100 protein-coding genes and 1 tRNA gene (2 of these 101 only partly in view) are annotated in these 115,343 nt (G+C 45.7%); 25 read left to right on the top strand and 76 right to left on the bottom strand.

Translation table 11 applies throughout. The features are described 5' to 3' along the window. Both HRI96_RS07190 and HRI96_RS07195 read left to right on the top strand, forming a co-directional pair. Positions 1 to 166: the 3' end of an outer membrane lipoprotein-sorting protein gene (locus tag HRI96_RS07190; RefSeq protein WP_210116714.1), read on the top strand. Its footprint begins 617 nt before the window's first position; only the last 166 of its 783 coding nucleotides appear in the window; its start codon lies beyond the left edge, outside the window; it ends in the stop codon at positions 164 to 166. 190 nt (positions 167 to 356) lie between these two features. Continuing rightward, entirely contained in the window at positions 357 to 1,883 is a 1,527-nt protein-coding gene (locus tag HRI96_RS07195; RefSeq protein ID WP_210116715.1) for a hypothetical protein, read from the top strand. 83 nt (positions 1,884 to 1,966) lie between these two features. Here the strand turns inward: HRI96_RS07195 and HRI96_RS07200 are convergent, their stop codons facing one another. The 4 genes from HRI96_RS07200 to HRI96_RS07220 form a co-directional block, all read right to left on the bottom strand. Then, positions 1,967 to 4,738 (bottom strand): efflux RND transporter permease subunit, encoded by a 2,772-nt coding sequence (locus HRI96_RS07200; RefSeq protein WP_210116716.1) that lies wholly within the window; start codon positions 4,736 to 4,738, stop codon positions 1,967 to 1,969. 131 nt (positions 4,739 to 4,869) lie between these two features. Further along, entirely contained in the window at positions 4,870 to 5,244 is a 375-nt protein-coding gene (locus HRI96_RS07205) for an ArsR/SmtB family transcription factor (RefSeq protein ID WP_210116717.1), read from the bottom strand. 245 nt (positions 5,245 to 5,489) lie between these two features. Next, positions 5,490 to 8,273, bottom strand: a complete 2,784-nt coding sequence (gene lon / locus HRI96_RS11760) for an endopeptidase La (protein WP_256729325.1) — start codon at positions 8,271 to 8,273, stop codon at positions 5,490 to 5,492. A gap of 395 nt (positions 8,274 to 8,668) precedes the next feature. Then, positions 8,669 to 9,526: a phosphatase PAP2 family protein gene (locus HRI96_RS07220; RefSeq protein WP_210116718.1), complete on the bottom strand. Its 858-nt coding sequence runs from the start codon at positions 9,524 to 9,526 to the stop codon at positions 8,669 to 8,671. Between the two features lie 416 nt (positions 9,527 to 9,942). On the opposite strand from HRI96_RS07220, the gene HRI96_RS07225 reads away from it, so the two are divergent. The 3 genes from HRI96_RS07225 (at position 9,943) to HRI96_RS07235 (ending at position 12,315) form a co-directional block, all read left to right on the top strand. Continuing rightward, a complete protein-coding gene (locus tag HRI96_RS07225) occupies positions 9,943 to 10,527 on the top strand; it encodes an LPP20 family lipoprotein (protein ID WP_210116719.1) in 585 nt (194 codons plus the stop codon). A 72-nt stretch (positions 10,528 to 10,599) separates the two neighbouring features. Beyond that, positions 10,600 to 11,238, top strand: coding sequence for a penicillin-binding protein activator LpoB (locus tag HRI96_RS07230; protein ID WP_210116720.1), 639 nt, complete (start codon positions 10,600 to 10,602; stop codon positions 11,236 to 11,238). A gap of 15 nt (positions 11,239 to 11,253) precedes the next feature. Next, complete coding sequence (locus HRI96_RS07235) at positions 11,254 to 12,315, top strand: LPP20 family lipoprotein (RefSeq protein WP_210116721.1); 1,062 nt, start codon at positions 11,254 to 11,256, stop codon at positions 12,313 to 12,315. A 99-nt stretch (positions 12,316 to 12,414) separates the two neighbouring features. On the opposite strand, the gene HRI96_RS07240 is transcribed toward HRI96_RS07235, so the two are convergent. Beyond that, positions 12,415 to 12,987: a nitroreductase family protein gene (locus HRI96_RS07240; RefSeq protein WP_210116722.1), complete on the bottom strand. Its 573-nt coding sequence runs from the start codon at positions 12,985 to 12,987 to the stop codon at positions 12,415 to 12,417. 189 nt (positions 12,988 to 13,176) lie between these two features. Continuing rightward, complete coding sequence (locus HRI96_RS07245) at positions 13,177 to 13,599, bottom strand: S24 family peptidase (protein ID WP_210116723.1); 423 nt, start codon at positions 13,597 to 13,599, stop codon at positions 13,177 to 13,179. 303 nt (positions 13,600 to 13,902) lie between these two features. Here HRI96_RS07245 and HRI96_RS07250 point away from each other — a divergent pair, with 303 nt between their 5' ends. Together HRI96_RS07250 and HRI96_RS07255 are read left to right on the top strand one after the other, a co-directional pair. Beyond that, positions 13,903 to 14,133 (top strand): hypothetical protein, encoded by a 231-nt coding sequence (locus HRI96_RS07250; RefSeq protein ID WP_210116724.1) that lies wholly within the window; start codon positions 13,903 to 13,905, stop codon positions 14,131 to 14,133. Positions 14,134 to 14,152: 19 nt separating this feature from the next. After that, the gene (locus tag HRI96_RS07255; RefSeq protein WP_210118653.1) at positions 14,153 to 14,443 is read left to right on the top strand and encodes a YbaN family protein; all 291 of its coding nucleotides are present in this window, start codon (positions 14,153 to 14,155) and stop codon (positions 14,441 to 14,443) included. A gap of 142 nt (positions 14,444 to 14,585) precedes the next feature. Here HRI96_RS07255 and HRI96_RS07260 read toward each other — a convergent pair whose 3' ends face one another. The 6 genes from HRI96_RS07260 to HRI96_RS07285 all read right to left on the bottom strand — a co-directional run bounded on the left by HRI96_RS07260 (position 14,586) and on the right by HRI96_RS07285 (position 20,630). Continuing rightward, entirely contained in the window at positions 14,586 to 15,725 is a 1,140-nt protein-coding gene (locus HRI96_RS07260) for an aminotransferase class I/II-fold pyridoxal phosphate-dependent enzyme (protein ID WP_210116725.1), read from the bottom strand. Positions 15,726 to 15,871: 146 nt separating this feature from the next. After that, positions 15,872 to 16,597 (bottom strand): FadR/GntR family transcriptional regulator, encoded by a 726-nt coding sequence (locus HRI96_RS07265; RefSeq protein WP_210116726.1) that lies wholly within the window; start codon positions 16,595 to 16,597, stop codon positions 15,872 to 15,874. 63 nt (positions 16,598 to 16,660) lie between these two features. After that, positions 16,661 to 17,464: a PHP-associated domain-containing protein gene (locus HRI96_RS07270; protein ID WP_210116727.1), complete on the bottom strand. Its 804-nt coding sequence runs from the start codon at positions 17,462 to 17,464 to the stop codon at positions 16,661 to 16,663. A gap of 102 nt (positions 17,465 to 17,566) precedes the next feature. Beyond that, positions 17,567 to 18,166: a carbohydrate ABC transporter permease gene (locus HRI96_RS07275; protein WP_210116728.1), complete on the bottom strand. Its 600-nt coding sequence runs from the start codon at positions 18,164 to 18,166 to the stop codon at positions 17,567 to 17,569. Positions 18,167 to 18,390: 224 nt separating this feature from the next. Further along, a complete protein-coding gene (locus HRI96_RS07280) occupies positions 18,391 to 19,128 on the bottom strand; it encodes a carbohydrate ABC transporter permease (RefSeq protein WP_210116729.1) in 738 nt (245 codons plus the stop codon). Between the two features lie 185 nt (positions 19,129 to 19,313). Continuing rightward, on the bottom strand, positions 19,314 to 20,630 hold the full coding sequence (locus HRI96_RS07285; protein ID WP_210116730.1) for an ABC transporter substrate-binding protein: 1,317 nt from the start codon (positions 20,628 to 20,630) through the stop codon (positions 19,314 to 19,316). A gap of 317 nt (positions 20,631 to 20,947) precedes the next feature. On the opposite strand from HRI96_RS07285, the gene HRI96_RS07290 reads away from it, so the two are divergent. Together HRI96_RS07290 and HRI96_RS07295 are read left to right on the top strand one after the other, a co-directional pair. Further along, complete coding sequence (locus HRI96_RS07290) at positions 20,948 to 22,147, top strand: ATP-binding protein (protein ID WP_210116731.1); 1,200 nt, start codon at positions 20,948 to 20,950, stop codon at positions 22,145 to 22,147. 57 nt (positions 22,148 to 22,204) lie between these two features. Continuing rightward, entirely contained in the window at positions 22,205 to 23,140 is a 936-nt protein-coding gene (locus HRI96_RS07295) for a PfkB family carbohydrate kinase (protein WP_210116732.1), read from the top strand. A gap of 14 nt (positions 23,141 to 23,154) precedes the next feature. Here the strand turns inward: HRI96_RS07295 and HRI96_RS07300 are convergent, their stop codons facing one another. The 4 genes from HRI96_RS07300 to HRI96_RS07315 all read right to left on the bottom strand — a co-directional run bounded on the left by HRI96_RS07300 (position 23,155) and on the right by HRI96_RS07315 (position 27,906). Continuing rightward, the gene (locus HRI96_RS07300; RefSeq protein ID WP_210116733.1) at positions 23,155 to 24,666 is read right to left on the bottom strand and encodes a carbon starvation CstA family protein; all 1,512 of its coding nucleotides are present in this window, start codon (positions 24,664 to 24,666) and stop codon (positions 23,155 to 23,157) included. A 132-nt stretch (positions 24,667 to 24,798) separates the two neighbouring features. Continuing rightward, complete coding sequence (locus HRI96_RS07305; protein ID WP_210116734.1) at positions 24,799 to 25,926, bottom strand: Mbeg1-like protein; 1,128 nt, start codon at positions 25,924 to 25,926, stop codon at positions 24,799 to 24,801. A 56-nt stretch (positions 25,927 to 25,982) separates the two neighbouring features. Next, complete coding sequence (locus HRI96_RS07310; RefSeq protein WP_210116735.1) at positions 25,983 to 26,804, bottom strand: MBL fold metallo-hydrolase; 822 nt, start codon at positions 26,802 to 26,804, stop codon at positions 25,983 to 25,985. 7 nt (positions 26,805 to 26,811) lie between these two features. After that, complete coding sequence (locus HRI96_RS07315; protein WP_210116736.1) at positions 26,812 to 27,906, bottom strand: M24 family metallopeptidase; 1,095 nt, start codon at positions 27,904 to 27,906, stop codon at positions 26,812 to 26,814. A 248-nt stretch (positions 27,907 to 28,154) separates the two neighbouring features. On the opposite strand from HRI96_RS07315, the gene HRI96_RS07320 reads away from it, so the two are divergent. The 3 genes from HRI96_RS07320 (at position 28,155) to HRI96_RS07330 (ending at position 30,969) form a co-directional block, all read left to right on the top strand. Beyond that, positions 28,155 to 28,847 carry a Bax inhibitor-1/YccA family protein gene (locus HRI96_RS07320; protein WP_210116737.1) on the top strand — a complete coding sequence of 231 codons (693 nt, stop codon included), beginning with the start codon at positions 28,155 to 28,157 and terminating at the stop codon, positions 28,845 to 28,847. Positions 28,848 to 28,984: 137 nt separating this feature from the next. Then, positions 28,985 to 30,421 carry a glucuronate isomerase gene (uxaC, locus tag HRI96_RS07325; protein WP_210116738.1) on the top strand — a complete coding sequence of 479 codons (1,437 nt, stop codon included), beginning with the start codon at positions 28,985 to 28,987 and terminating at the stop codon, positions 30,419 to 30,421. 125 nt (positions 30,422 to 30,546) lie between these two features. After that, positions 30,547 to 30,969 carry a DUF3276 family protein gene (locus HRI96_RS07330; protein ID WP_210116739.1) on the top strand — a complete coding sequence of 141 codons (423 nt, stop codon included), beginning with the start codon at positions 30,547 to 30,549 and terminating at the stop codon, positions 30,967 to 30,969. Positions 30,970 to 31,216: 247 nt separating this feature from the next. On the opposite strand, the gene HRI96_RS07335 is transcribed toward HRI96_RS07330, so the two are convergent. From HRI96_RS07335 to HRI96_RS07405, 15 genes are all read right to left on the bottom strand, one after another. Beyond that, entirely contained in the window at positions 31,217 to 31,807 is a 591-nt protein-coding gene (locus tag HRI96_RS07335) for a ribonuclease HII (protein ID WP_210116740.1), read from the bottom strand. After that, a complete protein-coding gene (locus HRI96_RS07340) occupies positions 31,807 to 33,924 on the bottom strand; it encodes a chitobiase/beta-hexosaminidase C-terminal domain-containing protein (RefSeq protein WP_210116741.1) in 2,118 nt (705 codons plus the stop codon). The genes HRI96_RS07335 and HRI96_RS07340 overlap by 1 nt, the downstream gene beginning before the upstream one ends. Positions 33,925 to 33,926: 2 nt before the next feature. Beyond that, positions 33,927 to 34,529: a phosphoribosyltransferase gene (locus HRI96_RS07345; RefSeq protein ID WP_210118654.1), complete on the bottom strand. Its 603-nt coding sequence runs from the start codon at positions 34,527 to 34,529 to the stop codon at positions 33,927 to 33,929. Between the two features lie 71 nt (positions 34,530 to 34,600). After that, a complete protein-coding gene (locus tag HRI96_RS07350; RefSeq protein ID WP_210116742.1) occupies positions 34,601 to 35,902 on the bottom strand; it encodes a valine--pyruvate transaminase in 1,302 nt (433 codons plus the stop codon). A 6-nt stretch (positions 35,903 to 35,908) separates the two neighbouring features. Further along, on the bottom strand, positions 35,909 to 38,494 hold the full coding sequence (locus tag HRI96_RS07355) for an ATP-dependent Clp protease ATP-binding subunit (RefSeq protein ID WP_210116743.1): 2,586 nt from the start codon (positions 38,492 to 38,494) through the stop codon (positions 35,909 to 35,911). A 159-nt stretch (positions 38,495 to 38,653) separates the two neighbouring features. After that, positions 38,654 to 39,748 carry a hypothetical protein gene (locus HRI96_RS07360; RefSeq protein ID WP_210116744.1) on the bottom strand — a complete coding sequence of 365 codons (1,095 nt, stop codon included), beginning with the start codon at positions 39,746 to 39,748 and terminating at the stop codon, positions 38,654 to 38,656. Next, positions 39,735 to 40,283: a UvrB/UvrC motif-containing protein gene (locus HRI96_RS07365; protein ID WP_210116745.1), complete on the bottom strand. Its 549-nt coding sequence runs from the start codon at positions 40,281 to 40,283 to the stop codon at positions 39,735 to 39,737. The genes HRI96_RS07360 and HRI96_RS07365 overlap by 14 nt, the downstream gene beginning before the upstream one ends. A gap of 15 nt (positions 40,284 to 40,298) precedes the next feature. Next, positions 40,299 to 41,624, bottom strand: a complete 1,326-nt coding sequence (locus HRI96_RS07370; RefSeq protein WP_210116746.1) for an ABC transporter permease — start codon at positions 41,622 to 41,624, stop codon at positions 40,299 to 40,301. A 23-nt stretch (positions 41,625 to 41,647) separates the two neighbouring features. Further along, positions 41,648 to 42,418, bottom strand: coding sequence for an ABC transporter ATP-binding protein (locus HRI96_RS07375; RefSeq protein ID WP_210116747.1), 771 nt, complete (start codon positions 42,416 to 42,418; stop codon positions 41,648 to 41,650). Then, positions 42,411 to 43,739 (bottom strand): FtsX-like permease family protein, encoded by a 1,329-nt coding sequence (locus HRI96_RS07380; RefSeq protein ID WP_210116748.1) that lies wholly within the window; start codon positions 43,737 to 43,739, stop codon positions 42,411 to 42,413. Before HRI96_RS07380 ends, HRI96_RS07375 begins: the two co-directional genes overlap by 8 nt. Next, the gene (locus tag HRI96_RS07385; RefSeq protein ID WP_210116749.1) at positions 43,726 to 44,643 is read right to left on the bottom strand and encodes a hypothetical protein; all 918 of its coding nucleotides are present in this window, start codon (positions 44,641 to 44,643) and stop codon (positions 43,726 to 43,728) included. The genes HRI96_RS07380 and HRI96_RS07385 overlap by 14 nt, the downstream gene beginning before the upstream one ends. Before the next feature lie 3 nt (positions 44,644 to 44,646). Continuing rightward, the gene (gene ftsY / locus HRI96_RS07390; protein WP_210116750.1) at positions 44,647 to 45,522 is read right to left on the bottom strand and encodes a signal recognition particle-docking protein FtsY; all 876 of its coding nucleotides are present in this window, start codon (positions 45,520 to 45,522) and stop codon (positions 44,647 to 44,649) included. 29 nt (positions 45,523 to 45,551) lie between these two features. Next, positions 45,552 to 47,204, bottom strand: coding sequence for a hypothetical protein (locus HRI96_RS07395; RefSeq protein WP_210116751.1), 1,653 nt, complete (start codon positions 47,202 to 47,204; stop codon positions 45,552 to 45,554). A gap of 6 nt (positions 47,205 to 47,210) precedes the next feature. After that, positions 47,211 to 48,348, bottom strand: a protein-coding gene (gene prfB, locus HRI96_RS07400) for a peptide chain release factor 2 (RefSeq protein ID WP_210116752.1) whose coding sequence is annotated in 2 segments (ribosomal slippage) — positions 47,211 to 48,278 and positions 48,280 to 48,348 — 1,137 coding nt in all. Because the reading frame shifts where the segments join, the coding sequence is not laid out codon by codon here. Between the two features lie 89 nt (positions 48,349 to 48,437). Continuing rightward, on the bottom strand, positions 48,438 to 48,710 hold the full coding sequence (locus HRI96_RS07405; protein WP_210116753.1) for a CRISPR-associated protein Cas2: 273 nt from the start codon (positions 48,708 to 48,710) through the stop codon (positions 48,438 to 48,440). 177 nt (positions 48,711 to 48,887) lie between these two features. Here HRI96_RS07405 and HRI96_RS07410 point away from each other — a divergent pair, with 177 nt between their 5' ends. Next, the gene (locus HRI96_RS07410; RefSeq protein WP_210116754.1) at positions 48,888 to 49,805 is read left to right on the top strand and encodes a tetratricopeptide repeat protein; all 918 of its coding nucleotides are present in this window, start codon (positions 48,888 to 48,890) and stop codon (positions 49,803 to 49,805) included. Here HRI96_RS07410 and HRI96_RS07415 read toward each other — a convergent pair. The 9 genes from HRI96_RS07415 to HRI96_RS07455 form a co-directional block, all read right to left on the bottom strand. Then, the gene (locus tag HRI96_RS07415; RefSeq protein ID WP_210116755.1) at positions 49,767 to 52,100 is read right to left on the bottom strand and encodes a tetratricopeptide repeat protein; all 2,334 of its coding nucleotides are present in this window, start codon (positions 52,098 to 52,100) and stop codon (positions 49,767 to 49,769) included. The two genes, HRI96_RS07410 and HRI96_RS07415, sit on opposite strands and share 39 nt — an antisense overlap. Further along, positions 52,084 to 52,890 carry a hemolysin family protein gene (locus tag HRI96_RS07420; protein ID WP_210116756.1) on the bottom strand — a complete coding sequence of 269 codons (807 nt, stop codon included), beginning with the start codon at positions 52,888 to 52,890 and terminating at the stop codon, positions 52,084 to 52,086. Before HRI96_RS07420 ends, HRI96_RS07415 begins: the two co-directional genes overlap by 17 nt. A gap of 10 nt (positions 52,891 to 52,900) precedes the next feature. Beyond that, positions 52,901 to 53,386 carry an rRNA maturation RNase YbeY gene (ybeY, locus tag HRI96_RS07425; RefSeq protein ID WP_210116757.1) on the bottom strand — a complete coding sequence of 162 codons (486 nt, stop codon included), beginning with the start codon at positions 53,384 to 53,386 and terminating at the stop codon, positions 52,901 to 52,903. Beyond that, the gene (locus HRI96_RS07430; RefSeq protein WP_256729180.1) at positions 53,379 to 55,115 is read right to left on the bottom strand and encodes an HD family phosphohydrolase; all 1,737 of its coding nucleotides are present in this window, start codon (positions 55,113 to 55,115) and stop codon (positions 53,379 to 53,381) included. Before HRI96_RS07430 ends, ybeY begins: the two co-directional genes overlap by 8 nt. Continuing rightward, entirely contained in the window at positions 55,087 to 56,034 is a 948-nt protein-coding gene (locus tag HRI96_RS07435) for a PhoH family protein (protein WP_210116758.1), read from the bottom strand. The genes HRI96_RS07430 and HRI96_RS07435 overlap by 29 nt, the downstream gene beginning before the upstream one ends. Positions 56,035 to 56,286: 252 nt before the next feature. Continuing rightward, the gene (locus HRI96_RS07440; protein WP_210116759.1) at positions 56,287 to 59,736 is read right to left on the bottom strand and encodes an LPS-assembly protein LptD; all 3,450 of its coding nucleotides are present in this window, start codon (positions 59,734 to 59,736) and stop codon (positions 56,287 to 56,289) included. 9 nt (positions 59,737 to 59,745) lie between these two features. Continuing rightward, positions 59,746 to 62,685 (bottom strand): excinuclease ABC subunit UvrA, encoded by a 2,940-nt coding sequence (uvrA, locus tag HRI96_RS07445; RefSeq protein ID WP_256729181.1) that lies wholly within the window; start codon positions 62,683 to 62,685, stop codon positions 59,746 to 59,748. Between the two features lie 114 nt (positions 62,686 to 62,799). Further along, positions 62,800 to 63,828: a metal ABC transporter substrate-binding protein gene (locus HRI96_RS07450; protein WP_210116761.1), complete on the bottom strand. Its 1,029-nt coding sequence runs from the start codon at positions 63,826 to 63,828 to the stop codon at positions 62,800 to 62,802. Between the two features lie 175 nt (positions 63,829 to 64,003). Then, entirely contained in the window at positions 64,004 to 64,525 is a 522-nt protein-coding gene (locus HRI96_RS07455; RefSeq protein WP_210116762.1) for a Fur family transcriptional regulator, read from the bottom strand. Between the two features lie 128 nt (positions 64,526 to 64,653). On the opposite strand from HRI96_RS07455, the gene HRI96_RS07460 reads away from it, so the two are divergent. The 3 genes from HRI96_RS07460 to HRI96_RS07470 all read left to right on the top strand — a co-directional run bounded on the left by HRI96_RS07460 (position 64,654) and on the right by HRI96_RS07470 (position 67,336). Continuing rightward, positions 64,654 to 64,725: transfer RNA gene (locus HRI96_RS07460), tRNA-Val, on the top strand. An 83-nt stretch (positions 64,726 to 64,808) separates the two neighbouring features. Continuing rightward, complete coding sequence (locus HRI96_RS07465; protein ID WP_210116763.1) at positions 64,809 to 65,684, top strand: NAD(P)-dependent oxidoreductase; 876 nt, start codon at positions 64,809 to 64,811, stop codon at positions 65,682 to 65,684. Continuing rightward, on the top strand, positions 65,684 to 67,336 hold the full coding sequence (locus HRI96_RS07470; RefSeq protein WP_210118656.1) for a nucleoside kinase: 1,653 nt from the start codon (positions 65,684 to 65,686) through the stop codon (positions 67,334 to 67,336). Before HRI96_RS07465 ends, HRI96_RS07470 begins: the two co-directional genes overlap by 1 nt. 98 nt (positions 67,337 to 67,434) lie before the next feature. Here the strand turns inward: HRI96_RS07470 and fliJ are convergent, their stop codons facing one another. The 6 genes from fliJ to HRI96_RS07500 all read right to left on the bottom strand — a co-directional run bounded on the left by fliJ (position 67,435) and on the right by HRI96_RS07500 (position 74,027). Beyond that, positions 67,435 to 67,866 (bottom strand): flagellar export protein FliJ, encoded by a 432-nt coding sequence (gene fliJ, locus HRI96_RS07475; RefSeq protein ID WP_210116764.1) that lies wholly within the window; start codon positions 67,864 to 67,866, stop codon positions 67,435 to 67,437. After that, positions 67,863 to 69,290, bottom strand: coding sequence for a FliI/YscN family ATPase (locus HRI96_RS07480; RefSeq protein WP_210116765.1), 1,428 nt, complete (start codon positions 69,288 to 69,290; stop codon positions 67,863 to 67,865). Before HRI96_RS07480 ends, fliJ begins: the two co-directional genes overlap by 4 nt. A gap of 42 nt (positions 69,291 to 69,332) precedes the next feature. Continuing rightward, positions 69,333 to 70,265, bottom strand: a complete 933-nt coding sequence (fliH, locus tag HRI96_RS07485; RefSeq protein WP_210116766.1) for a flagellar assembly protein FliH — start codon at positions 70,263 to 70,265, stop codon at positions 69,333 to 69,335. Between the two features lie 26 nt (positions 70,266 to 70,291). Continuing rightward, complete coding sequence (gene fliG / locus HRI96_RS07490; RefSeq protein WP_210116767.1) at positions 70,292 to 71,353, bottom strand: flagellar motor switch protein FliG; 1,062 nt, start codon at positions 71,351 to 71,353, stop codon at positions 70,292 to 70,294. A 4-nt stretch (positions 71,354 to 71,357) separates the two neighbouring features. Then, a complete protein-coding gene (gene fliF, locus HRI96_RS07495) occupies positions 71,358 to 73,064 on the bottom strand; it encodes a flagellar basal-body MS-ring/collar protein FliF (protein WP_346267158.1) in 1,707 nt (568 codons plus the stop codon). Positions 73,065 to 73,148: 84 nt separating this feature from the next. Next, the gene (locus tag HRI96_RS07500; RefSeq protein WP_210116768.1) at positions 73,149 to 74,027 is read right to left on the bottom strand and encodes a LysR family transcriptional regulator; all 879 of its coding nucleotides are present in this window, start codon (positions 74,025 to 74,027) and stop codon (positions 73,149 to 73,151) included. A gap of 231 nt (positions 74,028 to 74,258) precedes the next feature. On the opposite strand from HRI96_RS07500, the gene HRI96_RS07505 reads away from it, so the two are divergent. The 5 genes from HRI96_RS07505 to HRI96_RS07525 all read left to right on the top strand — a co-directional run bounded on the left by HRI96_RS07505 (position 74,259) and on the right by HRI96_RS07525 (position 78,974). Then, positions 74,259 to 74,849, top strand: a complete 591-nt coding sequence (locus HRI96_RS07505; protein ID WP_210116769.1) for a hypothetical protein — start codon at positions 74,259 to 74,261, stop codon at positions 74,847 to 74,849. 11 nt (positions 74,850 to 74,860) lie between these two features. Beyond that, entirely contained in the window at positions 74,861 to 75,778 is a 918-nt protein-coding gene (locus tag HRI96_RS07510; protein ID WP_210116770.1) for a Ppx/GppA phosphatase family protein, read from the top strand. A 24-nt stretch (positions 75,779 to 75,802) separates the two neighbouring features. Continuing rightward, positions 75,803 to 76,798, top strand: a complete 996-nt coding sequence (locus HRI96_RS07515) for a Bug family tripartite tricarboxylate transporter substrate binding protein (RefSeq protein WP_210116771.1) — start codon at positions 75,803 to 75,805, stop codon at positions 76,796 to 76,798. A 75-nt stretch (positions 76,799 to 76,873) separates the two neighbouring features. Continuing rightward, a complete protein-coding gene (locus HRI96_RS07520; protein ID WP_210116772.1) occupies positions 76,874 to 77,452 on the top strand; it encodes a tripartite tricarboxylate transporter TctB family protein in 579 nt (192 codons plus the stop codon). Positions 77,453 to 77,462: 10 nt separating this feature from the next. Further along, a complete protein-coding gene (locus HRI96_RS07525) occupies positions 77,463 to 78,974 on the top strand; it encodes a tripartite tricarboxylate transporter permease (protein ID WP_210116773.1) in 1,512 nt (503 codons plus the stop codon). A gap of 155 nt (positions 78,975 to 79,129) precedes the next feature. Here the strand turns inward: HRI96_RS07525 and fliE are convergent, their stop codons facing one another. The 18 genes from fliE to mraZ form a co-directional block, all read right to left on the bottom strand. Next, positions 79,130 to 79,552: a flagellar hook-basal body complex protein FliE gene (fliE, locus tag HRI96_RS07530; RefSeq protein ID WP_210116774.1), complete on the bottom strand. Its 423-nt coding sequence runs from the start codon at positions 79,550 to 79,552 to the stop codon at positions 79,130 to 79,132. A 60-nt stretch (positions 79,553 to 79,612) separates the two neighbouring features. Next, entirely contained in the window at positions 79,613 to 80,074 is a 462-nt protein-coding gene (gene flgC / locus HRI96_RS07535) for a flagellar basal body rod protein FlgC (protein ID WP_210116775.1), read from the bottom strand. Between the two features lie 71 nt (positions 80,075 to 80,145). Beyond that, positions 80,146 to 80,562 (bottom strand): flagellar basal body rod protein FlgB, encoded by a 417-nt coding sequence (gene flgB / locus HRI96_RS07540; protein ID WP_210116776.1) that lies wholly within the window; start codon positions 80,560 to 80,562, stop codon positions 80,146 to 80,148. A gap of 44 nt (positions 80,563 to 80,606) precedes the next feature. Then, positions 80,607 to 81,977, bottom strand: a complete 1,371-nt coding sequence (gene hslU / locus HRI96_RS07545) for an ATP-dependent protease ATPase subunit HslU (protein ID WP_210116777.1) — start codon at positions 81,975 to 81,977, stop codon at positions 80,607 to 80,609. Beyond that, positions 81,977 to 82,522: an ATP-dependent protease subunit HslV gene (hslV, locus tag HRI96_RS07550; protein WP_210116778.1), complete on the bottom strand. Its 546-nt coding sequence runs from the start codon at positions 82,520 to 82,522 to the stop codon at positions 81,977 to 81,979. The genes hslU and hslV overlap by 1 nt, the downstream gene beginning before the upstream one ends. Next, on the bottom strand, positions 82,515 to 83,456 hold the full coding sequence (locus HRI96_RS07555; protein ID WP_210116779.1) for a tyrosine-type recombinase/integrase: 942 nt from the start codon (positions 83,454 to 83,456) through the stop codon (positions 82,515 to 82,517). The genes hslV and HRI96_RS07555 overlap by 8 nt, the downstream gene beginning before the upstream one ends. Before the next feature lie 157 nt (positions 83,457 to 83,613). Next, positions 83,614 to 85,782 carry a type I DNA topoisomerase gene (gene topA / locus HRI96_RS07560; RefSeq protein WP_210116780.1) on the bottom strand — a complete coding sequence of 723 codons (2,169 nt, stop codon included), beginning with the start codon at positions 85,780 to 85,782 and terminating at the stop codon, positions 83,614 to 83,616. Continuing rightward, a complete protein-coding gene (locus HRI96_RS07565; RefSeq protein ID WP_210116781.1) occupies positions 85,782 to 86,846 on the bottom strand; it encodes a DNA-processing protein DprA in 1,065 nt (354 codons plus the stop codon). The genes topA and HRI96_RS07565 overlap by 1 nt, the downstream gene beginning before the upstream one ends. Further along, positions 86,836 to 87,561 (bottom strand): tetratricopeptide repeat protein, encoded by a 726-nt coding sequence (locus HRI96_RS07570; protein WP_210116782.1) that lies wholly within the window; start codon positions 87,559 to 87,561, stop codon positions 86,836 to 86,838. The genes HRI96_RS07565 and HRI96_RS07570 overlap by 11 nt, the downstream gene beginning before the upstream one ends. 12 nt (positions 87,562 to 87,573) lie before the next feature. Then, complete coding sequence (locus tag HRI96_RS07575) at positions 87,574 to 88,479, bottom strand: tyrosine recombinase (protein ID WP_210116783.1); 906 nt, start codon at positions 88,477 to 88,479, stop codon at positions 87,574 to 87,576. A gap of 4 nt (positions 88,480 to 88,483) precedes the next feature. Beyond that, the gene (gene ftsZ, locus HRI96_RS07580; RefSeq protein ID WP_210116784.1) at positions 88,484 to 89,872 is read right to left on the bottom strand and encodes a cell division protein FtsZ; all 1,389 of its coding nucleotides are present in this window, start codon (positions 89,870 to 89,872) and stop codon (positions 88,484 to 88,486) included. A 63-nt stretch (positions 89,873 to 89,935) separates the two neighbouring features. After that, positions 89,936 to 91,192, bottom strand: coding sequence for a cell division protein FtsA (gene ftsA, locus HRI96_RS07585; RefSeq protein ID WP_256729182.1), 1,257 nt, complete (start codon positions 91,190 to 91,192; stop codon positions 89,936 to 89,938). Continuing rightward, positions 91,189 to 92,088 carry a cell division protein FtsQ/DivIB gene (locus HRI96_RS07590; protein WP_210116785.1) on the bottom strand — a complete coding sequence of 300 codons (900 nt, stop codon included), beginning with the start codon at positions 92,086 to 92,088 and terminating at the stop codon, positions 91,189 to 91,191. The genes ftsA and HRI96_RS07590 overlap by 4 nt, the downstream gene beginning before the upstream one ends. Then, positions 92,081 to 93,259, bottom strand: coding sequence for a peptidoglycan glycosyltransferase FtsW (locus HRI96_RS07595; protein ID WP_210116786.1), 1,179 nt, complete (start codon positions 93,257 to 93,259; stop codon positions 92,081 to 92,083). The genes HRI96_RS07590 and HRI96_RS07595 overlap by 8 nt, the downstream gene beginning before the upstream one ends. Continuing rightward, entirely contained in the window at positions 93,246 to 94,970 is a 1,725-nt protein-coding gene (locus HRI96_RS07600) for a UDP-N-acetylmuramoyl-tripeptide--D-alanyl-D-alanine ligase (RefSeq protein WP_210116787.1), read from the bottom strand. Before HRI96_RS07600 ends, HRI96_RS07595 begins: the two co-directional genes overlap by 14 nt. A gap of 26 nt (positions 94,971 to 94,996) precedes the next feature. After that, the gene (locus tag HRI96_RS07605; protein WP_210116788.1) at positions 94,997 to 95,284 is read right to left on the bottom strand and encodes a septum formation initiator family protein; all 288 of its coding nucleotides are present in this window, start codon (positions 95,282 to 95,284) and stop codon (positions 94,997 to 94,999) included. After that, entirely contained in the window at positions 95,281 to 96,273 is a 993-nt protein-coding gene (rsmH, locus tag HRI96_RS07610) for a 16S rRNA (cytosine(1402)-N(4))-methyltransferase RsmH (RefSeq protein WP_210118659.1), read from the bottom strand. Before rsmH ends, HRI96_RS07605 begins: the two co-directional genes overlap by 4 nt. Positions 96,274 to 96,287: 14 nt before the next feature. Next, complete coding sequence (gene mraZ, locus HRI96_RS07615) at positions 96,288 to 96,731, bottom strand: division/cell wall cluster transcriptional repressor MraZ (RefSeq protein ID WP_210116789.1); 444 nt, start codon at positions 96,729 to 96,731, stop codon at positions 96,288 to 96,290. A 144-nt stretch (positions 96,732 to 96,875) separates the two neighbouring features. Between mraZ and HRI96_RS07620 the strand changes: the two genes are divergently transcribed. Further along, entirely contained in the window at positions 96,876 to 97,619 is a 744-nt protein-coding gene (locus HRI96_RS07620; RefSeq protein ID WP_210116790.1) for a DUF8091 domain-containing protein, read from the top strand. Between the two features lie 112 nt (positions 97,620 to 97,731). Here HRI96_RS07620 and HRI96_RS07625 read toward each other — a convergent pair whose 3' ends face one another. Next, positions 97,732 to 98,460, bottom strand: a complete 729-nt coding sequence (locus tag HRI96_RS07625) for a flagellar filament outer layer protein FlaA (RefSeq protein ID WP_210116791.1) — start codon at positions 98,458 to 98,460, stop codon at positions 97,732 to 97,734. Then, on the bottom strand, positions 98,460 to 99,182 hold the full coding sequence (locus HRI96_RS07630) for a flagellar filament outer layer protein FlaA (protein ID WP_210116792.1): 723 nt from the start codon (positions 99,180 to 99,182) through the stop codon (positions 98,460 to 98,462). Before HRI96_RS07630 ends, HRI96_RS07625 begins: the two co-directional genes overlap by 1 nt. A 346-nt stretch (positions 99,183 to 99,528) precedes the next feature. Here HRI96_RS07630 and HRI96_RS07635 point away from each other — a divergent pair, with 346 nt between their 5' ends. Genes HRI96_RS07635 through HRI96_RS07645 form a run of 3 tightly spaced genes read left to right on the top strand, consistent with a single transcriptional unit; the run spans position 99,529 to position 103,804 of the window. Beyond that, positions 99,529 to 101,448 carry a phosphohexomutase domain-containing protein gene (locus HRI96_RS07635; RefSeq protein ID WP_210116793.1) on the top strand — a complete coding sequence of 640 codons (1,920 nt, stop codon included), beginning with the start codon at positions 99,529 to 99,531 and terminating at the stop codon, positions 101,446 to 101,448. A 15-nt stretch (positions 101,449 to 101,463) separates the two neighbouring features. After that, on the top strand, positions 101,464 to 103,236 hold the full coding sequence (locus HRI96_RS07640; protein WP_210116794.1) for a phospho-sugar mutase: 1,773 nt from the start codon (positions 101,464 to 101,466) through the stop codon (positions 103,234 to 103,236). Continuing rightward, positions 103,220 to 103,804, top strand: a complete 585-nt coding sequence (locus HRI96_RS07645) for a 3'-5' exonuclease (RefSeq protein ID WP_210116795.1) — start codon at positions 103,220 to 103,222, stop codon at positions 103,802 to 103,804. Before HRI96_RS07640 ends, HRI96_RS07645 begins: the two co-directional genes overlap by 17 nt. A 102-nt stretch (positions 103,805 to 103,906) precedes the next feature. Here the strand turns inward: HRI96_RS07645 and HRI96_RS07650 are convergent, their stop codons facing one another. The 10 genes from HRI96_RS07650 to HRI96_RS07695 all read right to left on the bottom strand — a co-directional run. Next, positions 103,907 to 104,890: a M23 family metallopeptidase gene (locus tag HRI96_RS07650; RefSeq protein WP_210116796.1), complete on the bottom strand. Its 984-nt coding sequence runs from the start codon at positions 104,888 to 104,890 to the stop codon at positions 103,907 to 103,909. Positions 104,891 to 105,032: 142 nt separating this feature from the next. Then, the gene (locus tag HRI96_RS07655) at positions 105,033 to 106,253 is read right to left on the bottom strand and encodes an HD domain-containing protein (RefSeq protein ID WP_210116797.1); all 1,221 of its coding nucleotides are present in this window, start codon (positions 106,251 to 106,253) and stop codon (positions 105,033 to 105,035) included. A gap of 58 nt (positions 106,254 to 106,311) precedes the next feature. Continuing rightward, complete coding sequence (locus HRI96_RS07660) at positions 106,312 to 107,217, bottom strand: ABC transporter permease (protein ID WP_210116798.1); 906 nt, start codon at positions 107,215 to 107,217, stop codon at positions 106,312 to 106,314. A gap of 1 nt (position 107,218) precedes the next feature. After that, positions 107,219 to 108,466 (bottom strand): ABC transporter permease, encoded by a 1,248-nt coding sequence (locus HRI96_RS07665; protein ID WP_210116799.1) that lies wholly within the window; start codon positions 108,464 to 108,466, stop codon positions 107,219 to 107,221. Then, on the bottom strand, positions 108,463 to 110,022 hold the full coding sequence (locus HRI96_RS07670; protein ID WP_210116800.1) for an ABC transporter ATP-binding protein: 1,560 nt from the start codon (positions 110,020 to 110,022) through the stop codon (positions 108,463 to 108,465). Before HRI96_RS07670 ends, HRI96_RS07665 begins: the two co-directional genes overlap by 4 nt. Before the next feature lie 75 nt (positions 110,023 to 110,097). Beyond that, positions 110,098 to 111,201, bottom strand: coding sequence for a BMP family lipoprotein (locus HRI96_RS07675; RefSeq protein WP_210116801.1), 1,104 nt, complete (start codon positions 111,199 to 111,201; stop codon positions 110,098 to 110,100). 184 nt (positions 111,202 to 111,385) lie between these two features. After that, positions 111,386 to 112,189, bottom strand: coding sequence for a hypothetical protein (locus HRI96_RS07680; RefSeq protein ID WP_210116802.1), 804 nt, complete (start codon positions 112,187 to 112,189; stop codon positions 111,386 to 111,388). Between the two features lie 21 nt (positions 112,190 to 112,210). Continuing rightward, positions 112,211 to 113,965, bottom strand: a complete 1,755-nt coding sequence (gene recN, locus HRI96_RS07685) for a DNA repair protein RecN (RefSeq protein ID WP_210116803.1) — start codon at positions 113,963 to 113,965, stop codon at positions 112,211 to 112,213. Further along, entirely contained in the window at positions 113,958 to 114,815 is an 858-nt protein-coding gene (locus HRI96_RS07690; protein WP_210116804.1) for an NAD(+)/NADH kinase, read from the bottom strand. The genes recN and HRI96_RS07690 overlap by 8 nt, the downstream gene beginning before the upstream one ends. 13 nt (positions 114,816 to 114,828) lie before the next feature. After that, on the bottom strand, positions 114,829 to 115,343 hold the final stretch of the coding sequence (locus HRI96_RS07695) for a DegT/DnrJ/EryC1/StrS family aminotransferase (protein WP_210116805.1). The gene runs 580 nt beyond the window's last position; only the last 515 of its 1,095 coding nucleotides appear in the window; its start codon lies off the right edge, out of view; its stop codon occupies positions 114,829 to 114,831.

Below are 115,343 nucleotides of genomic sequence, written 5' to 3' on the forward strand. Positions count from 1 at the left end.
AGAAGAGCGAACCGGAGACAAAACCTATAATATCCCCATGGAAATGCAGATGGACAACGTTCAAACGGGACATTCCACGACGCTTAAAATTTTGAACATCGAAGTCGATAAACCTCTTGTCGAAGGATATTTTTCACCGAATTTCTTAAATACGGGCCGCCTGTAATTTTTACCGACGTGCTTACGGCAAAAGACGATAATCGCAGGCGGAGGTTCAGACCGCCGCTCGGGGCGCTTAATCAGACCGTTGCCTGAAGTTCTTACGGCAAAAAGGCTTAACCTGCGGCCATGGTTAAGGCCGTCACAGGGGTATTTAATCAGACCGATGTCGGCGGCGTTTATAAGGGGATGACAACATGAAAACTATACACAAAGTGTTTCTTTTTTTATTTATCGTATCGGGATGCAAAATAATATTTGCGGACGACGGCTTTGATTTCAGCGGAGCTTTATCCGACAGATCTTCCGGCGCCGCGGAAACTCAGGATGCGGGCGGCTTCGACTTTTCATCAAATCCGCAGGATTATGTTGCGCAAGCCCTGCCGGCGGTAACGCTGGGCGGAAAAGTAAAGTTCGACACCCGCGCATATTTGGACGATCCGGAAAACAAGGGCAACAAAGGATCTGAAAGATTTCCGCTAAAATCCGTCCCCGACGTAACGATCAATATCGATCACAGCGGAGAAACGGCGGACGCAGAAATAAAGCTTAATTTCAGCAAAGATTCTATAAAAACCTATTATGAAGACGTGATTGAAGAAGCGGTCGCCCGGGTCTACCTTGGAAATTTTATTCTCGAAGGCGGAAAAGAAAAGCTCGTATGGGGCAAGGGCGACAAACTTCACGTATTGGATAATTTTCTCGCTTCCGACTATACGGATTTTATTTATCCGGATTATATCGACAGGCGTCTGGCGGTTCCTATGTTCCGCGCAATCTACAATGCGCCGTCGGGCATGTTCAGAGCTGAAGCCGTATATGCTCCCGTAACGGTAGCGGATCGTTTTTCAGACGACGGACTTTGGGTTCCGGCTGCAAAAAAAGAACTTTCGACGGCAGTGGCTTCTACGGCCGCAGCAACATTAGTACCTCTAGGGGGCTCCATTACACACACCTTCCTAAAGCAGACGGCCGCCGCAAATAAACTTTCGTCCGACAACCTTATGCCAGACCTTTACAACTTAAAATACAGCCAGTACGGCGTAAGAGTCACGGGGCTTTTGGGATCTTTAGATTGGGGACTTTCGTATTATTACGGACGCTACAAGCGCCCCAGCGTGGATTCTTTAAAACTCGTCTCATATGTTAGAGATTATATAACCAACGGCGGGACTTCCGATCTTGAAACAGGAATCGACTACGACAGGCTCCAGGTTTTCGGCATAGAAGGCGCAAAAGTATTCGGAAAACTCAATACGCGCTTTGAACTTGCATACAATCTTACCGACGACGTAGCCGGCGATAACAGCGCAGTGCATAACAACAGCGTCGCATGGGTAGCGGGCTTTGACATGGATCTTCCGATACATAATTTGAACGTAAACGTTCAGGAAACGGGCGCTTTTATCCTGCACGGAGAGAGCATAAAAAACAACGGTAATTACGACGTTGACAGAGACAGCGAGGACTGCTATTCGAATAATAAACTTTCCGTCAACATAAGCGATAATTTTTTGCACGAAAACCTAAAAACGGAAATTCTCGTCGTATGGGGAATCGAACGCGGCGATCTGAGCGTCCGTCCTCAGATATCTTATACCGTAAGAACAGGCATAGATCTGATCGCTTCTGGCATGTACATATACTGCAGGGATAAAGACAGCGAATTCTACGCATGGAAAGACAACAGTTTCGTGCAGGCGGGCATAAAATACACGTTCTAGTTTTTATCGGTGCAGGCTCCAAGGCCTGCACTGTTATCGCACGGTTCGATCGCAGGTACATGTGCGCGCGCTCGGCCGTTTACCTATTCGTCTTTCGCTTTCGAATGCATGAATTTAGGATCAAGCAGATTAAGGAATCCTGGAATTATCGTAAGAGCCAAAGTCGAACTTGAAAACATAACGATCGTTACCAATATTCCCACATAGCGAAGGATTATAAAATTCGACAGGATGAGAACGGCAAATCCCAAGCCTACGGCGAGCGCGTTCGTCATTATCCCCTGCCCTGAAATGCGGAACGTATTTCTCGTAACCTCTTCAAGATTGTCGGTCTTTGCGCGTTCGGCGCGATAAGTTTCCATAAAATGAATGGTGTAATCTATGCCTATTCCGATCGCTACCGAAGCGATAATGCTTGTCAAAAGATCAAGGTGAATATCCGCAAAGCCCATAACCATAAAATTCAGTAAAATGGTAAAAACAAGCGGTATGGCGCCTATAAACCCGGCCATAGGCGATTTAAATGAAACGCTCAGGATTATGAACACTAAAATGATCGAAAATATAATGCTCGTCATCTGGCTGTTTATGACCATCTTCGCCATATTGTACTGCATTTCGGCATTGCCGGTTGCCTCTATGGTATATCCCTCGGGAAAATACTTTGCCGCATAAGATTTTGCGCCTTCGATTATCTTTTTTGTTTCCTGAGTGCTCTGCTCCCTTATCTGAACCTGTATCCGTATAACTTTAGGAGAAAGCTGATCGTCCGCAAAATTGTCAAGCGAGCCGCTGTACAATAAAAGATACTGCGAAACAAGATCCGCAAGCTGTTCCCGTCGCTCTACGGGGTAACGCTTTTCATCGTACGGAATTTCATAATAGTCCGTTCCGTTATAATTAAGAGCCTGCTCTATCTTTCTTACCAAGTCCGCTACGCTCGCCTTGTCCCCGCCGGCTTCTGCACACGCTTTTTGAATGATGTCAAAAAATTCCCTTGCGGTCAGCTGAGCGTCCAATCGTTTGGCATATTCCGGATTCGGATCTACAAAACTTGAAGCTGCACCGCCTGCAGAAGAATTATCAACGCTTTTTTCAGGACTGCCTGCACCCGTGCCGGCGGAAGAGCCTGCATTCGAATTGGCGGAAGAATCCGTTCCGGCGGCATTCCCGTCGCCGAAGTCAAAGCCGAAATCTGCGCCGTCGTAAGATAAATTTTCCGCTACTGAAGCTTTTGCCGCGCCGTCTTCTACAGGGAATTCCTGAACGAACGGAACGTGCATTACCTGATTCATTCTTTTTATAAAGGTCGTAAAAGAAACGATTTTTCCGATTTCAGGCATGGTCTTTAAAAGATGATTTTGCATGTTATCTACGGCTTTAAGAATTTCAGGTTTGGTCATGTCACCTTTTTCCCGGCCGCTGACAACAAAAAACAGAGTGTTCGATCCCGTAAGGTTTTTGTCCACAAAATCTATATTCTTTCTGAATTGCACTTCTTTAGGAAAATAGTTTATCATCGCCGTATCGATTACCATCTTGTGGATTCCCACTCCGGAAGCGATGAGTATTAACAGGATCAGCAAAGTTACGCGCGGCCTGGTTCCGGCAAAAAACTTATAAAAACTGAACATTGTGCTGTCGCCAGACGCATGACTCATGCGGTTCTTATATTTTACGGATTTTTCCGCAATATTTTTCATGTGTCCGGAACGCTTGCTTACGTGCTTCAGCGGAGTAATGTAAAGCATTGCAGGAATCAGCGTTACCGAAAGCAATAAGGCAAAACCTACTCCGAGCGCCGTAAACACGGCAAAGGATTGCAGAGGAATAAGAGGGCTCGTAACCAAAGATATAAAACCCGCTATCGTAGTTATGCCGGCAAGAAAAATCGGCATGCGAACGCTCTTCAATCCCGATATGATGGCGTTTAAATGTTTTTCTTTTGTAATTTCGCCGCTCACGGCTGAAATTTCTTCGTAATAATGGCTTATGACATGAATCCCGTAGGCGGAACCGCACGCAATGAGGGCAATGGGAATAACGCTTGCTATGAGCGTAAAAGTCACGCCGAATATCGCCATAAGTCCGCACGCCCAAACGGTGCTCATTAAAACCGTAAGGAGCGGCAGCATAGTACCGGCGAAAGACCGGAAAGAAAAATACAGGGTTAAGATTACCACAAGTATGACGAGCGGGATAAGGCGCGTAAGGTCTACCATCATCAATTTGCGTATTTCATCGCTTTGGACAGGTTCTCCGTAGTATCTCACCGTAAGATCGGTTCCCTTTACCTGCTCGCTCACGATAGCTTTTATCTGTGACAGCATAGCGATCTGCTGTGAAGAATTAGCGTCGGGATCCGCTTTTATTATGATCTGAGTGATCTTTCCGTCATTGGACAAAATTACGTTCTGATACATGTCCTGCCAATCCGCTATGCTCTGCTTTATCCGGGCAATCTGTGCGTCCGTTACGGGATCGTCTTTTCCGACAAGTTTTTCGGTTACAAGGGCTCCGTCTTCGCCGTATATGAAGTCCACATTGGTCAATGAATCTATGTCCGTAACATAGTCGACCAGCGAACATTTTTCCGTAATGTTGCGTATGATTTGAATGTTTTGCGGCGTGATCACGGAAGGATCGTTTTCAGCTTCGATCGAAATTCCTATAAGCAGCATGCTCCCGAACTGTTCTTCGGTGTTGAGCATCCGTGTATAAGATTCGCCTTTTTGAGGCATAAACATGCGTATGGTGTTTTGAATCTCAATGCCCCGAAGCCGTAAGGCAAAAAAAACCGTGACGGCGACGGATAAAATTATTATCAGATACGAGTTTTTTAAAAGTTTCCGCATAATACTATCCTTAAAAATGAGAAAATACGCTTTTAAAAAAGCGCTTTAAGCGTTCATTTTTTTGAACGTATGTAAAGAATATAACAAAAATATTCATAAAGATCAATAAATTCCGCCGGGACTTAAAGGCGTTATTTATCGGAACCCAAGATTTCCTTTATTTCATCGGAAGAAGCGATCTCTTCCAAATCCGTATCTTGAATTCCCTGTGACAGTATTGAAAGGTTTTTTTTTAATTTTGAAAACTTATCCTTACAGGAAACATAATAGTATATTTTCGTTCCGGATTTTCTAAAATCGATAAGACCGCAGGTTTTTAGAATTTTTAAATGATGAGAAACGGCCGGGCGCGACAGATGTGACAAAGCCTTAACGGCATTTACATGTATACCGGTTTCACCCGCCTGCAGTATCCTCAAAAAAAGTTTAAAACGCTCGTCATCGGAAAAAGCCGTAAAAACAGGAATCTCTTCGCGGAACGCATTATAAATTTTTTCTATATCCATGACGGGGCGCATTTTAGTAATATAGATGTATAACGGAATTTTGTCAAACCGAGCCGCTTTAAACGCGCACTTTAAATGCGCGGCTCGGCGTCAGTTCCCGCGGCCGGGCACACAAAGGCCGCAGCTTTTTGTCGGGCGCGGCAGATTTCCTCAGTCACCGGGGTGCCGGACGCCGGGGCAAACACTCGGGCCATGCGCCGGGCGCCGAGACTTTTGCCGGCCGACACGGATTTGCGTCCCGCCTTTTACTTTCCGTCAGCTTTTTTTGCCCTGCTTTTCTCCGGCGGGAAAACGAGATCCATAACTTCTTCAACCCTAGTTACCGGAAGAAATTTTATTCCGGATTTTACGTGCACAGGAATTTCATCCAAATCGCGCACGTTTCCCTTGGGAATTATTATCGTCTTTATTCCGTTCCGGCGGGCGGCTACGGTTTTTTCACGCAATCCTCCGATAGGCAAAACTTGGCCGGTCAGCGACAGTTCGCCAGTCATGGCAAGATTCGACTTTATAACCCTGCCCGTCAAAAGCGACATGAATGTGGTAGCCATGGTAATGCCCGCGCTCGGACCGTCTTTGGGCGTAGCGCCTTCGGGAATATGCAGGTGAATTACGTTTTTTTCAAACCAGTCGGATTCCTTTATCTTTTGCTCGAGAATGCTTCTTTTTACCCAGTTAAGAGCTATTTCCGCAGACTCTTTCATCACGTCGCCCATCTGTCCGGTAAGTTCGACGCTTCCCTTTCCGGGGAATGCGATGGATTCTATCAAAAGAGTGTCGCCGCCCATGCTTGTCCACGCAAGACCTATTGCGGTGCCGGGAACTACGGCCTTTTTCACTTCGCTCTCGTCAAAAACGGGCTTTCCCAAATACTTGTTTAAGTCGGCGCTGTCAATCGTGTATGTCTTTTCCTTGTCGATAAAGGAAAGCGCGTCGGGAATTTCATTCACAGGAGCGTCAGAGTTGTGCCCTAAAGCATCTTTCGCAACGGGCTCGCGTGCGGCAGTACCCGTCGCGGCATTTTCGGTTTTGCCCGACGCATCTTTTTCATCTGCGGCTTCAGCGGAATCTGCGGCCATGGCGCCGGTGGAGGCGGCAGTGGAGTTTATAGCGGTGGCGTCGGAAGCGTCCGCGGTAAAATTTTCAGCGTCTGCGGCATTTGCACCGGCGGTATCTACACCTGCAGTGCCGGCGGAATCTGCGACACCGGCGGAGGCGACATTTGCGTCGATGGCACCGGCGGCGTCCGTCCGAGCTTTTTCAGACTGACTTTTTACTTTGCCATTTTTGTTCTTACCGGAAGCCTTTGCTTGCGCTTGAGCTTCTTTTCGCGCTTTTTCAGCCTTTTCTTCCGCAGCGTTAAGAAGTTCGGTAACTATTTTACGGTCAATTTTATCCAAACATTTTTCAAAATTACGAACGCCCGCCTCGCGTGCGTATTCTTCGGCTATCGTTACAAGGGCGTTTTTCGTATAAACGACCTGATTTTTTGACAAACCGTTTTTAGCGAGATTTTTCGGGATCAAATATTTTTTTGCAATTTCAATCTTTTCCTGGTCTATATAACCGGGCAGTTGAATAATTTCGGCGCGGTCAAGCAATGGAGCTGGAACCGTGTCAAGCGTATTTGCAGTCAAAATAAAAAACACATCCGAAATATCGAACGGCAGATCCAAATAATTGTCGCGGAATGAAACGTTCTGTTCAGGATCCAGAACTTCAAGCAATGCGCTTGCAGGGTCTCCCTGAAAGCTTGATCCCATCTTATCGATTTCGTCAATCATAAATACGGGAGCCTTTGTTTTCGATATCTTCATTCCCTGAAGAATTTTTCCGGGCATTGCGCCTATATAAGTTCTGCGGTGCCCTTTTATCTCCGCTTCGTCCCGCATTCCTCCTACGGAAAACCTGTAAAACGGTTTATTCATAGCATGCGCAATGGAATGGCCGATGCTTGTCTTTCCTACGCCGGGCGGTCCGACTAAGAGAAGTATCGAGCCCTTATTGTCTTTTTTAAGTTTGCGCACTGAAAGATATTCCATAATGCGTTTTTTTACGTCCTCAAGGCCGTAATGATCCTTTTCAAGAATTTTCTTTGCTTCGTTCAAACTATAAGATTCGTGATTTGTGCTCTGCCAGGGAAGCGCACAGACCAATTCAAGATAGTTGCGCGTTCCTATAAATTCCGCGGAATTCGGATCCATAAGATGGAATTTTTCAAGTTCGTCTTCCACGGCTTCTTTTATTTCACCTTCAAAGTTAAATTTTGCGATTTTATCTTTGAATTTCTGGTAATCGGTTCCGTTGCCGTCCGCATCCGTTCCCAGTTCTTCCTGAATGGAACGCAGCTCTTCTCTTAAAAAATATTCCCGCTGATTTTTTTCAACCCTTTCATTCAACTCGTTTTGAATTTTTTTCTGAATCCTGAGCAGCTCCTGTTCTTTTTTGATATACACTAATACCTGCTCCATCCTGCGGCGCACGTTCAAAAGTTCAAGAACTTTTTGCTGTTCGGTTTTATCTATGTTCAAAATAGAAGCTATAAAATCGGCGATTTTTCCGGGATGATCGATGTTGACCATGTTAAGGCGCATTTCTTCCGAAAAAAGCGGATTGTTTTCGGACACTTCTTTCATTTCACTGATAAGAGCCCGCGTCAAAGCTTTTACTTCAAAAGTGTCGTCTTCTTCATCGTTGAGATAATCTACGGCCGCAATTATGGGCGACGAAGATTTCAGCGCTTTGCGGATTTTAAAACGCTTTACCGTAGAAATAAAAACATTCAAGCCGCCGTCGGGCAAATTTATCTTTTTAATTATCCTTGCCGCAGTTCCGACTTCATACAGATCCGTGATCGAAGGGGTATTATTGTCGTTTTTGAGCATGACGATACCGATAAAACCATTGGAATTATAGGACTCTTCTATAATTTTTGCGTCTTCGGCGGAATTAATCATAAGAGGAGTGAATATTCCGGGAAAAATCGGGCGCCCCTGCAGAGGAATTAAAAAAAGCTTATTGGGAAGCATCTGCTCGACGGATACTATCGAATTTCCGTCGCTTGAAGGCGGAGATTCTTTGCCGGTAGGATCCGAAGGCGAAGCGGCTGCCGTAAATTCCTGATTCGGGGGAAGGTTATCGGTTTTAACGTCAGTCTGCAGCGAAGACGCAGTTCCCGTTTCCAATCCGGCACTTGGAGAGCCGGCGGCATTTCCAGTTTCCGCAGAAGTTTCGTCTTCAAAGTATTTTTTTATCGCATCGTTTGAATTTTCAGCGCCGTCAAGCATCGCCATCTCGTCAAGCGAAAGCAGATTATCGTCATCGATAAATTCATTTTCCGTGTATTTTTTATTCATATCAATAATATATATACAAAAAACACAAATGACAAATAAAATGCTCAAGACCGCTTTGGCTGCAAATTCTAAAAATGCACGGAAAGCATTATACCCGACGGAATAAGGGCCAATTGAACGGTTTCCCCTGTCTTTGACCTCGCCCCCAAGAAGCGATTAGTGTGTAAAAAAGGAACCAGAAAACCTATCGCGCTTCCAAAAGCGGCTCCGCTTAAAGTATCCGAAACAAAGTGGCACCCTGCAAGAACGCGGCTCGCCGCCGTAACTGCGGCAATGCCGAAAGCGCCGCCCGTCACAGCCCATTTCCACGGAGAATCCGGATAATACTGACTGAAAACATAACTTGAAAAGGAAGCGATCGCAAAACCGTTCATGGAATGTCCGCTGGGCCACGAAGCGGAAGCGTCGCTGTCCGACGGAGGATCTTCAAAATACGTATACGGGCGCATTCTTGAGGCCGATTTTTTTAATATGCGCTTTGTTCCGTCAGTTATAAGGACTGTTTCGGCCGCCATAACCAAAACGGGAAACCACTCTTGTCTTTCAGCCGTAAACGTGAGCACCAATTGACCTGCGGCAAGAGCTCCAAACAAAACGTCTCCGGAAACGTCGAGAGCCCTGTCGTACTTGTGCATAAACTTTGCGTCAAAAGAATTTACGCCGTCCTTGGAATTTCTTACGCCGTCCCACTCGGGATTATTCATCAAAAGACTTACGGCCTCGAGCGCAAGGCCTGAGCAAACGGCAACGGAGTCCCCTTTTGGCGAAAGTGAAAAAACGGCTTCTTTCGCAAAGGTAAAGACTTCTGAAACCAAAAGCAAGGCGCAGATAAATAAAAACCTGATCTTTTTAAGGGCAAGGCAAAAAGCGGAATCTGCAAAATTATTATGAACGCAAATACAAATATCAATATCGCCTAAGGTCATATCACTATTTATAAACGAATGTTTAATTTCGACCGCTGAAATATCGCGGCCTCATTAAACGACGAGTTTGCTGCGCAAACATCGCTAATTAACATATCGCCGCTCGAAACTTCGCGCTTACGCGCTCGTTGCGGGGATCGCGCATCAATGCAACAGTTTTCGAGAATTGATATTCTCTCAACTGTTGCATTTTATAGGAAGATATTTAAAAAGTCAAAGTTTTGCGACACCATAGAGCACTGACGCGACGTTTTCAAAATCGATATTTTACGCAATTATTTGTAACCTACAGAGCGTAACTGACTTTAAAAATATATTATGATATACTGCAACCGTACTGTACTAGGCAATAAAAGCAATAAAATATCCGCGCATATCAGATACCGATGCCGGGATATTGTAATTTCGGAGGAATTATGAAAAAACAAGCTGTTATCGTTGCGTTCAGCGCAATAGCCGCAATTCTGATGAGCTGCGGTTCTACAAAAGAAGCCGCTAAAGCAAAAGAAGAACCTACGGCGGCATCCCAGGTAAAAAAAGTAGTCGGCGCAGAAGGCGTAGAGCGTCCGTCCTGGGTTATGGAAGGCAAACAGTCGCTTGACGGAATTTATGCGGTAGGTTCCGCAAAAATGAGCAATATGCAAAATTCCCTAAAAGCGGCGCGCGTCAACGGACGGGCGGAACTTGCAAACACCGTTCAAGTATCACTTAAAGGCGCAACCACGACTTATGCGGAAGACACGGGAATCCCCGAAGACGCTCTCAATTACATGGAAGAAGCCATCGTCGCAAGAACAGACGCATTGCTTCAAGGTTCTACACAGGCAGACTACTGGGTAGGCCAAGACAACACCGTTTACGTTTTAATGTTTTTGCCATATGAAGCCGTGCTGCCCACAGTAAACGACATAGTAAAAGATTACGCCGCAAATCAAAAATCGGAAATCACAATAGAAAAAGTTTCGGATGCGGTAAAAAAATACAAGCTGCTCGGCAACTGATTCCGCCGCCGGCTTAATCTGATTATGCCGGCATAACAAATTAACAAGGAATCATACCAGGGAGTCATATTTATGGGAAAGAATAAACAAAAGCTATCTCTAAAAAAACTTTTTATAAAGTTTTTCCTATTACTTTCAGTGTTTTATATCTTTGCAGGATGCTCGTCGACAAAGGTTACAAGGGTTTCGTCCGACACTCAGCTAGATTTAAGCGGATATTGGAACGATACCGACGTAAGAATAGTTGCAGAGGCGATAATATCCGAATGTTTGGGATCGCAGCGAATAAAAAATTTTTCATCGTCGCATAAGGGGCGGCTTCCGGTCGTGATTCTCGGTTCGTTCAGAAACCAAAGCGATGAACATATTGACACGTCCATCCTTACCGCAAAGCTTGAAACGGCTCTCGTAAACAGCGGCCTCGTCGACTTTGTCGCAAGTTCCTCTCAACGCAAAGAACTTGATGCGGAGCTTGAATACCAGCAGACGCACGCAAGCGAGGAAAGCGCAAAAAATCTTGCGAACGCTACGGGCGCGGATTTTATGATGCAGGGTTCGGTAAAAACGATCGTCGATTCTAATGCAAAAACGCTTACGAGAACTTACTACGTTTCCACGGAACTCATAGACATTGAATCGCACCGCAAGATCTGGATAAACGAAAACGACAGCATCAAAAAAGTCATCGGAAAATCGTCCGTGCGAAAGTAAAAGTCGGGGAAAGGTATGAGATACGCAAGGGTCGCATGCGCTATATTACTTTGCTTATCGGCAGCCGCATATGCCGGAGGAGCAAAGAAAAAATCCGCCGATAGCGGTCAAAAACAACCGGAATGGCTGAATAATCCCGAGACGCTGTTTCCGTCGGACGCATATATTACAGGAATAGGCAGCGCGAAATCGAGGGGCGACGCGGAAAATGATGCGGCAGCCGCAATAGGCAGAGTGCTCAACCAGAATATCGAAGCCGAAGAAAATACGCAGATGTCGTTTTCAAATGCAAGCGAAGGAGTGTCCTCATATCTTTCACGGATAAAAACGTCGACTTCATTAAATGATCTTGCGGGTATTTCCGTTAAGAGATCGTACTCCGCTCCCGACGGCACGGAATACGCGTTGGCGGTTTTAAACAGAAACGAAAGCGGACAATATTACCGCAGCAAAATAGAAGAAAACAATGCCGCCGTAAAAGAACTGCTTTTACTTGCCGAAAAAACGGAAGGCACTTTCGAAAGCTGCGCTTACGCCGTAAACGCATACGAGCTTGCGAAAACAAACGACTATTATTTTTCACTCCTCGCGATCATTAAGCCCGTGTATAAAAAGACCGTTTCCGTAGATTACGGCTCGACAAATGCCGTCGCCCAAAGGACGGCGGAACTCTTGTCCAAAATAAACGTTAGTATTTCCGTAGACGGAGATACCGACGGCAGAGTTGCTGCAGCCTTTGCATCGGCGCTTTCGTCGTTCGGAATAAAAGCCCTTGCGAAACAAGCGGATAAAAAGGTTTCAGATACGACGAATGTCCTTTATGAACTTACCGCAAGCGTCTCTTATGAAAACATACAGATGCCGGATTCCAAATATGCCTTTGTCCGTTATAACGTAACTTCTACGACGACGGACACGTCAAGCGGAAAAAATATATTTCCGTGGACAAAGAACGCTCGCGTAGGAAAACTGACAGAACAGGACGCCCTTAACGCAGCGACAAGAGCGCTTGAAACGGCAATAATAAACGAGTATCCTCAAGAATTTGCCTCCGCCGTTTTTGCAAAGGCAAAGTAACGCCGCTGCAAATTGAACGGCGCACTTTAAGAAAAATTTTCCGCTGGACAGAAAATTTCCTTCGGATAAAAACCTTGGGGCGTTTTGCCGAATAAAAACTTATTTTACTATTATATCGTCCAAATTCCTTTTGGGAACATAGTGGATTTGTTTTTCGTCGCGAAAGTATTTAGCACTTCCGCCTTCGTCAAGCGGTACAATCTTTACAGTTTCTTTAGGTTTGCCTAAGGCAAGCACCAGTTCGATTTCGTATTTTTCTTTATCAAGGCCGAATAATTCAAAAACCTTTTCGCGGTCGATCGCGCCGAGCATACAGCCGCCCAGTCCCCGCTCCGAAGCGGCGAGCATAATCGATTGCGCAGCAATGCCGACGTCCGTTTGCCTATTCTTTGCAATCTGTAAATCGTCAAGAATAATTATATAAGCGGACGGTCTTTCACCTTCCGCCGGCCCGCCCCACTCAGGCAACGCCATAGCCCAATGCAGACATGAAAATAATTTTTTATTCTCTTCGGCATCATTTACTAAGCGGTATTTTAAAGGCTGCTGATTTGCGGCCGACGGACAAAGGCGGGCAACGTCGATCAAAGAGACGAGAGTATCTTCAGAAATTTTTTCATTTTCATAAAAGCGACGATAAGAGCGGCTTTGCAATACAAGATCTTTTATCATATCCTTCCTAGTAAGCGACGTTTGCGCAGCAAACTCGTCGTTTAAGTACCGCCGTGGATGGCGGCAAAATAGACGAGCGAGCCATAAAAATAAGCCTTTGTTCTGTTATTTGAGAACCGATCTCGTCTGAAATTCTTGTTGTTAAATGATACTTCCCGTTGATTAAAACGTCAATAAGCTGCATGTCATTCACCAATAAACAACGCTACGCCACAGGGCGTTACATCGCCGATGCAGCACGACAATCACCCGCCCGTTTACCGTCAGTATATCGCCACCGTTTTCTTTTATGACGATCGGCGCGTATTTTTCATTTTCGCTCAACACTCGGACGCAATGTTCGGCAGGGTTGAATTCAAGGCGTTTTACCAGCACGTTGTTATTTATTGATATGACAAAAATGTCGTTACCTTCCTTTTCTTCCGGCACAAATAGCACCATATCGTTATGGCAGATATGTATACCGTTCATACTGTCGCCTTTAACGATAACGGCTTTTACCTGATTGGCTTTATACGGGTAAATAAATCGCTCCAGTATGGGGATCTGGGTAACGTCATAGTATTCGGCAACTTCCCGCCCCTTCCCTGCCGCAGCTTCAACAAGGAACATTTCGATTAATGCTATGTCGTTATTCCCGTTAGAGGAAATTTTATCGAAGCCGTCAATGCGCTGCGCATTTTTGGGGTGGAAGGCGAGATTTGACTACAGTTATCCACTGCGACAAGCCTAGCCGAAACGAATCGCACCCGATAATGAAGTCTGTTAAATTATTTGAGACGTTTATTGAGAACTCGATCCCGTTTATTGCGATGTTATCCGTCGCCGTTATACCAAATGGGCAAGAGAAACCGGTAGACCGATAACAAGCGGATGTCTTGAGTAGGACAAAAACTCCGATACGTCCGAGAGAGTATGAGTAGACGAAAAAACTACAAAAAGAACAGGCGTATATCCAGCGAGGAAACAGTCCTTGACTTTGTCGAGGGAAAAGCAATCGAGCGCGTAAAAGAAGGCGACGGCTCGATGATACGGTTATCCTTGCGACAAAAGGACGCAAGCGCGGGTATGTTAGACGCAGAAACAGACACCGTTTCAATGCCGCTATGGTATTGGCGGAAATTGGTAGTAGTAATTTTATTTTAATTCTTTTTGGCAAAAAGTCATAGGCACATCGCTGTATAAAAAGCACTTGGAAAGTTTCGTCGAACGAAAAGCGATGACGCTGAAAACAAAGGTTTCGATTCTTACGACGTCGAGCGCGGTGATGCTCGCAGGCTTTATTATGATGAAGCGAATACCCGTCGGAAGAATTTGTCTTACAATCGTATGGGGCGCCCATATAATCTATTTCATCTTCGGCGTTAAAACGCTGCATAGCGAAGAGCAAAGTCAATGCGGCAATGCCGGCGACGAAGAGGATTTACAACTGCACGATAAAACCGCTTCAAATTGACATGCGTGAGGGATTGGAGAGGCGGCAAAGCCGTTCCGGAGCGAGCGATGAGCGCAAGCGGAGGAATGGAGCGCGTGAGCGCGGAACCTCGAAAAGCCCGACCCGAGCGGAGCAAGGGGCACGCCCAGCGCACACTGCCCGCCTATTTAAGCAAAAACAAGCCTTTATCCAAATCCTCTATGAGCGAGTCCGTATTTTCAAGACCGATATGCAGCCGTATTACGCGCGGATCTCCCTTTGTTGCCAGCAGAGGAAGAATAAGACTTTCGTATCCGCCCCAGCTGACGCCGATTCTGAATATGTTCAAAGCGTCAACCGCTTTTTTAATTTTTGTTTCGTCGTCGGTTTTTAATTTTACAGACAACAAACCGCAGCCGCCTTTCATTTGCGACGATGCAAGCGCATAGTCGGGACTTTTAGGGTGCATGGGATAAAACACTTCGTCCACCGCATTGTGCGCATATAAAAAATCGCACACCTTCAGGGCGGCTTTATAGTGATAGTCCAAGCGGACTTTCAGCGTCCGCATTCCGCGCTGGATGAGCCATGCTTGAAAAGGATCGGGAACGGCTCCCGTAGGCAGGAATTCGGTTTTAAAAATATGTTCGATATTTTTATTGCTCGATATAACGCAGCCGCCGATAACATCGCTGTGTCCGCCGAGATACTTTGATGCGGAATGCACTACGGCGTCTATTCCGAAAGTCAAAGGGTTTTGAAACACGGGGGTCGCCCATGTATTGTCTATTATCGAAAAGATGGAATTGTTTTTGCAAATTTCAACCAAAGCTTTTAAATCGGAAACTCTCATAACCGAGGAGCCGGGCGATTCAAGATACAGTACCTTTGTGTTTTTGCGCACGGCTTGCTTGACGGCTTCTATATCTTTTGTGTTGACAAAGGTAGCCGAAACATTAAAGCGTTTAAGATACGTCGAACAAAGATATTTTGCCCATGAATATGCGCAATCCGAACAGATTATATGGTCGCCGCTTTGCACTTGCGATGAAACGACTGCATAGATTGCGGCCACCCCCGATGCAAAAAGTTTTGCACGCTCTCCTTTTTCCGCCTCGGCTATGCGGCGTTCAACCAGCTCTACGGTAGGATTGTTTCCTCTGGAATAAAGATGAGAATAAAATTCGTCGCCGATCGCCTTTTTTAAATCGTCTACGCAATTAAAGCAAAACAATGAATTTTGAAAAAGCGGCATAGAAACCGGCATTTCAATATTCGTAAACGAAAACGTATCGTCGGTAATAATATCTTCAATCTTTTCCATAATTCTATCTCCTAGTCGGTTTGAATTCCGGTTTGTCGCCTTCAACTTCAGCACAGACAACGCGGTCTATTCTTTGCCGCTGTATTCGCCTGCAGAAACGGCATACGGCTTCCGGCAAACAAACATGCAGAAAAAGGCATCCTCCGCTATTTTTGTATCACAGCCTTATCCTTTACTTTGGAACTGAGCACTTTTAAATCACAATTATAAATATACGCATGAGCTGCGAGCGCAAGTACAAGGTTTCTTTCCTTACAAGCACACGCAATATCAAGATGATACGGAACCGTCAGTATCCACTGGGCATGCGGGTTTGCATATATGCATTGATAGTAATCCAAAGCGTCTATGAGATTTAACAATAGCTGTTTTAATGTTTTTGAACCCGCGCAATCGTATAATTTTGAATGAAAATCTCTATCCGCCTCAATTGAATATTCGCCTTTTTCAGCCAAGGCCGACATATACTTTGCTTTTTGTATCAACTCGTTAAACATTTCATCGCTGCCGTTGTCAACGGCTTTTTTTATTGCCAGTTTTTCCAAATCCGTTTTAATTTCAAGTATGTCGGTAAAATTAACTTCAAAAAGACGCACGTCAACATTCGCTTTGGTGTTTTCAAAATGTATTGTTTTTAAAAACGAACCTTTTCCGATATGGCGATCGATTATATTTTTATTTTCCAAAGATAAAAACGCATTGCGAACGGAATTTCGTCCTACTTTAAGTTTTACTGAAAGTTCACGCTCGGACGGAATTTTATCTCCGGCTTTTAAATGATTTTTTACAATATAAGTTAAAATTTCGTCTTCAACCTTATCGGGCAGTAAATTTTTCTCAATAGGGTGGATTTTAACCGATGATTGCCGCACTCGATTCCTCTTACTCTTTTACCGCGCAAGCCGTTAAGCCTTCGACAACGAATTTTTGCATTTCTAAAATTCTCCGTTACGTAAAAAACGCTTAATATCGCCCTGTATTATGCTATCGTTTTCACCGTGAATTTTTACCGGTGTGTGAATTTCGGCGTCTTCACGCCAGATCATATTTTCCGGTTGAGCGTGTACTTTAAACGGTTTACGATTTAATATGGCGCTTACATAATCGTGAATATCACGCAGGGGCGTTTCAAATACGACACCCGAAAGTTTTTCAAATCGCATGGTGTCCGCACAGTGGTTGTCGGAGCCGCCCGTAATAGGAAGCCCCAACATTTTTGCATATCTTACGGCAAGACCGTTGCATTCCGGGCTGTTATCGGAATTCACGCCTTCAACGGCATCTACACAGCGAGTAGACAGATGGATTGTCTTAATATAATCACGTTCGCGGAAAGGATGAGCTTGAACGACGCATCCTCCTGCCAGGTGAACCTGTTGATATTGTTCCAAGCGGGTCCAGTTTTCCATTTCCGGATGTTTCAGCATCCATTTCTCATCTATGCCGTAAATCAGGTACTCGTCACCGTCATAATATTCTTCCCATCCGAAGAAAACGGGAAAATTTGCTTTATAACCGGCTTCTTTTGCATCTTCATAGCCTTGGCAAAATAAGTGAACGCGCTGCTCCCATGGCAGATTTCTATTGATTCCGCAATTTCCGCGAAAAAAATGATCGGTAATTATAATTCCGGAGTATCCGGCGTCTATATATTTTTGAATATAATCTTTTCCCGGTGATTTTCCGCACGCGCTTGCCTGAGATGTATGCATATGAGTTTCATAAATAAATGACGCCATTTTATTCTACCTTCTTCAGAAGTATTTAGACCTACTTCTATGGTCTTAATATTCAGCGGGCTACACACAAATATCGTTTATTAATAAAAAGTTTTAATATTTTTATCCCTTTATAGCTCCCGATAGCGAGCCGGAAAGAATTTGCCTTTGTCCGACGATAAAAACTATTATTGAAGGAATAAGTACAATAACGATACCTGCCATAATCATATTATATGACGCGGCTTCTCTATCGTAAAGCATTCCCACGCCTATCTGTACTGTCCTCATATTGGTTTTATTTGTCACCAAAAGCGGCCATAGGTAAGCATTCCACGCTTTTATAAATGTGTAAATACAGATTGCTCCGATAGAGCCTTTAGACATAGGCAGAAGCATTGTAAATAAATATCTGAAATTACTGCACCCTTCAATTCTGGCCGCTTCATACAATGCCGTAGGTATTTGCATAAAGGCTTGCCGCATAAAGAAAATTGACATTGCCGAAGCAAGATTAGGCAGTATCATGGCCAGATATGTGTCATACAGTCTCATATCGCCGATTGTCAAATAATTGCTGATAACTAAAGATTCCGCCGGAATCATCATGGTTGCCAGGAATGCCATAAAGATGATTTGTTTGGTTTTAAATTTAAAATGAGAGAAAGAAAAAGCGGCCATACTCGCCAGAATAATCTGTCCGATCATTACCGAAGAAGCCATAACGAAACTGTTAAATAAATATCGGAATAAAGGCGCCGTTTTAAGCGCTTGCCGATAGCTTGTTAATAAAAAACTGGAGGGAATCAACGTCGGAGGTCTTTTAAAAATTTCCGGTGTGGTCATAAAACTTACATTCATTGCATAAAGAAGAGGACATAAAATAATAAGTATCATAAAAGTCTTTAGTGCAAGTACAACCAACCGTTCCAATCGAAAAACAGATTTCATTGGTAAAACACTCCTTTTTTCTCTGTACGAAATTGAATAATGGAAATTATTAATAGAATAATCAGAAAAACAATGGATTGTGCCGAAGCATATCCCCAGCGGTTGTTTAAAAATGCTTCTTTGTAGATAGAATACGACAAGACGGAGGTTTTGTTTGCAGGGCCGCCCAGTGTCATCAGTTTTACCTGTGTAAATGTTTGGAAGGCTCCGATCGTGTTAACTATTAACAAGAAAAACAACGTAGGGGACATACTGGGCAATGTGATATACCAAAGGGTCTGAAAGTAATTTGCGCCTTCGACGCATGAATATTCATATAGGCTGGCTGGAATAGCTTGAAGACCTGAATAAGCGTAAATGAAATTCATTCCCATTGTCAGCCACCAAGTCGCAACTGTTACCATAAGCAATGCTAAGTTTCCGTTAGCGAGCCAATCTATGCTTTTTCCCAAAACCCAATTGACCAGCCCTGTGGTAGGATTAAAGAGCAATAACCAAATAATCGATGCGCAGGCGGATGAAACCGCCATCGGGAAAGCGAATATGGTGCGTACCATATCGGTTTTTCTTTTGGGGTCTGTTGCCAGTAAGCCTAAAAATACTCCCGTAATTATCTGTGCAGGAACAATCATCACAGTAAATCTTATTGTTAAAAAAAGGCTGTTCCAAAACGCACCTGCGGAAAATAAATTTATGAAATTCTTTAATCCGCAGAACGACACAACCTTTCCCATAGAATTTACAACAGAAACGCTCATTCTGATTGTTCGTACCAAGGGGTAATATATAAATATGCCGAAGATTATCGATACAGGCAAAAGATATGTATAAGGCTCCAGCCTTTGCAATATTTGCCCCCGACAACGCTTTTTGTTACGCTCCATACAGCTTTCCCTTCTTTATAGAATAAACTTTTTACCTATTTGTTTGCCGCGTTATATTCGGATATAAGTATATCAATATCGTGTGCGGATTTATCGATACATTCTTTCGGGGTAATTTCACCTAATAACATTTCTTCAAAATAGTTTTTATATGTTGATCGCCCCTCCGTGAAAACACCGTAAATTGCACCCTTTCCCATGCTTTTAGATTCTCTCATTATATCTCGCACCGTCACATATTGAGGATATTTTTGCAAATTCTTTTTAACGGAATCCAAGTCATACACGGTTTTAGTTACCGAATAATAACCGGTATTTAAACATAATATTGATTGTGCGTCGGCGGAAATCAAGTATTTAATAAATTCGGCAATTGCGTCCAGTTTTTTATCCGTATATTTATTATTATCGATTACGTATAAAGAAGCGCCTCCCAGCGTCACTCCTCCGTTTGCAGCTCCTTTGTTCAATGTAGGCAAAGCGCATACGGCCAGTTCAAACTTACCGCTTGTTACATCGATATAATCCCGCAATGAACTGGAAGAATCCAGAATAATCGGAGCCATTCCGGAAAAGAATACGGTACGACAATCCGAAGATGAAAATCCGGTGTTCGAAGCGTAGTTGTTTTTATACAAATACAGCCACTTTTCCGCGATTTGATAAGATAAATTATCTTTTGCAAACACAGTACGGGTTGCGGCCCCGCTTCGCCCGTTATTTTGGTCTACTAAATTTACACCTTGCTGAAGTAACATTAATTCAAACCACCACATATTCGTTGAGAGTGCAATTCCCCATTTCGACATATTTTTTTGCTGTACCATTTGTGAAATTGTGATGATGTCATCCCAAGATTTCGGACCGTCTTCATATCCTAATTGTGATAGGATTGTTTTATTATAGTAACAGATAGGAACGGATGTATTCATGGGTATCGAATACAGCTTATTATTTATCGTATAATACGCCAAAATATTTTCTTCCAAATTTGATATATCAATTTTATATTTGCTGATGATATTCTGCATGGGCAGAACAAATCCGCTGTCTACCATAAATCGCGTGCCGGCTTCATAAATTTGTACCATATCCGGGCCGGAATTTGTGCGCATGGACGCTTTTAATTTGTTAAGAGATTCTTCATACGACCCTTGGTATTGTGCGTCCACATGGATGCGATCTTGAGATGTATTAAATTGGTCTACGATCATCTGTAACGCTTTTGCCGCGTTGCCGCTAAAACTGTGCCAAAGCGTAAGTTCCGTCTTGCCTGTCTCTTTTCCTCCGGCAGCAAAAGCCATACCAAGAACTAAAGTAAGGCAGAGCACCGATAAGAGTCTCTTTTTCATAAAATCCTCCTGAAAATCAGCTTTTACAAAATGGTTCTTTTTAAGAACCTTATACAAAGTATAAATTCGTTTTTATCACCTGTCAATGTTTTTTAAGAAAAAAAATGGTTCTAAAAAGGGAACTATCCGCTTAAAAAGCCGCTGTTTTTGCACAGGCTGTCCTATCGGTTCTTTGATGGAAGTTGCTCGGCGTCATCTGATAAATACAAGCAGTATGCGCGAAAATTTCGATTTCCGGAAACGCTGTTTCTATATGCTTTTAGTACGTTTCAACCTTATAAGTTGCATTATTTTAATTTTAAGTCTATTATATCATTATGATAATAAGGGAAAATTGGTTAAAAAAAATAAGACCTTTTTATGAAAATGAACTCGTCAAAGCGCTTATCGGTATTCGCCGATGCGGTAAATCTGTAATCCTAAGGCAGATCGTAAACGAAATTGATGCCGACGAGGCTCATAAAATTTTTATCAACTTTGAAGATTTACAATTTAATGCGTTAAAAGATGAACTGGATCTTTATAAATACGTAAAAAATCTTATTAATGATGATCAAAAATATTATTTGTTTTTTGATGAGATACAGAATGTCGCAAATTTTGAAAAAGCGATTAACTCTTTCAGGCTTCTAAATACAAGTATTTTTATCACCGGCTCTAACACAAAACTTTTATCAGGAGAACTGGCGACATTGCTTTCCGGTCGCTATGTTTCTTTTAAAATTCTTCCATTCAGTTTTGCCGAAGCGCTTGAGATTCAAGGAATTCACGAAGCAAATGACGAAGTGCTTATGGACTATATTCGTTGGGGAGGAATGCCGCAGCGTTTTTCAATAAAGAATGATGAGGATATAAGAGTTTTTCTTTCCGATTTGTATGATTCCATTGTATTAAAAGACGTAGTTTCCCGTTATAAAATCCAAAACGTAGCCTTGTTGAATAAGATCATCGATTATCTTTCCATAAATATGTCTCAGATTTTTTCGGGAACATCAATTGTGAATTTTCTTAAAGCAGAAAAAAGAGATTGCTCTAAAGAATCGCTGTATAATTATCTTTCGTTCATTACCAATTCGTGTATTGTGAATAAAGTTTCACGCTATGATATTCATGGTAAAAGGATTTTATCCACTTTTGAAAAATATTATCTTGCAGATGTCAGCTTAGCCAGAATTCATTCCACTAAAATAGATGTTGGCGCCAGCTTAGAAAACATAGTTTATAACGAACTGTTAAATCGCGGGTATGAAGTTCATGTCGGCATTCTAAAAAATACTGAAATTGATTTTATAGCACAAAAAGGGAATGAAAAAAAATATTTCCAAGTTTGTTACCTACTTGCCAACGATAAAACAATCGCACGCGAATTCGGAGCTTACGACAGTGTTAAGGATAATTATCCAAAATATGTTCTGTCGCTGGATAAGTTCGATTTTTCGCAAAACGGAATTATCCATAAAAATTTGATTAAGTGGCTTTCTGAAAACAGCGAGAACTCAAAAACCGGCGGCTTCTAATATTAATCGATACGCATAAGTTGACAGACGTCGATAGGATTCCTTATACTTTCTTGCATGAAGCAAACGCTTTTTATAGGTTCAACCTGTGTCGACATTATATTGAACATAAAGAACTTGCCGGCTCCGGGACAGGATGAAAACATAATCGAACAGAGCATGTCCGTAGGCGGCTGCGCCTTTAACGCTTCCACGGTTTTGCGCCAATTCAAGCTGCCTTACAAGCTGTGTTCGCCCGTAGGAAGCGGAATATACGGAAACTTTATCGAGCAAAAATTCAAAGAGCTTGAAATCCCGGTCTTTGTCCGTACGCCGGAAATAGAAAACGGTTGCTGCTACTGCATAATTGAAAAAAACGGCCGACGAACATTTTTAAGCAAGCATGGAGCCGAATACAGATTTGACCCGTCATGGTTTTTTAACGTCGATTTTGTAAACGTAGACGGAATATATTTTTGCGGACTTGAAATAGAAGACATAGACGGAAAAAAAATAGTTTCATTTCTTGAAAAAACGTTAAAAGATCAAAACAAAACACATTCGAACATAAGTTTGTTCTTCGCTCCGGGGCCTCGCATAAACAGTATAGATAAAAGACTGCTTTCAAATATTTTTAACTTGGAGCCCGTTCTTCATTTAAATGACGAGGAAGCCCTGTCTTTTACCAAAACAAAATCCGTTCATACAGCCGCCGAGACGCTCTTTTCTTTTACACATAACTCCGTTGTGATCACCCAAGGAAAAGAGGGAGCCTTTTGTTACGACAAAGCGCTGAAGAAGGCCGTACAAATTCCATGCCGGAATAAGGTAAACGCAGTCGACACGACAGGTGCCGGAGACTGTCATTGCGGCGCAATGATCGCAGGACTTAAACAGGGACTGTCGCTCTTTGATTCCGTAGAAAGGGCGAACGTGTTTGCGTCGGCCATAGTTACGCAATCAGGTTCAACCCTTTCGGATACGCTTTTCAATCGAATAGCTGAAACTCTATAAGCCTTATCACAATACTATTTTTCCCGGCCAAGCTTTACGGACTTTTGGTATTCAACGCATTTTTCAGGCGACAAGTATGCGCGGACGATAAATATCACAAGGAAAGCTAGAGCCACGATTATACCGACCGCATAGGAAATTACGATTCCGGTATGTCCCTGCTTGATCAGATTAAAACATTCCGGAGCGTACATAAGATATGTAACGCTTACTGCAGACATAAAGGTTGCGGGAATTGCGCAGATCCAGCACACATTCTTGTTGGGATAGTTTGTAACAAAGTACGTAGCGCCGCACCACAGAACTATCATAGCCAAAGTTTGATTCGACCATGAAAAATATCTCCAGACCACGCCGTAATTTATCTTGGAAATTATATAACCGACAAGCAGCAGGGGTATTGCAACCGACAAACGAGTCTTCAGCTTTTTTTCATCGAGTTTGAACCAGTCAAAGATTATCATTCGCGCGCTTCTGAACGCCGTGTCGCCGGAAGTGATAGGACAGGCTATAACGCCCAGCATGGCGATGACCGTTCCCACTCCCGGAAGAAGGGCTTTGCACATTTCATAAACCGAAGTTGAATTTCCGCCCTTTACTTTAAGGAGAGCTTCCAGTCCCATTCCCGATGCGGCTTTTGAAGGATCGTAATAAAAGGCGATCGCGGCGGCGGCCCATATCATGGCTATAACGCCTTCGGCTACCATAGCGCCGTAAAATATTTTGCGTCCGTCTTTTTCATTCTTTATCGTACGGGCGATTACCGGCGACTGTGTAGCGTGAAAGCCCGATATTGCGCCGCAGGCTACCGTTATAAACATGAGCGGCCAGATGGGTCGCTTGCCGGTTGCAGGATAAAGATTAACAAGTGTCAATTCCATCATCGGACGCTCGCCGGAGTGGATCATCGTGGAAACGGCGATTCCTATAGCCATGAGAATAAGACATATTCCGAATATGGGATAAAAACGTCCTATGATTTTATCGATGGGAAGCAGCGTTGCGAGAAAGTAATATACAAGGATTATAAGCGTCCACACTTGAATATTTAAAAAAGAAACATTTGCCGTGAGTTTGGCAAGCAAACCTGCCGGCCCTACCATAAATACTACGCCTACTAAAACCAAAAGAACAAGGCCGAAAACGCGCATAATCGATTGCATTATCGTACCCATGTACTTTCCGGTAACTTCGGTTATACTTGATCCGTCGTTACGGACGGACAGCATGCCCGACATATAGTCGTGAACGCCTCCGGCAAGGATTGTACCGAACACTATCCATAAGTAAACACTCGGTCCCCACAATGCGCCTGAAATCGCACCGAAAATGGGGCCGAGTCCTGCAATATTTAAAAGCTGCACAAGAAACGCCTTCGCGTTTGACATAGGAACATAATCAATACCGTCAGGATTGGCGATCGCAGGCGTAGGCTCATTCGACGGGACAAAGAATCTTTCAACTACTCTGCCATAGATGATGTAACCCACTACCAACATAGCGATGCACAGTAAAAAAGTTATCATATATTTAAACCTCCTACTTTATATAAAGGATATCACCGGTAGGTTAGGTTGTAAACAAATTTTTGACGGCGGAGAATGAGTTTTCTGCGCGCTTATTATCTGTGCGCAAACGCGGCAAGGATCGTACACCGCTTATTTTTTCAGCGGTTTTAATATATCCGGCATTTCAGAGGCCGCAGTTTTAAACAAGAGCCGTATTATCTCTACGGTTTCTTTGCGGGATTCAGCGTCCAATCCGGCAAGAGCTTTTATGATGAGTGCAGAATTTTTAAGCCAATTCTCATAAAATTCCGTATTCGTACGGGCTTCAGCCGCACGCAAAACTTTAAATATCGTTTCCACAAATTTTTCACGGCGTTCAAGAGAAAGGCCTAAAAACCACGTGTTCAAGGTTTTTTGCACATACTTGCTGAAATTTTCAAAATCGGGCGCTTTTATAAAATTATTCCGCTCCATGTGCCATGAAAAAGGATCATGCTGCATTATTCCCGCCTGGCCGCTTTCTACGATGGTATAATCTTCAGGATGGTTGAACAACATTCCTATGATCGAAAACTGAGGATAAAAAGACCGCAAAATATCTTTTATCGAAAAAAATTCACCGCTTGCCGCAAGTTTTTCATTTAAGCCCGGCGCGTCGAATATGTAAACGTTTTTTATCTTATTTTTAATCTTTTGCGGCACGAAGGACGCCGCATACATTGCCAGATTACCGCCCTTGGAATGCCCGGAAAGATAGAGTTTACCGCAAGACCTGATTCCGCCTTTTTTGAAAATTTTTTCTATGTAAACGGCGGCGTCCAGCTGCGACGGTATCACGTCCTTAAATCCCATATTAAAGTCTTCTTTCCAGCCTACAATGGTGTCGTCCGTCCCTCTAAAAACCGCTAAGGCGGTCTTCCTATTCAAGAGCACCGTAAAAGCTGAAAACTGCTCTTCGTTTTCCAAATCGATCTTATTTATAAACCCGCAGACTTCCATATTTCCGAAACGGAGCGAAGCCCCGCAGGCTTCAAGCAGGGCCGCCGTTTTAGGGTTTATAAACTGCCCGGTGTTCGAGCGTATATTATAATCGGGCGACTTTTTAAAATCTTCGGCAAGACGGGAAACAGAAATTTTCTTGGAAAATCCGGAGGAAACGATTTCCGTATAATCAAGGTAGACAAGCTGACTTAATACGAGTGCGTCAACTTCATTAAACGGAGAAACGGAAATTGTCAAATCGCCGCGCCAGCGAACGTAATCTATAAGATCTGCCATGTTTTAGTTTTTTCGCTCCTCAAATAACCTTTGCAGCCGCTTAAAAAAACATAGAATCAGTTTTTCGAACCTGATCCCATGAGCGAAAGAGCCTTTTCCTTCCTGGCCGTAAGCATTTCAGTCCAGCCTTTAGGATTGATAAACGGATTTTTATCGCCTTCGACATAGGTTCCGGCCTTATCCAGAACAGGAATTTGTATGGGATGTGACGGCAAAGGTATGTCCGCCTTTATTTTTAGCATCTTGTCCATAGAATCGATAAATTTTCGGATAAGATCCGTAGGCCAGCCGGGATATTCGGCATAGAATTCCGGCATAAGAGTGTTAAGCCCGACGCCGCCGTGCATGGCGCATAGATATTCTTTTCCGGAAGCGTCGCGGTCTGTAAAAACGAACGAAGTAGTTCCGGGCGTATGGCCGGGCGTGAGCAATGTAGTAATCGACATATCGCCGAGCGTTACGGGCTTTTTTTCATCATAAAAATGATCGGCGTCGAAATCTATCCAATTTTCAGAGCCCAGACTTACCCATTCAGGGTGTTCTTTTTTTATCTTAAAATCCTGTTCGGACATAAACACTTTTGCTTTTGTGTATTCCCGGATCAATCTTGTTCCGCCGCAGTGATCGAAATGTCCATGACTTACGAAAAGATATTTTATGTCGTAAGGCGTGTAGTTAAGTTTTCTTATGCTTTCAAAAATCAGATACACAGTTTCGGCGAATCCCTGATCGATCAATATCAAACCGTCTCCGGTGTCTATCAGGTAACTGCCGACGTATTTTGTTCCCACATAGTAAACGTGGGGCGCCATTTGAAACGGCTCCTGCTCTTTTTCCCATTCTCTTACGGCAAAGCGGTTCAATTCGTTTTTATTCATAGTTTATTTACCTTTTGCAAAGGATCTTCCATTTTTTATCGACTTTGTTTAGAACTTCACAGCCCGTATCGGTGACGAGCACTAAATCTTCAATGCGCACTCCGAATTCTCCAGGAAGATAAACGCCGGGTTCTATCGAAAATATCATGCCGGGTTTTACGGGGTTCTTATTGGAAGAACTGACGTCGCCCTGTTCGTGATCCGTCTGTCCGATGAAATGTCCCAGACGGTGCGTAAAATAATTTGCATATCCGGCTTTCGCAATATGATCGCGCGCAGCAGCGTCAATATCGCAAAGCAAAACTCCGGGACGTATGATAGCTTCGGCTTTTTCGTTGGCTTCGCGTACCAGATCGTGTATTTTAGTAAACTTATCCGGCGCAGTTTTATAAAAGAATGTACGCGTCATATCCGAGCAATAACCGTCTTTTACGCATCCCATGTCGATGAGGACGCAGTCTCCTTCCTTTACAACAGTATCGTCGGGTTCGTGGTGAGGATCCGCGGCATTTTTGCCGAAAGAAACTATCGTTGAAAATGAAGTTCCGGAAGCCCCTTCGGCCTTAAACTGGGCTTCTATATATTCGGCGACTTCCTTTTCGGTAACTCCTTCTCTCACGAAGGCTGCTCCTCTTTCGATGCATACATCGTTGATACGGGAAGCCTCTTTCATAATCCTCTGCTCTTCGGCGTCCTTGCAAGCGCGCGCGTCGTCAACGCAATCCGAGCCTAGTAAGAATTTTGCATCGGGAGTAAGTTCACAAAGAGGAATTAAAAAACGCGCGGGCCAAACCTTATCCACTCCTATAAGGCCGTTTTTTGCGATATTCGAAGCCATGATTTTCATTACATCGTCGGTGTCGCATGTCCAAACTTCCCTGATCTTTTTTTGATCTACGTTAAAAAGTTTGTTCAAGAAAAAAACGTGATTTTTATCCGCCGAAAGATATAAGACGAACAATCGTTCATACGGCTCGTTATATATTCCTGTCAAATACCGTATACTTTTGGGGTCGCTTACAATAAGACCGTCAAGCTTCATTTTTTTCATTCCTTCAAGAACCTTGTCTATTCTTGATTGATATAAATCATCTTTATTCACACTCTCATCTCCTTCCGGCGGCATAGGCCGCGCATCAAAAATTCCGCAGAGCAAGCGTTTATCGCGGCGCAGACGTCAATAAAATTAATTTATAACACACTTACCGTTTTTATGTTTATATTGTATATTAAAAGGAGGATTTGCAAAAGATTGCAGTTCTTTATTCCATATCGGAAGGCGTATCTTTTTGGCAAATTCGTGTTTTATTTTATAAAATGTCATATTTTATGATCACGGAGGTTTGATCTATGGAAGAAACGAGAGTTTCAGTTGAAAGGGTGAATGCCCAGGCTAAACAAAAATTTTTAACCGGCGTATACGGTTGGATGTTCTTGGCGCTCGTCGTAAGCGCGGCGACGGCTTTTTTTACGGCCTCAAACACGTCCATGGTAAAACTGCTTTTTTCAAACGGTTTTATTATGATTCTTGCGTTGGGTGAAATCGCGCTCGTCTGGTGGCTCAGCGCATCTATAAGAAAGATCAGCATGCAATCCGCAGTTATAGGATTTATAACATACTCGGTTTTAAATGGAATAACGCTTTCAAGCATTCTCTTATATTATACCGGCGCGTCGGTAGCGTCCGTTTTTATCACGTGCGCGGCTATGTTCGGCATAATGAGCCTTTACGGTCTTACAACAAAGTCCAATCTCATGTCCGCAGGCCGTTACCTCATGATGGGCGTTATAGGAATAATAATCGCTTCCCTTTTGAATATCTTTATCAGATCGAATACGCTTGATTGGCTTGTGTCCGTAGTAACGGTCGTAGTGTTTACCGGGCTTACCGCCTACGATTCACAGAAGATGCTCGCCGTTTCACGAAGAGCCGACGGAAGCGAAATGTTCAAAAAAGCGGCCATAATCGGAGCTCTGGAACTTTATCTTGACTTTATAAATATGTTCCTAGCATTGCTGAGGCTGTTCGGACGCAGAAAGTAGATTAAAATTACATATTGGTTTAATTTCGACCGTATTTTCAATTCCATAAACTCTCCGTTATGCGGTATAATGGGCTTGGGTCTTAAATTGAAGGCCTAAGTCCGTTAAGCAATATGATCAAATATCAGGAGCGTGTTATGAAAAAATTCATGGATAAAAATTTTCTGCTTGAAACTAAAACTGCGCAGAAATTGTACAAGGCGGCCGAAAACGCCCCCATATGGGATTTTCACTGTCATCTTCCGCCTAAAGAAATTGCAGAAAATAAAAAATTTCCCAATTTGAGTGAAATATGGCTTGGAAGCCACGGATACGGGGATCACTATAAATGGCGCCAGATGCGCACCTACGGCGTTCCCGAATCGGTCATAACCGGAGATAACGCAGATCCTTTTGAAAAATTTATCAAGTGGACTCAAACTATAGAAAACCTCGCCGGCAATCCTTTGTACCATTGGACGCACCTTGAATTGCAGCGTTATTTTAATATATATGAACCGCTCACTACAAAGACGGCGCCGACAATATGGGAAAAGGCGAACGCTCTGCTCCAAAGCGACGAGATGTCAGTAAAAGGAATTCTAAAGAAATTCAACGTGTATGCAGTAGGAACTACGGACGATCCTGCAGACACATTGGAATATCATAAAGCGATCGCGGCGGGAACGGCTCCCATAGGCAAGATAGAAACAAAGGTAAGGCCGTCCTTCAGGCCCGACAAAGCCTTGAATATAGACAAACCGACGTTCGCGGAATATATTCCCAAACTTGCAAAGGCTGCCGGAATAAACATAAAAAATACCGACGATGTGATAAAAGCTTTGGAATTGCGGCTGGACTTTTTTGTCGAAGCGGGTTGCAAAGCGAGCGACCACGGACTCGAATTTGCTCCGTTCCGCCTTGAAGACGATGCGGAAATAAACAAGGCATTTAAAGCCGCTATGGCCGGAAAACCCGTAAGCCCTGAAATGGCGGAAGCCTATCGCACAAAGGTACTGCTCGCTTTAGGCCTGGCGTATGCAAAGCGGAACGTAGTAATGCAGCTTCACATGAACGCTATCCGCGATTTGAATAAAAAAATGTTTAAACTTCTCGGCCCCGACACGGGATTTGACGCGGTTCACGATAACAGAATGGCGGAAAAATTGAGCGGGCTTCTTAACCTCATAGAAGAAAACGGCGGGCTGCCCAAAACGGTGCTTTATACGCTCAATCCTAAAGATTATTATGTGCTCGGAACTGCAATGGGATGTTTCCAAGGAACCGTAAACGGAGAATCCGTCAGAGGAAAAGTACAGCTCGGATGCGCATGGTGGTTCTGCGATCATTACGACGGTATGACCGAGCATCTTAAAGTTCTGGGAAACTTAGGTATGCTCTCTTCGTTCGTGGGAATGCTTACCGACAGCCGGAGCTTTTTAAGCTATCCGCGCCACGAATATTTCAGAAGAATTCTTTGCAACATCCTTGGCCGTTGGGTTGAAAACGGAGAATTCCCGAACGACGAAGAGATTCTTACAAGAATGGTAAAGGATATTTCGTTTAAAAACGCTCTGAATTATTTCGGAAAATAAAAGATAAAGGGCTAGTCTCCGCAAAGTTTGCAACCTTACAGCATCGCGGCTTTGCGGAGATTTTGCATATTCTTAGAATCATTTGCGATAAAAATCCCGGTAAAATTATTAGGGAAGGAAAAATCATGGGTATACGCGGAGAACTTTTTACGACGCAGGTAATATTGGAAAATCGCTCTTATTTTTTTAATGTAAAAGAAAACAGAACCGGCGACGTTTTTATGCAAATAGTGGAAAGCAAAAGCCGTGACGGTGCGGATTTTGACCGGCACCAGATAGCGGTCTTTGCGGAAGATCTGCAAAAATTTTTACAAGGTCTTGACAGATCGCTTTCGTTTATAGAAAAGGACCGAAAAGAAAGAGCGAAAGCGCGAGCTCAGAAAAAAGCCGCCAACGATAAAAAATACGATCAAGGTACAGGAACGGTAAAAAAGAAAGTATACCGCAGAAAGGGTGAAGAAATTCCGGAAATGAAAAAAGACGACGGGATCAAACGTACGGGAAGAGTGATCCACGTAGTTTCTAAAATAAAACCTGAAAACGGCTAATACTTGAACGTTGCGTTTTGAAACTAAGACATAATAAAAAATGCACTTCCGGCGAGAACCCGTCCGCTTAGCCGCGGTCGAGCTTTTAGGGTATAATTCTGTGAGCGTAACGCTCGAAGCGGCACGCTGCCGGAACCTCGCCTCCGTACAGTTTTATTAGCTTTCAAAACGCGCCATTTAATTGAACAACGAAAGCGACGGAAAGGGGCTGCCCAAAAACTTCAGTTTTGGGGCAGCCTCCTTAATATTAATACTTGAACGTGAGCCGCTGGATGGGCGACGGTCCCAGTTCGCGGCATATTTTTCGATGTTCCAAAGTGGGATATCCCTTGTGCTTCGAATACATGTACTTCGGAAACTGTTTGTCGTATTCTATCATCAGACGGTCTCTCGCCGTCTTAGCAATTATGCTCGCCGCCATGACGGCAGGATATTTTCCGTCAGCCTTGGCTTCGGCGCGGCACGGGCATGAAATCTTGGGACAAAAAGTCCCGTCGGCAAGGGCAAAAATATTTTCCGGCTCAATTTTACAGCCTGAAACTTCGCACCAGGCGGGAAGCCTGATCAAAAGCATTTCAAAAGCAAGGCTCATAGCGTAAAGACTCGCCTGTAAAATATTTATTTTATCGATCGTTTCATGATCTACAATTCCCAAGCCCCATACGCATTTTTCTTTTATGAGTTTTTCAGCCTCAAAGCGTTTTTTTTCCGACAGCTTTTTTGAATCGTCCAGCGTTTGAACGGGAAAATCAGACGGCAATATGACGGCTCCTGCGCACACGGGGCCAGCGATGGGTCCCCTGCCCGCTTCGTCAAGTCCGCACATAATCTGCGCCATCAAAAACCCTGTGTTTTATTGTTTGAGTCTTCGAAGATCTTGACGGAAGGATCGGTCCATACGGCTTGAGACGTGCGCGACAAAGAAATTTCTCCCGCAAAGGAATTATCCGTCATGCGGCAGCCGCAGCCGAACAATTCGGCTATGCGCCCCATAGAGCCTACGGTTTTACAAGACGACGAGCGAAGTTCAAAATGTCCGCCGTGCAATGAAAAGGCAACTGCGGTTTTAGCTACAGCGGAAACGCGGCAATTAAAAACGCTTATGCGGGTATCTGACGCGGAAATTAATGACGAATATGATCTTGCCTGACTTACAAGGCCAGTGTTTTTAAAAAGCACAATCGACGACGCCGACTGGACGACGGAACCGGAGTCTTCAAAAAGCGCCGCAATTTCACAGTTATCTAAAGACAAAATTGCGTTTTCAAGCGAGAACAGCGATTTAGCTTCTTTACGGTCGGTAGAAGTTTTGGTTATGGCGCAGTTTTCAATTTCAAGGCTTGAAACGCGAAGGTCAAAGGATGTTTCAGGCGCGAACACCAAACAAGCTCCGTCAGAGCCTGAAATTTTGCAGTTGGCCGGTAAAACGATACGTTTGGACGGCATTACAAGCTTTCCGCGGACATGAAGATTTATAAAACGCGGTAAAAATCGTGTAAATTCAAACTGTTCAAAAGAAGTAAAGGGACGTTCTTTGGTTCCGTCCGCGAGAGTCGGATTCGAACCTGAATCGAAATAATAATTACATACGTCTATAACTGCGCTGTACTCCGAAGGAATGCTCTTGTTTCCAGCCGCATCCTGAGCGTAAACGGAAATTTTATTATACACGGGCCGTTCGGGATTCGCGGCGATCCGCAAAATGTTTCCTTTAAATTCCGTGTATTTTTCAAGAGCGACGGAATCAAAAAAATCCTTCGAAGGAACCGGAGCTGAAAAATCGCTTTCAAGTTCTAAAGGAGAACTTACTGCGCAATAAATGCGCGATTTTTTTTCGCTCACGATGTTTATATCGAGAGGCGCGCGGATCCAAAAACCGGAAACGGACGGTATAAGCGCGGGCGGCGCAGGCGGGCGGCGGTCTATCCTATACCGCACTGACAAGTCGCCCTGATAAACGTTATCCGCATACAAGGAAAAAGTGAGTTTTTCCGAAACGGAATCTCCTTCAAAAACATCTATGCACATTTCGGAAAAAAGTCCCGGTGAAAGCGTATTTTTTACTCCGAGATTGTCTTTATTTCGGCTGGAAACTGAAATTTTATATGTGCCGCTTTGAGTTGCCGAATAAACTACGGAACCGTCCGCGCGCCGATCTTCAACAAGAACCGCTCTGGGCGGAAGTTCAAAAGAATAAATCGGATTTCCCGCCTCAAAAGCCGCCGATTGCCACCGTATGGTATGGCTTTCATAGCGGTCTATTTCAACAGGATCTCCCGCAGGGCGCCACCACCCGCCGTCAATGCTGTAGATAAGCGTTTTGTCGTTAAAAGAAATCGTCGTCCAGTTTTCAACGGAAAAAGGAACGCTGCGCTCATTGATTATACCGTATGCAGAAGACACATGTATTATGCCGCGCCAAAACGAATTTCCGTCGGTAAGCGTCAAAGGAACGTAACGCGACACGGAACAATCGGAAGAAAGGGAAAGTGTTTTTGCAGGCAGATAAATCACAGCACCTTCGCCGTCTTCTTCTCCTATTGCATAATTAAAAGACGAGGGAATCGCGATCTTAGAACCGGGAACGTATTCGTAAACGGGAGAGTTCAAAAACGTGTAAAAAAAAGACTTGGTATCTTCTTCTCGGCTGTGTTCCGTAACGGTATATGAAACGCTCTTTTGAGTGCGCCTTCCGTTTTCATCTATGGAAACGATACGGATTTCGACGTCGCCGGCAACGTCGATAACAACAGGATCGTCATAGGCAAAACCTGAAACAAGAGGATCCGATCCGTTTACGGAATAATATGCGATTTCACCTTCCGGTAAAACAAGCAAAAGCGTCTGTTTGTTCGCCCACGTACCGGGCACGGGGTTTACTATTGAAAATTCCGCAAAGGCCGCAAAGCAAAATAAAAAAAGAGAAAAAAGAACTGTAATTCTTTTTAGTTTCATACTCACCCTAGAATAGGTTCAAGAATGCCGCGGAGATCCGGATCGTCTTTATAATAATACTCTTCAAGCTCTTCTTTTGACAATCCCACAAGCTCATGACTCAGATAGTGAATCCAAAGATCTTCTTCAGGTTTTCGGATATCGAAGCGTCTGCACCAATAGTCCGGTTGGATCGGCTGCCTCTCTTTATAAGTAAAATGTTTATAATCGTGAACCACAACTTTTATATCGCAGCGCGGAATACCCTTTTGCAATAGAATTTCCACAAGGGCGTTTATCGTTCTGCCCGTGTCAAAAATATCGTCCACAAGCATGATTTTGTCGCCGTGCCTAAGATAATTGGGCTCGTACGTCCAGCCGTCAATCATAACCTTGTCGTTCTGACGAATGTCGGAATAAGAGCGCGCCACCACGGCTGAATACAATACGGGATGGAAATCCTTTCGGACGATTTTAAAATATTCGCTGATCACGTTTGCCATGTACGCTCCGCCGCGAAGCGAACTGTATATTACATCGGGAATAAATCCTTCGTGATATATACGGTGCGCAATTTTAAGAGCATTGTTACGAACAACATTATACGGCAGAAATTCCTTATTCATACTGAACCCCATTATCGCAATTTTACCCTATTACAGTGTTAGCAGGCAAGCAGGCACATTCGTTTTCCGCTTCAACAGTATTTTCTGTATACTTCGGAAATTATTCTTATTCCTTCTTCCGTTTCTTCTGCAGGGCGCGAATAGTTAAGCCTGAGACACTTGTCATAGTGCGGATGATCTTTTAACGGCGGAAAAGAACCGTCACTCGCATCGCCGAAGAAAAAATATTCGCCGGGCACGACTATAACTCCGCGCTTTTTAAGCTCACAGTATAATTCTTTTGTAGTTATTTTAAGGTCGAAGAGCAATAGCCACAAAAATATCGATCCTTCACTTTTGTGAACGGCATAATTCGTTCCTGAAAAATACTTATGGATCCACGTTTGAGCGTCTTTGGATCTTTTCTCATAAAACGGGCGGACTATGTTTTTTGCGCAGTCAAGAAGTTTTCCGCTTCTTATGAGGCTTGAGGCGATCGCCTGTCCCGCGCTTGCGGTTGTCAAAGAAACGATGGCATTGATGTTTGAAATAGCCTTTGCGACCTCTTTTTGCGCGATAATAATGCCGGTTCTCATCGACGGCAGTCCTATTTTTGACATGCTCATGGACAAGATGACATTTTCCGAAAAAAACGGGCCGGCGCTGTCCGTAAAAATAATGTCGGGCCACGGAAGCCCGTAAGCGTTGTCTATTATCAAAGGAATGTCGTAGCGCACGGCAAGTTTTGAAAGATGAAGAATTTCATCGTCGGTTAGGACGTTTCCCGTAGGGTTTGTAGGGCGGGTTACGCATAGGGCGCCGACGTTGTCGTGTTCTGCAAGATATTTTTCAAGTACGAGAAAATCAACTGAATATTTAAAAGTATGGTCGTCGAAAATTTCAAACAAGGCCGGAATCCCGACGAACATATCTTTTTCTATTCCCTGATCGGCGTAACCTATATATTCGGGAACAAGGGGAAACACTACAGTCTTTTTTTCGGCAACGCCGCTTTCGGTACTTGTGCCGCCGAACAGATTGAAAAGATAAAACATTGCGGTTTGGCTGCCGTTCGTTACGGCGATATTTTCCGAAGTGATATCCCAGCCGTATTTTCCGGAAAGGCAGCGGGCAATATCGTCCAAAAAAGAAACTCTTCCGCCGGGAGCGTCGTAGCGCCCGATCAATTGACCGAACGAATCGTCCGCAGCCATTATCTTTGCCATTTCGCTGCGATACATTTCGTCAAGTTCGGGGATGCGGGCCGGATTTCCTCCGCCCAGCTGAAAGGAAGGCCCCGGCGGTAAGGGTTGTCCAAGATCGTCCATAAGCTGCAATATGCCGGAATTTTCGGTAAGTTTTTTACCGAAATCTGAAAAATTTAACCTTTGCATCGTAAATCACCGTGCGGCTTCAATAAGGGGTTTTTCGGCCGTTGCCGGATGATTCGCCTTTCTTTTTTTGCGGAATTTTACCGTCAAGGAATCCTTGCCTTTATCCACAAAGACAGTATCACCCGTTTCGCCTTCGCCTGAAAGGATGATTATCGAAAGAGCGTCTTCTATTTCTCTTTGTATGAGACGGCGCATCGGACGGGCCCCCATAGAAGGATCATAGCCGTTGTCTACAAGATAAGAGCGAGCCTTTGTGCTGAGAGCCAACGAAAATCCTTTTTCTTCAAGGCGCTCTTCAAGTTCCAAAAGCTGTATGTTCAGTATCGATGAAACCTGTTCTCGATTTAAAGCGTTAAAAACCACAACGTCGTCTATGCGGTTTAAAAGTTCGGGACTCATGATTTTTTTCAATTCGGCGATTGCTCCCGCGCGAATTTCATTATACGGCATAAATTTTTCTTTGCTTGCGGAAAAACCTACATGGCTTTCTCCCGTAATTTCGCGCGCGCCTGCGTTGCTTGTCATTATGATAACGGTGTTCCTGAAATTCACCGTATGGCCGAGATTATCGCTTAACTCCCCTTCTTCCAGAAGTTGAAGCAAAAGATTGAAAATGTCCGGATGAGCTTTTTCGATTTCATCAAGCAAAATAACCGAGTAAGGCCGGCGGCGAACCTGTTCGGTTAAAATTCCGCCTTCGTCATATCCGATGTAACCCGGAGGCGCGCCCACAAGACGACTGGCGTTATGTTTTTCCATGTAGTCGGACATATCAATCCGTATGAGAGAATCGTCGGTTCCGAACAGAAATTTCGCAAGCGTCTTTGCTAGCTGTGTTTTTCCTACGCCCGTAGGCCCTAAAAATATAAACGAGCCTATGGGACGCTTTACGGAAGACACGCCCGCACGGTTTCTTCGGACCGCGCTCGAAATAAGATTGATGGCTTCGTCTTGACCTATCACTTCCTTGTGAATTTCTTTTTCCATAGTCAAAAGACGCCTGGCTTCGCTGTTATCCAATTGAGCGGCGGGAATACCGGTCATATTGCTTATTATTTTACACACATCCTGTTCGGTTATGTGTTTTAAAGTTTGTCCGTTTTCCCGCCAGTAACGGCTGAAAATTTCCAGTCTTTCTTTAAGAGCCTTTACCTTGTCGCGAATGAGGGCGGCCTTTTCATAATCCTGTTCCCTTACGAGGCGTCTTTTTTCTTCGCCCAACTCTTCTATATTTTTTTCAAGCTCCACAAGTTCGGAAGGCCTGTCGTCTTCCTGAATTTTTTTTGCCGCGCCGGCTTCGTCCAAAATATCAATGGCCTTGTCGGGCAAAAACCTTTCAGGTATATAACGATGGGCGAATTTTACAATGGCGGGAATCACGCCTTCGTCGTAAACTACGCCGTGAAAATCTTCATATTTTTTACGTATTCCTTCAAGAATTTTTGCCGTATCGGTGTCGGACGGCTCTTCGATTCTTACGATCTGAAATCTTCTTTCAAGAGCGGAATCTTTTTCAACATATTTGCGATATTCTTTTATAGTTGTCGCTCCGATTATCTGAAGTTCTCCGCGGCTCAAGGCAGGCTTTATCATATTGGAAGCGTCCAGCGTGCCTTCCGGCCCGCCCGCCCCGATTATAGTATGAAGTTCGTCCACAAAAAGTATGATGTTTTTAGAATCGTTTATCTCTTTCATCATGCGCTTCATGCGCTCTTCAAATTCGCCCCTGTACTTTGTTCCGGCGATCATCGCAGCAAGATCCAGCGACAATATCCGTTTTTTTAAAAGGTTTTTGGGGACGCTTCCTTCAGCAATCCGCTGAGCAAGACCTTCTACGATCGCGGTTTTACCTACGCCCGGCTCTCCGATCAAAACGGGATTATTTTTCGTACGGCGCGAAAGAATCTGTATGACGCGGAGAATTTCAATGTCGCGGCCTACGACAGGATCAGTTTTTCCTTCTACGGCGTTTGCGGTAAGATCGCGGCTGAATTCGGCCAAAAACGATTTTTGAGCGTTTTGTGCAGACTGAGATCTGCCCTGCGTCGGAGAAGAAGAAATCACTTCAGGCCGTTTTGCATTCCCTTCCCCCATAAGACTCTGAAAAACTGAAGCGGCAAGACTTTTTGCAGACTTCGGAGAACCCGAAGAGGGAATTCTGGCTTGAATATCGCGAAGAGTATTTATAACGTCATCCAGATTTACGCCCGCTTTTTGAAAAAAATGGGACGTAATGCTGAGATCCTCACGGATAGCGGCGATGACAATGTGTTCCGTGCCTATATACTCATTACGAAGAGAACCCGATTCGGCCGAAGCGACGTCGAGCATATTATTGAACCTGCGCGACAGGGGAAGATCGCCGAAAGAATTGACAGGAGTGCGCACGGTTAGACTTTGCTCAAGGGTAAGCTGATATGTTAAAATATTTATGTGAAGCGTCTGTAAAAGAATAAATCCCAAACCGTCACCGCTTTTAAGCAGCGCCAAAAGCACGTGTTCGGGATAAAGGTAATCGCTTCCGCTCTTTCGCCCTTCGTCTTGCGCAAGAGAAGCGATAAGACGGTGAGCTCTTGGAGAAAATTGTTTCATAAAATTCCATCCTGTTATGTGACAGCTTGAGTAAATTATACACTCAATACGGCAGGCAAGTCAAAACCGGGCAAAACTCAGGGGCACTCTTCCTGTTTGGGTTTACGCCGTAAAGCCGGACGCGCTTTTATGCGTGACCGCAGCCGATCAGCACCCTGTTCAGGCGTCCGCAAAGCGTATGTTTTCAAACGATTCCTGCAAGATAAGAGCCCTTAAACGGTCCGTCTTTAACTTAATATCGCTTTCGATGTCTTTTTCAAACTTAAAATTTCCGTTTTTGAGAACGAACTGAACGTGCCCGTCCCTTGTACGGTACAAAAGCGCGCACAGTTCTCTGTTTTCAATTCCCGTTAAAAGCTTTAAATTTACGGCCCACTTTATATTGGATATGATCTCTACGGCTTCGCGGTTTGTTATAAGCCGTGAAAATTTGACTGTAGCATAAGAGCGGGAAATAATATCGCGCACGGCCGTCGGTATATTTTCGGCATATTCCCTTGTAAACTTTCGTTCTGTTTCAACGAGGTTGACTATTGAAGAAGCCAGTGAAAATATCTGATCGAATTCATTGCCGGTAAAAGATGAAGACGTGGAAACCTCATAATAAGCGCCCAAAGCCGATGAAAAGGATGAAGACGAACCGAAGCAAGCGCTGAAAACACAGCCGTTTTTTTGAAGGGAAGATGAAATTTCAGGAATTTTTCCGACATAGGACAGCGACGGAAGATGAAGCCGCACGGATATTTTCATTCCGCTGCCTACGTCGCTCACCGACGAAGTTAAAAAACCGAATTCGTAGGAAGCTGCAAATTGCAGTGATTTTTGAAGCTGATCGTCAAGAGATCTGCAAATTTCATAACAAGCCTTACAGTCGAAACCGGTTACAAAAGACGCGATGCGAAGATGATCCTTGCTGTTTACAAGACAAAAAAGATCGTCTTCAGCTCCCATTACAATACCGCTGCCGGGCTGATCGTCGATAAGTCCCCGTTCCGTAAGAATTTTAATTCCGCTGTCATCTATGCTTTTTAAGGCGACGGTTTGATACGAATCTGGATCTTCAACCTTTGAAAACGAATCGAACACAAGCGTTTGCACACGAGAAGCATCGTCGCCGCGAAAATGCGAAGGAAAAGGAAAATTCGCAAGGTTCCGCGCCAAGCGCACCCTTGTCGAAAGCACCACATCGTTGTCTTTTCCGTCTTTAGAATACCAGGAACCTGCGGACGACGAGTCAATGTTATTTTTTTTCATTTCCATCTTCCTCAGGAAGAAGTTCGCCAGAGCCGTCTGAAACCGAAGATCTCTCCAACGCCTTTAGATAATCGCGATACATGGCGGCTTTTTCATAGTTTTCGCTTTTTAACGAAGCGTTAAGTTTTGCCTGAATGTCCATGCGGTCGGTAATACGGGAGCGAAAAGAAGTAAGTCTTGCAGGCATAGATCCTGTATACGGCCCCAAAATGTTTTTCGCTTTGAGCATTTCTTTTATTTCAGAAGAAAAAACCGAATAGCATTCCGGGCATCCTGTATAACCCGTGCGTTTTATGCCGGAAAGACTCTGTCCGCATACCGGGCAAAGGCGGGATTTTTCTTCATAAGAAGTTCTTGTTTTTTGGGCAAAATCCGAAAACAAAGAACCTATCGAGCTTTCGATGGATTTAGGATCGGGGGATATTCCGTATTTTACGGCGCATTCCATGCACAAATTTATCTTTTTTTTACCGGCGACGCTTAATTGCTCTATAAATAAAACGGCTTCGTTTTTACGGCAAAAGTCACACACCATAAACCGCTCCTTGCGCTAAGTTTTTCTAAAAGTCTCAATTGGCTTTTCACTTCCGGCGCGCAGGGCGGGAAGCGCCGACGCGGCCAGAGACAAAAGCAAGGTTCCTACCGCTACAACCGACAATTCAAAAAGCGGAATCACTACGGGTATTGTCTGAAGATAATAGGCGGGATCCATCAATTCCAATTTTGTAAAACCGTTCCCGTTTCCTTTCATTAAAAGATACACAAATTTCATGCCGAAGTTTAGTAATTTTTCAATAAATAATAAAATTTTATTGATATTTACGGCGCACAAAATACCTGCGGGAAGACCGGCCAAAAGTCCGCCGAGCCCGGTAACCGTTCCCGTTATCAAAAATGAAAGCGTTATGCCCCGCTTCGTCGCGCCGAAACTTTTTAAAACCGCAATTTCACGGCGGCGTTCCATAGAAAGCATGATGAGAGCTGAAAATATATTCACCGAAGCTACAAGAACGATTAAAAGCATTATAAAAAAAAGCAGCGCCTTCGTAGAAGCGAAATTCTCATATTCGGAAACGTTAAGTTCATCCCAGCGGTACACGCGGATATTTTTGCCAGCAGCTCTTTGAACTTCGTAGGACAGGCGGACCAAGTCGGAAGAAAAAGCGTCCTCCGTTTCAAGTTTTATGCTTATGTCAGAAGATTCCGGATCAAGGACGGACAGTCCTTTTTCAAGCGGAATAAAAACCCAAAGAGAATCGAGTTCCTGATATCCGCATGAAACTATACCCGCCACGGTAAAAACCGTTACGCGCGGCACAAGCCTTCCTGCAATAAATTTTGAAGTTACAAGCCTGAACGAACTTCCTTCCGAAAGTCCGAGATCCGACGCTATTTTTTTTCCTATAACCGCCGAATTTTGCGAAAGAGTAAGATCCGCCCTTCCTTCCGCAACCGAAAACAAGGACATGTACGAGCGATTTTTTTGAAAAATATCGCTAGGAACGGCGCGAACCGCAGCCCCCGTTCTTCCTGCGGAAGATAACGCAAGGGCGGCCCCTTCAATTTCAGGGTAAGAAGAAACTATGCCGTTTATTGACAAAAGTTTTTTTGCCGCACTGTCCAAATATTCCAAAGACAGGCCGTTTTTTCCGGGTGCTAAAAAATCCGCCTGCAAATGCGAAGACGAAAGCCCTATGATACGCTGAGTTATCCCTTCGATCATCCCTTCCGCGACGCTTAAGACTACGATCAAGGGAACAAGGCTTATGCTTATGCACAACAAGGCGCCGAGCAAACTTCTGTGAGCGGAAGATTTTTTTTCTATGCGCGGAAATATCAGGCGGCGCGCAAAAAGTAAAGAAGAATTCAAAGTCATATATGATCCTAATTTAAACCTTCCTATTCTGATCGAATCTCTTGCCCGCCGCTCCCTGTCAGCCTTACCAAGGTTCCGTCTTTTATAGTATAATGAATGTTACCCATCGAAGCCAAATTAAGATCGTGAGTGACAAGAACCAAGGTCTTTTTATATTGTTCCGTCATTGAAAAAAGCAGTTCACCGATCACAGCGGCGTTGGCGGGATCAAGGTTTCCCGTAGGCTCGTCGGCAAGCAAAAGCTCAGGATCGTTTACAAGCGCACGGGCGACGGCGACTCTCTGTCTTTCTCCCCCTGAAAGTTCCGACGGCAAATGTGTTTCACGGTTTGAAAGCCCTACGTCATTTAAAAGTCGCCTCGCCCTTTCTTCGGCTTCTTTTTTAGAAAGCCCCGCCATGTATGCAGGCATAAAAACATTTTCAAGAGCCGTAAAATCCTTAAGCAGATAATGAAATTGAAATATCATTCCCAAAAATGAAGAACGGTATTCCGCAAGGGAATCTTCATCCAAAGAAGTTATACAATAAGGACCTATGTTTACGATTCCCGCAGTTACGCTGTCAATACCCGATAAGATATTTAAGAAAGTACTTTTGCCGCAGCCGCTTTCTCCCGTTATTACGGCCTTTGCACCGTACGGAATATTGCAGTCAAGATTTTTTAAAACCGTAAGTTTTTCACCGGAACCGGTATACGTCTTTTCCAATCCCGAAATCCTAATAATATGGTGTAAATTTTGATTTTTTATCTCTGTCTGTTTTTCAAAATCAATGAAGTTTATAGTATCACTCATCCCGCAGAACCTCCGCAGCCTTTAATTTTAAAATCCCCATGCTTGCAAGCCATGATGCGGCGAGGGATGAAAATATACCGAAAACCGTTATGATGAGAACTTCATGCATAAATATCCGTGCGGGAAGCCCCGCATAGACAAGATACATGGGATTTTCATGCAAGTATGCGGCGTTTTCGGGAGAAAAAAGCATGGTAAAAAAATACTGTATCCCGTAGGTAAAAAAAGAAAGAATCTTAAATATCCTACCGGTTTGAACGCTGAGCAAAAGCCCGAGCGACAGCCCGCAAAAGGCGCCAGTCACGCCTGTAAGGAATCCGCGGAAGATAAATACGGCCTGTATCATCCTATTTTTACCGCCTAAGGCCGATAAGATTGAAATTTCGTTGCGCCGCTCATATACCATCCGCTTCATACTATTAAAAATGTTTATGCATACGACGACGAATATTAAAAAAACGAACAGCATGAGCATGTTTTTTTCCACGCGAAGGGCTCCGAAAAAAGAACGGTTGTAGCTTTTCCAGCTTTCAGCATTAACCTGTGGGAAACGGTTTTTTATTTCGTTTATGAACGATTCCGACTGAAATTGATCAAAAAGTTTTATACCGTAGATTTTTTTCGGCTGCGAGCCGAAGTATTTTTCACCGGCATTAAGACCTATAAAAGCGTAGCCGGAATTTATTCCCGCGTAACCTGTATGAAATATGCCGGCGACGGTAAAAATTCGTTTGGAAGAAAGCATTTCCACGTCGTTCCCGCCGGAAAGGGCAAGAAGGTTCACGGTGTTTCCGATCCGTACGCCGAGTTTGGAAGCAAGAGAAGATCCCAGCACTATTAAATCTTTATCGCCGGAAGAAGAAAGATCAAATTCGCCGCGTATCACGTTTACTTCGCGTTCAAATCCTTCGTCAAGCTCAAAAATGTTTTCAGGCAGGGCGCGTATCAAAGCGGCCGCTCCGCCGGAGGCGTTTCCTACGATAAAGCTCTGCGACTCATAAAACGGAATAAGCGTTTTAACGCGGAATCCGCTTTTATGCTTGGAAGATTTTAAAAAATTTCCGCAATAATTCTCAAATTCTTCCGTTAAATCGGAACGTACGTTTTCAATGCGCACGTGATACGAACTTACTTCCATTATTGCATCTATAAAACTCATCTGAAAACCGTTCATAACACTTAACACGGCTATTAAGGTCATGACGCCGAAACATATCCCGAGAGAAGCTAATCGAGAAGCGAGAGCGGACCTTCCGGACATATCTACATTTGCAAAACGGCGCGAAACAAAATATACCCACAAAAATTTATTCAATTTCATATTCTATCCTGTTTTGTAGGCGTCCGTTCAAAAAAAAATTTTCTTCTTTTTTTATTCCGTGCTTGTACAGAGCTTCGACGGTAAAACCGCCGTCAAAATATGAAGTCTCCGTATATGCGTCTATATCCGAAAAAATGCGTTTAAATCTCATGACGCCGTTATCGTAAAACACGTAATCGGGCTCTTCTCCCGGCGCGTCATAGGAATACACGCTTTTTTGCGAATTTTTTTTTCCGCCTGCGTACCCGTGTTTTTCATATTCGAGAATCCTGTTTTCATCGTCGTATTTCCACAAAAGCGATTCCGATAAAATCAAGTTTTGTTTTTGCGCGGCGGCGTCAGGTTTTAGATCTCGCAAAATATCGGACGAACCGCCGGCCGTCGCCGAGTTGTCGGCGGCTGAAATAGCCGAGCTGGCTGAGCTTTCGGTCTTTCCGGATATTTTCAAATACGTATGCTGTTCGGCTTTTAGACCCCGTTCGTTAAAGACGACCTCGGTAATTTTTTTTTCGGCAAAATTTTCAATAACGCATTTAAACGGAACGGCGGATCCGGCGTCATAAAAAAAAGTTTCGGTCAGTAAAACCGAAGATTTTTCTGCAGGAAAAACGATATTCCAGTGTTCCTTCGATACTAAGCGCATGTTTTCATCGTATTTACGGCGGACGGTAAGGTCTTCGTAAGAATCGGTTAAAAAGACCGAAAGATTAAAGGCGTCTACGGAAAAGGTACCGTATTCGCCCGCATAAAGGCTTCGAAGTTTGCCCGCGGCGTCAAAATGTGCTTTTGTCTCGCGTGTTTCTGCAGCGGCAGGTTCCGCCGCACGCGCTTTTACAGAACCGAATAAAAAGCACGAAAAAAGAGCGTACAAAAAAAATATACGCCGCCCGGAATTTATTTTCACCGTTCATTCTCCGATAAAACCGTAAACGTAACTTTTCACGTCAAAAAGCGAAATGTCGCCGTACTTTTCGCCCGTGCACACAAAGGCGACGGGGATTCCAAGCTCTTTACATATAGAAACGGCTATTCCTCCCTTGGCGGTAGAATCATATTTTGTAAGGATGATCGCATCCAAGCCTACCGCTTCATTGAACACTTCCGCCTGCCGCAAGGCATTTTGTCCTGTAGTCGCATCTACTACGAGGAGCTTTTTATAACAGCCCGGCGAAGCTTTTTGAAAAGAAATTTTATCGATTTTTTGAAGTTCGCGCACAAGGTTTTCTTTGTTGTGAAGACGCCCTGCGGTATCGGCGATCACAAGGCCGCCGCCGGAAGCGTTGACGGATTCTGCGGCGTCAAAAACCACGGCCGACGGATCCGAGCCGCTTTGGTGATGTATCACGCGCACGTTAAGTTTTTTTCCGTGCATGATAAGCTGTTCTATTGCGGCGGCACGGAAAGTATCGGCGGCGGCAAGAATCACACTATTACAGCCGCTTTGGGTAAAATACGAAGCCATCTTTGCAGCAGTGGTGGTCTTTCCCACTCCGTTCACGCCTAAAATCATCCAAATATTGGTTTTTCCTTCTTCGGGTTTCAGCACGGCGGATTTTACGTCGGACGACAAAAGTTCTGCAAGTTTTTGCATTACCGCGCTTTTATCCGAAAGATTTTCCGAGCGGCAGATTTGTTCAAGTTTTTCTACAATCTCAAACGAAGTTTTCGCTCCTACGTCGCCTTCTATGAGAGCGTCCGTAAGATCTTCGAAAAAAACATCGTCTTTTTTGTCATGAGATGAAAAAAGCGATTTTATTTTTGATGCAAATGATATTTTAGCCATGATATTTCCTTAAAAATTCCGTATCGGTTTTATTTTTGTTCCGCACTGTTTCTTTTATCCGGAACATTCGCAGTCTTTGCGCCCTTTTTTATCTTTGCAGTCTTGGGCAGCACCGCGTTCGCCGAATAAAGATATCGCACAAGCTGATAACCGAAAACGGCTCCGAGAGAAACCGATACGCCTACGCACGCAAGAGATCGCGATCTCCACCTTTCAACTTCGTTAGCGGCGATAACGTCCTGCCTGTTTAATTTATTTATATACGTTCCGTAATTGTAAAACGTAAACGGAAGCGACACAATAAACGCGCTGTAGGCAGTATACATTCTGCGCCGACGTTTTTCAATGTTGGCGCTGACATCGTAATCTATGACAGGAACCGTTATGTTTCCGTCCCGTTTCCGGTCTTCACGCAAAATATCTTCCGGAATATAAAAAAACGATGAAATTCCGTCTTCGCCGGTAAAATGTCCTATAACCGCGCCGCCGTCAATTTCAATCCGGGCGTGGGCGCCGGGGCTTTCAACGGCAAGCTCTCTCACTGCCTCCGTAGACAGAACGCCTGCGACGGGATTTAAAAGATCTATTTCAATAACTCTCGGATCCACTCTCGCCATATTTACGCTGATATCATAGGAGCTTTTTTCCGAAAAAGAATAAGTAGCGCTCACATTGCGGAAACCTTCCGCCTCAAAAGAAAGCACATGTATTCCCCGCTCTGCAGCAATACTTTTAGGCAGCTTCGGAAAAACTATTCCGTCAAGGCTCACGGAAACTTTGGAAGCCGCTTGAGCGGGCTCTACCGAAATATTAAGGATCACCGGAGGATTATTGGCTATGAACGGCATAAGGGCTCGCGCAAGATTTCTTGCGATCTGCAGAGGGGATGAAAGCAGCCCTACTTCGGTAACCGTTCCGCCGGACACTCCGCCGGGATACAAATGAAGTTCCGCCGTTACTGCGGCGTAGCCCCCGTACGACGAAATCGTGCCGCTTACGAGCCCTCTTATGTTCGCCGAATTAACGGCGCTTTCAAATTTGTAATCCGTAAAGTCGTTTGGAACGGCTTCTTCGGGCGCGCTGAAGAGTTTGGAAGCGTCGTTTCCATAAAGCGTTATCTTTTCAGGCGGCGCGGTAAAAAATTCTTTTCGGCCGGCAGGCAATGCCCAGAAAAAATCTTCGCTAAGCATGTCGGAATAATATTTTTCACTTATTCTGTCCGATTCTACAAGGTTTTCGGTAATTTTTGCGCGAAGCTCGTCTATCTCTTTTTCCTTTTTAGCGATCTCTTTTTTAAACTTGTAGTCGCTTAAGTTCCTCAATATGATGGCGTCGCGGTCCTTTTCCGCCTTTGACAGTTGAAGAAACAAAGAAAGCCGTGCCGTGCGGAGGGAATCCGAGTCGCGGCTTAACATTTCACGGGCTGAAGGGGTTCTTGAAGCTCCTGAGTATACTTGCTCAAGGATAAGTTTCGGAATATTTTCGGCAACGGCGGCGGAAGCTTCGTCCGTCATAATTTCGTTTGTAAATTTAAAAGGAACTGCGGCCAGCGTCCAAGTTTTTTCTTCTTTTTTCCTTGAGTCCGAAAGACCGTCGGCACTTTCGGCATAAAATGTATTTTCGACATAAAAACACAGAAAACACAGAAAACAATGGATCAACAGTTTTTTTGACCGGCACATACTTTTTTATTTCAGATCATCGTCGTCTTCACCCGTACCCATAGGCAAACCCTTCCACTGGGCGTTCAGAAACGAATCTATGAATTGGGTTATATCGCCGTCCATTACAGCTTGAATGTTTCCAGTTTCATATTTCGTACGGTGATCTTTTACAAGCGTATACGGTTGAAACACATAAGAACGGATTTGGTTACCCCATGAAATGTCTTTTTTTTCGGCGCCGTACTTTGAATTCTCTTTTTCCTTTTGCTCTTTGTAGTATGCGTAGAGTTTCGACTTTAAAATGCTCATGGCGGTCTGGCGGTTCATTATCTGGCTGCGCTCGCTCTGGCAGGCAACCACAATTCCCGTAGGCAGGTGAGTAAAGCGGACGGCGGAGTCCGTTTTGTTCACATGCTGTCCGCCCTTTCCTCCGGCGCGGTAAGTATCGATCCTGAGATCTTCGGGTTTTATTTCAACATTTATGGAATCGTCCAAAACAGGAAATACGAATACCGATGAAAACGACGTATGGCGGCGGGCGTTTGCGTCAAAGGGACTTATGCGGACAAGCCTGTGTATTCCAGCTTCTCCCTTAAGATAGCCGTAAACGTAATCTCCGTTTATCTGAATGGTGATCGATTTTATTCCGCCTTCAGCTTCAAGCATATCCACGGTTTCCATCTTAAAACCCTGCCTCTCGGCCCAGCGTATGTACATTCTGCTGAGCATATAGGCCCAGTCTTCGGCTTCCGTTCCGCCGGCGCCGGAATGTATCGTAAGAAAAGCGCTGCTCTTATCCACTTCTCCCGAAAGCAAATTCAATATGCTCTGATGTTCGAATTCCTCCTTTGCTGTATTTAACATAAGCTTAAGCTCTTCTTCAACGGATTCGTCTTTGCTTTCTTCTCCAAGTTCATAGAGAGCTTCAATATCGTTTATGTCGGACACGAGTTTTTTCCACGGTTCCACGCGCCCTTTTAGAAGCTTTATCTCATTCATAACCTGTTGAGCTTTTTGCTGATCTTCCCAAAAATTTTCAGCCGTCGTCTGAGCTTCTTTTTCCGCTATTTTTTTTTCGATGGAAGCGGGGTCAAAGACGCCCCCAAACATTCATAATATCTTCTTTTAATTCCGTAATCGGCGTTTTCAATTCTTCAAGCATGTATTATTCCTCACGGTTTTGCAGTATTTTTTTCGGCGGTTTTGCACGCGGATACCCGATTTGCATTTTACAAGGGGAACCCGCATATTTTACGCTTTGATAAGGCATCTGCGCCATTTCTTTTTATTCAATTCCGTAACGGCGAACATTCCGTTTAAAGGGAATTGGTAAAAACGCAAAGTATCGTAATAATCCGTCACCCTGTCGATATCCTGTTTCAGACGCATAAACTGAGTCTCGTCCAACACGGTGCTTTCCCAGCATGCTCTCTGAATTTTTTTAAAGCCGTATTGCTTAACGACCGAAGCCAATGCTTTTGCGGAATCTGCGCTGCCCGGATCAAGAACGACGGAAACAAACATACTATAAGAATAAAATAAATGGGTATTAATGTCAAATTATCGGCATTTATAACCTAGATAACCGCACCGAACCTGTACAAAAATGAAATAAGTGCCGGCATAAAAGACGGAACGCGGGGCGGCGGCCCGTCTTTCGCGCATCTTGCAATTAGGCCGTTTCAAATATATTATTACAATATGAAAAAAAGGCTCGGGCTTTTATCGTTTTTTAATCCGTTTTTTCCGATATTTGTTTTTTTAACGTTAAAAATTTACCCTCAGCCGGCGCGTTCGGCAGTATACAACGTTACAGCCGCCCCGGAATCCGTAAATTCCATAAAAATAAGCTGGGAATTTACGGGAAATTCGTCCGATGCATCGTTTGAAATATACAGAGCCTTAAGACCGTTTTCCGCAGCCTACGAACTGTCCGAAAATCTGAAAATAGCCGAAATTCCCCAGAGGGAGAGATCTTATTCCGATAAGGTAGCAGATTACAAGGAATATTATTACGCCGTAATTGTAAAAGCGCCGGACGGAAGCGGAGGAATAATCCTGCCGTCAATAAACGCGACGGTAAACGGCGCAAGGCGGAAGGCGGCTTTTTCAAAAGACGCACAAATATCTCAAAATCCCGCGCCGGAAAAAACATATCCTGAAGGCGTTCTGAGGGAAATTCCTCTTCCGGTCATAGCCGTGCCGGAATACGGAAGCGGCGCCGCATATCCTTTGAAAAATAAAACCGTAGAAGCCGGCGAAAATCTTTCAGAAAAAGAAAATCAAAAACCTTTGCTCGCTCCCTACGCTTTTGAACAGGATCTCGTTTCGCCCGAAGGCGGAGACGATTATCTTTTATTCGACACGCTGCACAAAACTTTCGCAAAAAGGAAGTACGAAGAAGGAATAATAAAGTTAAACGAATTTTTATCCGTAAAGCACAAAAAAAATACGGAAGACCGCGCATACTTTTATCTGGGACAGTGCCAGTATTTTTCCGGAAATTTTAAAGATGCGGTTATGTCTTTTCTTAAAATTCAAGACGAATATCCGATTCTGACGCGAAAATGGATCGATTCTTCACTTGACCTGATCAGTATTTCCGATATTGCGGATTAGCTCGATAAGAACAGGCCTTCTTGCAAGATTCATGGATTCGTATGTAAGCTCGTTTTCTCCGTCGGAAGAATCGCCAGCATCTGAGTTTGAAGCGGCTCTGCCGTCCGCGGCGGCGGCAGGGGCGGTTTCGGAAGCGGCAGCAGCGCCGTTGCTGTTGGCCGATCCCCTTGCAGCGCCGCCGCCCGATACTGATAGAACGCCGCCTTGCCCGGAAGCGGGCGCAGCGATCGAAGTTACGCCGCTTTCGGCGGCAGAATCCGCTTGAGGCATCCTTATGAGCGCCACTTCGTCGCCGATATTCAAATTGTCAAAAAAACCTTTCTGCTTAAAAGCGGCCTCGGAAACTTCTTCACCCGCTGCGGAAACGGCTGCGGTGCCTACGACGGAAGAAGGCTTATAACTTAGGCCTGCGCTTGAATTTGCAGTGCGTATTTCACCTTTTTTTACTACGTCGAATTCGGCGCCGGGTACGATTCCTTCAGTTTTGCCCAAGTCTATGAGAAGGGTATCTCCTTCACGTGCAAGAACACGGCCCTTTACAGGAAGCGTTTCAAGAATTTTACGGCGCAAAAATCTGAGGCTGATCGAATATCTGTCGTTACCCGTGCGGAAAACGGAAAAAGATCTGATTTCATTTCCGCTTAAAGCCGAATACATAACCGCGTCCGCTGAAAGTTCCCGCTCGGTCTCGTTAAGTTTTAGAATTAAAAAATAATCCAAGCCCGACCGCCGCGCTTTGCCGAAAGCGTCCGCATAGCCGGACACGGGAATAGGTTTTACATCGACCGACGCGGCGGAAATTCCTGAAAACATATCGCACAACAATTCCGAAACGATTCTTATCGATTCCGGATGCTGCAGTTCCGAAGGAGAAGACTCGTAGCAAATTCCCAAATGCCAGCGGATTTTATCAAGGTAGAGCGGATCTATGTTCCACTTTGAAGCGAGCGTACTCTGCAAAAGCGATTCATACGCTTCGATAGTATCCGTAAGTTCGGAGGAAGGAATTTCACCGGCTTTTTCTTTGCCGGTTTTTATAAATTTAAGCTGCTCCAGATACAATTCATACAATCCGTCGCGGACAAGCTGCTCGGCATAGGACGTGCGCGCATCCGTGTCATACGGATAGAGTTTTAAAGCTCTCTGATACTCAAAGCGCATCGCGCTTCCCTGAAATTTCTTTTCATAAGCCTTTGCTTTTCCGACGTGATATTCTGCCCAAACGGCGCGGCGTTTGTCTTCAAGAGGAACCGTTTCGTTGGCAAGAAGCTCAAACGCGGCTCTGAGAATTTCATTCTGAGGATCCGCATAAAGAGCGTTTTCCCAAACGGAAAGAGCCTGCGCGGTTTTTCCTTGCCTATAAAGCGACAGACCTTTGATATACCAGAATTTACCGTTAGAGCGGTCGCGGTCTATGCAAAAATCGCAGACGTCTATGGCTTCGGTATACTTGCCCCGCATAAACAAGATGTTTGCCAGCAGTTCGTACGCGGCGTAATAGCTGCCGTCGATCTGAAGGCTTGAGCGGACTCTGTATTCCGCGCTTTCAAAATTTCCGGCTTTAGCGTCAAGATACGCCGCAAGAAAATGCACTTCCGCATTCCCGGAATGATATTGAAGCGCCTGACTTACGTAATTTCTGGTAAGCTCGGTTTTGCCCTGCTCGGCGGAAATAAGCGCAAGGCTTAAAAGCGCTTTTCTGTTGGAACCCTGCCGCTTCAGCGCATCCTTATAAAGATTTTCGGCGTCGCCTATTCTGCCTGAAAATAAATCAAGTTCCGCAAGTCCGAACCGGGCTTCAATATTGTTGGGATAGGCGGATAATACCTTTTCAAAAATCGAACGAGCCTGTGTAAAATTCCCTAGGGAAATATAAGTCATCCCGCGCAGGTTTTGAATTTCCGAATCGTTTTTTGCGTATTTGGCGGCCGTGTCGGCGTATTGTAAGGCAAGATCAAATTCGTCAAGATAATAGGCGCACTGAGAAAGATGAAGCCAAGCGTCTCCGTAAGTGGGATTTAACATGGTCGCCTGTTTAAACGCTTCCATAGCGGAATAATAACTTCCGGACTGCTGCCGGCTCACTCCGATCTTATAAAAATCTGAAGCAGACTGAGAGACTTGACCGGATCCGGCCGCCTGAGCAAGAAGCACAGCATTTGCAGCCGAGGCAGTCGGCAAAGAAACGCCCGCAGTCCATTCCTGCTGAGCATTCAGCTCTTTTACCGGTAAAAGCGATACGGCAAAAGATAAAACAAAAGTAAGCAATAAATGCATATTATTCGCTTTTTTCATCTGCGGTTTTTTCTCCCGTGCGGCGTATGACTTTTATGACATTTATGCGGTGCCCTTCCATGTCCTGAACGATAAGATCAAAATTATTCCAGCTTGTCTTTTCAAATTTGACGGGAATCTTTCCGAACAGGTCGAAAACAAAGCCTCCGAGCGTGTCAAATTCCTGGGTCGGAAATTCCGCTCCTATAGTTTCATTAAGGTCGTCAAGGCTTATCCTGGCGTCGCAAAGCCAGATGTCGCCGCTTAAAGAGATAATGTCTTCTCTTTCATTATCAAATTCGTCCTGAATGTCTCCGACGATTTCTTCAATTATGTCTTCCATAGTGACAATGCCGGATATTCCGCCGTATTCGTCTACCGCCATAGCTATGTGCAGATGGCGCCTTTTAAATTCGCGCAAAAGGCTGTCAATGTGCTTGGACTCGGGAATAAAATACGCTTTTCGGATGATCTTTTTTAAATCGATCGATTCTTTTCGAGCAAAGGCGTAAATCAGATCTTTTACATACATAACCCCGATTACATTATCGATCGATTCGTCGTAAACGGGAAAGCGCGAATGCCCGCTGGCAAGGATTTTTTCCAAAAGTTCGTCTTGCGGAATGTCTATGGAAATAAAGTCGACATCGATCCGCGGAATCATAACTTCCTTTACAGTAGTATTGGGCATATCCTCGATGCCCTTGATCATGTCCTGTTTTTCTTCATTGAGGATTTGTCTTTGCTCGTCGCCTAAAAGATCCGAGTTTTGCGCGTCTTTTTGTTTTTTTCCTAAACCGAATAATCCCATAATCTAAAATCTATCCCGTAATTATTTTTTCACCGCGAAGCTCAAAAAGCAATTTTTCCTGCAGCACGAGCATATCGCAAAAAGGCTTATGATCCTTTTCGATGTGCTCGTTGCCGTGATCCATTCCCGCCAAATGCAGTAAAGCGTGAACTAAAAGACGTTTTAATTCTTCGTCTTCCGTACAGTCAAAGTATTGCGCATTTTTAACAAGCATATCAAGGCTGATCGCAATATCTCCCGCATTTATCCATTCAACGCCGTCTTCATCAGTATACGGCGAATTGTCTTCAAAAGAAAGGACATCCGTCGAACTGTCTATGTGCCGGTATTCGCCGTTAAGGCGCCGCATCATTTCATCGCCGCAAAACAAAACGGAAAGCGCTTTACCGTCATAGTTAAGTTTTTCCATAACATTAAGAATAAATTTTTTTGCGTTATCCGCCCATACGGGTTCTTCGATTCCTTCCTGAAATGAAATAAAAACGCAATTAGCCATTTTTTTTAGTCTCGCCAGGATCTTTTTCGGCGGATATTTCATCGTTTGAAGGCGCGGCTTCCGCTTCGTCCGGGTCTTTTTGATCCGGATATTCCACACGGGTATGATGATAGGCCGTCAAAAGCTGGACAAACGATTCTCTTATCTTGGCTATGTCGCTGAAAGTGATGGGACAATTGTCAAGCTGATGATGTTCGATTTTGGCCGCGATAAGCTGTCGTACAAATTTATCTATTCTGGAAGCCGACGGGTTTTCAAGCGTGCGGCAAGCGGCTTCTACGGTGTCGGCAAGCATCACAACTGCGGATTCCCGGGTGGTAGGCGGCGTACCGTTATAAGAAAAGTCTTCGGGCGATACATTGGGATCCTTCTTTTTCGCTTCGTTGTAAAAATACGCGATAACGCTGTTTCCGTGATGTTCCGCAATTATATCGATAATCGGCTGGGGCAAATGCATCTGCCTGGCCTTTTCAACGCCTTTTTTTACGTGGCTTCTTATGATTGAAACTGAAAGCGAAGGATTTATTTCATTGTGCTTATTTTCCATAGAGCCCTGATTTTCAGTAAAATATTCGGGCTGATCGAGTTTGCCTATGTCGTGATAGTATGCGCCGACTCTGGCGAGCAGCGCGTTGGCTCCGATCGCGTGCGCGGCGTTTTCAGCCAGGGAAGAAACCATCATGGAATGGCTGTAGGTTCCGCTTGCGACAAGGAGCATGCGGCGCATTATGGGTTGATTGTTTACGTCGCTCAAATCCATCAGGCGGAATACCGAAGCGGTGTTTAAAAGCATTTCGAGCGGAGTAAGAAATCCCAGAGCGAGTATGCCTGAAATAAAGCCGCTCAAAGCCACGCCGGCAAATATCTGCACTCCGTCTAAAAAATTATCGTTAAAGATAACTTTTAACAGCATTACAAATACCGCATTTAAAACAGAAATCAAAATCGAAGCCAGCACCATGTCTATGCGGCGCGTTATCCTTCGCACGATTATGGCGGCGGAAATCGACGAACAGAGCGTGTAGAGAGCCGGAATAAGTCTGAAACCCGTAGCGCATAAAACCCCGAGCGAAAGCATACAGACAAAAAAATACGTTGAAATATGGTTGAATAACACCGTTATCAAAAAAATCGCGAAGGCGCACGGAATTATTATAAGTATGGAATAATCGCTTGCAAACAGGGGCGACTTACGCCCCAACGAAGCGACGGCGAACACAAGCACAAAAAAAATCACTTCGACAAGCGATTCTTTAAAATTTATCCGTATGCCTAAAATTTCAGACGAAGATAAAAAACACCACAATATCGCTATCAAAAGCAAATACAGCGTATAGTTTGCAAATGCCCTGAAATCCATGTATATGGGCGATTCCGCGATCTTCCGCAGTTTTTCGTACGCTTCCGCTGAAATAGGAAAGCCCTTCCGGATGATTTTTTCGCCCTCTTCAACCGCGACGGGATTTTCAATATCGGGCGCAAGGGATTTTGCGGCGATTATAGTCCTGTCGGCTATTTGCCCTATTTCAAAATCGTTCAGCGTAAAACTGGCGACCGTTTCCGTAGTGGAGATATTAAAGTAGTTTATCACGGACAACGCAGCAAACGCACACAAAATCAGGATAATATTAGCAATGTTGCGCTTAAAAAAAGCCAAAACTGCGTCATGCAAGTAATTTTTATCTTCCGAAGAAGCATTCTTATCTTTCATCTTTTTTATCATTTTCATACGCCTGTACTATTTTTTGGACTAACGGGTTTCTAACCACATCTTCACAGCTCATTTCAATCTTAGCTATGTCGGGAATTCCTGAAAGAATTTCTATCGCATTTACGAGCCCTGATCGCGTGCGGGCGGGAAGGTCCGTTTGGGTTATGTCGCCGGTGACAAACATTTTTGAATTTTCCCCCATACGGGTGAGGAACATCTTCATCTGAGCGCAGGAAGCGTTTTGAGCTTCGTCAAGTATTATGACGCTGTCGCTTAAAGTGCGTCCGCGCATATAAGCCAGCGGAGCGGTTTCTATAACTCCCGACTCAGTGAGCCGTCTTACAGTTTCACGCGGCAAGACGGAAGTCATCGCATCAAAGAGGGGTCGCAAATACGGATTTATTTTTTGTTCGAGATCTCCGGGCAAAAACCCGAGGCTTTCGCCAGCTTCCACTATCGGGCGCGTGAGTATGATCGACGATTTTTTATGCGACATTAAAAGTCTGAGCGCTTCGGCAACTGCAAGAAAAGTCTTTCCGCTTCCTGCGGGCCCCGTGCAGAACACCATGTCGTGCTTCCGCATAGCCTGCACGTAGTCTGCCTGCCCTACGCTTCTGGGATACACTTTTCGAATTCCGCCGGGAACCGTTATGGAGCTGGTCTCAAAGGCGGCGTGCGTTCCCGCATGAAGGATAGAAGCGATCATATCTTCACTTCCGTCCGAGCCGTCGCCGATCTCGTCTATGATCCTGTCTATAATAAATCTGAATTTTTGCTGTACTGCGGGATCATCCTTTTCAACGGAAAGCTCATTTCCGCGGGTGAATACGGGCACGCCGAGATGCTCTTCAATAAGTCTTAAGTTACTGTCATTAGTACCGCATACACGCGCAAGGACGTCCGCGTCAGGCACTACTATGGTATATGTAGAATCCACTGAACCTCTGTCTTACCAATAGATTATCATTCAAAACGGGCAATAGTCGACGGACAGTCTAAAAAGTAACGGACTTTTAAGACATCCATGTTCAAATATTAATCTTACGGCAGCGTTTGGTCAAGGCGGTGTGCAGCAGCGCATGTATCGGCAAACGCCGCGTATGTATCGGCGATCCTCACAGGAAAATTCTTTGCAGCGTTGAAAAAAGGCGGCACTCTCGGCAGCGTTCTATCGCAAAATAGCGCCGCGTCACGGATTGAGCTCCCAATCGCCGTATTCGTCGACAATCTTAGTTTTCATTCCGGTCATAGGCCGCCATACTACGGAAATCGTAAAATACGGTCTGTAATCATAATACTTTTCACTCGAAGCCTTTGTAACAAGACGAGGTTCGATTTTAAATGATGAAGCAAAATCCCAGTCATGAAGATCGTGCTTTACGGAAACCTTGAAATTTTCAAGTTTAAAGCCCGAAGACCTGCGTTTGCTTTCGTCGTCAAAGCGGAAAGAATCTATCGCATCTTTAAGCCAGTTTGTTTCCCCCGAAATTTTTGCCTCGGGACCCAAATACTGCTGAACATAGCGGTATATGACGTCGTTTCTGGAACCGGAAGAAAATTCTATATCCAAAAATTCATTGATTTTAAATGTGATAGCCGGAGTAAATTTAAAATAGCTGTTCGTAGGACGCAAAAAATCGTATACGAGGCTTGAAGAAAGCGAAGGCGCCCAACTGATCCTGTTCTTCCAATAGCGGAACGTCTTTTTTGAACGAACGTAAGACAAACTGAGCGAATACGGCAAAAATTCCTTTTTACTTCTGGCAACCCAGCCGGAAGTTTCGTTAAAATCATAGCCGGTAGTATAGCTTGCCGTGTACGCCGCGTGAAAATCGTAGGCGGAAAAAGACAACCGCAGAGAATCTTTGTATTCCTCTTCAAGTTCATACGTATAAGCCTGCGTAAATTTTACATTTCCGCCGCCCAAATTTAAAGACAGGGATTCTTTAAACGGCTCTTTTTTCCACCCGGTATCGGTTTTGCTTATCTGCTTTATGCCGGTTTCAAACGAAAGACTCGTATAAGGAAATGTAAACGTCAATGTTCCGTAATATCTGTCAACCTGCGGAGGGAGCGTCGTCGAAAGCACTAATTTTTGCCCGAACGAATCGTCAAGCTGCTTTGCTCCGAGCGTCATATTCAAGGTGTGTACGGTAACGCATTCTTCGTCGAACAAGTCGGCGGTTATATAGTCCCATTCTGGATTGTCTGCGTCGCCTACAAACTTTGTGCGTACCATCTTTACGGTCGTATTCCAAGTTATTCCCGTTTCTTTAAAATGCTCGGTATAATAAAACGGTCTGACGGAAATTTCATTGGTATTGGTAAGGTCGAGCTTCCGCGCCGCGTAGTCCGTTTTACGGATTGAATCCACACCGCTTTGCGTATAGCCGCCGTGTGAAGTATCCGTAGAAATATAAGGATGGGATTGATACACCGGTTCAAATAAAAACGTGTCAGTCAATCCTAAAAAATTTCCCTTATATCCGAAATTGCTGGTCAAATTTACCGGCGATTTGAACAAAACCATGGTGGACCTAGTGCGGCTCCAGTCGAAGTCGCTGGGCTCGGCGATTCCCGTAGACGAATATGAAAATTCCGATACGTATGAAGGGGAAATCAAATACGAAAGCGAATACGAAATCAGTTCCGTATTTTTTACAGCCGGCGGACTAAACGCTATTTTCGGTAAGGCGCTTTCAGGCAGGGCTAAATCCGGCTGAGCCGGCTGCAATTGCGTCATTTGCGGCGAAGTTGGCTGAGAATGCGGTGAACGCGTTGTCTGCGGCGGCTGCGGGTTCGTTGGCGGCACCTGCGGCTGTGCGGCGTCTTCTTTAAGAGAACCTGCCGATGTCGTTTCAGAATCTTCGGAGTTCTGACTAACGCCGTCCTGCAAGGTGGTGTCCGCAAGTTCCGCCGGGGCTGTAAGAGAAAGTTCTTTATTCTGCGCTGCGGTATTTTTTGAAGAAGATCTGCCGACAGACGCATTTGAAGCGCTTGAGCCCAGCGAAAGCAATGTGCCGGATATTTTTCCGCTTATTTTAAACGGATTTATCTGTGACGGATAAAAAAACTTTCTTTCGGGCGTATAAACCTTCCATTGAGCAGGATTTGATGAAGAAGCGACAACGGAATTGTTCAAACTCGAAAAAAGAACCGAAGATGAAAAGTCCGACACGGAAATCGAAGAGACGTACGGTTTTACAGACTTGGGAACGGGAATATTATACGTTCCTGAAAGGTTCCATGAAAACGAAGTCATTTCAGCCTTTTTTTTATCATCCGTTTCGGATGCAAGGCTGGGATTTGAGATCAGATAGTCTATCCAGTCCATAGTTTCCGTGCGGTCGCCAAAATCGCTTGTAAAATAAGGATCGGAATATAACGGCATCGAAAGCGTAATCGACAGGGGTTTATCCATGTTGAGTTTCAGATCGGCCTTGTATCTGTAGGGAAGTTCGATTCCTAAAAAATTGGAAGAATCGCTGTAAATTTTTTCCGACGAAGGCTCGTACGGGCTGTAGACCCCGTTTTTTTGGAATACGGTATTGCTGAAACCCAATTCGGCGTTAAATTTTAAATTTGAAACGTATTCGTTTTTGGGTTTTACAGTTCCGTCTATCCCGATCATATAACCCAAAGAGGCGTACCAATCCGCCATGATTTTTACATAGTTTACCGTATCTCCCTTAAAATCGCTGTCAAGATTGTGCAGCATGAGCCCTTGGCGTTCCTGATCTTTAAGCTTTGAAGGTTTTACAAAGCTGTAATAGCTTTCGTCGCTTTCATCGTCGTCGTCGGAATATTGATCCGCAACGTCGTAGGCGCTCAAAGGTTTACGCCCTAATATATATGTCGTCGTCTGAAAAAAATATCCTTCCCGCTGTCTGAAACCGAAAACGGGATTAAAAACAAGCTCGTCTTTGGGATACCAAAAAGCCGGCAGATAAAAAACGGGCACTTGCCCCACGTACAAAAGAGCGTTAAAAAAGGCGAATTCTCCGCCGGGCAAAAGCCATATACGCGACGCCTTTATTTTCCAGTGCGGCGGATCTTCGTCGCAAAAAGTGAGGGCGCCGTTTTTAAAAGTTACGGTTCCCGAATCGTCCCGCCCGAAGATATCCGAAGCCACTATCAATGTGGAACCTGACGGAATATTAAGGGAATCCGTCTGCGCCTGCACTATACGCCCCCCGTCAAAAATTCCTTCTAGGGTGGCCGTGTTAAAAAGCAGGGAATTTGCAGTGACGGTTTCGTTGCCGGAATCCTTGCCCGTCTGCAAAAGTTTTACGGAGCCTTCCGCATAAAGCATATCTTTTGCACGGTTGTAGTTGATCGTGTCGGCGCTTATGGTGGTAACGCTTCCGTCTTTTTCAACCGAAACGACAACCCCTCCTTCAAGCACTATGATATCGGTACCGTCAATTTCATTTTTTTTGTTGCCGGTTCTGTCCGCTCTTTTAATGGTAATTACGGTTATATCATCTTTTTTTTTAAGAGATTCCGCAGCTTTAGGTTCTTGCGCGCGGGCGTCACCTTTAACATCGGAAAGAGCGTTCTCATCCGCAAATACGGCTTTCCCTAAGATGATAAAAAGGCAGAGAGATAAAAAGCGTATTCCGAACGGCAATTTTTTCATAGATATTATCTATTTTACATTCATCTTACATTTATTTTCAAACATCTGTTTAATGTAAAATCCGGTGTACGATCCTTCAACCGAAGCCACTTGCTCTGGCGTTCCTTCCGCTATTATCCGCCCGCCTCTAAAGCCTCCTTCGGGGCCTAAGTCAATGATGCGGTCTGCCTGGCATATTACGTCAAGGTTGTGTTCTATCATGACGACCGTATTTCCCTGATCCGCAAGCCTTTGGATAACCGTCATAAGCTGTTTTACGTCGGCAAAGTGAAGCCCCGTCGTAGGTTCGTCAAGTATGTACAAGGTCTTGCCTGTTGAAACGCGCGCAAGCTCGTTTGCAAGCTTTACTCTCTGGGCTTCTCCGCCCGAAAGGGTGAGAGCCGACTGCCCCAGCTGAATATATCCCAACCCTACGGATCTGAGAGTTTCAAGTTTGCGGGCTATATGCGGAATCTGCGGGAAAAATTCGCAGGCCTCCTCTATCGTCATGTCTAAAACGTCGGCAATGTTTTTACCCTTATATGTAACTTCCAACGTCTCTTTGTTAAACCTTTTGCCGTGGCACACATCGCACGTTATATAAACGTCGGGCAAAAAATTCATTTCGATAGTTATAGTGCCGTTTCCCTGACAGTGCTCGCAGCGTCCGCCTTTTACGTTAAAGCTGAACCTGCCGGGCAAATATCCTCTGGCCTTAGCTTCCGGCAGCGATGAAAAAAGATCGCGGATGCCGTTAAACACGCCTACGTAGGTTGCGGGATTCGAACGCGGCGAGCGGCCTATGGGACTTTGGTCGATATTTATAACCTTATCTATATGCTCAAGCCCGGAAATTTCGCCGCAGCGGCCCACAGGGTATTTTGTGCGCATGAGTTTATTGCTCACAGCAGGATATAATACGTCGGAAAGCAGCGTAGATTTTCCGGAACCGGAAACGCCCGTTATACAGGTAAAAGTTCCGAGCGGTATACAAAGGTCTACGTTCTTAAGATTGTGTTCACTCGCATTTTTTAATATGAGCGTATGACCGTTCCCCTGCCGCCTTTGTGAAGGGATATCCATACTGAGCTTTCCCGATAAAAACTGCCCGGTAAAACTCTCATGTACTCCTTCAACTTGTTCCGGCGTTCCCGACGCGACAACCCTTCCTCCGTGTATGCCAGCGCCCGGACCTATATCTACGATCCAATCGGCGGTGCGAAGAGTTTGCTCATCGTGTTCTACGACTATCACGGAATTCCCGAGATCTCGAAGATAGGTAAGAGTGTCTATGAGGCGCTGATTGTCGCGCTGGTGAAGGCCGATCGAAGGTTCGTCAAGAATGTACATAACTCCCGTAAGAGCGGAACCTATCTGGGTGGCAAGCCTGATCCGCTGCGCTTCGCCTCCTGAAAGAGTTCCGGCCGAACGGTCAAGGGTAAGATAATCAAGCCCGACGTTTTTTAAAAATGAAAGCCTTGAGCGGATCTCTTTTAAAACCTGCGCGGCAATATGGTTTTCGGTTTCGGTAAGTTCAATATTCTCAAAAAAATCAATCGTTTCAAGAACGGAAAGAGCGCTTAACTCTATGATATTTTTTCCACCTACGGTAACGGCTAAGGCTTCAGGACGGAGCCTGTTTCCCGAACACGAAGAACATATGCGGTGCGCCATAAATTTTTCAAGGCTCTCTTTCATCGCGTCGCCCCACGCTTCAATATAACGCCTTTTCATGTCGACAAAAATTCCGGGCCAAGGCTGGTTGTATTCAGACTGACCCGTACCGCTTTGCTTGTAGTATACCCAGTGCAGCGGTTTGTCGGAACCGTTTACTATCATGTTTTTTTGTTTTTCAGTGAGCTCGTTAAAAGGAGTATCAAGCGAAAATCCGTAAGCGTCCGCCACAGCCTTAAACCTGCACGTATTCCATACTGAAGAAGGATTATAAGGAAGTATTCCGTGCTCATTATAAGATTTATGCTTGTCGGGAATCATAAGGTCCAGATCAAATTCCATTTTTTCGCCGAGTCCTGTGCATTCGGGACAGGCGCCGAAAGGATTGTTAAATGAAAAAAGACGCGGCTGAAGTTCCGGAATCGAAATACCGCAGTCGGGACAGGCGTTTTTTTGGCTGAAAAACACTTCCTGCTCAAGGTAATCCTTGCTCAAATCTACGGCGGAACCGCTTGCGGCGACGGCCTTCATAACTTCCGCGAAAGCCGCATCTTCCTTATTCACTCGGCGGGAAACCGTTATGATGCCGTTAGCGCTTTTAAGAGCCGTTTCAATAGAATCCGCAAGTCTTTTTCTCACATCGTCTTTTAAAACGATGCGGTCGATCACAAGCTCGATAGTATGTTTTTTTTGCTTATCGAGTTTTATCGATTCGGTAAGATCGGCAAGCACTCCGTCAATTCTGGCGCGCACGAACCCTGCGGCGCGCGCGTCGTCAAGAATTTTTTGATGTTCGCCCTTTTTTCCGCGTACGACAGGCGCAAGAATTTGAAGTTTCGTTCCCTCTTCCCAGCTCATCACGGTATTTATTATCTGATCGACGGATTGCTCTTGAATGACGCGGCCGCAATTCGGACAGTGGGCGACCCCTATACGGGCATAGAGCAATCTGTAATAATCATAAATTTCAGTAACCGTTCCCACTGTCGAGCGCGGATTGTTATTAGTGCTTTTTTGCTCTATCGATATGGCCGGTGAAAGACCTTCTATCAAATCTACGTCGGGTTTATCCATACGTCCCAAAAACTGCCTAGCGTAAGAAGAAAGACTTTCCATATAGCGCCGCTGTCCTTCGGCAAAAAGCGTGTCAAAGGCAAGGGAGCTTTTTCCGGAACCCGACAACCCCGAAACCACTACCAATTTATTGCGAGGAATTTCTATATCTATATTTTTAAGATTGTGTTCGCGGGCGCCCTTGATAACGATCTTTTTGCCCTGCACAGGATAAACGTTCATTACATAAGTATAGTAAAATTCAAACGCTTTCTCAAGGACTCGCATTGAATCACGTCATTACCACACGCAGCACGCTGGCGAAATCTCGCCTTGTGCGCCGCGTGTAAGTTCAAACTAATTCAGAGCTTTTTTAAGGACGTCAAGATTTCCTTTCATGATCGCATAATACGACGCGCCGTCGGCCACCTGTTTTGCCGTAACCGACTGCATTGAATCCAGCGTCATTATCTTTTTATCTTTTTTCTTGCTGTTTTTAATGACCGTATCGGCAATTTTTTTGTCGGATTTTTCCATAACAAGGATCACGTTCAAACCCAATTCGTCGGACTTGCCTGAAAGAAACGCGACGGTCTTAAAGCTCGCTTCAGTTTCTGCCGAACATCCTACGAAAGCCGCATAATAATCAAGATCATAATCGTCAACAAGGTAACGAAACGGAAAACGATCCGCAACTAAAATGACTTTTTTCTTTGAGTTTTTAATAGTCCGCTCATATTCTTTGTCCAAATCCGAAAGTTTTTTTATGTAAGCGCCGGCGCTGCTGCAGATCGTATCGGCTTTTGACGGCAAAAGGCTGCAAAATATCTCGGAAAGTCCGTCGCACACGGCCGCCGCATTTTTTAAAGAAAGCCACACATGTTCGTCATATTCTTCTTCTTCATCATCATGATCATGTTCCGAATCATCGGCAATATCGTGTTCGTGATCATCATCATGATCATGATCGTGTTCGGCCGCCTGCATTCCTTCTACAATTTCTTCCGTCCGCACCTTATCGGCCAGCATGTCCATAAGGTTAACGGCGATAAGGTCTTTGTTCATCGCATTTTTAAGAGCGTTTTCCGCCCAAGCGTCCGATTCCCCGCCCACATAAATAAATACGTCGGACGTAGTGATTTTTACCATATCTTGCGCCGAAGGCTGCCAGCTGTGCAGGTCGACGCCGCCTTCAAGCAGATAAGTAAGATCCACATTTTCTCCTGCAATATTTTTTACCCAATCGTATATGGGAAATATTGTAGTAACAACTTTGATCTTCCCGGCCTTACTAAAAGCGGGATTCTTTACTTCAGCCGCGAAACAAAGGGCTCCGGCAAAAATCAAACTGAAACAAACGAGCGATAAAAGTAATTTCTTTTTCATTTAATCACCTCAAAATATAATTTGCAAACTATTTGCATTTTTAATATGCAAACGACTTGCATTTTATACTACAAAAAAAAATTTGTGTCAATTAGTTTTGAAAAAATAGCCCAAATTTCAAGTTTTAATATTTTATAAGGACGCGTTTGTCGCACGCTGATGTGCAACTTACAAGTTACAGCTTTTTACCGCAGTTTTCGCAAAGACCGTATAAAACAGTTTTTTTGCAATCGAGCACGATTCCGTGCTTGGAAGAAAGATGCCGGATAAATTCTTCGGAATCGTTGCAGTCAAGATGTATTATTTTCAGACATGAAGTGCATTGAACGTGAAGATGATGAAGACAGCCGGTATCGTCCGCGATGTATTGAAACAGACTCTTTTTCCCGTCTTCCGCCGTGTGCCGTATGACCTTTCGCTCGTTGATCAATTTTTCAAGCCGCCGATAGATCGTAGTGATACAGGTATCTTCGCCGTGTTCTCTAAGATAAGAAGCGATATCTTGAACGGAAACAGCCGTATCTTTTTTTGACTCCAAAAATGAAAGAATTTGTATTTTGCCCCTTGTCTGATATCCGTCCGCCCTCATAAAAATAAGTATATACGGCAATTCACTTATAAACAACACCGCGCAGGGCTGAAATCCGAGCGCAGTACTGCTGTCCGCACACGGGACGGTCAGGTCGATGTTTAACATAACTTATCAACTGTTACAGGTGTTACGAGCGGCAACTTGCCGCAGGTTTCGTGCAAATCCGTACCGATAATCCGTTTCACTAAATTGACAAAATACGACTATTTTGCAATACTAGAATATATACTTTCGGAGCGTTAACTCAGTGGTAGAGTGCTACCTTCACACGGTAGAAGTCACTGGTTCAAATCCAGTACGCTCTATTTTGTTGTCCCGTGCCTAAGCTGCCTTGCGCACAATCTGATTTGTTATCGGCAAACACCGCAATGATTCTTCCGTAAAATTCATGGAGGTAAATATGAAAAAAATAGGATTTATCGGCGCAGGTATTATGGGAAGATCCATGATAAGAAATCTTATGAAAGCGGGATTTGAAATGCGCATATACGCGCGCTCCAAAGAAAAGGTGTCGGACCTTATCAAAGAAGGAGCGTCGTTTCATGCTACCATAGCGGACTGCGTAAAAAGCTGCGAAGCCGTCATCACTATCGTAGGATTCCCCAAAGACGTTGAAGAAGTATATTTTTCGCCGGGCAACATTATGGACAGCGCGGAAAAAGGCGCATATCTTATCGACATGACAACCACAAGTCCTACCCTAGCAGAAAAATTATACAATGCGGGAAGCAAAAAAGGCTTGCACGTGCTCGATGCGCCGGTTACAGGCGGAGAAACGGGAGCTAAAAACGGAACGCTTTCGATCCTCGTTGGAGGAGATAAAAAAGATTTTGAAACATGCATGCCCCTGTTTAAAGCCATGGGAACGAATATAAATTATCAAGGCAGGGCCGGATGCGGTCAGCATGCAAAAATGGCAAACCAAATCATGATAGCCGGCAATCTGTCGGGCGTATGCGAAGCTCTGTCTTACGCACAGGCAAAGGGACTTGACGCAAATGTCCTTCTAAAGTCCATATCATCAGGAGCGGCGGGAAGCAAACAGCTCGATTTTTTAGGTGAAAAGATCATAAACAAAGATTTTACTCCCAGCTTTTTTTTAAAGCACTTCGTAAAAGATATGTCGCTCGCACTGGAGGAAGCCGAAAAAAGTGGACTGCATCTCGACGTCCTAAGCTGTGTGCTCTCAAATTATAAAAAACTTGAAAAAGAAGGCAACGGAGACCTCGGAACTCAGGCACTCATAAAGCACTACGAAAAATGATGAATAAGATAAAAATAACTTTTCCGTCGGGAAAGGAATTACAGCTTCCGAGAGGAACGACGGCTTTTGAATTTCTTAATGATTTTGAAAAAACGGCGCAGCCTATTTTAGCCGTCGCCGTCAACAACGAAATCTTTTCTCTGGGACAGCCTATCTTATATAACGCCGGTGTGGACCCCATATATGCCAACAGCAAGTACGGAGCGGCCGTCTACAGGCGATCCCTGTGCTTTTTGCTTGCGGCGGCGGCCCACAATCTTTTTCCGCAGTCGCACTTACTCGTAGGACACAGCCTTGGATACGGCTATTACTATACCCTGGACACGGGCCGCCGCATCCGGCAGGAAGAAATAGACAGTCTGAAAAAGGAAATGGCAAATATCGTCGGCAAAGACCGCAAAATCGAAACCACAACCGTATCTTATCACGACGCCGTAGAGCTTTTTACAAAACTGAAACTCACCGAAACTTGCAAACAGCTCGACTGCATAAGCCCTCCATACGTCAGAATGAACACTCTGGGCGATTTTTCCGATATGTTTTTCGGCCCGCTCGTCTTTTCTACCGGGTTTTTAAAATATTTTGACCTGATGCCCTACGGCGAAGGCTTTCTGCTCCGCTTCCCAACGACGGGGAAACCTCAGGAAATTCCTTCTTTCCGAGATATTCCTACGCTTTTTTCGATCTATAAACGCTATAAAGAATGGGGAAAACAAATCGGCGTTACGTCGGCAGCTTCTCTTAACGAGCTTATAAAAAACCGTAAAATAAACGATTTTATAAACATAAACGAAACGTTCCAGACTAAATGCATCGCAGACATTGCAGATCAAATACATGAGAGGTCTCATGTTAAGGTTATACTCATAGCGGGGCCTTCAAGTTCGGGCAAAACCACAACTTCAAAAAAGCTCGCTTTACAGCTGCAGGCCATAGGCTATCATCCCCAGCTTATAAGCCTTGACAGTTTTTATGTTGGGCGCGATAAAAATCCGAAAGATAAAGATGGAAACTACGATTACGAATGCCTTGAGGCCTTGGATATTCCTCTTTTGAACGGACTTCTAAATGATCTGTTTTCAGGTAGAGAAGTCAACATGCCCATGTATGACTTTACCGCCGGCAAACGCTTCTATGACGGAACAAAGATGCAGATCTCAGACAATGACGTTCTCATCATTGAAGGCATTCACGGTCTGAACGATAAACTCACTCCCCTTATAAACCCAGACCTCAAATTCAAGATCTACCTTTCGGCTCTCACTCAGTTAAATCTTGACGACCACAACCGCATTTCGACGAGCGACAACCGCCTGATACGGCGCATAGTCAGAGACGCGCAATTTAGGGGGAAAAGCGCCGCAGAGACGATATTCATGTGGGACAACGTGCAAAGGGGCGAAAAACTTCATATCTTTCCGTTCCAAGGGAATGCGGACGCCATGCTTAACACGGCGCTGGATTACGAACTTTCCGTTCTAAAAATATTTGCAGAACCGTTGCTGCGCGCGGTAAAACCGCATCAAAAGGAATACTCGGAAGCGTCAAGGCTTTTAGGTTTTTTGAGCAATTTTTCGCCTATTCCGCCGACAGACGTACCCGACCGCTCGATAATACGCGAATTCATTGGAGGAAGCGCATTTCACTATTAGTAAGGAGAGCCTTATGAGTCCGTGCAGAAGCCTGGGGCAGCGCGGAAGATATGCGAGCGCACAGGAGTCATGAGCCTAGCAGGAGCTTTGCGGCGGCTTCAGTTTTTTCTTCCGAAGTGGGAATTTATTATATCGTCGACGACAGCTTCTTCTTCGCGAAACGATTCCTGTCTGTATTTTTCATATTCTTCTTCCCCGAGTTTTTCAAGGGAAGCCGTCTTTTTCATTTTTTCCTGAAGAACGCGGCGTTTTTGCTCGCTTACAAGTTTGGCCTCAGCCAAATCGTTCAGCAGAGCTTCTTTTTGAATTTCAAGTAAACGAAAAAACTGCTGAGCGGAACTTATAACTTCAAAGTCTAAAGACCCTTTGATATTCGCCGCAGCCGCCGCATGCTGTCGCGCAATCAAGTCGAGTTTGTTTTGAATAGCCTGCTCTTCCTGCAGAGCTTTTCCAAGCTCTATTTCAGCCTGCTCCTGCTGGAATCGTCTCAATTTAAGAATTTTTTCAAGCGGAAAATCAAATTTTTTCATTCTTCAGCGGCGGCTGCGGCGGCCTCGTCCGCAATCTGTGCGACGGATCTTATCATCATTCCCGCGTCGTCTTTGAATTCTTCTTCCGGAATTTCGATTTCGGAAAGTTCGGAAAGCCGCGTCAAAGTTTCTTCCATCGTACACTTTTCAAATTCTTCCTGCTTTAAAAAATTTTCAATAGCGTCGTGTTTTTCAATCGCCCTGTCGATAAATGCGGAATTTCCTTTTTGATAATTCCCTGTGGTTATAAGGGTTTCGTTAGTGGCGTAAGACGCCATAAGCTCCCTTATGACACCGCAGGCTTTTCGTGTCTGCAGTCCGGAAACTCTGCGCGAAAGACGGCTTATGCTCTGCAAAACGTCGATAGCGGGAAAATGGTATTTTTGCGCCAGCGCGCGGCTTAAAACGATGTGTCCGTCAATAGTTCCTCTTACCTTGTCGGTGATCGGTTCGTTCATATCGTCCCCGTCCACAAGGACGGTATAAAAAGCCGTAATGGATCCCTTGTCGTTCGTGCCGGTGCGCTCAAGGAGTTTGGGTATCATGTCAAAGACGCTGGGAGGATAGCCGCGCTGCGCAGGCGGTTCGCCGTTTGCAAGGCCTATTTCGCGCTGAGACTGCGCAAAGCGCGTGACCGAATCAAACATAAACATTACGTCGTTTCCCTGATCGCGAAAGTATTCGGCTACCGCCGTAGCGACGTATGCTGCGCGAAGCCGGCATATTGAAGGCTGGTCGCTCGTCGCAACGACTACTACAGAACGCTTAAGTCCTTCCTTGCCCAGATCGCGCTTGATAAAATCCAAAACTTCGCGTCCGCGTTCGCCTATCAAGGCTATGACATTTATATCGGCGTCGGTGTTCCGCGCTATCATGCTTATGAGGGTTGACTTTCCCACTCCGGATCCCGCAAAAATTCCCATCCGCTGCCCTTTGCCCACGGCAAGAAGTGAATCTATCGCCCGGACGCCCGTAGAAATTCGTCTTTCCACAGGCTTTCGCGTCATAGGGTCGGGAGGAGAAGCTACCGCAGGATAAAATTTTTCAGGCGAGACGTCGCCCAGTCCGTCGCACGGCCGGCCGGTAGCGTCGATAACTCGCCCTAAAAGTTTAGGCCCCACGCCCACCTGAAGAACGTTACCGGAAGCGACTACTTCGCATCCTACTTCAATTCCCTTTGTGTCGCCGAAAGCCGTAAGTTTAACCGTCGTGCCCGAAAGTCCTACAACTTCGGCCATCAGCTCGGTCTTAGTGCTCGGAATGCGGATAGTACACATTTCGCCTATAACGGAACGAGGCCCTACGCTTTCAATTTCAAGTCCGTTTACGGCAGAAACGTGCCCCACGTATAAAATGGTCTCCGTCCTTTTTATTTCATTTAAATATTTTGCAAAATCAAATTCAGCCGTGTATGACGATCTCATCTTTCATCCCCTAAAATTCCCCCGAAAAACGATCCGCAGGATTTACGCGTCAGGATTGATTATATCCGACTTTGTGATTGTTTTTATGGGCGCAACTTCAAGGATTTTATCTTCAAGTTCTTTCAGCTGGCTTGAAATGCGAGCGTCGATAGCGCCGAAATCCGTTTCCACTATACACCCGCCTCTTTCAACCGAAGAATCTTCAATAACGCTTATGCTTTTTATATTTTCAACGCGCTCTATAAAATCCCGCGTGTGCTCGGCCGTCATCTTTACGTCTTCCAAATTTACGCGGAGAATAACGTCGCCGCGCCCCTTGACTTTTTTAAGAGCCAGCAAAACGTTGTTCATGATTATGTTCTTTTGATTTTCCGAAAGCACTTTTACGACTTTTCGGGCCATAAGGATAACAAGCTCTACGATCTGCTGCTCGGTTTCCTGCAATATTTCTTCACGGCGCTGCATAACCGCAGTCAAAATAGTATGCATGCGCTCTACAAGCCGATCCGCCTCCGCCTTTCCGTATACGTAGCCGTCCTCATGTCCTTTTTCATAGCCTTCTTTCGACGATTGCTGTTTTATTTTTTCCTGTTCGGCATGAGCTTCGTCGATTATCTTTAAAGCCTGCTCTTGAGCTTCCTTTATTATCTGCGCAGCATTATTTTGGGCATCAGTCTTTATCACCTGCGCCTGATCGGATTGTTTTTTTACTTCGCTGAACGCATCGTCCTTTGCCTTAGAAACTATTTCCGCCGCTTCGGCCTGCGCTTTTTCCAGCATGAGTTTTTTTTCATCTTCCCAGCGGGCGCGGTATTCGTCGGCTTCGCGCTTAAGATCTTCGACGGTAGGACCTTCGTACACGGGAGCTTCTTCAACAACTTCTTCGACTTTAGGTTCGTAAGAGTGCACAAGTTTTAACATGACTTCGCCGGGACGTTTTTTTATTTCATTCGGTCTGAATACTGTCTTTGCCATCTTTTACCTCAAGCACAAATTTGCCGTCATGTAACAAGCTCGTCTTCTCCAGAGCGTGCAATAACGATTTCACCGGAATCTTCAAGGCGCCTGATAGTCGATACGATCTTTTGCTGGGATTCTTCGACGTCTTTCAACCGTACCGGTCCCATGAATTCCATATCTTCTTTAAGCATACTTGCGGCGCGCTTCGACATATTTCTGAAAATTTTGTCTTGAACTTCCGTATCGACGGCTTTGAGCGCCTTTGACAGCTCTTGCGTATCGACTTCGCGCAGAACTTTCTGAATCGCGCGGTCGTCGAGCATGACGATGTCTTCGAAAACGAACATGCGCTTTTTGATCTCTTCGGCCAAATCGGGATCGTCTTCTTCGAGCGATTCGATGATGGATTTTTCGGAAGAGCGGTCGACAAGGTTAAGAATTTCTACAATGCTTTCGACTCCGCCGGCTGCGGTATAATCTTCGCTCGACAGTGTGGAAAGCTTTTTTTCAAGAACGCGTTCGACTTCGCGCAAAACGTCCGGCGAAGTGCGGTCCATAGTAGCTAGACGCTTTGAAACTTCGGCTTGTATCTCTTCGGGCAGATTCTGAAGGATAACCGCAGCCTTGTTGGGTTCCAAATACGCCAGAATAAGGGCTATGGTCTGAGGATATTCCTGCTGAATAAAGTTAAGCAGGTGAGCCGGATCCGTACGACGGATAAAGTCGAACGGGCGCACCTGCAAAGAGCTCGTGAGCCTGTTTATAATGTCTATAGCCTTTTGGCTTCCCAATGATTTTTCAAGCAGTTCACGCGCATAATCTATACCGCCGGTCGTGATAAAATTCTGCGCGCTCATGAGTTCCTGGAATTCTTCAAGAACCGCGTCTTTAAAATCCGCGTCTACCTTTTCAAGCCTGGCTATTTCAAAAGTGAGGGTTTCGACTTCGTCTTCACGCAGATGTTTCATTATATCCGAAGAGACGTCGCTTCCCAACGAAACGAGAAATATCGCAGCCTTTTGACGGCCGGTAAGACTTTTATAGTCCTTTGAATTTTTCTTTGATGAAGTTCCTGCTTTTGCGGGTGTTGTAGCTTCTGCCATGATCTTATTCCTCCATCAACCAGGTGCGCACCAGCATTGCGACATCTTCGGGATGTTCTTTTGCCATTGCAATCGCGTTTTCCTGCAATTCTGCGCGGCGGCGTTCTTCGACGGACATGGAAACTTCCATGCCTTCCTCTTTTGCGTCCCAAAGGGCCTGCTCTCTGGCGGACTGCTGCCGCCGCAAAAGCTCTTCTTCGCGCAGCCTCTTGCGCCTCTCCAATTCCCGGGCGATAAATCTGACAATTATGAACAGGAGCAGTATCAAGGCCAAGCCGCCGAGAATCATCAAAACGGTCGTCCTTGTCTGCATCGCTCTGAAATACGCTTCGTCTTCGGCGGCAAATTGAGACGTGCGGTCAAACTGAATATTCGTAACCGTAACCGCATAACCGCGCGCTCTGTCATAGCCTATGGAATTACGGACATAGTCGGCCAATTTTTCCAGATCTTCATGCGAAACCGGCGTATATTCGCGGTCTATTCGCCCGTCGCTGATTACAAGGTTGTGGTTTTTATCGTATTTTTTTGTCCACGTTCCGTCGATGTTTACGGAAACCGTTATACGGTCGATCGTAGGACTTCTCTCTTCCTGCGTAGTCGTAGTGTTAATCACATTGTTCTGAGTTACAGCCGTTTCCGTAGACCGGCCTATGACGTTGGACATATCCGAATAAACGGGCGGAGTTTGACCTTCGGTTCCCGCAGGCCCTTCGGGATTATATCCCGTACCCTGCCATTCCTTTGTTACGGTCTGAGAAGAAATCGGAAAAGTGTCGCGCAATTCGGAATCGTCGTAAACGGTATCGGGATTATCCGCTCTGATAGTTATGGGTTTGTACTCGGTGGACTGCGATGAGCGCTTGGACATATCCATGTCGATCTTTATGTTCAGATCGCGGACACGGTCTTCGGTCAATGTAGTTTGAAGAGCTCGCAGAACTTTCGCACGGTATTCGGTTTCAAGTTTTTGGATGAGTTTTTGCTCTTTTGCAACCAGGTCTACCCTGTCGCTGTCGGCCATGCTTCCGAAATCGTTAAGAATATTTCCGTCGCCGTCCGCAATAGTCACGTTCTCGGCGGTAAGCCCTTCAACCGCTTTTAAAAGCAGGTTTTGAACTCCGAGAATCCTGCGGCGGCTGGTAAGAAGATCGCTGCCCGGCACGACTTTTAAGATAACGCTGGCCGTAACCGGATTCTGCTCCGAAGCGAACAAAGTCCGCTCGGGCTTTACGATATTAACGTCCGCGTAGGTTACGTCGGACAAAGCTTCAAGGTGCTGTTTGACCAACTGTGTGGTAGCTCTCTGCCATTGGATTTCACGGTCAAAATCGGTCGTAGCCCAATTAGTCTGATCAAAAAATGCATAAGGATTAACGTTTGACGGAACAAGATTTTCGGCAAGAAGAAGATCCCGCATTCTGTACGCGGTTTGCGCATTTGCGACCGATATGTATCCGGCGGAGTCTACCCAAGTTTCGACATTTTCCTGATCAAGTCTGAATATGATAGCGTTCCGCGCATTTTCATCGGTGATCGGAGTACCGAAAAGACGGACTGTAGTCGGTTTTGAAGAAACATTAAGCAAAAGGATCAGCGCAAAGACGGCGACCGCGACAATCCCGAATAATATTCCTTTTTGAATTATGGTCCATTTAGCCCACGCACCTTTTAAAGAAGCGATGAACTTTTTAAGCCATTCGTTCATCATCCCCTCCTATGAACGAACAAACATTTTATGAATAATTATATCATAATAATAAAAAAGTGAAAAGAGAAAGTAATTTATTTTCATTTATGGGGCGTATTCCCTGCAAAGAGAGATGAGGTACCGCTGTTCCTCGGAGAGCCAGATGTCGCTTCTGTGGAGTATGAAGAAGTTGCTTGTGATGCTGACGTCTATCGGAATCCTTAAAAGCTTCCCGCTTTGAAGCTCGTTTCTCACCTGGATCTCAAAGAGAATGGCAACGCCTTCCCCCTTAGCCGCAAGCTCCTTTACATTGGAAGGCGAGGAACTTGTCCATATAGGATTGAGCACATAGTTGTGTTCCATTGCAAGGTTGTCTATAAGTGTTCTTGTCGCCCTGTCCTTCTCAAGAAGGATCAGATCCTCATTGACGATATCCTCAAGGGAGAGAATCTTCTTGTCGCTCCGCAGCCTATACAGCGGACTGCAGACAGCCACAAGCTCATTGCGGCAGAACGGCTCCTGGTGCAGTCTGGGATCTGTGTCGGAATGTTGTACCATCGCGACATCGCAGGTTCCGGAGAGGACCATCTCCCGAATCCGTCTGGATGAACTGTCTCTTAGATACAGCTTGCAGTCCGGGTACTTTCGCCTGAACTTCAGAAGGACATCCGTCATCATAGAGAACCCTATTCCAGAGGTGCAGCCAAGCACTATGGAGCGGGTCTTCTGGCTGTGTGCGGCATTGTTCTCCAGGCGGGAGAAAGCCTGCAGAACCGTCTTTGAGTCCTTGTAGAGCTGCTTGCCGGCATCTGTGAGATAAAGCCGCTTGTTGCGGCGCACAAAGAAGACATTCTCATAGTACCTCTCCATATCGGAGACAACCTTGCTGACACCGGGCTGAGTCATGTTCAGCCTCACGGCGGCACGTGACATGCTTCCTTCTTCATATACGGCACAAAAAACCTTTATATTATGTAACGTCATAGACAACCATCCATATCAAATCCATATCAAAAAAACATGCAAAAACGTTTGCAATAAGACGTTTCATCATTTAAAAAATAAATATGTATCATAATAATAACATCTTCACTCCCAATATATAACATTTTCTTATACTAAGTACATAAAAATTTGACCTTCTCATTTTTATGTGTAAGAATTTCAATTGATGGGGATTCCATCAGGAAATCAAAAATATTTTGGGGGATACATATGGGAGAGATTATTCCACGTTGGGAATGGAGAACATTCGGAAAGGAATTCGGTGAGGGAGAGGCCAAAATCAAGGCCCATGAGTTAGCGACATTCAAGAAGAGTTCAGAGAAGTACATACTCTCAAAAAACAGCAACGAGAACTGCAAGATACGTGATGATCTGATGGACATCAAGTCACTCAGACAGGTCAACGCAGACAAACTTGAGCAGTGGTACCCGACCGCAAAGCTCACCTTCCCGCTTTCAAAGGAGAACATAACAGATCTGTTCAAGAACTATTTCAAGGTTGAAGTCCCGAAGTTTGAGAGAGATGAGTACACCTATGAGCAGTACCTTGATGAGCTGGTTGCAAAGACCAAGGATCTCGAAATTGTTGATGTTTACAAGGAAAGGTCCATCTATGATATCGAGGGAACCACTGTTGAGATTGCAGAGACGAAGTTCAACGGCGTTCCAAACAGGACGATCTGCGTTGAGCACATTGATCCGAAACTGGTCATGAAGGTCGTTCGTGAACTCGGAGTGCAGGATTATCCGAACATCAATTACCTGAGCGCCATGAAACAGGCTGTCGGTATGGAGAGTTAAAGGAGAAGCCCATGAGCAGAAAAGCAATCATTGACATCGGGTCCAACTCAATCAAGTTTTTTGTGGGAGAGCTGGCCGCAGACAGAACCATAAAGACGGTGCTGGACACGAATGACATAGCCCGTCTTGGAGAGGGTCTTGATTCCACAGGAGCGATCAGTCCTGAGGCGATGGAGCGTAACGTCGCTTCTGTGGCAGCCTTTGCAAAACAGGCGAAGGAACTTGGTGCAGACCAGATTGTGAGCGTCGGAACAATGGCGCTCAGAAAGGCAAGTAACAGCGCCGAATTCGTGGAGAAGGTCAAGAAGACCTGCGGCGTTGAGGTTCAGATCATCCCAGGAGAGGAGGAAGCCAGACTAAGCTACCTTGCGATCCTTTCAGGCCTTCCGCTGGAGGAGGATGCGGATCTGGTGGTCTTTGACACGGGAGGAGGAAGCACGGAGTTCATCTACGGCAAAGGCACACAGATGGTCAAGAGATTCTCGGTCAACCTGGGTGCGGTCAGGATCACGGAGAACTACCTGAAAGCCGATCCTGTTTCCCCTGCAGATGTTCAGGCGGCCATTGCGCAGATAGACAAGGAGTTCAAGGAAGCCGGAGTCAACGGAAAACCGGCGCAGCTTGTAGGAATGGGCGGAACGGTCACCAGCATGGGCGCAGTGAAGCATAAGATGGTCAAGTATGACCCGTCGGTCATCCAGGGGTCACGTCTGACAAAGAAGGATATCGAAGAGCAGATTGAAGAGTACTCAAAGCGCACAGTGGAGCAGAGAAAGGAGCTTCCCGGACTGCAGCCCAAGCGTGCAGATGTGATTCTTGCAGGAGCCTGCATTCTGAAGGTCATTACGGACAGACTCGGCGCAGATGGGCTGACGATCTCTGACAGAGGTCTCCGACACGGTCTGGCCTTCGATCTGTTCCAGAAATAAGCAATGTAAACAAGGAGGTAAAAAATGAGAAAAGCATTAACCGTACTATCGGTTTTGGTCGTTGGCCTTACAACTCTATTTGCAAACGGCGGCAAGGAGGGTGCAGCAGACGGGAAGGAATGGAAGCCCGGTCAGCCGATTACAATCATGAACCATGTGGCAGTAGGAGGGGCGATGGACCTCTACTCAAGAAAGTGGGTTGAGATCGCCGCAAAGTATACAGATGCCACATTCGTCGTTGACAACAACTCAGGCGCCGGCGGACTCACCGCCGGCGAGTGGGTCCTGAACCAGGATGCGGACGGCTACACTGTCTTCGCACTGGCTCCAACCTACCTAGATGCCGTCATACAGGCGGAACTTGACTGCTCGGAATATGTCGACGGCTTCACCTACATCTACAATCTTATGGCAGACCCGTACTGCGTACTCGTCCCTGCGACTTCACAGTTCAAGACCTTTAAGGATCTGATAGAATGGTCAAGGGCAGGAAACCTCATCACACTGTCAGAACCCAACTACGGAGCAAAATATATTGATGCGGTTCAGGTCTTCGGTTCCATTAAAGGCGTAAACTTCAAAGCCATTTCCTATGAGAGCGCAAAGAAGAACTTCGCCGCACTACTGGGCGGCCAGACAATAGCATCTGTCGGAAACCCCGGAGACACGAAAAAGTATGAGGTGAGAGCTCTTGTAATCGGAACCCCGACCCCAATTCCCGGACTTGAGCATGTTCCTAACTATGAGAAGCTCGGCTATTCAAAGGAACTCGACACCATATCCATGTGGAGAGGCTATGCCGTCAAGAAGGGTACACCGTCAGGTATGATCGCATGGTTCCAGGACATCTGCGACAAGGTTTCAGCTGATCGGGACTGGATTAACTACATGACAGGAAACAAGCTTACAGTGCTGACCGAGAGGACTGAGGCCTTTACGGCAACGGTTGAGAAAGAAGTTGTCAGCACAATTGAGGTTCTCAAGAGCGTTGACCAGATCAACCAGAAGTACAAGAGATAATCCTGTTCTGAAACCGAATTCTACTTTCACCTGAAGGAGGCTTGTCCTCCTTCAGGTCTTTTACAAGGAAAACCTATGGAAAACTTTTCAAAATGGCTGACCGGCCTTAGCTATTGGTGGATCTTGGCAGCCTTCACTGCGGTCATGGTCGGTCTGTACTTTCTCTTCAACGGCATCAAGAGAACAAGGAACGTAAAGTGCCAGTTGCTTGTGCTCTGCGGCATGGATCTTGTAACGCTGCTGTTTTATCTTCTCACTTTCAACCTGAGGATCAGTAAACTCGCGGCAGAGGCCGGAGTGACACCGAGGACAATGCCTAGGCTCTGGGCACTGTTCATTCTTCTCTGCTCAATCGGAGCATTCTTTGCGATCATAAAACAGGGGGCAAAGGAGGATGAGAAATTCGGCAAGTGGGTCTTTTCCCTACTTGTGGGAATGGGATCCATCTTCAGCGTGCTCCTGTTCAATTACATCGGCTATTATATCTCAAGCGCAATCTTCATATTCGTTGTGATGGTTGCAATGGGAGAGAGGAACAAGCTCCAGCTGATTCTTGTCCCGATCATCTGGTGCCTGTTTACATATTTCGTTTTCTACAAGATGCTGTACATCAAGCTCCCGTTCGGAAGCCTGTTCAGCAGGTTGGTCAGGTAAGGAGGTCCACATGGGTAACATTTTCGGAAATCTTGCAATGGGCTTCGGAACCATCGCCAACATACAGTCCGTCCTGTTCATTCTGCTTGGAGTGATTGTAGGGATCCTGGGAGGGGCAATTCCGGGGATCTCACCGTCAATGGCGGTTGCTCTTCTTCTGCCGATCACTTACTCCCTTTCACCGATAACCGCAATGGTCATGCTGATGGGGATTTACATCGGCGCGAACTATGGCGGATCCATCACAGCGGTGGCAATCAACACCCCCGGAACACCGTCCGCAACCGTCACAGCCTTTGACGGCTATCCGATGCTCAAGAACGGAAAAGCCGGAGAAGCGATGGGGATCTCCCTGTGGGCTTCAGTAATCGGAGGTCTGATCGGGGCATTGATTTTGATCTTTTTCAGCGTTCCTTTATCACAGGTGGCCTTAAAATTCTGGCCCTCCGAGTACTTCGCTCTCTGCATAATGGGTCTGACCACAGTAGCCACCCTTGGAGGAAAGCAATGGGAGAAGGCTCTTGTAACATGTGTTTTCGGTCTTCTGCTAAATACTATGGGTCTTGACCCGACCTTTGGAATCAAGCGTTTCACCTTTGGTGTAACGAAGCTGTTCGACGGCTTTGAGATGGTTCCTGTACTGATCGGTCTGTTTGCCCTTGGAGAGGTTCTCAACAACCTTGAGCACTACAAGGCGGGTCAGAAGGCTACTCAGGAGAAGGTTGACTACAAGCTGCCAAAGCTCCGATACTACTGGAAACTGAAGTTCTCCATCCTGCGCGCTGGCCTCATCGGCTGTATAATCGGGATATTCCCAGGCGCGGGCGGAACGATTGCCTCATTCCTTGCATATGACGTTGAAAAACGTATGGGCAAGCATCCTGAGAATTTCGGAAAGGGTGCTCCTGAAGGTGTTGCGGCGGCGGAGGCGTCAAACTCCGGATCCGTAGGCGGTGCAATGGTTCCGCTGTTAACCTTGGGCATTCCAGGATCTTCAACCGCAGCGGTTCTGCTCTCCGCACTGATGATCCACAACCTGAACCCAGGGCCGAAGCTGTTCACAGACGAGCCGGCGCTGGTCTACGGCCTCTTTGCCTCGATGTTCATCGCAAACGTCCTGATGGTCTTCGTAGGAACCTATGGCGCAAAGCTTTGGGTAAGAGTCGGATACATCAAGAAGACCATCCTATATCCTCTGATCTTCGCCTTTGCAATCCTTGGAAGCTATTCAATCAAGAAATCAATGTTTGACGTAGGGACTTGTCTTGCGTTCGGACTCATAGGCTGGATGATGAAAAAGTTCGGTTACCCGGCCTCACCTCTTGTGCTTGGAATTGTACTTGGAAAGCTCATCGAAACGAACTACGCCCAGACCTTGATGGTCACCGGTCCGATTGGATTCATACAGAGACCTCTGACGGTCATACTGTTCTTAGTCTCCATTGCCGCGATAGTATATCCCATAGTCGCAGGCAAGCGTAAGGAGAAGAATCTTCACAAGTCCCGGGAGAAACAAGGATAACCCGAAACGGATCCAAAGAACCGGAAGCATTGAGAAATCGACTCCATACGGCAAAAGGCCGGAGCTTCATAAAAAACCCCGGCCTTTTGCTTTTAGCGCCGATGGTAATCAGCTGCCACCGCTCATACATTCACGCAGGACACTTTCGGTCATGCTCAGCGCATTGTCGTAAGTTCATTCCATCCGGTAACCATTCTGTCGATGACGGTCTGCGCGATCGAAAGCGACATCTGAGCTTTCGACATAGCTATAGTCACATCATGGATGTCTACGGAATCGGGATCGGTAATAAGTTTTTGCTCGATAGCGGCGACATCCAGCTGCTGACGGTTCATTTGAGAAACGGCGCCGAGTACGCGGTCTGCAGCGGAAGGAGTTGAAATTCCGGCTTTCGGATCCTTAGCGGCAAGGGCGTTCGCCTGTCCTGCAGCTTGTATACCGGCGGTTTTGTTATCCTCCGTTCCGGACGATAAGATTTTACTGAAAGAAATATCATGCGGCAAAGATAAAGGAGCCTTGCCCATGTGAGCGGGATCCGTTCGCGTCATTTGCAAAGAACCGAATTCGGGAATTTTCATATCCATAAGTATACCCCGTTCAAAAATATTTTACCAGTCTGTGTCGTGCCGGAAAACAGCTTACGCACGGCCTATTTCAAGCGCGGCGTTGAACATTTCTTTCGCTCCCTGTATTACGGCGGTATTCGCTTCGTAAGCGCGGGAAGAAGATATAAGGTCTACCATTTCATTGACTATATTGACGTTCGGATATTCCACATAGCCTTTGTTAGGCCCTGATTTTATTGCGTCCGGGTGGGAAGGATCGTAGACCATCCGCCCTTCAGAAGTGTCTTTTACTATTTCAAGAACCTTTACGCCTTTTCCGGGACCGTTATCCAAGTCTTCCGGCACAAAGGGCGTGCGCCACTGAGGGCTTGAGGCGGCGACAGGCTCGAATATCACTCTAGAACGTTTAAAAACGCCGCCTTCCTGCGTGCGCGTAGTGGAAGCGTTTGCGATATTATTGGAAATAACATCCGTTCTGAGCCGTTCGACGCTGAGCCCCGTAGCGGCGATGTTTATGCTTGAAAAAATTCCCATCGTTCGTTTCCTCCGTAAAATTCTCAGTATGCCGCGCATCAGGCATGCGCTTATATGCGTTCAGTCAAATCTCAGCGCCTTACGGCGGTTCTTACCTGTGAAAATTCAAAATTTCCGAGCTGGGTGAGAAGCTGATATTGCAGCTGGATCTTGAGAATGTTCATCGCTTCCGTTTCGGCATCCACATTGTTGCCGTTCGCCTTCGCAGCCGTGGTATAGTCTAAAACACGCCGCGGTTCTACGGATCGCCAATCCTGCACGTTATTCAGTTTTATGTGCCTGGGATCCGTGCGCGTAAGGCGGAACGCTTTTTCCGCTTCTTTTTCGGAGTCGAAAGCGCGCTTGAGTTCGCTTTCAAAATTTACAACCGAGCGTTTAAATTTCGGAACTTCCGCATTTGCCATGTTATTCGCGCTCACCTGATAGCGCAAGGAATTCACGTCAAGAGCGCGGTGCAAAAGCTCAACAGACTTCGTAAATGTGTTCATACCCTTATTTTCGGAAAAAATAAGAGCCGTGTTTAGACATTATTTTAAAGAATGTAACGCGACAGATCCTGATTTTGCGAGATGTCTTTTAGGCGCTCGTCCACGTAGGCGGAATCTATCACAATCGTTTCTCCCTTATGCTCATCCGCAGAAAAAGAAATTTCATCGAGAACTTTTTCCATAATGGTATGCAGGCGGCGAGCGCCGATGTTTTCGCTCATGGCGTTTACTTCTTCGCCCAAAGCGCTCATACGCTCTATGGCATCGTCCGAAAATTTTACCGTAACGCCTTCCGTAGACAGCAATGCGGTGTATTGGTACGTAAGAGCATTCTTTGGCTCCGTCAAAATACGGCGGAAATCGTCTTTATGAAGCGAATCGAGCTCCACACGCAAGGGAAAGCGCCCCTGAAGCTCGGGAATAAGGTCGCTCGGAGCGGCGATGCTGAACGCGCCGGCCGCGATAAAAAGAATGTGCGTAGTATCGACTATTCCGTATTTAGTATTTACATTAGAGCCTTCGACGATCGGCAATATGTCTCTCTGCACGCCTTCTCTGGAAACGTCCTGTCCGCTGCGCTCGCCTTTTACAGCGATTTTATCTATTTCATCGATAAAAATTATTCCCGATTGTTCCACGCGCTGCCTGGCAATTTCGGCAACCTTGTCGTGATCAACCATGCCGTCCAAAACTTCTTCAGTTAAAAGGCGGCGGGCTTCTTTTACAGTGACCGTTCTGCGGTGAGACTTTCCGCCTACGATGAACGAAGTCAAATTTCTTATTCCGCTTTCAAGATCGTCCATATTTCCGCCGGCAATTATTTCCATATTGGGCAGTTGGGGACGGCGGTCTATGGAAAGTTCCACTTCGCGGTCTTCGAGTTTTCCGTCGCGCAGCATCTGCCTGAATTTTTCCCGCGTAGAGACTGCGTTTTCCGAAGCGGTTTGGGAATTTCCCGGCGGCAAGGCGATCAGGTCTTTTTTGTTTTCTTTTTCTCCGCTTCCGGGAAGAAGAAGATCCAAAAGCCTCTCTTCAACTTTTTCGCCGCTCTGCTCGCGCATTTTCTCCTGCATTTCGGCCTTTACGTCGTTATATCCTACGGCCATAAGATCGCGGATCATGGACTCGACGTCGCGCCCTACGTAGCCCACTTCGGTATATTTCGTCGCTTCCACTTTTAAAAACGGCGCGTTGCAAAGTTTTGCAAGCCTGCGGGCTATCTCGGTTTTGCCCACGCCTGTAGGCCCGATCATGAGAATATTTTTTGGAGCGATTTCGTCGCGGATATCTTCAGGCAGTTTAAGGCGGCGCGAGCGGTTCCGCAGCGCTATTGCGACGGCACGCTTGGCTTTGTGCTGTCCGATCACATACATATCAAGTTTTTCTACAATCTGTCGCGGGGTAAGATCTTCCATTACAGTTCCTCTACGGTGATGTTATTGTTTGTATAAATGCAGATATTGCCTGCGATCTCCAGGCTTTTTTCGGCAATTTCGCGCGCGGAATATTTCGAACATTCCATGTACGCAAGAGCCGCGGCATAGGCATAGTTTCCGCCGGAACCTATGGCAAGAATATCGGTTTCAGGCTCGATGACGTCTCCGCTGCCTGAAATCAAAAGGATCTTTTCGGCGTCGGCTACCAAAAGGAGCGCGTCCAGCTTGCTCAAAGAACGGTCGGTTCTCCACATTTTAGCCAGTTCAACAGAGGAACGAGTGAGATCTCCGTTATATTCCTTGAGTTTGGCTTCGAATTTATCAAATAAGGTAAAGGCGTCGGCCGTCGCGCCTGCAAAACCCGTTAATACTTTGCCGTCGTATATGCGGCGCACCTTTCTCGCGTTGCCTTTCATCACGGTGTTACCCATCGTAACCTGTCCGTCGCCAGCCATCGCGACTTTCGAGTCTTTTTTTACTGCGATCACGGTTGTGCTTCTGATTTTTTCAAATTGTTCATTCATCTTTTTTTCCTCCATGCGGATGCGCACGGTTATAAATTTCTATCAATCGTTCGGTAGTGATATGAGTGTAACGCTGCGTCGTAGAAATATTCGAATGCCCTAAAAGTTCCTGAACCATCCGCACGTCCGCTCCGTTGGCAAGCATCTGAGTAGCAAAGGTGTGCCTGAAAGCATGCGGCGAAACCGAGTGATTTACTCCTTCCGCTCCGGAATAGCGGGCCACTATCCATTCGATTCCTTTTGCCGAAAGTTTTTTACCTCTCTGGTTTACAAAAACCTCCGGCACGAGATCCCTTGTGCCGAGCCTTTCAAAAAGTTTTTTTCTGTCGGCCAGATACAGGCACAAGGCTCTCCGGGCGTCATCTTCAAAATACACTCGCCTGTCCTTTTTCCCTTTGCCCGTAACTATGGCGGATCCGTATTCGTCGTCAAGATCTTTTAATTTCAACGAAGCTATCTCGCTCACACGGCACCCTGAAGAATACAGCATTTCAAAAATCGCTTTGTCTCTGGTTTCCCATAAAAGCTCTTTTTTTACGGGCTGACCGCACAAAGCGTCGATTTCGTCGGCAGTCATAAAACGCGGAAGCCGCTTGGGAATTTTTACCGTCCTAAGCTCAAGCGCAACATTGTTTTGAATATACTGAAATTTTCTGCAATAAGCAAACATCGATCTTACGGCGGCGATAAATCTGTTTATCGAAGCCGCAGACTTTTTATTTTCCGACATCTTTCCGACGCAAAAACGAAGATCTTCAAGGCCTACGGAAGGAAGAAGTCTCTCTCCTCCCAAATTCGACAACATAAAATTCAAGTCGTTTTTATAAGAAATAACGGAATTTTGAGAAAGACAGCGCACGGTTTCTTCGTATAAAAGAAATTCTTCAACGGCTTCTTTAAGGCTTATATCGTTTTTTTGTTCCCTTCTTTTCATTGTATTTTAACACGGCCGTAAAATTGCGATCCTCACACTATGAGCACGCGATCGGCGCTGCAATCTGCGGCGCCGGCCGCATGCAACCGCACGCAGTTTACGCTGCAATGCGCGCGCGATACACTTCCGGAAGGCGGCTTGCCGGCCGCATGAAAGCCTATGACGCGGATTCCTCCTCGGAAAATTTGGAAGAATCGTCCGCCGAATGCAAATAATCGCAATCAGGGTTTATGCACGCCTTGTAAGAGCCGTTTTTTTTGTCGAATTTTTCCACAAGGAACCAGCCGCATTTCGGGCAATACTGCCCTGCAAGCGGTTTGAAATGCGAAATAAAATTGCACTTAGGATAATTTGTGCAGCCGTAGAATTCTTTTCCCCGCCCCTTGGGCCTTCTCATCACTATGTCGCCGTTGCAGCCCGGAAGCGGACATTTTGCAAGCGGAACGGCTTTTGTGTTGTGACATTCCGGAAAACCCGAACATGCGATAAAAAACCCGAATCTGCCGAGTTTTTTGACCATGGGTTTTCCGCATTTTTCGCAGATTTCATTTGTGGGTTCGTCGAATATTCCCTTCATGCTTTCCTGTGTTTTCATCACGTCGTCTACACGGACTTTAAAAGGAGCGTAAAACTCGCCGACCATCTTGTTCCAAACAAGTTCCCGCCTTTCAATCCTGTCAAGATCGTTTTCAACGTCGGCGGTAAATCCTTCGCTTATTACATTGGGAAACGATTCTACGAGAATCTTATTTATTATGCGTCCCAGCTGGGTGGGAACGAGCTGCTTGTTGCTGCGCGTAACGTAATAACGATCCAGAAGCACTGAAATGATCGGGGCGTAGGTGGAAGGGCGCCCTATTCCTTTTTCTTCGAGCGTCTTAACTATCGACGCATCGGTGTAGCGCGCAGGGCCTTGCGTAAAATGCTGTTCAGGATCGAAAGACTTAACGGAAACTCTTTCACCTTCTTTTAAAGCGGGAATGCTCGCCGTCACATCTTCTTTTGACGAAAGAAGTTTTATCACGCTGTAGAACCCTTTTTCGATTATCTTCGACGACGAAAGTCTGAAAACCGCATCTCCGGCCGTTATCTCAAGGCTCGTCGTGCGCGTTTTTGCGTTTGTCATCTGACTTGAAACAAAACGCTCCCAAATAATCGTGTAAAGCCTAAGCTGATCCCTCGATAAATAATCCTTTACATAATCGGGAGTATAAGACGAATACGTAGGCCTGACGCCTTCGTGAGCGTCCTGGGATCCCTTGCCTACGGAATATTGAATCGGGTTTTCGGGAAGATTTCCAGGATGATTTTCACCGATCCACTTTCGAACGTCGTCCAGAGCCGTCTGCGCAATGCGCACGGAATCGGTGCGCATATAGGTGATAAGTCCTACGCGGCCGGAGCCTATGTTTACGCCCTCGTACAACTGTTGGGCTATCTGCATGGTTTTGCGGGAAGTAAACCCGAGCCTGTTTGCGGCCGTCTGCTGCAATGTGGAAGTTGTAAAAGGCGGACGAGGCCTCAGGCTTTTATCCGACGACTTTACGGCCGTAACAATGCAATCGCAATCTTTGATCTTTTCGATTATGTCGTTTACTTGTTTTTCATTTTTAAGTTCGGGTTTTTCATTTTTATAAAGCACAAGCTGGCCTGAAAACTTTGTCTTACCCTTTATAAAAACCGCATCCAAAGACCAATATTCTTCGGGAATAAAGCTTTCCACTTCGTCTTCGCGCTCGCAGATGATGCGGAGCGCCACCGATTGCACGCGCCCGGCGGAAAGGCCGTTCTTTACCTTTTTCCAAAGGAGAGGGCTTAGATTGTAACCTACAAGGCGGTCGAGCACGCGGCGCGCTTTTTGCGCGTCCACCTTTGACTCTTCAATATCGCCGGGATTGTTTACCGCCGCCTTTATAGCGGGGGGAGTTATTTCGTTAAACACTATGCGGTTTATTTTTGCGTCGGTTTTATCTTTTAAAGCGTTGTGCAAATGCCAAGCTATGGCTTCGCCTTCCCTGTCGTTATCGCTTGCGAGCAATACTTCCGTAGAATTTTTTGCGTCCTTTTGCAGTTCTTTGAGTAATTTCGCCCTGCCGCGTACGGTTATATATTCGGGCTGAAAATTGTGTTCAATGTCGATCGCCATACGGGACTTGGGCAGGTCTATCAAATGTCCCATAGAAGCCTTTACCGTGTATCCGCTGCCCAGATATTTTTCAATGGTATTAGCCTTTGCAGGAGACTCGACGATCACCAATGTCGCCCTAGTCTTTTCGGCAGTATTTTCCTTTTTCTTTGTTGAGTTTTTTTTAGTTACAGTTGCCATCACACACCTTCCCGAAAACGCCCGGAAGCGCGATCTCCCGGAACTTCTCCAATGCAAATCTTATAATCGTCATAGCTTTTTATGACCGGCGCTCCGTCGTCAAGGTAGCGCTTGACAGTCTGCCTTAACTTATACTCGCTTTTTTCACCGCGAGCAACTTTAATCTCCAGTTGTTTTTCAACCGCTTGCGAAGTCGTCTGCGCAGCGTGACAGAGCGCGCTCTCATGAAACAATACGTCGCGGTCATAACCCAACGCAAAATCCGCCGTCAAAAGCGCTCCGCTTCCGGCAGGCGCCTGTATTACTACCGTCGCAGGCGACAGTCCCGCAATGATCCTGTTGCGCTGAACAAAGCGCCAAGGCTCGGCGCCGGTACCCGGCAGATATTCGCTCAAAAGACATCCGCCGGTTTCCAGAATACGAGCCGCCAATCTTTTATGCGCCGAAGGAATTACAGTATCTATTCCGCACGGCAGCACTGCGGCCGTCTTACCGCACAATTTTCCGCCGGTAAACTCACCGGCGCCTGTTTTTTCCGCTCCGAAATTTTCGCACTGCGCGTAAAACGCGTCTACGGCGCCCTCATGCGCTTTGCCGTCGGCGCCGAAAGCCAAGCCTGAAACTATTGCAGTCCCGTCGGCTGCGGCGTCGTAAGCAAAATCGTGCGCAGCCTTAGCTCCTTCAGGCGTGAGCCGCCTCGTTCCCACTACGGAAACGCAGTTTTTACCGAGCGCGGAAATATCGCCCCTGTAAAAAAGAACGAACGGCGCGTCAGGAATTTCCGTAAGTAAAAAAGGATAATCGTTATCCCCATACACAGAATACGATATTCCCCGCTTTTCAATGATTGCGGACGCAACATTTGCGTCGTGAAAAGCCGCCTTACCGTCCCATTTCGCCCTGGCAGGCTCTCTTCCTATAGTAGCTGAAATTTCTTTTAAAGAAAGTAACGCAATGTCGTCCGCACTGTCAAGATTTTTCAGCAAAATTATCTTTTCTTGAAGCGTTAAAAAATGCGCCTGAGAAAGGCATAGGACTAAAAGCTTTTTACTTTCATTTTGCATAAGCGGCGTCTAACACGATTTTTTTATTGGCTTCTGCCTCTTTTTTTCGTTCGTCCGACTTTGTGGTTTGGATAATTTTATCATAAACGGCCGAGGCTTTGTCAAATTCATACGTGGAATAATAGGCGCGCGCAAGAACGAACATCGCATCGACATTCCGGGTTTCGATCGTAAGGAGCTTTTCAAGCAAAGGCACGGCTTTTTCGCTTTCGTCAAGTTCAAACACGTACAAAATCGAAAGACCGTACAAGGCTCGCGCATAGCGCGGTTCTATGCGGAGAGCTTCAAGATATGCGGATTCCGAAAGCTTTAAATAATTGTATTTTTTTGTGTCTGAAGCCGTAGCGTCGTAATCCAGGGCGGAATGGGCCATGTAGCCGGCGCAAAGTCCCACGTAATAATATAAATTTTGATTTGCGGGAAAATATTCTATAGCTTTTTGAAATGTCTTTAAGGCTTCCCCGTACATCTTGTTGTCAAGGTAGCGGGTTCCCAAAATCTTATACCATATGCCGATCTGAGCCTGCGCCAGTTGAATATCCGCGACACGGTTTTGATATTTCGCTATAGCGTCTTTTAATTCTTCTACGGTAGTAGGACTCTGCACGCCTTCTTCAAAATGCTGTTGCCGGATTATAGTTTTATTACTCTTTGCACATCCCATAAATAAAAAAACAAGCCCGATCAAACTACAAAAAAAATAAACTTTTTTCATCGCCGTACCACCTCATTTTTTGTGCCCGGGGAAATATTCCCTATGACAATTTTCAAGCTGCCTGTCGTTTACATGCGTATATATCTGCGTAGTAGACAGATCGCTGTGCCCGAGCAATTCCTGCACCGATCTCAGATCGGCGCCGCCCGACAAAAGATGCGTAGCAAACGAATGGCGCAGCGTATGCACTTTAGCATGAACACCCGAAAGGATTTCAAGTTCCTTAAACTTTTTCCAAATTCCTTTTCTTGAAATCGGATCTCCGCGGTAATTTAAAAAAACTTCCGCCGTATTTTTTCGCCCCGCAAGGGAAGGACGCACCGTTTTCATATAAAGCTCAAGACACTCTGCAGCGGCGTCGCCGAACGGCACGAGCCTTTCCTTATCGCCCTTGCCGTGCACCATAAGAATTCTTTCACTCATGTGCACGTCGCGCACTAAAAGCGTCGCAGCTTCGCTTATGCGCAGTCCGCAGGAATAGATAAGCTCAAAAAGAGCTCGGTCGCGCACGCCTAAAGGCTTTTTAACGTCTATGGCGGAGAGTATGAGTTCCACCTGCTTTCCGGACAAAACGTCAGGCAAACGCCGTGAAGCTTTAGGCCGGTCAAGCAAAAGAGCGTTGTTTTCAGTCCAAAAGCCCGTTCTTACCAGATAAGAACCGAACGAACGCAGCGCCGAAATATCTTTGGCAAGCGTAAGTTCGGAACATCCAGCCGTCTTTCTGAAAGCCAAATAGTACAAAAGATCGTTCGCGCCGACTTCTTTTAACTTTAAGCGCTCGTCGCCGCACCATTTAAAAAACTCGCTCACGGCGGTTTTATATGTTTGCGCCGTAAGTTCGGAGCGGCGGAAAACCATTATAAGATCCGTGTAAAACCTTGAAAGCATGACATCCGCAGTCAGTCTTTCTTCACTCATAAAGTCAGTCTACGCTCAAATTTATCGTCCGGCTAAGTCCGGCGTTACGCCAGCAGGCAGGCTGGTTGATATCGTCCGACGAAGCGTTAAAACCTGCCGGCGGCGACAACGAAATATTCGACGACCTTGCAACCGAATGAGCAAGAGCGCTGCCTAAATTGGATCCTCCTGACGACGATGAGGCCGAAACGGCAACGGGTTCTCCCGTTTCGTCAAACAACAATCCTGAAGAACGGTTTCCTTTTACTTCGGGAGCCGCCGCTGAAGACGCCTTTGCCGCCGTGTTTGAAACGTAAGAATGCTCTGCCTGAGGTCTTGAAATTATGTCGAAATCTCCGTAGCTGAGGACATTTTCATTTGAAATGATCTTGCTCTTTGCAATTTTTGCCGCCTGCGCTTCGCTTTCCGGAGAACGTGAAGAAAAACCGGTTGCAATAACGGTAACGCTGACGGAATCGCCCAAATCCGCGTCGTGTACCTGCCCCCAGAACACGTTGTGAACTGGGTCGGCTGAAGCGGTTATTATCTTTACTATTTCATCGATTTCCATCATGGGAATATCGTCGCCGGAACAGATATTTATGAGTATGTTTTTCGCGCCGTCAATGCTTGAATCTTCAAGCAAGGGGTTTTTTATGGCCTTAGTAGCCGCGTCCACACAGCGGTTTTCGCCCGTGCCGAGTCCTACGCCGAAAATGACATTCCCCTGCCCCTGCATAGTGCGCTTTACGTCGGCAAAATCTATATTCACTATTCCGGGCTTTGTGATGACGCTCGAAATTCCCTGTACTCCCTGGCGAAGCACGTCGTCCGCCATGAGAAAGGCTTCGCGGAACGTCATCTTTTTATCGTCCATCTTTAAAAGATGCTGATTGGGAATAACGATGAGAGAATCCACTTCTCCGCGGAGTTTTTTGACGCCTTCTTCAGCAACTTCGCGGCGCATCCGCCCCTCAAAATCAAACGGCAAGGTGACGACTCCTACGGTTAAAATGCCCATCTCTTTTGCGATGCGCGCCACAACGGGAGCCGAACCCGTGCCCGTGCCGCCGCCCATTCCCGCAGTGATAAAGACCATGTCTGAACCCTTAAGCGCGTTGCGTATCGATTCGCTGTCTTCCTCTGCGGCTTTTTCGCCGATTTCAGGGCAGAACCCGGAACCCAATCCCCCCGTAAGTTTTTGCCCTATGGGGATTTTTCTTGGCGCTCTGGATTCGCTTAGCGCCTGAGCGTCCGTATTCAAAACGATAAATTCAACATTTTCAATATTTGCATCTATCATCCTGTTTACGGCGTTGGAACCTCCGCCGCCGCAGCCTATTACCTTCATGACAGTAGGACTTCTTTTAAGCCCCTCAGCAAAGTCATTTAAAACTTCAAAATTCTCAAGCATATCCCCTCCGCCTCGGTATCGAAAACGCCTTAAAAGTAAGTTCTTAAAAAGCGCCGACACCTATCAAAAAAACATATTTTTTATCTTTTTAAGAATACCTTCATTTTCACTCTGTTCGGGACGCGCCGCATTCTGTGCTCGCTTCTTTTTTTTGCCGTCCCGGGCAGCTGCAAGATCCTTGCAGCTTTCTATCAAACCTATAACCGTAGCGTAGTCGGCTCTGCGGTAGTCTTCTTCTATGCCGCCGAGCTTTTCGGGAATCCCGATGCGCACGGCAGTAGTGCCGAACACGTTTTGAGCGAGCTCCACAACTCCCCTCATCTGCGCCCCGCCGCCTGTCAATATTATATTGCCTGAAAGCTGCGTCAAATTAGCTTTTCTCACAACTGCGCTGCGAACCATTGAAAAAATTTCTTCTACGCGCGGCTGAATTATCCGGCAAAGTTCGGCCGTAGACGTTTCTTCAGGCGGCCTGCCGCCTATTCCCGGCAATATCACCTGCAAATCCTCTTCAATGCCGTCAAACCAGCAGCAGCCTGAAGCCGTTTTTATTTTTTCGGCCTCTGCGGTCGGAATTCCTTTTACAATGGCTATATCGTTTGTAACGAGATTTCCCCCTACGGCGATCGAAACGGAGCAAACCGGAGCGCCGTGTATCAAAACCAAAACGTCGGTAGTTCCCGCACCCATATCGATTAAAATCGACCCCAGCTCCATTTCATCTTCATGCATGACCGTCTGCGTAGCCGCCAGGGTTTTAAGCATGATATTATCCAGCCGGTAACCGGCGCGGTTTATACAGGAGCGTATGTTCATCACGGCCGTCTTTGAAGCCGTCACTATGTGTACTTCGGCTTTTAACCGCGCGCCTATCGTGTGTACGGGCGGATTTATTCCGTAAGAAAGATTATCCACAAAATATTCACGGGGAATTATGTGCAGCATTTCGCGGTCCAGCGGAATGTAAACGGCCGTAGCCATTTCTATCGCACGGTCTATGTCGGATTGAGTTATTTCACGCCGTCCCTTGCCGTGAGAAGCGATTGCCGCAGAGCCGCCTTGATTAAGGCTTTCGGTTTGCGCGCCGCCTATGCCCGTAACGCAGGAAGTTACTTCGTAACCTGCGCTCTGTTCCGAGGCTTCTATGGTTTCCTTTATGACCTTGCAGGCGGCTTCAATGTTTACGATGACGCCGTTTCTAAGCCCCACTGAGGGTCTTTGCGCCGTTCCGAGTATTTCCACGCTTCCGTCGTCGTGAATCTCTCCGAGCGCGGCACGGATAAAACTTGTACCTACATCCAACCCAACAACAATACTCAAGGTCGCCTCCACCTGCCGTCAGTACGATAAGAAACCGAGCCGTAACGCAGATCTATTTCCGAAACGCCGGAATCGAGGGACTTTACAATATCCAAGACAACCATCATATACTGCAGCGCTTCTTCGCTTAAAGAGCGATCGGTCAAAACCCTTGTCCGCGATCCCACAGGATACAGAACGAGTTCGTAATTTCCGTATTCCTTAGGAACAACGCAAATTTCCGAAATCGCCGCAAAATATTTTTGCGACAATTTTCTTATGTCGGATATCTGATCTATCAGCCTGCGGTATTTTTGAGGAATCCGCATACCGTCGGTCAAATGTTCTACCGGCAAACCTGAAACGATCGGAATTGTTCTGTCAGAAACCGGACTTTCGGCATTAGGACTGAATAATACACCATTTTTATCTATTTGAACAGGCACGCTGCGCCCGTCCATAGTTATAAATGTTAAAGCTACGGGACTCCGCTCCGTCACCGAAACGCTTATAGTGTCGGGAAAATGTTTTGACACGGAAACGCTTTCTACGGCGGACAGCGAGGACAATGCGGCGGCGGCGCGGCCCGTGTCAAAATTGAGCCAAGATGATTTTTGCCCCGAATATATGACGGCCCTCAATTCCTGTTCGGTATAATTTTTTATGCCGGAAAATTCTATCGCAGGATAGCGCATTAGAGGAAGCACTATCTTGTAAGCAAGGCCTTCAAGCAAGAGGCAAAAACACAAGATGATAAATATTATTTTCAGTGCGGAAATATGTTTTTTATCCTCAATCTTTTCAGGCGATATTTTATCCTCATCGAGAACTGCATCCTTATGCGCATATGAAAGAGAACCGAAGGTCTGTCGTTTTGCGCCCGGCGCGGCAAAAGACGCGAAGCGTACATCACTCATAATCGTTTACCCCATGTATATTTTCCGTTATCAAACCTGTATCAAATTCCGTCCGCGACGCATTTACTATAAAACCGCACATAGCCAGCGTCACCATCATGGACGAGCCGCCCGAAGAAAAAAACGGCAATGTTATTCCCGTGCTGGGAACTACGCCGCCTACGACGGCGCAATTTAAAAGCGATTGAACGAAGATCGCCGTAGCGCATCCGAAAGCGCCTATGGCGGCGAACCTGTTCTTGCACGAAAGCGCGATCTTATATGCCCTTGAAGCGAACAGTATCAATAAAAGCATGTAGATCAATACGCCTAAAAATCCGGTAGCCTCGGTCCATCCTGCAAAAATATAATCCGTCTGTATTTCAGGGATGCCGTTCAATTTTGACAAGCCGGCTCCTATTCCCTGTCCCCAAAAACCTCCGGCATTTATTGAACGGCGGGAAGCGAAAGACTGGTAATTTATTCCCTGCAGATCTTCAGTAGGTTTTAAAAACGCTATGAGCCTGTTCATTCTGTACGGTTCCAAAGAGATCATCAGAAAGGCCATAGGAACGGCCAAAAATGAAAAAGGTATGAGCCATGAAAGCTTTGCGCCGGACACAAAAAACAACACTACTCCTATGGCGAAAATAAAAAATCCTGTAGAAAAGTCCTTCTGTAAAAAAACTATTCCCACAAAGACGATCAAACCTATAACCGCAGGAAAGACTGAACGCTTAGTTAAATCGGGAATTTGAGCCTGTTTATCGAACAGATTGGCTAAAAACAGAATAACCGTAAACTTTACCAGCTCCGAAGGCTGAAAAGTGGAAACTCCCGGAAGCCTAACCCAGCGGACGGCTCCTTTTTTTTCGATGCCGATGCCCGGAAAAAAAGTCAGCATGCACAAGATTAAAGTTCCCAAAACCATAAGGGGCAAAAGCGATCTTATAGTTTTTATATTTACGACGGCAAACAGCGCAAAAAGCACAAATCCTATCATCGAGCTAACGAGCTGCCGTTTTACAAAATAAAGCGGATCCCCGAAAATGCGCTGAGCCGAATTTTCAGCGCACACAAGCAGAGTGGCTATGCCGATTCCCCACATGAGTATCACAAAAAAAATGAAAACCTTGTCGGCCTGCCTGTAGCCGGACACGGGACGATCGGCAAAAAAATTATACGTATTCATTTTCAGCCTCCCCCAGCATGTTTTGCAGCTGTCTAGTGACGCGCTCAAGTCCTATGCCGTGAGATCCCTTAAGAAGTATAAACGTATCGCACGGAAGACGAAGAATCACATCCGAAACTATCGTCTTGATATCTTCGTCCGTATAGCTTTTAAAAACCCTTATATCTTTTATCCCGTTTTCTTCGGCGGCCATTGCGGCTTTTTGCATTTCAGGGCCGACAAACACGAATTTCGTATCTTTTTCCGATGCAAATTTTACGCAGCTTTTGCCTACCGCGGCATGCGCGTCGCTTGATTCCTGCCCAAGTTCAAGCATATCGCCGAGCACAAGGCATTTTGTACCTTTTACCGAAAGGCAGAGAGAAAGGACTTTTTCCACGGAATCGGGATTTGCGTTATAGCAGTCTTCAAAGACTGTGAGTTTTTTTCCGCGGACTGTAAAATCAAAAACACGATTACGCCCTTCCATAGCGGCGACGCTTTCGATACCTTTTTTTATTTGCGGCGGAGAAAGCTCAAGCTTTTCGGCAAGGGCGATGGCGGCCGAAGCATTTAAAAGGTTGTATGCGCCGGGCAAAGGCAAATGTATGGAAATCCCGCGGTAATCGAATTTTGTTCCTCCGATTCCCAGATCCGTTATATTTTTTAAAGGCGGAACGGCGGCGCCGGAAGAGCTGCTTATGGCCGCCCCGCTGGCCGCGACAGCCGGTCCACTACCGGCAGCCGAAGCGCCGCTTTGATCCGAAACGGCCGCATCCGCCTGTCCATTGGCCGCGGCAGCCGTGAAGTCGCCGATCCCGAAACGGATTACGTCTCCGCGAACTCCTTTTGCCAAAAAATCGGCAAAATCATCCGCTCGTGGAATAAAAGCCGCCCCGTCTTTCCCGATATATTTAAAAATTTTTTTCTTTTCTTCCGCAATATTATGCCTCGATCCCAGCAGACCGATATGGGCCGTTCCTATATTTGTGATGAGTGCGTACTGCGGGCGTAAAATATCCGTCAGATCTTCAATTTCGCCCTTGTGGTTCATTCCCATCTCAAAAATTCCGATCTGCTCGTCGCCTTTAATCTTAAAAACCGAAAGCGGGAGCCCAGTCTCCGAATTGAAGTTTCCTTCGGAATACACGACGCGGTATTTTTGTTTTACCAGCGATACGGCCAATTCTTTTGTGGTGGTTTTCCCGCTGGAACCCGTAATACCGATCCTGATAAGTTTCGGGAATTTTTTTACATAGGCTTTCGCCGCAGCCTGTAAAGCATCGAGCGTATTTTTTACGCAGATAAAGGTCGCAAAATCGCGATCGCCGCGTTCGACGTTGCCGACATAGTTGTCTTCGGTAAGGCCGCAACCTTCAGAATGTCTTCTCCCCGCAAGATTTTCATAGTATTCTTTATTTTTTTCATATTCGCTTTGAGCGACAAAAACAACCGAGGCGCCTTTTTCAAGCGCTTGCGGTATGTATTTATGACCGTCTTGAAATTCCCCGATGAGAGGCACAAAAAGGCTGTCTGTTTTTACATTGCGGCTGTCGGTAACAACGGAGGTAAATACAGCATTCCCGCTTTCACGACCAACAACATAACCGGCGACGGCCGTCAGAAGTTCATCAAGTGTGAGAAGCGTATACTGTACTACTTTTTCCATTGCATTATTCACTTTATCAAATTCCCACTCGTCACAGTTCCAATCCGGTTTGTCAGGGCTCAAAGATGCAAAATAGTATTTGCCTTACGTCAGTTGCGCCCCTTCATTTCTACGCGGACAATTTCTCCGCTTTCCGCCTTGTGCATATTCAATTCCGTAGAAGCGATTCTTTCTATCCGGTCGGAACCTGAAAGAAGACTTATATCCGTAATAAGCCGCTTGTTTTCTTCCACAAGTTCGACCTGTTTTTTTTCCAAAGCCGTCACTTCTTTTTCAAGTTTTTTATAGCGCATCGCCTGTATGCTGTTTATCACTAGCAGCGCAGGTACTGTTGCGGCGCAGATACAGACAAAAATATATTTCAATACGTTTCTCATAAACCGACTCCTGCGATTCCCATCTTATGGCGCGACTTTGCGTCCGCCGATTTGCGGATTACGCGCAATTTTGCGCTTCTTGACGGCGGATTCAGTTCAAGTTCTTTTCCGGAAGCACAGACAGGTTTTTTAGTCAGTATTTCCGCACAAGGCTTTCCGCCGCATACGCAAGACGGGTATTCGCTCGGGCACACGCACTCTTTCGCCAAATTTCTAAAATAGTTTTTCACAATGCGGTCCTCAAGCGAATGAAAGGTGATCACTCCCATCTTGCCGCCGATCTCCAAAACGTCAAAGGCGCCCGTTAAAGCAGCGGGCAGGTTTTTAAGCTCGGAATTTACGGCAATTCTTAGAGCTTGAAACGTCCTGGTTGCAGGATGAATTTTTTCATGCCTGTACTTTGAAGGAACGGCTTCATAAATAATTTCCGCAAGAGCCTTGGATGAAAAAATCTTCCCGGATTCTCTTGCACGGACTATTGCGGAAGCTATTTTCCTGCTGAATTTTTCCTCTGCATAAAGGTAGATCATGTCGGCGAGCTCTTTTTCCTTCAAAGTATTCACCAAGTCGGCGGCAGTCTTTGAAGCGCCCTGATCCAGCCGCATGTCAAGCCTTTCATCGCGTAAAAACGAAAATCCCCTCCCGGATTTTTCATAGTGGTAAGTCGAAATGCCAAGGTCGAACAGGATAAGATGGGGCATTGGCATATCCTTAGGATAGTTCCTGTAAAAATCGGTGAACCATCCGTTATAAAAACTCATACGTCCTGAAAACGCGGAAAGCCGTTCCCTCGCTTTCTCCTGAATTGAAGGATCCGCGTCAAGTCCCAAAACGGACAGATTCGGATATCGTTCCAAAAATGCATAAGAATGTCCGCCCTCACCCAAAGTGGAATCTATCATAAATGCATTTTTTTCATACGGTTCACCCAAGGGGCTTAAATATTTCAAGCACTCTTCGAGTAAAACCGGCGTGTGAACCACCTCCAAACCAAACCCCGCTTTCAAAACGTAATATTATTCAGTTCTTCCGCAGCGTCGCGGAAAGATTCTTCGCTTTGCTTGAGGTAGCGGCCGTAAGATTCCGCGTCCCACAGCTCAAAGTATTTGATATTGCCCAATATCAGGCAATCCTTTGAAAGCGAAGCGAAATCGCGCAATGTCTGCGGAATTGAAAGGCGGCCCGCCTTGTCGAATTCCACTTCCTGCGCCGGAGCTATAATCCTTCTTATGACGCTTCTGTTTTTTTCATTAAACGGAGAAGCAGACTCCATTATCTTAGATGAAAAAACAGCCCATTCGTCGGGAGTATAAAGCCACAGACACGCGTCGATCCCCTGCGTAACTATGAGAAAGGTATCGGACAGTTCCGAACGTAATTTTGCAGGAAAAAGTATTCTTCCCTTTTCATCAAGCGTATTACGATATTCGCCGGTCAATAAACTCATAAATATTTACCACTTTATACCACTTTTACCCACTTATTCACTATGATATAATAAAAAAGACTAAAGTCAACGCCTAAAAATGCCGATAACTGTTTTTTTTTATAAATCATGACAAAATCGCAATATGAATGTATAGTGAATACGATGATAAACACTTTGAACGAAAGCTCACTTCACAGGTCGCTAAAAACGCTTTATTCCTTAGAAGAGGGCGCAGAGACGGAAAAACAAGTGGACAGATGGGTATGCGACGTCGTAAAAGGCGACGGAAGCGTTTTTGAAATACAGACCGGCAGCGTTTCAAGCCTGCGCCGCAAAATCGAAGGATTGCTCTCGCTCAAAAAAAGAGTAACACTTGTCTATCCCGTGATATGTAAAAAAACGATAGAAACCATGGACAAAGGCGGCAACCGCATTTCAAAACGCGCAAGTCCCAAAAAAGAAAGCGTATATTCTATTTTCAGGCAGCTTACGGGGCTTTGCGATTTGCTGCTCGATGAAAATTTTTGCCTTGAAGTTCCTGAAATAACCGCGACGGAATGCAGGCTGAGAACTGACGGTAAAGTTCAAAGTGCAAACAAGAGCCGCCGCTTTTTAAAAAACTGGATAAAGACCGATAAAAAGCTCACGGCCGTTTTAAAAACGCACCGATTCAAGACGGAAAAAGACTACTTAGGGCTTTTGCCGCAGACGGCGGATTTCATTAAAAACGATTTTACGGTAAAAGAAACCGCAAAATACATAAAAGAAACGCACACGCCGGCTGCGGCGTCCGAAGCGCGCGTAACGCTTTGGGTTCTAAGACGCATGGGCCTTATCGAAGAAATTTACAGGACAAAAAAAGAATGTCATTACAAAATAAAGAGCTTCGCCGAAGATCTGCAGTAAAAGCTTCGCCGAAGGTTAAAAGTGAAATTTCAAAGGCGGCAGGGAATTTAGCCCCGGCACAAAAAAAGGGCCGCCCTTCTAAGAGCAGCCCCTATTTCAAGGATCTTTATTTTTACCAGTTATCGTCCATGTCGTCTACGTCGTGATTTTCTATGTCGTACAAGTCGGTGACGGCGTGCATACCGTCAAAATACACATAGTACGCGCCTCTTGCGTTGACGGGATCACAATCGATCCTAAAGCCGGTGATTCTTAAACCGGGACGGTTACCGTAATACGCGCTTGATTGAACTATACCGTGAACGCCGTCTACCGAAGGCGGAACCGCAACCGTAATTTTCTTCCAGCTGGTAAAGGCCAAGGAACCCATATATAATTCATAATTGCGTCCGAAGAAGTCCTGCACCAGAAGGAACAAGGAATGATCCATATTTCGGCCTGCAACCCACACGGAAACGGTCTTTGTGACTCCTTCGATGGGGATGGGCCTTACGGCTTCGATGTATATGGAATTTATACCGCGGCGGAAAAATTCAGCTTTAACGCCGAACGAGTGATTGTTTTCCCCGACGTCCTTTTCGCCTTCAACCAATTCCTTTTCATCTTCCTTTCCCGCAGGTCCGCCTGAAAACAGACGGCCGGTAACTACGCCCGCGTCCAAAGACATTCTGACAGTCCAAGAACCTTCCCGCTCAAAATTATCGACGAGGATGTTCTTTAAGGCCTGCTCGGCGGAATCGTTACCTATAACGGAAGGATCCGGTTCCGTCAAACTGACCTGCGCAAAACTCATTCCAACTGAAAAGATCGCAAATAAACTTAAAAGCAAATATTTTTTCATTACTGTCCATCCCCTGTACTCTTTTTATCGCCGAAGTCAGCATCTTTCAAGTTATATCCGTCGTAAACATGAGTAATACCCGCCGCCATATACTGGAATTTGTCAATAAACACGCTGAAATCATCGGCGTGTTCGGCAGCGTCGGCGCGGAATCTGAATCCGACAAAATACATATTGTCCGCGATGGAATGTCTTGAAGACGACTGTCGTATCGAACCTGCAATCTTTATTACGATGTTTTTCCATCCGTAGAACTGAAGATTTCCCGCGGGGATAATATGAACGGAACCTTCTGCGTCGCGTACAAGGGCGTCCATAAAATAAAGATAATCGGAACCCCATACCCAAAAATCAAGCTGAGAAACATTTCCTCTAAAAGGAATTTCATAGGGCTTGTCATCCTTGGAAGGATAAATTTCAAACCAGTTGTCGCCTTTTCTCTTAAAAGAAACCTTAGCGCCTAAAACCCGCGGTTCGGGATCGCCTTCTTTGACAAAGGGAAGAAGCGAATTCGGCATACCTTTAAAATTTGAAATAATGGGATAACCGTCGGCGACAAAGCGGCTGGCCTGAATCTTCCACGTCCAATCCATTTGATCAGGCGTATCAAAATTATCGATCAAAACAGTCTCTACGCTTTTTTCATTGTGCTGGCTGAAAACCGGAAGACAAAATGAAAAAAACAAAGCTAGCGGCACAAAAAATGAAAAGCCCTTTTTCATTAAAAACTCCTTGAAATATTTTGCATTCCATAAAGAATACCTTGTTTAATCATCGGCAGAATCATGCAATAACTGTAACTATTTGATTATATTTCGTGCATGCCTCTTTGTCAAACAGTCAGCCCGTTTTGCCGGCCTATTTTGCTTGTTTTCAGTCATTTTTAGTGTGATTTTTTTGCCGCGCGGATTATCGCTTAAGCACTTTTTCGGCGGCGGATTATTTTGCGCGGGCTGTCGCGCCGGCTGCAACTATTTATGATAAAAACGTCCCACCGCCGATGCGCGCCCGAATTCCTTAAAAATTTGCTTTATTGAAGTGCGGCGAAATACGTGCTATTATTCGATTATGCAAGAACTTCCGGATATAATAATGTCCGCTTCGGGTTGGCGCAAAGTTTTCGCGGCGTCGGGCAAAGAAGACGACGGCCTTCCCGGTATCGGAGAAAAAAACACGGTTATCGCAATGCTGGCGGCAGAAATTTTTGCCGATTACATAATAAAAATTTCAAACAAGGCGTCGCCTTCCGTCGTCTGCGGAATCGACACGCGGCCTACAGGTCCTGCCGTAATCGACGCGGTCTTAAAAATATTCCTTGCAAAGGGAATAGTTCCGCATTACGCAGGCGTCATAGCAGCGCCTGAAATAATGGCGTATTCCACACGCTTCGACGGTTTTATGTATGTTTCCGCGAGCCACAACCCTATAGGCCATAACGGTTTAAAATTCGGTCTAAAAGACGGCGGGGTTCTTGCAGGCGAAGAAAATTTAAAACTTGCAAACGAGTTTCTGAAAAAATGGCATGAGAAAAATACGGAAGACAGGCTTAAGGCAACGGCAAATACGGCTTTGCCCTCGGAACTTGACTGGGTCTACGCGAACGCGCCTTCGGTAAAAAACAAGAGCGCAGCCTATTATCATGACTTTATGATGCGCGTAATTTCGGACTCGGACGATCCTGCCGTTCAAAAAAACGTGTTTTCAATCATGCGTTCCAAGGCCTTAAAGAAAAAAATCGCCGTAGTTTGCGACATGAACGGCTCCTCGAGGTCTTTATCCGTCGATGAAGAATTTTTTAAAGAATGCGGCATGGACTTTTACAAAATAAACGCTGCGCCCGGACAGATCGTACACGGAATAATTCCCGAAGGCGAAAATCTTCTATTCTGCGCAGCTGAAATGGAACGACTCAAAGACAAGGAAAAACTTCCCCTGCTAGGCTACATGCCCGACTGCGACGGAGACCGCGGAAACATCGTGTACTGGGACCGCCGCTCGGCTTCCGCAAAAACGCTCGAAGCCCAGGAAGTTTTCGCTTTGGCCGTTCTTTCGGAACTGGCGTACGGAGCGTGGAAAAACAAGGGCAAAAAAGATTATAAACCCGCCGTTGTCGTAAACTGCGCAACTTCGATGCGTATTGATAGAATAGCCGAAGTTTTCGGGGCTGAAGTTTTTCGCGCGGAAGTAGGAGAAGCGAACGCCGTAAACCTTGCCCGGAAAAAACGCTTCGAAGGCTACACTGTGCGCATTTTCGGAGAGGGAACAAACGGCGGAAACATAACGCATCCCGAAGCCGTCCGCGATCCGCTCAACACCGTCTTTGCGCTTGTAAGGCTTTTGGTGATGCATCCGGGTAATTCCAAACAGCCGGATTTATTTAAAATATGGTGTAAGTTGACCGGACAAGAAGAGCTGTATTCTCCCGGTGATATAACGATAACCGACATTATAAATACTCTGCCCAAATACAAGACTACGAACACTTTTGATAAAAGAGCGATAATGCACATAAAGACTACGGATCACGGAATTTTAAAAAAGCGTTTTCAAAAAGAATTTGAAAAAAGCTGGGTAACGATGTCGCCTATTCTTAAAAAGAAATACGGAATCGTGTCTTACGCTGCGGCGGCTACAAACGGAACGGTGGAAACTCAAAACATAAAAGATTTCAGCGTAAGCGGGAACGGAGGGCTTAAAATTCTGTTTTACGGAAAAGACGGAGATCGTGCCGAAAACGGCGGCGTTGCCGGCACGGAAAGCGGCGCCTCGGGCATGTTACAGGGGCGATGTAAAGACGGCGGCGCTCTGGCCTTTATGTGGATGCGGGGATCCGGTACGGAAAGCGTCTTTAGGGTTTTATGCGACGTAAAGTGCAAAACGCACGCAAAACCGCAATTCGAAAATTTAAACAGCGACACTTCAGATATGGAAGAGGATCTTTTAAACTGGGAACGCAGTCTAATTGAAATTGCCGACAAATACAAATAAAATCAGGAGAAAACCATGGATTCAAAGGAAATTTTAAAACGCGCTAAAGAGTACATCGCGTCCGAAAAAGACGAAAGATTCCGCAAAGAAATTGTCGATCTTGTTGAAAAAAACGACATGAAAGAGCTGGAAGACAGGTTTTATCAAAACCTTGAATTCGGCACGGCAGGCCTCAGAGGAATAATGGGCGGCGGAACGAACAGGATGAACACGCTCGAAATAAATCTTGCAACCCAAGGCTTGGCAAATTATCTTATAAAAACCTTTCCAGAAAAAGCGAAAAAAGGCGAACTGAGCGCGGTAATCGCTTACGACAGCCGCGTAAATTCGGACATATTTGCGGAAGCTACCGCATGTATTCTTGCAGCAAACAAGATAAAAGCCTATTTGTTTACCGGCCTTCGCCCTACTCCCGAACTGTCGTTTGCAATCCGCTATTTAAAAGCCGACACGGGCGTTGTAGTCACGGCGTCTCACAATCCCAAAATGTACAACGGATACAAGGCGTACTGGAATAACGGCGCGCAGGTAACCGAACCGCACGACAAGGGAATAATAAAAGAAGTGAACGCCGTAAAATCGGTAAAGACTATATCAAAGGACGAAGCTCTAAAGGAGGGGATGATAATACCGATCGACAAAGAAATCGATGAAAAGTTCTGGGCGATGTGTAAAGCACAGCTTTTCAGACCCGCTCTCATAAAAGAAAAAGCAAAAGACGTAAAGATCGTGTATACTCCGCTGCACGGTACGGGGGCAATGCATGTTGAAAAAGTCTTAGGGGATCTGGGATTAAAAGTAATCACGGTTCCGGAGCAGCGTAAGCCCGACGGAAACTTTCCCACAGTTGAAAAACCGAACCCCGAAGAAGCTACGGCTTTGCAGCTCGCTCTGGCTCTGGGTGAAAAAGAAAAAGCGGACTGTATTATGGCAACGGATCCCGACGCGGACCGCTTCGGCAGCGCATTCCCTAAAAAAGACGGTAAATTCCAACTTGTTACGGGAAATCAAATGGGCGCTCTGCTTTTGGATTATATCCTTTTAAGCAGAAAAGAGACCGGAAGACTTCCCGACAACGCGGCTATCGTGCGCACTATCGTTACGTCTCCGTTCTGCGACAGCATATGTAAAAAATACGGCGTAAAAGTTTTCGAATGCCTTACGGGATTTAAATGGATAGCCGCGATCGAAGACGAAATGGAAAGCACAGGCAAAAATTCCTACGTGTTCGGATTTGAAGAAAGCTACGGATACAAGATCGAAAAAGAAGTGTTCGATAAGGACGGAATATCCGCAGCGGCCATGTGCGCCGAAATGACGCTGTATTGGAGATCGAAGGGCAAAAGCGTTTTGGAACGGCTGGACGAACTTTATGAAGAATTCGGATATTTTGAGGACACGGCCATATCGCAGTATTTCTACGGCAGTTCGGGCGCAAGCACGATGAAAGGTATAATGACAAAGCTGCGTGAAGAAGGCCTGAAAACTCTCGGAAATAAAAAAGTCCTTAATATCCGCGACATAGACAGAAGCGTTTCGTTCTCACCCGACAATCCGGAGAAAAAAGAAAAAGTCGAACTTCCTAAAAGCAACGTGCTTCAATTCTTCCTTGAGGGAGGCACTATAGTAAGCGCGCGGCCTTCCGGAACGGAACCGAAAATCAAATTTTACATCAACGCGTCCACGCCGATAAAGACGAGTCTTGATTCCGCCCGAAATGCGTCCCAAGAAGTTTGCAACGCCGTCAACGCCGATATTAAGCGAATCCTAGATGCTGCCGGGAAATAATATCTATAAAAATTATAAACTGCTTCGCCTTCTCTTGGAAGACGGAGCGGTATTGACCGCCTTCGACACCGAAACGACGGGAATCACGTGCGAAACCGATAAGATAATAGAAATAGGCGCCGTTAAATTCGATATTGACGGCGTCTTGGATACTTATCACACGCTCGTAGATCCGCTGTCCGATATTCCTGAAGACGTAACGAACGTCAACCACATCACAAATGAAATGGTAAAAGGCAGCCCGCCGGTAGGAAAAGTTCTTCCCGACTTTTTGCGCTTTATCGACAATTCAATCCTTGTGGCGCACAACGCAAATTTCGATCTGAATTTTATGAATACGGAACTGCTCAGAAACGGAATGAAGCCCCTAAAGAATAAAACCATCGACACTTTGGAGCTTGCGCGCTGGGCGTATCCCAAACTCGGAAAATACGCTCTTCAGTTTCTTGCAAAAACTTTTTCGATAAACGTGGAAAACGCGCACCGCGCTGACGACGACGCTCTGGTATGCATGAATTTGTTTTTGCGCTGCCTTAAAGACACGGATTCGATGCAGGAAACGCAGTGATCTGAGCGGCTCTGCAGCCCGCCCCGCAAAACGATCTCGAACCGGCCGTAAACGTGTTATGCGCTGCCGCTGCGGGACGGCAAAATCAAACTGCCGCAGCTTTTATCCGCGCGGAGCCTTTGCCGGATCTATCGGCATTCCGTTCTGAAAAACCATAAGCGTCATCTGCGGCTGCATACTGATCGTATCTATTCCGACGGTGCCGAGCTGCGCCCCGGCCACGACGTAATCGCCTTTTTGAATTTCAACGGAACCCAGTCCCGTATACGCATAAATCAATCCCGTTTTAGACTGAACGAAAATCACCTGCCCGAAACCTCGGTAAATTCCGCAGTACATTACCGTGCCGGCTCTTATGGCGGTAACATTTTCATCGCGCTTGGCGGAAAGCTGAACGCCCGAAACTTTTCCTTTTACATACGTCACTTTAGGATCTTTTACCGGCCACACTACGCCGGTATCGATTTTTTCAGCGTCCGTGTATTTTCTGGGATCTGCAGATTTCAAATCCAAAACAGTTGTTTCCGAGATTTTGTTTTGATCGTTCGGATTTTCAGCTTTTGAAGACGCGGGTATTGAAGAAGCGTTTTTTTTACCCGAGCCGCTTCCGTCCCCGGAATCCGCCGATGCGACAAGGGAATCGGGAACCAGCAATTTTTCGCCCGCTTTAAGAACGGCATCGTTTCCGAGCCCGTTTAACGCAAAAAGCTCCGAAAGAGGAATACCGTTTTTTCGCGCTATTCCGTAAAACGTATCACCCTTTTGCACGATATAGACCTTCGTGTTTTTCTTTTGCGAAGAATCCGAAACGGGAGCTCCCGTAAGCGCCGCCGCTGCGGAAATGTCGGCCGAGGGTATCGTAAGTTTTTGCCCCGTTTTTAAAACGTCGCTTTCCGACATATTATTTGCGGCGCGAAGTTCGGCTACCGTAATCTGATATTTCCGGCTTATGGCATAAAGGGTTTCTCCCTTCGAAACCGTATGAGTGGAATCGGCAAATACATATAAACTTAAAAAGACCTGCACCGCCGCACAGAAAAATACCGTCGTTTTTTTTATAGCAAGATTTCCAAATCGTAAATTCATACAATACCCTTATCGGCATAAAAAAGAATTTTCGTAAGAGTTTGAAAACAAGAAAACTAAACAGCCGCCCCGAAAGACGTTTTTTTCTACGTCTCTGTTCGGCTAAGGTTTGGCTGCGGCGCGGTAACTCGTTCGGCTACCGCTACCTGCTTATTAAGGAACGGAAAAGCGACGCCGCGTCTATACCGTTTATGAGTTCGCCGTCCGCATAAAGTTTAAGCATGTTTTTGCGTCCGTTTTCAAGGTGAGTCGAAGTTATTCCATGACGTATTGAACTGTCGGCTTCCAAAAGAGCCGAAAGATGATCCGCCAAACGTACAAGTTTACCGTCGACGGGTTTGTCCTTGTCGGTATAAACCGAATTCAATTCTTCCCATGAAACTATCTTAGTCTTTCCGTCAATCATTACGCGGTTACAAAATTCGTCGCTTGTAAAATAAAGCAGTTCGCCGGAATAAAAATCTTCCATGTACGGCAAAAGCTCTTTACGCACAAACATTTCTTCTATTTCTTTTACGATGTGAGGAAGCTCGTCGGTCGCCTGTTTTACCGGCGAAATTATGTCCCGCGTTACCGATTCGGGAAGATCATGAAAAAGCGCGCTGAAAAAATCGTCGTACAATCTCACCGGTGAAAAATTTACGCTCGTCTCACGCGCCAATAAGACGGTAAGAAGCGCAACAAAAAAACAATGCCCCAAAACGCTTGTTGCAGGAACCCTTGGCGTCTGGTTCCAGCGGCGCTGAAACCTGAGCTGTTCTATAATCATTAAAAAGTCGAACGGCCTTTGCCGCGTGAGCAAGAGCTGTAAGGCGCGAAGATCAAGATAGCCCTGCATAACGTCTTCAAGTTCCCGCCGGATCGCGTCAAGGCGGCGCGGTTCGTTTACCATGGAAATCATGTCCAGCTCTCGCAGCGTAGAATACTTATGCGCGGCGCGAAAAATACGGTAAGTTGTGTTTTCCGTATCGGTTAAAGGAATCAGACCCGACGACTGTCCTACGTACAATGTAAAACGGGAAAAAAGCTCGTCGTCATGAATGAGGGAGCGATACTGGGACAAAACCCATTCGTTAAGCCTCATGTATTCGGAAGGATATTCTTTTTTCATGAGGTGCTGAACGGGAGCCTTTATGTCGCAGAGCGCGATCTTTCTAAGCAAATCGAAGACGGACGCATATATCATCCATTCCCAATCGATTTCGGTTCCCTTATTCTCTTCAAATTTACCGAAGACATAGGCCAAGACCATTTTTTCGGCGGCCTTATCCATTTCAATTATCTGAAACGGCCTTACAAGGTCGTTCCATCTTTCAATGGAAAACGCTTCAAATATCTTTAAGATCAATCGTTTATCGAGCATGACTTTTCCGTTAAATTATTAATCCGCTTACACTTTCTTACGCGAACGCTCCGGCAGCTTAGGACGCGCCGGTAACGTAAGGCTTTCCGTTTGCAGCCGGCGCATAATTTTTACCGCTGAATATCACCAAGGCAAGAAGGGTAATAACATAGGGCAAAAGATTAAAGAATTCGGCCGGAAGCATATTGCTCAAGACCGGAATATTCACTACATAAATTGCAAAAGCTACAGCCGCTCCGAACAACAGTGAAGATCCCGTGATTCCCAAAGGAGACCATCGCCCGAAAGAAACCGCCGCCAGAGAAATAAATCCCGTGCCGTTGATCGTGTTTGACGTATACTGAATTGTTTCTGTAAGGACAAGGCAGCCGCCGGCTAGTCCCGCCAAAAGGCCTGACGCCAAGACTGCAAAATAACGCATCTTACGGACGTTTACGCCTACGGAAGCGGCGGCGTCGGGATGTTCTCCGCAGGCGCGCAATCTAAGCCCGAACGGAATTTTATAGAGCATAAACCATGAAATTATTATTACGGCAAGGGCTATGTACGCCGTAGGATAAATTCCTCCCGGCCCGGGAAACATGCCGATCTTATAGGGCTGCGTGCGGTCGGAAGAAAAAAGAATTTGGGAAAAGAAAATAGTCACTCCGGTAGAAAGTAAATTTATACCGGTGCCCGATACCGTTTGGTCGGCGTTCAGCGAAATACTGGCGTAAGCGTGTATGAGCGAAAAAAGCATTCCGAAAACGGCTCCTACTGCAAGCGCGAGCCACTCGGAATACGGAAAAAACGATTCCATGAGCACGTGCGTAGAAGCTGCGCAAAAAGCGCCTATTCCCAAAAGGCCTTCAAGGGCGATATTCGTAACGCCGCTTCGTTCACAGATCATGCCGCCGGCGGCGGTTATCAAAATGGGCGACGAAATCATCAGTACGGAAGGTATTATTCCTAAAAGCATGTTCATTTTATGCCTCCCCGTCTCCGGTTACGCTGCGCGTTTTACCGCTCACGCCGGATTTTTCAGCCGCATCGTCATCGTACGCCGCCGCATTTCTTTTTCCGATAGAGTCCTGCGTTCCGCCGCTTTTTTTCAAATTCGCGGATTCAAGTTTTTCCGTCCGCCTTCGCTCTCTCCAGATGAGAAATAGGCGGAATCCGGCTTTCAGCGAAATAAATACTACCACAAGCCCCTGGATGATAAATGTGATTTCTTTGGGAATCTTATTTGACTGCATGATGGGCTGGGCGGCCTGCAGCATTCCGAACAGGAGCCCCGCAAAAAAGGTGCCGAGCGCGGTGTTGTTGCCCACGAGGGCGACTGCAATTCCCGTAAATCCGTAATTATCCATGCCCGCAATAACTCGGCCGTATTTAAAAGAACCCAGCGCGACAATTCCGCCGCCCAATCCGGCAAAAGCGCCCGAAACGGCCATCGCGATAACTATGCTTGCGACAACCGGAATTCCTGAAGCCTTGGCGGCGTCCTTATTAAAACCCGTAGCCCTGAGCCCGAAACCCACATTCGTCTTTTCCATTAAAAACCAATAGACAAGCACACAGACGAGCATTATGAAAAAGCCGGCGTTAAGAGCGGAAGAATTTGTGAGTTTGGTTAAAAAATTCAAGCGCAGGCTCGCCGTTTCAGGAAAGTTGGGAGTTTTATAGGTATTCGTGCCGGGTATGGCAAGCGTTACGATGCGGGAAAGAAACAGGGCGATATAATTTAACATTATAGTCGCTACAACTTCCGAAACTTCAAAACGCGCTTTTAGATATCCTACGACGCCGCCCCATATTACGCCCGCCGCAGTGGCAAGAACAAGGGCTAAAACCAAGTGAATAAAGGGTATGGGAGGAAAGGTGAGAGCTACAAGCTGCGCGACGGTCATTCCTATTATGTACTGTCCTTCTCCGCCTATATTGAAAAGTCCCGAACGTGCGGCGAAGGCCATCGAAAACCCGCATAAGATAAAGGGAACCGAATAGTTAAGCCATTCGCCCACGTAGCGTATGTTCCATTTGCCGTTGTTCGCATTAAAGCCCGTCACAACTTGAAGAATAGCCTTATATATTCCGGCAGGGCTTCGGCCTACGATTACGACGAGCAAGGTTGCGCAAAGAAATCCCATAAGGACGACTAGAGCAGAAACGGCTCCGTCGGACTTCATCAAAAAGGCCGTAAAATTTCTTTTTTCTGCGGTATTTTCACTCATGCGATCCTCTCCGAATGTTTGTCCTTGGAACCGGCCATCATAATGCCTATTTCCCTCTCGGTAACTTCGCCCGCGTTAAAAATTCCGGCTATCATACCTTTAGAAATCGTAGCGATCCTGTCGCAAAGATTCATAATCTCGTCAAGTTCGAACGAGATCAAAAGAATCGCCCTGCCCTTATCCCTTTCTTCGATAATGCGATTGTGAATGTACTCGATCGCGCCGACGTCAAGTCCCCGGGTAGGCTGCGCGATTACCAATACTCCGCCGCCCATGTCTACTTCCCGCGCGACGATAGCCTTTTGCTGGTTTCCTCCGGACATGCTTCCGGCCTTTGTATCCGCGCCCTGAGCAGCCCGTATATCGAACGCCTCTATGAGCGACTCGGCCTTGTTTTTCATTTCGTCTTCTACGAGCACGCAGCCGTTTTTAGTATACGGCGGAAGATAATAGTTCTTTATGGCGATGTTTTCGGCAAGGGAAAAATCGGCGATGAGCGCATGTTTTTGCCTGTCTTCGGGAATATATCCCAGACCGGCTTCTATGCGTTTTCTGATCGAATATTTTGACACATCTACGCCGTTAATATATATTTTTCCGCCTGTGAGCGGCGCCATTCCTGTAATTCCGAAAAGCAGTTCCGACTGCCCGTTGCCGTCAACGCCGGCGACGCCCACAATCTCTCCGGCACGCACGTCAAGCGACAGATCCCGAACGGCGATCTGCCCGCGGGAGTTTTTTACACAAATTTTATCCAGCAGAAGTTTTACGTCTCCGAACTTCGGCGGCTTTTTTTCGATTTTAAATTTGACCGCGCGCCCTACCATCATTTCGGCCAAGTCCTGCTCGGAAACGTCCGAAACTTTTACGGTGCTTATGACTTTTCCGCGGCGCAAAACCGTGCAGCGCTCAGCTACGGCTTTTATTTCCTGCAGTTTGTGAGTGATTATTATTATGGTTTTTCCTTCGGCTTTAAGACGCTTGATTATAAGGATGAGATCGTCTATTTCCTGCGGAGTGAGAACCGCAGTCGGTTCGTCAAATATTATTATGTCCGCGCTTCTATAAAGGACTTTAAGAATTTCAACGCGCTGCTGCATTCCCACGGTTATATCTTCTATTTTGTCCTTAGGATCAACCTTGAGTCCGTATTTTTCGGAAAGCTCGGAAACCTTCTTTTCTGCGGAATTCAAATCCAGCAGTCCGAATTTTTTCTTGGGCTCGAAACCTAAAACTATGTTTTCGGCTACGGTATAGTTGTGAACAAGTTTAAAATGCTGGTGAACCATACCGATTCCCAATGCGGTAGCGACGTTAGGATCGTCGATCTTGACCGTCTTGCCTCTGATTTTTATAACCCCGAAGTCGGGTTCGTAAGAACCGAACAGAATAGACATAAGGGTGGATTTTCCCGCGCCGTTTTCACCGAGCAAGGCCAGAACTTCGTTTTCCTGCACGGTCAAGGTTATATTGTCATTGGCAACGACGCCGGGAAAGGCCTTAGTTATTCCCAGCATTTCGATCAAGTTTTTTTTATCGGGATCGATATAGTCCATAGAGCACCTCAAAATAAAAAATACGAGTCCGCCGAAATCTCCAACTTTCGACAGACCCGCACCTTATAAAACGGTTCAGTTGTCTTTTGCGCCGAGTCCTGCAGGAACTTTTCCTGCGGCCAAAGCGTCTTTATAAGTGCCTATGATCTTTATCTTTCCGCTGATAATATTCGCTCTGTATTCTTCGATCTTTTTAACCACCGACGGTTTAAGATCGGGATTTGCAACCGAAAAACCTACGCCGTCGTCGGCCAGAGAAAGGTTTACGACTCCGCTTTTGAAGGTTTTGTTTTCCACCGCCTTAAGTGCATATAAGGACGCAGCTTCGACGCGTTTGATCATCGAAGTAAGAACGGCGGATTTTTTTCCTTCATAAATGCCGTCGGCATATTGATCGGAATCCACGCCGATCGCCCACACGTTTTTTCCGCTCATGCGGTATTCTTTTGCCTGCGCTATAGTACCGTTGCCGGTTCCGCCCGCTGCAGAATAAATCGCATACACTCCGCTGTCAAACCAATTCTTCGCCTGTGTTTTTGCGAGTTCGGGTTTACCCCAGTCGTTGGCATAAAAATCTACGATCTCGGCGTTCGGAATAACGGCCCTAAGCCCCTGAATATAACCTACTTCAAATTTTGTGATGGTTACGCCCGGAACTCCGCCGATAAATCCGAATCTGGGTTTTGCAATCTTTTCTTCCTGAGCCTGCAAAGCCGCTGCAACGCCGACCAAAAAAGATCCCTGCTCTTCGGTAAAGACAAATTCCATCACATTGGGTTTGTTCACCCAATCCACATCGACTATCATGTATTTTTGATTGGGATATTCTTCCGAAACTTCCGAAAGCGCATCCGCAAAGGTAAAACCCGTAACTACTATCAAATCCGGCGCTTCGTCGGAAATTTGCTTCAATACGGGAATATACATGTCCTGCGTTTGGCAGGAAACCACTTCGTATTTATTACCGCGGCCTTTTTGATTTTCCCATGTGTCACCGTAATAAGAAAGAATTCCGCGCCATGCGGCAGCATTAAAAGATTTGTCATCGATCCCCGTTGCGTCAGTAATCAATTTTACTACGGGACGGCTGTCTGAAGAAGCAGAGTTTTCCTTTGCTCCGCTGGCAAAAACCAATGATGCACCGATCAAAACGGCAAACAAAAAAACAACCTTTTTCACTGTGTCCTCCTAAGCTGTAAGGAGCGGCGAAATACCGTACTCCTTATACTTATATCTATAAGAAAATGATACCTTATTTTCAGGGAAATGTAAAATCAATTTTCCGACTCTTTCGCTACGCAATGAAACGGCACGTTTTGAAAACGAGATACTCAAGACGAGATTCCGGCAGCGTAACGATTCTCTAGGAGCTTATTCCTGCTTTGTGGTCTTTTTCCATCTTTTCGTTCCAGACTAAAGCCTTCTTTTTTATGTCTTCGGCTTCGTCGCGGGCTTCCATGGCGATGCACAGCCGTCTTTGCGCCAGCAAAAAATTTATTCCCATGCGCATATCGTCTATGCGTCTTGTCGAAAGCTCGTAGCGCTCCCTGTAAGACGTCGCAGACTTGCCCAAAAGCGACTTTATAAGGCGCAGGCAGAACACCGCGCTTTCATAGTCCGGCGAACGCGGGTCAAAATAACTTTTAGTAGCCTGTTTCATGTCTATCATGTTTTTTGCGACTACGGCGAACCTGCCTTCCACTTCGACAAAGGACCATTTCCATTTTGAATTTTCGCCGAAAGCGTCTTTAAGCATGCTGATCGCAAGGCCTAATTTTCGTATCTGATAATATCTTTTTTCCAGCGGAGTATTGCTTATCTCGGCCACACGGTCTTCAAGTTCGGAATATGCGATGTCGACCGAATTGGAAACTATCTCTTCAAGGTATATTATCGCCTTATACAAGGCCTTTCTTGCGTCGTTAAGAACATCGTTATTCCTAAATTCAAGAAATTTTACGGACAGAGAATTTATTATCATGTACATGGAAGCCTGATAGATCATCTCGTCGCATAAAAGCAGCTTTTTATATCCAATGCCGGAAAGATCCTTTTCAATGAGTCTTAAAAAATTCTGTTCTTTCTCGCTCGAACTTATAATGTTATTTTTATACGGAAGTATCGTTTTTTCATACAGTTCTTGGGCTTCGGTTGAAATTTTAGCCATAAAAAACTCCTGAACCTTGCATTATGAAAATTTTTCAAGCATCGATCGGGCGTGATCCCTCGATTCCGTCCCCGCCGAATCTCCCGAAAGCATGCGCGCTATTTCGGAAACCCTGTCTTCGCCTGTTATCGGAGCGACCGAAGTCTTTGCGGCTGCTCCGTCGGATATTTTTTCCACCCTTATCTGATTATCGGCATAAACTGCGATACTGGCAAGATGTGTTATGCACAAGATCTGCTTATTCTTCGAGAGATTTTTTAAATGGCTTCCGACGGCAATCGCTATTTCCCCTCCTATGCCCGTGTCTATTTCGTCAAATATCATTGTGCCTACGGGATCGCTCTGAGCGAAAATCGTCTTAAGGGCAAGCATAACTCGCGAAAGCTCTCCTCCCGAAGCTATTTTTGCAAGAGGAAGCAGCGGGGAACCGGGATTGGCGCTTATAAGGAATTCGACATTATCCATGCCGTAGGGATTACACTTTTGCGTGATGTCCGTACCTTCTTTTTCGGTAATGTTTACGGCAAATTTAGTACCCGCCATTCCGAGTTTTTCAAGGACGCTTATAACGCCTAAAGACATTTTTTCAGCGGCCGACTTCCGTTTTTCGGAAATCACCTTTGCCGCCGTATACACCGAACGTTCGAGCGCCTGGGTTTCCGCTTTCAGTTTTACAGCGTCCGAAGTTCCGCCCGTGAGGTCTTCAAGTTTTTTCGCGGCATTTTCGCCGTAAGCTATGACGTCCGAAATAGAAGAAGAGACTGAAGGCGCGTATTTCTTTTTCAGCTTGTATAAAAGAGCGAGCCTTTCCTGTATCTCTTCAAGACGCTTAGGATCGAACACGAGCGCATTGGAATATGATCTGATCTCTTCCGTTATGTCGGAAATTTCATAAAAGGAATTTTCAAGCCTGGTTCTGAGCGGATCAAGCGACTTATCCAAATCCGCAGCGTGCGACAATTCGCTCAGCACTTTTTTAAGCGAGGAAAGAATTTCTCCGTCGCCCGACAGGCCGGACACTGCGCCGTCCATATCGGCGTATAATTTTTCAAACGAGGCAAGTTTTGATTCTTCTTCTTCAAGAGCCGCGTCCTCTCCCGGTATAAGTTTCGCTTCGTTGATTTCGTTTACGGCAAATGAAAGCATTTCTGTTTTTTGTTCGCGTTCCGCCTGCGAAGAAGCGATTTCGCCCAGCCGCCGCCGATTCGCGGCAAGCTGCGTATACATATGCGTAAAAGAATCCACCTGTCCTTCTATTCCCGCCCACAGATCCAAAAAAACGCGATGTTCGGAAACTCTCATAAGCGACTGATGTTCGTGCTGGCCGTGAATGTCTATTAAAAAAGACGAAAACTCCGCCAGATCGCTCCTTGAAACGGGAGTGCTTTGAATCCATGCGCCGCCCTTGCCGCTTGAACGGATAAAACGGCGAAGCACAACAGTGTTGTCTTCCGCTTCGATTCCGTGCCTAAAAAGCCATTCTCCGGCGCTGCGCGGTAAAGACGTCTCGCAGCCGGAATCGTCGTTTGCTGCGACCTGCACGGTTTTAAAAACGGGCGGCTCAATCGTAAACACTGCGCTCACGGAAGCTTCATTTGCACCGCTTCTTATCTGTTCAACAGAAAAAGCTTTTCCGCCCAAAACGAAAGAAAGGGCTCCGATTAAAATCGACTTTCCCGCACCCGTTTCGCCTGAAAGGACGGTAAAACCGTCCGAAAATTCTATGTCGGCGCTATCGATGAGCGCATAGTCTTTTATTGTAAGCCTCTCAAGCATGCGGCCCTCCCGCCCAATTCAATTTTGAACGGAGCGCCTCATAAAAATTGCCGATCGTACAGCCCACGAGCAGAGCCTTGTGCGGGGATTTTGTGATGACCACAGTATCGTCGGCGGTGAGCTCTACGGCGTCCTGCCCGTCTATGACGGCTCTTACGGAATTGTTGCGCCATGGAAGCATCGTTATCGATAATTTTCCTTCAGGATTAAAGACTAAAGGCCGTACCGACAGAGAAAATGAATTTATTGAAGTCAACACAAAGGCGTCAAGTTCGGGATCTACAATGGGGCCTCCGGCGGAAACTGAGTATGCGGTCGAGCCTGTCGCTGTGGCTACGATTATTCCGTCGGCTTTAAAATGCCCCAGCAAGGATTTGTTGTAAACGACGTCGAAAGAAAGCATTTGAACGTGCAACAAAGACGTGAGCACTACGTCGTTTAAACTGTTCGATGAAAAAATCTTTTTTTTATTGCGAAAAACGTCTACCTGAATCATGTTGCGACCGACGGCTTCAAGTTTTCCTTCGATAAACAAATCCAAATCCGATCGCCATGAATTTCTTTGTACTCCTGCGATAAAACCGAACAGACCCAAGTTTACGGGGAACACGGGTATATTCCACGGAGCGCTGCCGCGTGCGGCAAAAAGAACGGTTCCGTCGCCGCCTAAGGTAATAACAAAATCATTTCCGCGAAAAGGAACGCTGTCTATCTTTGTCTTTTTAGAATCCTCGGCTATGACGAAATGCGAAGTCTCTATGTTTCGCATGGACAAAAACTCGTCGATTTCCCTGCCTATGGCAAAAGAGTCTTCTTTAAAGCTGTTCTCAATAATAAGACATTTTTTCATAACATTGTCAAAATCACGGCAAGGTTCCCAAAACCCTCGAAACTTTTATCACTTGATTTTTCCCCAATCGGGGATACATGGGAAAGAGAGCGCACCTCAACAAGAGTGATTTTGCAGTCCTGCATGAAGCACCTATTTCATCAGGACGAAGCGCGATAACGCTCTGTTCGTAAGCACTCCTGATTTCAATATCCTTTTTTGAAGCGTATTGTTTTACGTCTTTGTAACTGCCGGACAGGATCACTGGGAATCCCCATGCGGCCGATCCTTCGTCGGCGGCGCGTAAAAAGGTTTTATTTTTGCCGGAAAGCAGGGAACGATAATATGCCGAAAAAATTTCCTTACGGGTTTCTTCGTTGCGGCGGTATTCCTTTAATTGAACCCAGCCGAGAGCGCTGTTTATGTCCGGAAGCAGATCCGTTTGAGGTAAATTGTCCGTATATTTTTTTAAAACCGTCCAATCGCGGCGGTTTGCAGCCATGAGGACGGCTCCTCCCCCCGCCGTAATTATGTCGTGCTCTTCAAGAC

Source organism: Treponema parvum (assembly GCF_017893945.1).
Lineage (GTDB): Bacteria > Spirochaetota > Spirochaetia > Treponematales > Treponemataceae > Treponema_D > Treponema_D parvum_A.

Bases quoted from the DNA above. Each gene is read 5' to 3' on its own strand.
- HRI96_RS07245 (WP_210116723.1), bottom strand. From the start codon at position 13,599: ATGTTCCTTGTTGAAGCTGCGGCAGGGAAGGGGCGGGAAGTTGCCGAA.
- HRI96_RS07300 (WP_210116733.1), bottom strand. From the start codon at position 24,666: ATGATAACTTTTTTACTGTGCATCGCTATGTTGGTAGTGGGTTACATC.
- HRI96_RS07440 (WP_210116759.1), bottom strand. From the start codon at position 59,736: ATGAAAAAATTGCCGTTCGGAATACGCTTTTTATCTCTCTGCCTTTTT.
- lon (WP_256729325.1), bottom strand. From the start codon at position 8,273: ATGCTTCCCAATAAGCTTTTTTTAATTCCTCTGCAGGGGCGCCCGATT.
- HRI96_RS07690 (WP_210116804.1), bottom strand. From the start codon at position 114,815: ATGAAAAAATGTCTTATTATTGAGAACAGCTTTAAAGAAGACTCTTTT.
- HRI96_RS07395 (WP_210116751.1), bottom strand. From the start codon at position 47,204: ATGTGCCGGTCAAAAAAACTGTTGATCCATTGTTTTCTGTGTTTTCTG.
- uxaC (WP_210116738.1), top strand. From the start codon at position 28,985: ATGAAAAAATTCATGGATAAAAATTTTCTGCTTGAAACTAAAACTGCG.
- HRI96_RS07220 (WP_210116718.1), bottom strand. From the start codon at position 9,526: ATGACCTTAGGCGATATTGATATTTGTATTTGCGTTCATAATAATTTT.
- HRI96_RS07520 (WP_210116772.1), top strand. From the start codon at position 76,874: ATGGAAAACTTTTCAAAATGGCTGACCGGCCTTAGCTATTGGTGGATC.
- hslU (WP_210116777.1), bottom strand. From the start codon at position 81,977: ATGGAAGATCTTACCCCGCGACAGATTGTAGAAAAACTTGATATGTAT.
- HRI96_RS07360 (WP_210116744.1), bottom strand. From the start codon at position 39,748: ATGAAAAAAAATAACATTGACTCGTCGTCCGCAGGTTCCTGGTATTCT.
- HRI96_RS07505 (WP_210116769.1), top strand. From the start codon at position 74,259: ATGGGAGAGATTATTCCACGTTGGGAATGGAGAACATTCGGAAAGGAA.
- HRI96_RS07500 (WP_210116768.1), bottom strand. From the start codon at position 74,027: ATGACGTTACATAATATAAAGGTTTTTTGTGCCGTATATGAAGAAGGA.
- HRI96_RS07660 (WP_210116798.1), bottom strand. From the start codon at position 107,217: ATGAACATGCTTTTAGGAATAATACCTTCCGTACTGATGATTTCGTCG.
- HRI96_RS07380 (WP_210116748.1), bottom strand. From the start codon at position 43,739: ATGAAATTGAATAAATTTTTGTGGGTATATTTTGTTTCGCGCCGTTTT.
- HRI96_RS07655 (WP_210116797.1), bottom strand. From the start codon at position 106,253: ATGCTCGATAAACGATTGATCTTAAAGATATTTGAAGCGTTTTCCATT.
- HRI96_RS07355 (WP_210116743.1), bottom strand. From the start codon at position 38,494: ATGAAACAATTTTCTCCAAGAGCTCACCGTCTTATCGCTTCTCTTGCG.
- HRI96_RS07455 (WP_210116762.1), bottom strand. From the start codon at position 64,525: ATGTTAAACATCGACCTGACCGTCCCGTGTGCGGACAGCAGTACTGCG.
- HRI96_RS07365 (WP_210116745.1), bottom strand. From the start codon at position 40,283: ATGGTGTGTGACTTTTGCCGTAAAAACGAAGCCGTTTTATTTATAGAG.
- flgB (WP_210116776.1), bottom strand. From the start codon at position 80,562: ATGAACACATTTACGAAGTCTGTTGAGCTTTTGCACCGCGCTCTTGAC.
- HRI96_RS07240 (WP_210116722.1), bottom strand. From the start codon at position 12,987: ATGATAAAAGATCTTGTATTGCAAAGCCGCTCTTATCGTCGCTTTTAT.
- HRI96_RS07350 (WP_210116742.1), bottom strand. From the start codon at position 35,902: ATGCAAAGGTTAAATTTTTCAGATTTCGGTAAAAAACTTACCGAAAAT.
- HRI96_RS07250 (WP_210116724.1), top strand. From the start codon at position 13,903: ATGAGTAGACGAAAAAACTACAAAAAGAACAGGCGTATATCCAGCGAG.
- fliG (WP_210116767.1), bottom strand. From the start codon at position 71,353: ATGGCAGAAGCTACAACACCCGCAAAAGCAGGAACTTCATCAAAGAAA.
- HRI96_RS07515 (WP_210116771.1), top strand. From the start codon at position 75,803: ATGAGAAAAGCATTAACCGTACTATCGGTTTTGGTCGTTGGCCTTACA.
- HRI96_RS07525 (WP_210116773.1), top strand. From the start codon at position 77,463: ATGGGTAACATTTTCGGAAATCTTGCAATGGGCTTCGGAACCATCGCC.
- HRI96_RS07570 (WP_210116782.1), bottom strand. From the start codon at position 87,561: ATGAAAAAAGTTTATTTTTTTTGTAGTTTGATCGGGCTTGTTTTTTTA.
- HRI96_RS07565 (WP_210116781.1), bottom strand. From the start codon at position 86,846: ATGCAAAATGAAAGTAAAAAGCTTTTAGTCCTATGCCTTTCTCAGGCG.
- ybeY (WP_210116757.1), bottom strand. From the start codon at position 53,386: ATGGCTAATTGCGTTTTTATTTCATTTCAGGAAGGAATCGAAGAACCC.
- HRI96_RS07645 (WP_210116795.1), top strand. From the start codon at position 103,220: ATGCTGCCGGGAAATAATATCTATAAAAATTATAAACTGCTTCGCCTT.
- HRI96_RS07345 (WP_210118654.1), bottom strand. From the start codon at position 34,529: ATGAATAAGGAATTTCTGCCGTATAATGTTGTTCGTAACAATGCTCTT.
- uvrA (WP_256729181.1), bottom strand. From the start codon at position 62,685: ATGAACGTTTATCCTGTGCAGGGCAAAAAGATCGTTATCAAGGGCGCC.
- mraZ (WP_210116789.1), bottom strand. From the start codon at position 96,731: ATGAGTTTATTGACCGGCGAATATCGTAATACGCTTGATGAAAAGGGA.
- HRI96_RS07375 (WP_210116747.1), bottom strand. From the start codon at position 42,418: ATGAGTGATACTATAAACTTCATTGATTTTGAAAAACAGACAGAGATA.
- HRI96_RS07320 (WP_210116737.1), top strand. From the start codon at position 28,155: ATGGAAGAAACGAGAGTTTCAGTTGAAAGGGTGAATGCCCAGGCTAAA.
- HRI96_RS07335 (WP_210116740.1), bottom strand. From the start codon at position 31,807: ATGGCGCAGATTATGTGCGGACTTGACGAAGCGGGCAGGGGACCCATC.
- fliF (WP_346267158.1), bottom strand. From the start codon at position 73,064: ATGATGAACGAATGGCTTAAAAAGTTCATCGCTTCTTTAAAAGGTGCG.
- HRI96_RS07630 (WP_210116792.1), bottom strand. From the start codon at position 99,182: ATGAAAAAGGGCTTTTCATTTTTTGTGCCGCTAGCTTTGTTTTTTTCA.
- HRI96_RS07595 (WP_210116786.1), bottom strand. From the start codon at position 93,259: ATGAATACGTATAATTTTTTTGCCGATCGTCCCGTGTCCGGCTACAGG.
- HRI96_RS07200 (WP_210116716.1), bottom strand. From the start codon at position 4,738: ATGCGGAAACTTTTAAAAAACTCGTATCTGATAATAATTTTATCCGTC.
- HRI96_RS07205 (WP_210116717.1), bottom strand. From the start codon at position 5,244: ATGGATATAGAAAAAATTTATAATGCGTTCCGCGAAGAGATTCCTGTT.
- HRI96_RS07260 (WP_210116725.1), bottom strand. From the start codon at position 15,725: ATGGAAAAGATTGAAGATATTATTACCGACGATACGTTTTCGTTTACG.
- HRI96_RS07575 (WP_210116783.1), bottom strand. From the start codon at position 88,479: ATGAGTGAAGAAAGACTGACTGCGGATGTCATGCTTTCAAGGTTTTAC.
- HRI96_RS07310 (WP_210116735.1), bottom strand. From the start codon at position 26,804: ATGAATAAAAACGAATTGAACCGCTTTGCCGTAAGAGAATGGGAAAAA.
- HRI96_RS07270 (WP_210116727.1), bottom strand. From the start codon at position 17,464: ATGGCGTCATTTATTTATGAAACTCATATGCATACATCTCAGGCAAGC.
- HRI96_RS07405 (WP_210116753.1), bottom strand. From the start codon at position 48,710: ATGTTTGTTTCCGTCGTTCTTGATCCGGGCAGCGCAGATTCCGCAAAA.
- hslV (WP_210116778.1), bottom strand. From the start codon at position 82,522: ATGAATGAACAATTTGAAAAAATCAGAAGCACAACCGTGATCGCAGTA.
- HRI96_RS07620 (WP_210116790.1), top strand. From the start codon at position 96,876: ATGATAAACACTTTGAACGAAAGCTCACTTCACAGGTCGCTAAAAACG.
- HRI96_RS07640 (WP_210116794.1), top strand. From the start codon at position 101,464: ATGGATTCAAAGGAAATTTTAAAACGCGCTAAAGAGTACATCGCGTCC.
- fliJ (WP_210116764.1), bottom strand. From the start codon at position 67,866: ATGAAAAAATTTGATTTTCCGCTTGAAAAAATTCTTAAATTGAGACGA.
- HRI96_RS07415 (WP_210116755.1), bottom strand. From the start codon at position 52,100: ATGAAAAAAGCGAATAATATGCATTTATTGCTTACTTTTGTTTTATCT.
- HRI96_RS07370 (WP_210116746.1), bottom strand. From the start codon at position 41,624: ATGACTTTGAATTCTTCTTTACTTTTTGCGCGCCGCCTGATATTTCCG.
- HRI96_RS07465 (WP_210116763.1), top strand. From the start codon at position 64,809: ATGGAGGTAAATATGAAAAAAATAGGATTTATCGGCGCAGGTATTATG.
- HRI96_RS07480 (WP_210116765.1), bottom strand. From the start codon at position 69,290: ATGAGATCGTCATACACGGCTGAATTTGATTTTGCAAAATATTTAAAT.
- ftsZ (WP_210116784.1), bottom strand. From the start codon at position 89,872: ATGCTTGAGAATTTTGAAGTTTTAAATGACTTTGCTGAGGGGCTTAAA.
- HRI96_RS07275 (WP_210116728.1), bottom strand. From the start codon at position 18,166: ATGGCTTCTTCGGTAATGATCGGACAGATTATTCTGGCGAGTATGGCC.
- HRI96_RS07340 (WP_210116741.1), bottom strand. From the start codon at position 33,924: ATGAAACTAAAAAGAATTACAGTTCTTTTTTCTCTTTTTTTATTTTGC.
- HRI96_RS07295 (WP_210116732.1), top strand. From the start codon at position 22,205: ATGAAGCAAACGCTTTTTATAGGTTCAACCTGTGTCGACATTATATTG.
- HRI96_RS07470 (WP_210118656.1), top strand. From the start codon at position 65,684: ATGAATAAGATAAAAATAACTTTTCCGTCGGGAAAGGAATTACAGCTT.
- HRI96_RS07635 (WP_210116793.1), top strand. From the start codon at position 99,529: ATGCAAGAACTTCCGGATATAATAATGTCCGCTTCGGGTTGGCGCAAA.
- topA (WP_210116780.1), bottom strand. From the start codon at position 85,782: ATGGCAACTGTAACTAAAAAAAACTCAACAAAGAAAAAGGAAAATACT.
- HRI96_RS07510 (WP_210116770.1), top strand. From the start codon at position 74,861: ATGAGCAGAAAAGCAATCATTGACATCGGGTCCAACTCAATCAAGTTT.
- HRI96_RS07195 (WP_210116715.1), top strand. From the start codon at position 357: ATGAAAACTATACACAAAGTGTTTCTTTTTTTATTTATCGTATCGGGA.
- fliE (WP_210116774.1), bottom strand. From the start codon at position 79,552: ATGAAAATTCCCGAATTCGGTTCTTTGCAAATGACGCGAACGGATCCC.
- HRI96_RS07420 (WP_210116756.1), bottom strand. From the start codon at position 52,890: ATGGGATTATTCGGTTTAGGAAAAAAACAAAAAGACGCGCAAAACTCG.
- HRI96_RS07670 (WP_210116800.1), bottom strand. From the start codon at position 110,022: ATGGACTATATCGATCCCGATAAAAAAAACTTGATCGAAATGCTGGGA.
- HRI96_RS07290 (WP_210116731.1), top strand. From the start codon at position 20,948: ATGATAATAAGGGAAAATTGGTTAAAAAAAATAAGACCTTTTTATGAA.
- HRI96_RS07235 (WP_210116721.1), top strand. From the start codon at position 11,254: ATGAGATACGCAAGGGTCGCATGCGCTATATTACTTTGCTTATCGGCA.
- HRI96_RS07430 (WP_256729180.1), bottom strand. From the start codon at position 55,115: ATGAAAATGATAAAAAAGATGAAAGATAAGAATGCTTCTTCGGAAGAT.
- flgC (WP_210116775.1), bottom strand. From the start codon at position 80,074: ATGGGAATTTTTTCAAGCATAAACATCGCCGCTACGGGGCTCAGCGTC.
- HRI96_RS07680 (WP_210116802.1), bottom strand. From the start codon at position 112,189: ATGGCTAAAATTTCAACCGAAGCCCAAGAACTGTATGAAAAAACGATA.
- fliH (WP_210116766.1), bottom strand. From the start codon at position 70,265: ATGGCAAAGACAGTATTCAGACCGAATGAAATAAAAAAACGTCCCGGC.
- HRI96_RS07650 (WP_210116796.1), bottom strand. From the start codon at position 104,890: ATGAATTTACGATTTGGAAATCTTGCTATAAAAAAAACGACGGTATTT.
- HRI96_RS07590 (WP_210116785.1), bottom strand. From the start codon at position 92,088: ATGAGTGATGTACGCTTCGCGTCTTTTGCCGCGCCGGGCGCAAAACGA.
- HRI96_RS07225 (WP_210116719.1), top strand. From the start codon at position 9,943: ATGAAAAAACAAGCTGTTATCGTTGCGTTCAGCGCAATAGCCGCAATT.
- HRI96_RS07330 (WP_210116739.1), top strand. From the start codon at position 30,547: ATGGGTATACGCGGAGAACTTTTTACGACGCAGGTAATATTGGAAAAT.
- HRI96_RS07280 (WP_210116729.1), bottom strand. From the start codon at position 19,128: ATGGGAAAGGTTGTGTCGTTCTGCGGATTAAAGAATTTCATAAATTTA.
- recN (WP_210116803.1), bottom strand. From the start codon at position 113,965: ATGCTTGAGAGGCTTACAATAAAAGACTATGCGCTCATCGATAGCGCC.
- HRI96_RS07605 (WP_210116788.1), bottom strand. From the start codon at position 95,284: ATGAGAAACGTATTGAAATATATTTTTGTCTGTATCTGCGCCGCAACA.
- HRI96_RS07230 (WP_210116720.1), top strand. From the start codon at position 10,600: ATGGGAAAGAATAAACAAAAGCTATCTCTAAAAAAACTTTTTATAAAG.
- ftsY (WP_210116750.1), bottom strand. From the start codon at position 45,522: ATGGCTAAAATATCATTTGCATCAAAAATAAAATCGCTTTTTTCATCT.
- HRI96_RS07305 (WP_210116734.1), bottom strand. From the start codon at position 25,926: ATGGCAGATCTTATAGATTACGTTCGCTGGCGCGGCGATTTGACAATT.
- HRI96_RS07665 (WP_210116799.1), bottom strand. From the start codon at position 108,466: ATGAGTGAAAATACCGCAGAAAAAAGAAATTTTACGGCCTTTTTGATG.
- HRI96_RS07625 (WP_210116791.1), bottom strand. From the start codon at position 98,460: ATGAAAAAATATTTGCTTTTAAGTTTATTTGCGATCTTTTCAGTTGGA.
- HRI96_RS07555 (WP_210116779.1), bottom strand. From the start codon at position 83,456: ATGAAAAGAAGGGAACAAAAAAACGATATAAGCCTTAAAGAAGCCGTT.
- HRI96_RS07410 (WP_210116754.1), top strand. From the start codon at position 48,888: ATGAAAAAAAGGCTCGGGCTTTTATCGTTTTTTAATCCGTTTTTTCCG.
- HRI96_RS07285 (WP_210116730.1), bottom strand. From the start codon at position 20,630: ATGAAAAAGAGACTCTTATCGGTGCTCTGCCTTACTTTAGTTCTTGGT.
- HRI96_RS07450 (WP_210116761.1), bottom strand. From the start codon at position 63,828: ATGAAAAAGAAATTACTTTTATCGCTCGTTTGTTTCAGTTTGATTTTT.